Source organism: Alteraquisediminimonas sediminicola (assembly GCF_019740335.1).
Lineage (GTDB): Bacteria > Pseudomonadota > Alphaproteobacteria > Sphingomonadales > Sphingomonadaceae > Alteraquisediminimonas > Alteraquisediminimonas sediminicola.
This window is the reverse complement of record NZ_JAHXZS010000001.1, coordinates 114,609-229,951: the sequence shown is the minus strand read 5'-3', so window position 1 is coordinate 229,951 and position 115,343 is coordinate 114,609. Positions and strand designations below refer to the sequence as shown.

The window sequence follows — 115,343 nt, the reverse complement described above, 5'->3', positions numbered from 1 at the left end:
GGCATCGGCGTTGGCATTGCCATTTGCCGTGTCGCCGGTATCGGTGATGATCGTGCTACCGATCCGCAGCTTGCCATTTTGCGTGGTCCAGTCGGTGCGTACGCCTGCATTGACCGGGCCACCGCCTGCGAGATGATCAAGTTCAAAGTCGATCACGACGAATTGCGGATTCAGATCATGATCCCGGCTCAATACCGGCTCCTTGAAACTGATCGTGCCGGAAATCACGTCAATGTCATAATCGACGAACCGCGCCAGCGTGCGGCGCGAGACGATCACTTCAGAACGGAAACGGTCGCGCACTTCAAGTGTGACGGATTCGCTGCCGACAATAATTCCACGGCTCGACAAGCGATAAGGGCCCGAAATGCCCCCACCCTGAAATTCATCACGGCGATGGGTGGAAGACACTTGCGCGGCAAAACCGGCCATATGCCAACCGCCGCGCATAATCTCGCCACGCACCCCGGTGGCGGTGCGGAGATAGCGGCCAAGCTGGGTCTGGTCGAAACCGGCATCAAAATCGCCATATTGCGCGGTCAGGCCACGGCCTTCGACCCGCACATAGAATTTGTCGCGGCTGGCGGCATCGAACAGCCGCTCCGAACCATCGGCAAAGACGGAATAATATGCACGCGGATCAAGCGCGCCTTGCAGATTCTGTTCATTGCGTTGCTTGGCGCTATCATAGGCCGCAGTGACCAAAATATCGTCCGTCACCGGCCCCTTGGCATAAACGGCGATCCGCGCATTGCGCCCAAGGTCGCTGTCGAAATCCGTCGTCCGTTGCATCTGATCCGCGACATCGACCGCCCCGGCCCCTGCTTCGACCAGGCCCGTAACCGTCCATGCCTGCTTACCCGGCATGATCCAGCTATCCAGTTCCTGACGGCGGCGTTGTTGCCCATCGACAAATGTAAATTCCATGTGCAGCTTGCCGCTGGTCATTGTCGGGGCCAGTTCGACATAGGCGATGCCGTCATCGCCCTTCACCAGCCAGCGCGGCGCTTTGCTGCCTGTGCCGGAAAGTGCTTGCGATTGCCGTGCATCGACCGCCTCGGCACTTTCATAAGGCGATGACAGGGTAAAATCGCCGGTCAGGCCTGCATGGACCGGACGTCCTGCCCGATCCGTCACACGCAATGCCAGCACAGGCCGGGTGACGCCATCGGCAATCAGGCGGCTGCGGGTCGGCAACAGTTCGATCTGCGCGGGCGTGCTGACAAAATGCACATCGCGGGTAAGGGTGGACAGGAGCGCACCCTTTTCGCTCCGCACCAATGCAGACAAATGGGTCACTTCACCTTCAAGCGGAATCCCGCGCCACAGGCTGACGGCATAAGTGCCGCCCGGGGCGGTTGAGATGTTGTCGAACGCCACGGGATCGACCGGCTTGCCATCGATCAGCAGTTCTATTTTCTCGGTAACCTTATGCCGTATCGCTACGCGCACAGCCGGGGCGCGCGGATTGTGATCAGGCGCGGGGAACAGGAACGCGGTCGGGCCATTGCCCTTTTGCAGCCAAATCACCTCGGCTCCTGCTGCTGCGCGGCTGTCGGCCTCTTCGCTGGTAAGGGGGGCTGCAATAGGCACCTTGCTTGCCGGGCCGGCATTTTTCTCTGGAACGCTCTTGCTTTCCGGGACGACTGCGAAGAAATCCGCCGTCATCAGGCTACCGCCCTGCCCGATCACGAAACGCGAATTCGCACTGCCTGCGCTGCGGGTCGAACGGGCGCAATCGACGAACTTGCCGCCTTTGGGCAGCGTATTGGATTGCGCCTGCACGACATGGCTGCCGGGCAACAGGCCCGTGAAATGATAGCGCCCTTCGGCATCGGTAATGGCAAAGCTGCCATCTTCCAGCACCACCCGCACACCGGCTATGCCCTCATGCGGGGCGGCAATGTCGCATCCGCCCGCAACGATCCGCCCCAATATGGTGGTGCGTGAGGCGAGGTCTTCGCGCTCGATCCGCACGATCGCACCTGCATTGGCGGAAACGCCTTGGCGATCCGTGGCCGTCACCCGATTGATCGCCTGCCCTGCATTCGCATCTGGCCGCACTGTCATCGCATAAGTGATCGTCCGGCTTTTCCCCGGCGCAATATCGCCCAGCGCGATCGTCAGCTTCCTGCCATCCGCCGCGAAATCGGCTGTGTTCGCAGCAGCGGGCGCGCCGTCGACCCGCAGGCTATCACGACGATAGCGCAGCGCCGTTGCCGGGATGTCCACCAGTTGCACGCCACGGTTGGCACGCCGCTTATCGGCATTCTGCACGACAATCGTATAGACCAGCATATCCCCTGGCAGGGCATTGGCCCGCGAGACCGTCTTGGTCAGTTCCACCGCCGATGCCGGACGATCTAGCGGAATATCAACACGCACCGGCTCAGGCCCGGCCACGGCAAAGACCCCGCCGAACGAACCGTCACCCAGCGCCAGCGGCTGACCATCGGGGCGACGCAACACCGACAATTGCGTGATATTGGCCTTGGATGGCCCGCTATAGGGCGCAGGCGGTTCGGCCAGCAGCCGGTAATTGCCAAAAGCCGTCAACGGAAATTGATATTCGCCCGGCAACATCGGATGACGATTGCCCGCGCCATCGGTCACGATTTCACCCGTTATCATCGTCGATGGCCAAGGCGTGACCCCATCCGGGCCAAAAACGCGCGCAGGTGCACCAGTCGCGGCATCCACCAACGTCATTCGCACACCATTGATCGGGGAGCCATCCTCGCTATCGAACAACAATCCGAACGGATCGGCCAGAATCTCCACCTGCGTAGAAGCGATTACCGCCTGCACAGTGGCGATGCTGAATTCGATCTGGACCTGATCGCCCGGCGCCACGCTCAACCGGCAATCACCCTGCACGGGCGCGGGTGGATTGCCAACGGTCGGGATAGCGCCAATGAACACGCCACTATTGGCCGCAGTCTCGAACACGGTGATCGCCTCGCGCTCGCCCCCGTTGATCGTCAACGTGGCGGTAACATGATCAATCTGGTTTGCATCATTATTGACGCTGGTGGATTTGAGGCTGACATACATCACCTCGCCCAGATAGAGCTTGTTGGCGTTTTCAAGCGCGGCGATCTCGGCCTCGCCCACGGTGGCGGATGATGTATTGATTTTTTGTCCACCGCAGAACGATGGCATATAATTGATCGACTGCCCTGTGCTGACGCCGCCTGTCGCTGGCTTGAACACCTCCACGGTGCCGGCTGCCTGCTGCACCGCGATTGTCACTGTGTTGGAAGTGATCAACAAGGTCCGGCCTTGTTCCACCCATCGGGCGGCGGCGGTATTATGAATAGTCTGCGCCTTGGCGATGGATACACCCGTGCATAATGTCGCGTACAACAGTGCAAGGATGTATCCGATACGCTGCAAAATACTCATTACCTCTGACAATATATGAAGCGCTCGCTGCACTTTATAAGATGCTGCGCCGCCTGTTCAGTTGATCGTGTTTACGTTGCTGGAAACTTAGTTGATCGTGGCGCGATAAAGCACGGTTTTGGTTTCGTTCGCGGCCACGCCGCTTAACGTGACGGTGACGGAACCCGTCGCATAACTGCCGCCTGCGATGCCATCGCTGTTGCAGACGCCCGCTGAATATGTGCCGCTGAAAAAGATCCCATAGGTTGCATCATAGGCGATCTGGCTAGGCAGTGGGTCTGTGATATCCACGCTGTCCGCAGGGGCGCTGCCAGAGGCATTGGCCACCACGATGCAATATTCGACGGTCGCACCGGGAATCGCCTTGGGATTGGTGGTCCCGTTCAAGGGATCGCTGATGACCTTGCTGATCTTGGTGACGCTCAGCGTGGCCGTGAAGACGAGATAATCATTCTTGATCGAATAGGCCGCATCACGCGCGCTATCGGTGGCTCCGGCCCCATCGGCAAAGACCGTATCCATCGCACTGGTGTTTGCGCCGCTCGTTTCTGTCAGGGCAGCCCCCTTACTGCCCGAGCCACCGCCTTCAAAGCCGGTTGAGGTCAGCACAATCGTCGCATCATCGCCATTCAGGCGACCAAGCGGAATATCCGATACCACGAACACCGTCTTATTGGCATCGGCGGCCAGTTCATCCAGATATGTCACCTGCGTATCTGTGCCGGAATCATAGGTGCCATTGGCATTGCTATCGACATAGATTTTTACATTCGATGTATCGAAATTATCCGTGGCGCCATAGGCACCCGTACTGCCGCTCTGCTGGGCGACTGCCAGACCGAAATCGAGCGTGGCGTTTGAAAGATTGGTCACGGTGAACGTCGTGACCGCCGAGGTCTGCCCCGGAGATACCGAGGTCGCGCTTGAGCCGACCCGAGCAATGGTGACGTTGACCTTGCGATCGACGGTGATGGTGTTGGAGGCCGTGACCGTATTCTGCGACACGCCGCCCACCTGATAGGCGATGCTGGCTGTGTTGGTGATTGACGTCCCCGCTGCTGTGCCTGCGGCCAGCGCATTAGCTGAATGGAGCATGGCAAGCGCCATGACACTCACCATGGTCAGCATTTTGCTTCTGTTACTCATACGCTAATCCTTACTCTTGAACATGGCCGCGAAAGATCCGGCGTTGATCGAAACACTCAATTCATCTTGTCAGCGGACGATGGCATTATAGGTTAAAACGCCTGATGCCCCTGCCGCGAGCGTGGCCAGCGTCCAACGCACATGCGTAGCATCGCTCGCCTGCGCGGGTCGCCTGCCGCCCTGCCCGTCCGGCACGGTCAGCATCGTCAGCCGTCCCCAATTTTTACCATCGTCGACCGACACCTCCAGGGTTCCCTTTGCATCGGATGCGAGTGTAACGCCTTGCGGGATGGGGTTGGTGACGACGAAGTTCTTCACGACCATCGCACCTGTATTGTGATAGGCGGTGGAGAAGATCAGCCTGTCGCCCGGCACCACGACCTTCGGTTCGGTTTACTGGTGCTGCTCCTTGCCATTTTGAACCACGATCTTGTCGAGCTTCACATCGCCCTTCAACTCGACCGGCGACGCGGCTTGCGCCAGCGCGGCAGGGGCGTGAGAAATGGCAACAAATGCGCCCAGCAACAGAAACTTTTTACGCATCGCAAATTTCCTCAATTGATCTTGACGTCAAATTTGACGGTTTTGTCGCTGCCACCGGTGATGTTGCCAAGACTGACATTGATGCCGCTGGCCGATGCATCGCCCGCATCACCATCAGCGGCATCGCTCAACGACGCGCCATCGAGTTTCAACGTGCTATTTTGATATGTCGTGCCGGTCGGAATGACATCAGCGATGTCCAGCCCTTCGGCCTGTCCGGTGCCAGCAACAGAGGCGGTAATTATATAGGTCACGATCGCGCCCGGCACCGGTTGCGCCCCGCCGAACGGATCTACAATGCTGGCCGATTTTGTCAGGGTGACCGTGGCAAGGCTGGCGACAAGATCATTGCTGCCAAACGCCTGCGCGCCAGATGCGCCCACCACGGCATCCGAGCCGTTTGCACCTTGGCCCGTAAATGTCGTGCCGGGGCTGCCTGAGCCGGTGACGGCTTCGGCGGTAAGGCGTACGCTGCTGGTTTCAAGATCATGGGCCGTGGCAGGCAAGCCCACCACCACAAAGATTCGCAGCACGCCATCAGGGGCAATCGCAGGCGTGGCCGTATTATTGGTCAGCACCTGATCGACACCTGAATCATAGGCATTATTGCCGTTGGTATCGATGGCGATGGTCTGCACCACGGCATCGAACTGATTGCCCGCGACCGCCGGGTCTACATTGATATTGAAGGCCTCAAAGCCATTGCCCGTATTGGTCACGGCATAGGTCAGGATCACCGGATTTGACCCGATGGTGGTCGATGCGCCGGATAGGCCGGTAACCGCCACATCAAGCAACTCATCCACTTTTACCGTGACAGTGTTCGACTGCACCGATCCACTCATCGAACCTGCAGTGTACGTGGCGGTCGCAGTGCTTTGGATCTGCGTGCCAGCAGAGACACCGGCAGCGACAGCGCTGACCGAATGAACAGCCGTTAAGGCTGTGGCGACTAGTCCGCATAACCGGACATGCTTGATGAACGCATACTTACTCATGAGACCTATTTATCCGAAAATCCTAAATAAAATATAAATTGATCGAAATTGGATACATCGCCTCAACTTCGTACATTTTTATTGTCCGGATAACCGCATATCGCTTGCCATTTCACCGCCGCGCCATGAATGTAACGCACATATATGGATCAGAATATCTTCCTTCTCGGCACCATCTTGCTGGCTGCCTCCTTGGTGTTCGTTTTGCTGTTCCGGCGTTACGGGCTTGGCGCGGTGTTGGGCTATATCGTGGCAGGCATCGCTGTCGGGCCATCCGGGCTGCAACTTGTATCCGACGCACATGTCATCATGCGCTTTTCCGAAATCGGCATCGTCCTCCTGCTGTTTTTGGTTGGTCTCGATCTTGCCCCCCGGCGTTTGTGGCGATTGAAGCGGGAAATCCTCGGCCTCGGTCTGGCGCAGGTTGCCTTGGCGGGCCTTGCGCTGGCGGCTGGGCTGCTGCTGTTCACAAGCTTTACCCCGGCGGCGGCATTGGCATTGGGCCTGCCGCTCGCGTTGTCATCGACGGCGCAGGTATTGCCGATGCTGCAATCCGAGGGACGCCTGAACTCACCATTAGGCGAACGCGCCTTTTCCATTCTGTTGTTTCAAGACCTTTCAATCGTGCCGCTGCTGACGATTGTGGCTGCCCTGTCACGTGCGCCTAGTCTCGATGTGCCAGCGAACCCCTTTATCGTGGTCGGCCAATCATTGTTGGCGATTATTGTGCTGGTGGCAGCGGGCCGGTTCTTGTTAGTGCCAGCGCTCCGCCTCATCGGCCATTATGCCGAACGCGAATTGTTCATTGTCGCTGGCCTTTTGGCAGTCTGTGCGAGCGCAGGTCTAACCAGCGCCATCGGCCTGTCCCCGGCCCTAGGCGCGTTCATCGCGGGCGTTATGCTGGCGGATTCGCCTTTCCGGCATGAGCTGGAGGCCGATATCAATCCGTTCCGTTCTATCCTCCTGGGGCTATTCTTCCTGTCTGTCGGGATGCTGTTGGATATTCACGCCGTGCTGGAACGACCCTTTTTCGTCCTTGGCATGGCAGCGATGGTGATCTGCATCAAGGCGGCGGTGCTATTCGGCATTGCGCGGCTGTTCGGTGCGCCACAGCGCGGCGCGATCATCCTTGCGTTATTGTTAAGCCAAGGCGGCGAATTCGCGTTCGTCATTTTTGGTGCAGCGCAAATGGCGTTGTTGATCGCACCGGAAACCGTCAGCATATTCAATGCGGTCGTCACTGTATCAATGGTCGCGACACCATTTCTCATGCTGCTCGCCAAGAAAATGGGCGACATCGCGACAGTGGAGCCAACCCCCGCCATTGGTAAGTTCCCGACCAAATCGGCTGAGATTATCGTCGTCGGCCATGGGCGTTTTGGCCAGACTATAGCGCAGATTGCGGCAGCCGCCGGCTTCAAGATCATCTTGATCGACCTTGATCCCGCGCAGATCGAAATGAGCGGTTCCTTCGGCCATAAGGTCTTTTATGGCGATGGGACGCGGATAGACCTGTTGCGTAGCGCAGGTGCCGAACAGGCACGATTGCTGTTCTTCTGTCAAAATGGCGATGGGCTGGATCAAAGCCAAATCGCCCAAATCGCGACCAGCTTTCCGCATTTGTCGGTCTTTGCGCGGGTCTATGATCGGGTGCAATTGATGCAGCTGGCAGGCGCGCAATTGGCTGGTACCGAGCGTGAGGTCATGGAATCTGCTATCGCGCTGGCCCGCAAAGGCTTGTTCAATCTCGATATGACTGCATCGGAAGTGGATGAAATCGTCCAGGCCTTCCGCCGACATGATCGCAAACGCCTTTCTGCCCAAATCACGGCACAGGATGTCTATGCAGGCGATGGCGCAGATATTGAGGTCATCAAATAACGGATGGTTTACTGACCTCGCCCACTCCGCCATAGGGGCGTCATCTTTTTCAATATGAGTCCCACCCCTTCATGCGCTATTTTCTGGATACCGAGTTCAACGGCTTTGGCGGCGAACTGATCAGCCTCGCGCTGGTGCCGGAAGATGGCGATCAGGAGTTTTACACCTCGCTGCCGCTGCCGGAGAAAATCCATTCATGGGTGGAACAGCGCGTCATCCCTTACTTGCGCCATGTGCCGCCGGGGGTGGATTATGAAATGAGCCGGACCGAGGCCGCGATGCACATCGCGACCTATTTCGCGGGCGATCCAGACCCGGTGATCATCGCCGACTGGCCGGATGACCTTGCCTATTTCTGCGCCTTGCTGGTGACGGGCCCCGGTGAAAAGGCCCCGATCAATTGCTTGCGCTTCGAACTGATCAATGGCGCGGGGTTCAGCTCTGCCGCGACCAGCAAAGTGCCGCATAACGCCTTGCACGATGCGCGCGCGCTGAAAAAATTCTACCTCGGCGAATAGTCTTTACGTCGCCGCAACAGGATCAACCCCGGCACCAACGGCAACCACAAGGTCAGCGCGCGCAGCAGCATCGTTGATGCAAAGGCGGCCTCGATTGAAATGCCCAGCAGATGCAGCGTGGCGGTGCAGGCGACCTCGAAACTGCCAAGGCCGAATGGCAATGGCGCCAGCGTCACCGCGACCGAGGCCATGATCAGCCCGATCAACGCTGTCGCAAAACCCACATCCTGCCCCAGACCATGCAGGCATGCGTAGAGGGTCGCGGCATCAAGGCAGAAAATCAGCGCATTGCACAAGGTGACGCGGGCCAGCACATGGCGATCACGCAACAAATCTGCGGGCGCAAGGCCGACCGTGCGAAATAATGCTTCAATCGGACCTATCTGCGCCAGCCAATCCGGCAACGGCCTGCGACCGCGATGACGCAGCCATAGTGCCAATCCGGGAATAAGAATGGCAACTACCATGAAACAGGCGATGACACTTGCCATAAAGGGGGTGGCATTGCCCTGCCACCACAAAAGCCACAGCACCAATACAGCAAAAATGACATAGGCTGTGTAATAGCCGATCATCGACATCAGCAGCGCCGCCACCGCGATCCCACGCGAGACATTGATCTTGATGAGCTGATCGACCAGCAGGATATTGCCGCTCATCCCGGCGGTCGGCAGGGTCTGATCGATAAACAGTTTCACCAAGGCGATCCGAATTAATGACGGAAACCTTGCCTGCTCTCCTGCCCGCCGCAAAATGATCCGCCAGCTAAAGGCGAGGCTGGCATAAGTGCCAAGCTGCAACAATATGGCAAGGGCCAGCCATAAGGGTTGCGCTTGTTCGGCCAAAACCACGAAACGCGAAAAATCTGCCTCGCGCCGGATCAACACGATCAGGCCGATCATGACGGCGCCTATCAGCCAGAACCGCCATCTTCGCTTTGGTATCGCGGCGCTCACCCCCGACCCGATCCTGATATTGCGCGTGTTACGCGGCGGTAAAACCATCTCTTGGCCAATTCGGTGGCTATAATATAGCTGATAAGGATGCACCCCACCGTTACCATCTCGGATAAGGTGAGTGGAACAAAGCCGAAGGCGCGGCTCAAACTACCCAGAAATGGAATCGCCAATGTCGCGATCACGGCGGCCAGTGTTGACCATAAGAGCAATGCGCTTGGCCGACTGCGAAAAGCGCTGCCACGGGTCCGCAGAATCAGGACCACCGCCAATTCTGTCAGCAGAGAAATCAGGAACCAAGACGTCTGAAATACCGCCTCGCCCGCATGAAACACGCGCAACAGCATCGCAAAAGTCACGATGTCGAAGATCGAACTGATCAACCCAAACACGATCATAAAGCGCCGAATTTCCTTGATGTCCCAACGTTGCGGCGCTGAAATCCGGTCCGGATCAACATTGTCGCTCGAAATCGCCATGGAGGGCAGGTCGGACAGGAAATTGTTGAGCAAAATCTGTTTGGCGGCCAAGGGCAGAAACGGCAGCAACGGCGTCGCCAAGCCCATGCTGATCATATTGCCAAAATTCGCGCTGGTGGTGATCGAGATATATTTGAGCGTATTGGCAAAGGTCTGTCGCCCTTCCTCCACCCCCACCCGCAGCACATCGAGATCGCGGCTCAACAAGATAATATCGGCGCTATCGCGTGCCACATCGACAGCCTGTTCAACCGAAATGCCGACATCCGCCGCATGGAGCGCGGGCGCATCATTGATCCCATCCCCCAGATAACCGACGCTATGGCCCGTAGATTGCAAGGCGCGGACGATGCGTTCCTTTTGCTGCGGGTCGATTTCGACGAACAAATCAGTGCGCGGCGCAAGATGCCACAGCGCCTCGTCCTTCAGCTTGGAGAGCTGCTCGCCGGTCAGCATCGCATTGGCATCCAGCCCGACTGCCTGCGCCAGATGCGCCGTGACATAGCGATTATCCCCGCTGATGACCTTGATGCGAATCCCGAGCCGCGCCAAATGGCGGATCGCATCCGCCGCCTCGGCCTTGGGCGGATCGAAAAAGATGAGGAAACCGCGAAACACCATCTCGGCTTCGACTTCGCGGCCATGATGCGCCGCTGTCGGGACAATTCTCGTCGCGACGGCCAGCGCGCGAAAGCCCTCGCCGCCCTTTTGCTTCACCACCTCTTCCAACGCGGCCCGGCCTGCGGGATCGAGTGGGATATTCTTGCCGCCCTGTTCAACCAAATTGCAGATGTCGAGAATATTGGCAAAGGCCCCTTTGGTGATGATGACATGCTGCGTTGGATCAGCCTCCGCCGCCAGCATGACAGTCAGCCGCCGCCGCTGAAAATCATAAGGAATTTCGTCGATTTTCGTGAAACCGGCGGTGGTCAGCCCCGCGCTTTTCCCGGCTTGCATGATCGCCATATCGAGCGGGTTTTCGATCCCCGTCTCAAATGCCGCATTCAGGAATGCGAGTTGCTTCACCCCGTCAGAGGGCTGCTGCGCCGCATCCAGCACCTCTTGGAGGATGATCGTCCCTTCAGTCAGTGTCCCCGTCTTGTCGGTGCATAATATGTCCATGCTGCCGAAATTCTCGATGGCTTCGAGCCGCCGCACGATCACGCCGCGCTTGCCCATCGCCCGAGCCCCCGCCGACAAGGTCACGCTGACGATGGCGGGCAAGAGTTCCGGCGACAGGCCGACTGAGAGCGCGACCGCAAATAACAGGGATTCGATAACCGGGCGACCAATCAGCAAATTGGCGGTCAGGACAAAAATCACGATCAGAATCATCACGCGGATCAGCAGATAGCCGAAGTGCCGCACCCCCCGCGCAAAGTCAGTTTCCGGCTCTCGCGCGCGCAATCGCGCTGCAATCGCGCCGAATTCTGTATGTCGCCCGGTCGCGACCGCCAGCATTTTCGCGGTGCCGCTACGCACCGACGCGCCCAGAAACACCATATTACTGCGCGCATTGAGCCCCGCATCGACGGCGACCACGCCCGGACGCTTTTCCACCGGGTAGGATTCGCCGGTCATACTCGCTTCGCTGACGAGGAAATCCTTTGTCTCGATCACCAGCCCATCCGCCGGAATCAGGTTACCGGCGGATAAAAGAATGATGTCGCCCGGCACAATTTCGGTGACGGGGACGGTCTTTTCCAGCCCATCGCGGATCACACGGGTATTAAGCGCGAGCCGATTACGCAGCGCCGCTATCGCATTCGAGGCGCGAAACTCCTGAAAAAAGCCGAGTAAAGTGCTGCCCAACACAATCGCGAGGATGATCCCCGCATCGATCCATTCCTGCAACAATAGCGAAATGGCCGCCGCGAAGATCAGGATCAGCACCAAAGGGCTTTCAAACTGCCGCAGCAGCAGTCGCAAGACGCTTAGTCGGGAATCATCTTCGACGCTATTTGGGCCTAAAAGTGCGAGCTGCGCCGCCGCTTTTGGGGATGACAGCCCGGCCAAATCCCCACCCATGGACGCTGCCACATCTTCCAATGATGTCGCCCAATATGGCAGATCTGCAACGCTCGGCTTGGCCATGAACATCCTCTCTGATGGATTACGGCGACCTTATTGTGCGTCTGTGCGTTTTATAGCGCATCATGGACCAAGTTGCACAAGCAACAAGCCCTTATCAGCCAATGGTACGGGTAATCGTGCATCAGCAGGGATCAATGCTAAGCCCAAATGAAAACGGGCGCCATTCCCGTAGGAATAGCGCCCGTCTCTAGCTCGTCTCACTCAGAAGAGTGAGGCGCTCTGCAATCCGAAATTATTCGGCAGCAGCAGCGTTGCCGGCAGCCGGAGCTTCAGCAGCGTTGGCATCAGCAGCCGGAGCAGCTTCAGCAGCGTTTGCATCAACAGCTTCAGCAGCGTTTGCATCAACAGCGTTAGCGTCTTCAGCGACGACTTCAGCGGCGTTCGCATCAACAACGTTAGCTTCTTCAGCCTTGTTGCAAGCTGCGAGGGTCATCAGGCCAGCGGCGGCAACCGCGAAAGCAAATTTGTTCATAGGTCAGCTCCCAGGAATATGGAGAACCGGCCCAACGCCGTCTCCTAAAGTCCCCCATAATGATAGGGATTAAGCCTTGCAACGGGAAAATGACGCATTGCGGCATTAATTCGATGCATTTTTTAGCTTTCCCGGACGTTTGCGTGATTTTGAGATCGCGCCGATCGGTTCATCAGGCATTCATAAGCCTATGAATCACCACATCCGTAGTGGGGAAATAGAATCGATTGCTTAAATACTGGTTACAGATGCCGATTCATGAATCGGTACGCCATCATGGCTGGCCAGCAGTAAGGCCCCGCCATCATGCGTTATCGCCTTCCAGCATCAACCGCTAATCGGAGAAATGCCGCCAAATTCGCTCGGATAGCCAAGCGCCGTCAAACCGTCTGCCAGGTGCAGCATGCATTTGTTCAGTCGATCATGATCGGTCGAACGAATAACGAAATTCGCGCCGACCCGGCCCTCACGGAAAAATGGATAGCTGCCGATCTGACATCCCTCATGGGTTCGCTCGGTCTTTGCCAACAGGTCCGCCACTTCGCTTTCCGCGACCCAGCAACCCAAAGTGTCGGACAATAAGGGCATGCCGCCCTCCAATTTGCCGTTGAGGCCATCGAGCATCATCGCGGTAATACCGGGCACGCCTGCCATGATGAAGATATTGCCCGCGCGAATGCCGGGCGCGCCCGACACCTTGTTTTCGATCAGCTCTGCCCCTTGCGGCACGCGCGCCATGCGGAGCCGTGCCTCGGTCAGGCCACCACGCGTTTCATAATAATCATGCAGGATCTTCTCGGCATCCGGATGCACGACGACCGCGACACCCAAGGCCGCTGCAATCGCATCGACGGTAATATCGTCATGGGTTGGTCCGATGCCGCCGGTGGTGAAGAGATAGTCATGCTTCACCCGCAGACTGTTCACTGCCTCGACAATCGCGCTTTCGACGTCCGCGACCACCCGCACCTCTTTCAGGCGAATGCCCTGAATATTGAGCCAGACCGCGATTTGGCTGATATTCTTGTCCTGGGTACGACCCGACAAAATCTCGTCGCCAATGATGATCAGGGCGGCAGTCCAGATGCGTTCTTTTGTCATGGGAAAAATCCATAGCGGCAATGCGAGGCTTTCGCTATAGCCCAGCGCCATGGCACAATATGAATTTATCACCGATGAGGGCAAGCAAAGCCGGTCCGGCGCGATCAAGCTTTACAACGCCGCCGCCTTTGAAGGCATGCGCAAAGTTGGACGGATTTCTGCGGAAATCCTAGACGCGTTGGTCCCTGTCATCGCACCCGGCATCACCACCGAGGAGATCGACGACATCGTCCGGCGGTTGACGTTGGAGGCGGGCGCGATCCCGGCGACCCTGAATTATCGCGGCTTTACCCATAGCTGCTGCACCTCGATCAACCATGTCATTTGCCATGGCATTCCGGGGCCGAAGGTGTTGAAGGAAGGCGATATCGTCAATGTCGACGTGACGTCGATCCTTGATGGCTGGCATGGCGATTGCAATCGGACCTATCTCGTCGGCGATGTCGCGATCAAGGCGCGCCGATTGGTCGAAGTGACCTATGAATGCCTGATGCTCGGCATCGAACAGGCAAAGCCGGGCAATCATATGGGCGATATCGGCCATGCCATTCAGGTCCATGCCGAAAAGCATCGCTATGGCGTGGTCCGCGATTTCTGCGGCCATGGCATTGGCCGACTGTTCCATGATGCACCGGAAGTGCTGCATTTCGGACGCCCCGGCACCGGGCCTGAAATCAAGCCCGGTATGTTCTTCACCATCGAACCGATGATCAACATTGGCCGGCCCGAGGTAAAGGTGCTGGACGATGGCTGGACGGCTGTAGCCCGCGACCGCTCGCTTTCGGCGCAGTTCGAACACACGATCGGAATCACCGACACAGGCTGCGAAATCTTCACCAAAAGCCTGAAAGGTCTTGATAGACCGTTTTAATCCCTAGCCCCCCTCCTCCTCATCGCGCGCATTGCGTGTGTGGGCGGGAGGGCAGCGGGGCGTTTTCGACTTGGTACTGCGCTTTGCTGCTGTCTTGGCGAACTCGGTCAGGTTCAGCCCACCCGATTTGTCGCCATCGGCGGCGGTGAATTTGGCGCTCGTCTTGACCGCATATTCCACAAGGCTGAGCTTGCCATCCCGATCAGTATCGAGTTTGGCGAACGCTTTCTGGCGGCTCATCAGATATTCCGGACGCGTGACCAAGCCATTGCGGTCGCGATCATAACGTTTGAAGCGTTTTTCTTCCCGACTGATCGGGCTGGCCTCGGGTGTTTCCAGCGGTGCAGGCGCGTCCATTTTTGGCGGTGGCGGCGTCATTGCCAGCAGACTTACAGGCTGTGGCCGTGCATTTCCCTGCCAAAAGAAGAACCCCGCCGCCATCAGGCAGATTACCGCCCCGCCACCAGCAAGAAAACGCCACATCGCACGAACTCCAGTACGCGAACAATGGCTTAACTCTATGACAAAGCAGATTTATACGCAATCATCCTCAATATCCGCTCATCCGATGCCACGCCATGCGGCACACGCGGGCAAATGCGCTATCCCCGACATTCTGCACATCCCGGCGGGCAAGCCATGCGAGCGTCCCCACTGCGCGCTGCGACCTTGGCAAACGCCCCGGGCCTTGTGCTGGCAATAATCGCGCAGCCAGTGCCATCGCCCGGTCCTTGACGCTGCCCGCAGGCAATTGCCCGGCAAAATCAACCAGCGCCCATATTGGCCCATGATCGACCAACAAAGGCGCAGGCGACACATCGCCTGCCGCCATCAAGGCGAACATCGCCCGCCCGCGAAAATCGGCGAAGGCGGCGAGTTCCTCGTCATTTGGTTCGCCTTCTTGCACCAATTGCTGCCAGCCAATGGCGAGCGCGGATAATTCCTCAGGGTCAATTCCTTCACCTGACAACGCGATCGCCGCCAGCACAGGCTCCGCAGGCGGTGTCGTGCGATCGAGCTTTGCCAATTGATCGGCCCACCATTGCAGCTTGATCCGGCCCAGCATCGCCTCTCGCGTGGTCAGCGCCAATGCCTGCAACCGCGCATCAAGCTGCCAAATGGCGACAACCCCATCCCGGCGGGCAGGTGGTAAATAGGATAGGATCAACGCTCGCTCCACCCCAAAGTTTTCACTTATTTCAATGAATTGCATAATTTTTCCATTGCGGGGGCGAGGTAAGGAATATTAGGGTGCCGCTATAAAACCTGCATGGCACCATTCGCAAGATCGAACGGCGCAATGCATTATCCTATCATTAACCGACTGATTTTCAAAAATATTATACCTTATCCGTGATAGTCGGTCACATGCTTGTTATTGTATTTTGGCAGGAAATTGTAATTTGCGTATGCTGAAAAAGCTTTTCAACCGCAGCAAAACCAATGCTGGCACCAGTCTTCAATCCATTCAGCAAGGATGCCCGGGGCTGTGGCGACAGTTTGCGCGGGATAAGCGGGCTAATACCGCCATGATCGTAGCGGCAAGCCTGATCCCCATGCTCGCCCTGATGGGGGCAGGCATTGATATGGCCCGCAGCTATACCACCAGAATGCAACTGCAACAGGCCTGTGACGTCAGCGCGATTGCGGCACGACGCGCCATGACAGGCGGCACCTTGACATCGGCAAATGTGGCGGACGCACTCAAAATATTCAATTTCAACTTCCCGCAAAATACATTGGGGACATCTGCATTCACCCCAAGTTTTACCATCTCTCCCAATTCGACCAGCACGGTCGTCGTCACCGCCAAAACCACTGCGCCGACCACAATTATGAAAATGTTCAATATCAATAGCTTGCCGGTTTCCGTCAAGTGTGAAGCCACGTTGAGTACGCCGAACAATGATGTGATGTTCGTCCTCGATACCACAGGATCGATGGATTCGGCGATCAGCGATGGCGCGGGCGGCACCACCACCCGGATGGCGTCATTGAAACTGGCGACAAAAGCATTTTACGACGCCCTTGGTCCCGGCAATGACGCAGATGGCCGTATCCGTTACGGTTTTGTGCCTTATGTGCAGACGGTGAAGGTCGGTTATTTGCTGAAGCCTGAATGGTTGAAGTCCGATGATGGTTATTATTCAACCAGAAGGTGGTCGCCCAACACGTATTTATATTACGACAACTACCCATTATCGACAACGCAATACAGAACCGGTGCAACTATTGAAAACCCCGTATGGTGGTATGCCATTCCCAATGATAGTAATAATAATCCTGTACCAGCTACGACAACTTGGGCTGGATGCATTGAAGAGCGGGACACTGTCAATACAATTACAGCCAGCTCTTCGTTGACCATTCCCAGCAATGCCTATGATCTTAATATCGATCTCGTTCCCTATGATGCACATACCACATGGCAACCATATTGGCCTGAAGTGACATTCTGGATCGGCGGCTATGATGGCTGGAACATTGATTATACATGGGCAGTCTGCCCGCAAAAGGCGCGCAAATTAATGTCTTATAGTTCACGAAGCGCGACACCAGCAGGTGACACTAGCGGATTGGGCAGCTTTGACAACTATATTGACTCGCTATCGGCGCTTGGCGGTACTTATACCGATGTAGGATTGATGTGGGGTGCGCGCCTGATTTCAGGGACGGGCCTGTTCGCCTCGGAAAATTCAACCGCGCCAAATGGTTTCAATATCAATCGTAATATCGTGCTGATGACAGATGGCCAGCTCACCGCTTATAGTAAAATATACAGCGCCTATGGCATCAACTCACAACACTGGCGAGTTGCACCGAATTACACGAACGATGCCGATTTGACCGCAATCCATAATCGGCGGTTCGAAATGATCTGCAACGCCGTTAAGGCCAAAGGCATCACCATCTGGGTGGTGGCATTTGACACCGCGCTCTCCCCATCATTGGCCAATTGCGCGACCAGCTCGAATCATGCGTCGGTCGCGACCAATTCGCTTGCGCTGCGTGAACAGTTCAAGGCCATTGCCAAGAATATCGGCGGGCTGCGCGTTTCGAATTGATCTGCGGATGATGAATATAGGGGCCGGGAGATTGATATGTCCCGGCCCCTATTTTGGCGTGTTGGCCTACAACCTGATGCCCGCCTGCATGCTGCAAATCAATATGACCATATTAACCCTGCTTCTTGCCGATGGATTATCCTTTCATCGGGCATAAACTGATTTGACCTTAGTAATTGTAATGTAGCGGGAATCAGTCATTTGCAGTCGCACGAACATTATCGCGCCCATTGGCTCAGCACCTATGCATCATCGCGCCGGTTGCACGCATGCCACCGCCTGATTACCGCAAAAAAAGGCGCAACGCTCATCGAATTTGCTTTGATCGCGCCAACCATGATGGTGATGTTGATGGGCTTTTTCGATCTGGGTTATCGGACTTATCTGGAGGTTGCAGCGCGTGGCATATTGGAAACCGCAGCCCGCAACGCCTCTGTCGGCAAGTTGACAGGTACGCAAGTCGATACTTATGTCACCGATAAGTTAAAGGGCATCGCCTCCGCCCGTTCGACAGTCACTTTGGTGAAAAAAAGCTTTTATAGCATTAGCCATATCGGCAAGCCGGAAAAAATCACCACCGATTTTTCGCCATTGGGCAGCTATAATATTGGTGATTGCTATGAGGATGCCAATAATAACCAGATGTATGACAGTTCAACGGGTTCAAACGGCCTCGGTGGTCCCGATGATATTGTATATTATGAAGTCAATATAGCGATGCCCCGATTGTTTCCGCTCGGCAGCCTGATCGGCTGGGGCAACACACTCACGGCCAAGGCCAATACCATGATCCGCAACCAGCCTTGGGGCGCGCAGACAAAACCGAGTGTGCGATGCTCATGACCCGCTTCTTCCCATACCGCAGCTTGTTGCGCCGTCTGCTGGCGGATCGGTCTGGCCTGGCCTTTACCGAATTCGCCCTGTCCATACCTTTGCTGGTGGGGGTCGGTCTGTTCGGGTTGGAAACGATCAACCTTGCCACCACCCATTTGATCCTGTCGAACATGGCATCGCAAGTTGCCAATAGTGCCGGTCGCGTCCGTACGTCCATCGACGAGGCCGATGTCAAGGAGATCATGCTCGGCGCCGATATGCTGGGTAAGAAAATCAAATTTTCAGCCAACGGAATCGTAATCCTTTCCAGCGTTGAAATGAACCCGAAGAGCACTGGCCAATGGATCCGCTGGCAACGATGCTTTGGCGCGAAGAGCATATTCTCCAGCTATGGCTTTCAGGGCAGTGGAGCGGCAGATAACACGCTGCTGGAGGGTGTTGGTCCGAAAGGACGAAAAATCATTGCGCCCACAGGGTCGGCCGTCATGTTTGTCGAATTGGTCTATGATTATCAGCGCTTGATCCCCTTTGATATCTATGGGGCTCGGACAATAAGGTATCTCGCCGTTTCCGGTGTGCGCGAACGGACAGATCAGGCCATCAAAAATGCGTCCAACACCTCTATTTTGACCTGCCTGGCGCCGCGTTGAACAGTTTGCCTAGCGCCCCGTCACCAACATATCCGCGATCCGGTCCAGCCTATCGCGCGTCGGAAAGCCTTCGGCCACCCATTGGCGTTCGACCGCCTGCAACAGTCTTGCGACATCCGGGCCGGGGCGTACCCCACGCGCGATAATGTCCTTGCCGGTCAGCACAAACACCGGGCGCGACCATGAAGCGAGCAGCGCAATCGCCGCATCCGCCCCTACATCCCCGGACAGTAGATATCGGTCGATGGCGCTTTCCGCCCCATAGGTCCAGCCAAGCGCGCGCGGGTCTTGAGGGAATGCCTCTCCCCAGCCCGCCGCCAGCATCATCTGCTTGCGCTGCGCATTGGACAGTTTCAACCTTTGCGCGACCTGTTCCGCCAAGCCGGGATCGGGCGGCAAGAGTGCCGTCAACCGCCGCACCGCATCCGGCACAATGCCGCATGCCGCTTCCAATGCGATAACGTCCCGCAGTCGCGCAACACCATCCGCCAAAATTTCCGGCAATACCGGGCGAAAAATGCCGATATTTTCCATCAACTCGACCGTTGCCCCCGGATCGGGCAAGCGCAGCAGCGCCAGCAATTCCATCGCGATGCGTTCACGCGAGAGCGCCATCAGATCATTGGCGCGGGCAATACACGCCGCCAGTGCGTCCGCATCCGGCGCGCCATAGGCAAAGCGGGCGTAAAAGCGAAAGAAGCGCAATATCCGCAGATGATCCTCGGCAATTCGCGTCAACGGATCGCCAATGAACCGCACCCGATGCGCCGCCAAATCCTCCAGCCCGCCAAAGAAATCGGTTATCTCCAGCGTCAAGGGATCGGCATAAAGCGCGTTGATCGTGAAATCGCGGCGAGAGGCGTCTTCATGCCAATTATTGCTATAGGCAATCGTGGCGCGGCGACCGTCGGTGGACACATCGCGCCGAAGCGTCGTCACCTCCACCGGCCCCCATGGTAGCACCGCCGTCACCGTCCCATGTTCGATGCCGGTCGGCACGACCTTGACGCCTGCGCGTTGCAACCGCTCCATCACCGCATCCGGCATCAACAAGGTGGCGCAGTCGATGTCCGCGACCTGATGCCCCAGCATCCCATCGCGCACTGCCCCGCCGACAAAGCGGATCTGGCCCTCACTCGCGCCTAATAGCTCCAGCAACCCCGCCAGGCCTTCCCGGCCTTCAATCACATGCAAAGGTAATTTCATAACCGGCCTGCCATACGATGCCCCAGATTAACCAACATGGCCGCCGTCGCGCCCCAGATGCGTCGGTCATTCCAGATCAGCTCATAATATTCGCGTGCCCGGCCCTGCCAATGCACCTGTTGCAGCTTGAAACTGGCAGGGTCGAGAATGACATCCGTCGGCACCTCGAAAATATCCGCGACCTCGCCCGGATGTGCCTTCACGACCATATCGGGCGAGATGGCGGCGACCACCGGCGTCACGAGGAAGTTGGTCACGGTGCGATAGGGTTCGACAATATCGACGACCGTCACATGCTCACGCGACAGCCCGACCTCTTCTTCCGCCTCGCGCAGCGCTGCCGCGATCACATCCGCATCGCCCGCATCGACCCTGCCCCCCGGAAAGGCGACCTGCCCAGCGTGATTGGACAAATGCCCGGTGCGCTGGGTCAGTAACACCGTTGGCCGGTTGCGGTCGACCAGACCGACCAGCACCGCCGCCGGGGTGAGTGTAATTTGGGGTTCGCCGGGTATCAGATGTTGATCGCCGAGCTTCAACAGACGCGCGTCATAATCCTGATGGGCAAGCGCTGCCCTGATCCGAGCCTCCAGCGTCACGCATCCGGCTCCAGCGGGAAAAACGCGCCATCACTCCAAAGGCCGATCGGGTCATGACCATCATCAATCGCCATCTGCGCCAATTCATAATAGACCGGACGGGCGATCCGTGCTTCCAGCCCATTGCGCACCATCACATAGGGGCGTGGGCCATCTTCTGCTTCGACAAAGCGTAAGGGGTTGTTCGGCCCGGCGATCACGACATCATCGACATTGGTCCGAAACGCGAGGCGACGTTTGGCCCCTTCCCCCTCGCTGTTCACCTCAACCGCGATGAACGGCACATCGTCGACATCGATATCGAGTTTTTCCACCGGGGTGACGAGGACATATCCGCCATCCGGTTCGCGCCGCAAAATCGTTGAAAACAATTTGACCATCGCCGCCCGTCCGATGGGCGTACCTTCATGAAACCATGTCCCATCCGGCTTGATCTGCATCGTGCTGTGGCCGCAATGCGGCGGGTTCCATTGGTCGACCGGCGGCAGGCGCTTGTCCGCCACGGCTTGCGCGATTTGAGCAAGGGACATGGTCGCAATATCAATCGGTGCCGTGTTATTTGCCATGGTCACGCCCTCGCATGAGTTGCCGCAATTGCCAAGCCCGTATCAGCCTGCCTGCCAGACCCTGACAGCCTCCAATGGATAGACCAGCATCAGGATATTGAGCGTCAGATTGTCGCGAATGGCGACCAGCGCCACAAGTTCCAGCAATATGGCCAGCGCGACCGTATATGGCCAGCGCAGCCGCGCCGCGATCAGAAAGCCGAGGCTCATCCAGACTATATCGCACATGCTGTTGATGATGCTGTCCCCGCTATAGCCATAGCCAAGCGTGACCGAACGATAGCGGTCGATAATGAATGGTGAGTTTTCGAGGATTTCCCACCCGCCTTCCATCATCACCGCCAATACCAATCGCGCGCCAAGCGGGAGGCGCCGCGCCACCACATACAGCCCGCCAAAAAAGAGCATCCCATGTATGATATGGCTGAGCGTGTACCAATCTGCGATATGCTGGCTATTTCCAGGCCCATTGACCGATCCATACCATAAAAGGATTGTGCCATCCGTGCTGATCGGTGGGCGGTGCATCGCCAACAAGATACCAAGACACACGCCCGCCACAGCGAATGCCGCCAACCACCAACGCCAACCTATTGCTGTTTTGCTGATCCCCGCCAATGCGCTTCCTTCCGATCCCCAAAGACTTGACCCAGAGGCGAGTTCAATCCATCAGCTTTGGCCATGCAAGACACGTCTAATCCCATTCGTCGCCGCGGCCTGTTGTTCGTCCTGTCATCGCCGTCCGGGGCCGGAAAATCAACCATCTCCCGGATGTTGCTCGAAACGGATCAGGAAATCCGCATGTCGGTATCGGCCACGACGCGCGCGATGCGCCCCGGCGAGGAAGACGGCGTCCATTATCATTTTCTCACGCCCGAAAAATTCGAGGACATGGAAAAGGCCAATCAGTTTCTCGAATGGGCACATGTATTCGGCAATCGTTACGGCACGCCGCGCGCGGGCGTTGAGCAGATCATCTCCGATGGCCGCGATGTGCTGTTCGACATCGACTGGCAAGGCACCCAGCAATTGCACGCCACCGCAGGCGACGATCTCGTCCGCGTGTTCATTCTGCCGCCGAGCATGGCCGAACTCGAACGCCGCCTACGCGGACGCGGCACCGATAGCGATGACGTCATTCAGGGCCGGATGGATCGAGCGGCGGGCGAGATCAGCCATTGGGCCGAATATGATTATGTGCTGGTCAATGACGATGCCGCATCATGCCTTGAAAAGGTCCGGCACATTCTCGCGGCAGAACGCCTGAAACGCGCGCGCAATATCGGTCTGGTCGATTTCGTGCGCGGGATGATCGGCTGATATTACAGTCATTTAAATCTATTTTCACGTTTCAAATCTATGACTGGGGAGATCACGCCCCACCTTCCACTATTTTGATGGAGCATAGAATTGCAACCGAACAACCCTTGGGTTCACAAACGTAGCGCAGGCATCGCCGACGACATTGATTTTGAAGTCAAAGGCTATGAACTCCAGTTCGTCGAAATCGATCTGGACCCGGGCGAAAGCGCGGTTGCAGAAGCGGGCGCAATGATCTGGAAAGATGCCAGCATCGAAATGACCACCGTTTTCGGTGATGGCAGCCAAGCCAGCGATAATAATTTCATGGGCAAATTATTGGGCGCGGGCAAAAGGCTGTTGACCGGCGAAAGTCTGTTCACCACCGTCTTTACCCATCATGGCACCGGCAAGGCCTGTGTCGCCTTTGCCGCCCCGACCCCCGGCATGGTCCAGCCCTTGCGACTGAGCGACTATGGCGGGCGGATCATTTGTCAAAAGGACAGTTTTCTCGCCGCTGCCAAGGGCGTTTCGATCGGCATCGAATTTCAAAAGCGGATCATGACCGGCCTATTCGGCGGCGAAGGCTTCATCATGCAGCGACTGGATGGCGATGGCTGGGTCTTTCTGCAAATGGGCGGTTCGCTGGTTGAGCGCGAGCTGAAACCGGGGGAAGAACTCCATATCGATACCGGTTGCCTTGCCGCCTATACGCCCGATGTCAGCTTTGATCTGATCAGGGCTGGCAATGTCCGATCCATATTATTCGGTGGCGAAGGGCTGTTCCTCGCCCGATTACGCGGTCCGGGCCATGTCTGGATTCAGTCCTTGCCCTTCTCCCGGCTTGCGGGCCGCATATTGGCCGCCAGCGGCAGTAATGGCGGACAAAACCGGGGCGAAGGCAGCGCCTTGGGCGTCATTGGCGATATGATCGGCGGCGATTAAACGCGGATATAGCGGAAATACCAGACTTCATGGCCGATCCGCCGCGCCTTGCGCTCATAGCGCGTTTCCGGCCAATCGTCCGGGCGCACCTGAAAATCGCGGCAATCGTCGATCTGCCATTCGAAATCCGTGCGCTTGCCCATCTGCATCATCGCCCAACGGACATAGATCGGGTGATCGGTGCCGAAACGAAACTCCCCACCCGGCTTCAGCTTGGCCGCGATGCGATCAAGCGGGCCGGGATTCATCATCCGCCTTTTCGCATGGCGCGCCTTGGGCCAAGGATCGGGATGCAATAAATAGGCGCGATCCAGCGATGCATCCGGCAGGCGCGACAGCACATCCAGCGCATCGCCCATATGCAGGCGCACATTGGTCAGTTCATTTTCGTCGATATGCAGCAATGCGCCGACGACGCCGTTCAAAAACGGCTCACACCCGATAAAGCCATGATCGGGCCGCATCATCGCTTGGCCCGCAAGATGTTCGCCAGCCCCAAAGCCGATTTCGAGGTGCAGCGGGCGATCATCGCCGAATAATGTCTGGGAATCGAGCGGCCCATCAGGCACCGCGACCTGCGGCAACAATTCATCGATCAGCTGTTGCTGCCCCTTGCGGAGCTTGTGGCCAGCACGGCGGCCATAAAGGCGGTTCAGGGTCGTGGGATCGTTCATGGCCAGCCCCATGCCCCGGTCACGCATCCAGATCAAGCCGGGATCATCGCCTGACCTGAAAACACATCACCCCTGCCGATGAAGACAGGGGTGATAGTTTAGTCAGATTAAAGCGCAGCCTTCAGGGCATCAACCAGATCGGTGCGTTCCCAAGGGAAGAAATCACCCTCTGGCTTGCGGCCGAAATGACCATAGGCCGCCGACTTGCGATAGATCGGCTTGTTGAGGCCAAGATGGACGCGAATGCCACGCGGGGTCAGCCCGCCCAAAGCTTCGATCCCCTTGATCGCATTTTCCAACTGATCATCGCCGACGGTGCCGGTGCCATGGGTATCGACATAAAGCGACAAGGGCTTGGACACGCCAATCGCATAAGCGAGCTGGATCGTGCAGCGCTTGGCAAGGCCAGCAGCGACAATGTTCTTCGCCAGATAGCGCGTGATATAAGCCGCCGAACGATCAACCTTGGTCGGGTCTTTACCGCTGAACGCGCCGCCGCCATGCGGGGCCGCGCCACCATAAGTGTCGACAATGATCTTGCGGCCCGTCAGGCCCGCATCGCCATCCGGGCCGCCGATTTCAAAGCTGCCGGTCGGGTTGATGTGATATTCGGTCGCCGCCGACAACAGGTTCGCAGGCAGTATATCGGCCACGACCTTCTTCACATAAGCGTGAAGTTCGGCTTCATTCGCGCCCTCGTCATAGCCCTTGGCATGCTGGGTCGATACGACAATCGCGGTCGCAGCGACCGGCTTGCCATTTTCAAAGCGCAAGGTGACCTGGCTTTTCGCATCAGGTTCAAGAAACGGTGCCGCCTTGGAATGACGATCCGCTGCCATCCGCTCGAGAATCTTGTGGCTGTAATACAAGGTTGCCGGCATCAGATCCGGGGTTTCATCACAGGCAAAGCCAAACATGATGCCCTGATCGCCCGCGCCTTCATCCTTGTTGCCGCTGGCATCGACACCCTGCGCGATTTGCGCCGACTGGCCGTGCAGATTATTTTCAAAACGGAAGGTCTGCCAATGGAAGCCGGTCTGTTCATAACCGATTTCGCGCACGACGTTACGCACGGTCGCTTCGATTTCAGCCAATGCGCCCGGCGCCCATTCGCCATTTTCATAAACGCCCTTGCAGCGAATTTCGCCCGCCAGCACGACCAATTGAGTCGTAGTCAGGGTTTCGCATGCCACGCGCGCTTCCGGGTCCTTGGACAGGAACAGATCGACGATGGAATCGGAAATCTGGTCGGCAACCTTGTCTGGATGACCTTCGGAAACCGATTCAGAAGTGAAGAGATAATTGGCACGCATCGAGAAAAACCCTCGCGAGTTGGAGATATAAAGAAGTCCTTATGTCCGCTCCTTTAGCGGGTCCGCTTGCGCAACGCAATCGCAGCCAGCAGCAAAATCATTGCAAGGCCGAAAGAAAGCCTATTGCCGAATTGCGCAAATAGCGTGGGCGCGCCGGGTGCCGGCAAATGGGTCGTGATGGTGCCTGCCTTGCGGAACGGCAACGCAGCAATAATCCGCCCCTCCGCATCGACCACCGCCGAAATACCGGTGGGGGTGGAACGCAGGATCGGCATCGCCTCCTCGACCGCGCGCAATCGTGCCTGCGCCAGATGCTGCGGCGGTCCCCATGAACCAAACCACGCATCATTCGATGGATTGAACAGGAAATCAGGCCGATGCGCCCGATCCACCACATGGCCGGAGAAGATGATCTCGTAACAGACCTGCGCGCCCATCCGCCCGAAACCGGGTAGATCGATAGACTGCGCCCCCGGCCCCGGCCAGAAATCAAGATCGCCCGGCACCAATCGCGACAGGCCAATCGCCGACAGCCAAGGCCGCATCGGCAGATATTCGCCAAATGGCACCAGATGCGCCTTATCATAACGCCCGCGCAATCGCCCCTGCCCATCAACGGCAAACAGGCTGTTATGCGCGGCCTTCGCCTGATCGTCCTTGCCCCAGACAATCGACACGCCCCCTGTGAGCAACACATCGCGCGGCCCGATCAGGGACGCAATCCGCGCCCGCGCCCAAGGTTCATCCTCTAGATAATCCGGAATCGCAGCTTCGGGCCAGAAAATCAGCCGGGGTTCCGCCCCTGTCCTACCACTCAATCGCGCCAGTCGGGCAAAATTCTGCGCCGCATAATCATCGCGCCATTTGTCCTGCTGGCCGATATTCGGCTGGACGATATGGATGAGCGGGCGATGTGACGTCTCCACTGGGCGAGGCGGCACCCGCCCCTCCACGCCATAGCCAAGCGCCAATAAGGGCAGAAACGCCGCGATCACCGCACCCCGCCCATCGCGCCGCAACGCGAGCCACATCGCCCCGGCCGCCAATATCACAATGGCGCCAAGACCATAGGTGCCAATCAAGGCCGCGACGCTTGCGCGATCCACCGCGATCACGCCAATCGGATTCCACGCAAAGCCGGTAAACAGGCTCGCACGCATATATTCCGCGACCAGCCAAGATGCGGCAAAAAGGAAGAGAAAACTCAAAGACCGCCCCTTGGCAAAGCGCCAAGTGAGACCTGCCACCACTGCGGGAAAAAGCGCGAGATAGAGCGATAATCCGACCACCGCGCCCCAGCCGAACCAGACCGGCATCGCATCTTGAAACTGAAACGCCCCTGCGATCCAGTTCAACCCGATGGTGAAATGTCCAAGGCCGAACAGCCAACCCCGACCAAAGGCCTGCCGCTGATTGGCCGAGGCCTCCACCGCAGCCATCAACAAGGCCAAGGCCAATAATGTCAGCGGCCAATAGCCCAAAGGCGCAAAGCCGAGCGACGACATCGCACCCAGCAGCAGCATCCCCAGATACGCCCGCCCACCCTTGAAATCAGGCAATGACATGCTCCAGCGATTGGGCGAGATCGGCGGTCAAATCGCCAGCATCTTCCAGCCCGATATGCAGCCGCACCATCAACCCATGGCCTTCCCATGTGGTCGCGGTGCGGATCGAGGCCGGATCAATCGCCAGCGCAAGGCTTTCAAACCCACCCCAGCTAAAGCCAATGCCGAACAGCCGCAGCCGATCCACAAAGGCGCAACGCTGGGAATCGGTGACATCCGTATCGAATTCAAAGGCGAAAAGGCTGGCCGCGCCATTGAAATCGCGCTTCCAAAATGCATGGCCCGGACAATTCGGCAATGCCGGGTGATATACCGCGCGAATGCCGCGCTGTTGTTCCAGCCACAATGCGATTTGCAACGCGCTTTCGCCCTGTTGGCGCAAACGCACGCCCATGGTTCGAAGCCCCCGGCTGGCCAGCGCCGCATCATCGGGCGACACGATTTGCCCATAAAGCTGTGTCGTGCGCCGCAGACCGGCCCAATACGCCTCGGTCGTCGTGACCGATCCCATCATCACATCGGAATGGCCGACCACATATTTGGTGCAGGCGAGAATGGTGAAATCCACCCCCCGGCTGATCGCGGGAAACAGCAAGGGCGTCGCCCAAGTGTTATCGATCATCGTGACAATGTTCCGGGCCTTGGCGACCGCGCAAATGGCGGGGACGTCCTGCACCTCAAAGGTCAGGCTGCCGGGGCTTTCAAGGAAGATCACGCGGGTGTTCGGGCGACAGAGATCGGCAATGCCCGCGCCGATCATCGGATCGTAAAATTCGGTCTCGATCCCCATCGGGGCCAGCACATGATGGCAGAACACGCGGGTCGGATCATAGACACTATCGGCGACCAGCAGATGATCACCGGGCTTCACCACCGACAGCAACGCGCCACAAATAGCGGCCACGCCGGAGGGATAGAGCATCGTCCCCGCCGCACCCGGCTCCAATGCGGTCAGCGCCTCGGCCAGCGACCATTGGGTCGGCGTACCGCGACGGCCATAATAGAAATCGCCGTCCTGATTGCGCTTCACCGCCGCACGGAGATGCGCCACGCTGTCAAACAGGATGGTGGACGCGCGCCACACCGGCGCATTGACCACAACACCGGTCCATTCCGAACGACGACCACCCGTCACCAACTTGGTGAACGGCTGGTCATCATCACTGCCATTTGTGCTCACTTGGCGTTGCGCTCAAGCAGCGCCTACGGCCTTTGGCGTCTGCGGATCAGCACCCCATTCAGCCCAAGAGCCATCATAAAGGGCCACATCCTTCTTGCCGGTCAGATGGGCCGCGAACAACAATACCGCCGCCGTCAGGCCGGAACCGCAGGTGGTGATCATCGGCTTGGACAGATCGACGCCCGCACCCTCAAACGCTGCCTTGATCGCATCCACAGACTTGTACGTGCCGTCCGCGTTAAAGACCTGATCATAAGGCAGATTGCGCGAACCCGGAATATGGCCCGATGCCATGTTGGGGCGCGGCTCCGCCTCTTCGCCGGTGAAACGAGGAGTGCCACGGGCATCCACGACCACCGCCGATTTGGTGTTGAGATTATCGAGCACATCCTGCTTGCTACGCACCGGCTCCGCATCGGCCCAGACGGTGAAATGGCGGTGACGCAATTTGGTCACGCCGCTTTCGATTGCGCGCCCTTCCGCCTGCCATTTGGCCAGACCGCCATCAAGGATCGCGACATCATGCGCACCGAACATCCGCAACAGCCAATAGGCGCGGGCAGACGTCTTGTGAGGGGCGTTGTCGTACAGCACGATGCGGCTGCCATCGCCAAGGCCAAGCGCCTGCATCCGGCTGGCAAATTTTTCGGCGGAGGGGGCCATGTTGGCAATCAGGTTGGCGCTATCGACCAGTTCGGCAAGGTCCATGAAAATCGCGCCCGGAATATGGGCGGCATCGAATTCGGCGCGCGGATCGCGGCCCGTGTCTTCCATCACCTGCGTCGCATCGACCACGCGCAGGTCGAAGGCACCCAGCTCACCAGCAAGCCATTCGGTTGATACGAGTGCGTCCACGGCGAATCTCCATTCTTTAGATAAAATGCAATGCTCCCCTTTACTATCGCGCTCGAACGGGTGCGTCGAGGGTGCGAGCGCATTGAATTTGGTCTACCAATCCCGTATCGGTCAGATATGAACCCGAAGTTTCTTGGCCAGAACAGCCCGCTCCCCGCATCGCCCGATCAGGCGCAGCTCGATTATGTCCCAAACCCGCGCAAGGGGACGCTGTATCTCACACGTTTCAGCGCGCCTGAGTTCACCTCATTATGCCCGGTGACGGGCCAGCCGGATTTCGCGCACATCGTGATCGATTATGCGCCGGATGAGACGATCGTCGAATCCAAGTCGTTGAAGCTGTTTCTTGGGTCATTCCGCAATCACGCGGCATTTCACGAAGATTGCACCGTCGGCATTGGCCAGCGCCTGTTCAATGAAATGAAACCCCATTGGCTACGGATCGGCGGTTATTGGTATCCGCGTGGCGGCATTCCGATTGATGTGTTCTGGCAATCTGGCCCACCGCCTGCGGGGCTGTGGCTCCCGGATCAGGGCGTCCCCGGTTATCGCGGACGCTGAAGCGGCTTAATGTGTATCTTTCTGGTCGGCGGTGTGCGGCTTCCATGTCACCACCCGCCAGAGATAGAAAAACACCAATAACAGAATGACGATATTGCTGACCGGTCCTAAGATCGCGTCGACATCGCCATATTGCTTGCCCATCGACCAGCCGACAATCGCCAGCATCGCCGTCCACACCCCGGTGCCAAGCGTCGACCAGAGGGTGAAGCTTTTCAGGCTCATGTGGAGAAAACCCGCAGGCACGGACACCAACGACCGGATCGTCGGCACGATCCGGCCAAAGCCGACAAACGCATTGCCATGGATGCGGAACCATTTATCGGCGCGATTGACCTCGTGCCAATCGATCGTCAGCCAACGGCCCCAACGATTGATGAACGGGTGAAATCGCTCCAACCCAAGGGCGCGCGCGACAAAATACCAGAACAAATTGCCAAACATCGCGCCCGCCGTGCCGGACAGGATCACGAACGGCAGCCAGAGATCACCCTTCGCCGCCTGCAAGCCCGCGACTGACATGATGACTTCGGACGGGATCGGCGGAAACACCGTCTCCGCCAGCATCAAGAAGCCGATGCCGAGATAACCGGTCTGTTCAATCAGACGGATGACCCAATCAGCCACGGTTCAGAACCTTGGCCTCAATCGCATCCCAGATCAGCGCAGGCGTATCCGTGCCATTGAAACGGTCGATCGCAACGATCCCGGTTGGCGAGGTCACGTTGATTTCGGTCAGATAGCCCGCAATCACATCGATCCCGACAAACAACAGTCCGCGCTTGGCAAGTTCCGGACCAAGCACATCGCAAATCTCGCGTTCACGTGCGGTCAGTTCGGTGGCATTGGCGCTGCCGCCCGCCGCGAGGTTCGACCGGATTTCCCCGGCCTTGGGCAGGCGATTGATCGCGCCCGCGACCTTACCATCAACCAATACGATACGCTTGTCGCCCTTGGACACATCCGGCAGGAATGCCTGCACCATGAACGGTTCGCGCCAGACCTGACCGAATAATTCCGTGAGCGCCGCCAGATTGGCATCGTTGCGCCCGACATGGAACACGGCGGAACCGGCATTGCCATACAGCGGTTTGACAACCACTTCGCCATGTTCTTCGTGAAAAGCGCGGGCATCTTCCAACCGGCGGGTGATCATCGTCGGCGGCATGAATTGCGCATAATCGAGCACGAACAATTTTTCCGGCGCATTGCGGACCGATGCCGGATCGTTGACGACAAGGGTCTGGTGCTGGATGCGTTCCAGCAAATGGGTCGCGGTGATATAAGCGAGATCGAACGGCGGGTCCTGACGCATCAGCACGACGTCGATATCTTCGCCAAGGTCGATAGTCTGCCAATCGCCAAAGCTGAAATGATCGCCTGTAACGCGCTGCACCGTGACCGGACGGGCGGCGGCGGAGACCCGGCCATCGCGATAGCAAAGGTCGCCCGCCTGATAATGGAAGAACTGATGACCGCGCGGCTGTCCGGCGAGCATGATCGCAAAGGTCGAATCCCCAGCGACGTTGATCGTTTCCATCGGGTCCATCTGCACCGCTACACGCAATGTCATCGTCGCTACGCCTTTTTAGGTAATTGCTGGCGCCTCCTATCACCCGTGCCAGACATTGACCAGATGCACCGGCCAGTGGCGTGGTGAAAGAAGGATCACATCGATCCGTACATCATCATCGGGCCCGGCATGACGCGCTGACAGTATTTCTGCGGCGGCTGCGACCCGGCGCAAGCGCTGACGATCTATCGCGGAATCAAGGCTGGCGGACGAGGCCCGATATTTCACCTCGATACAGGCGAGCACGCGCCCGCGCCGTGCCAGTACATCCACTTCGCCAACATGGGTGCGGCAACGCTGCGCGATAATCCGCCAACCCTTCAGCCGCAGCCACCACGCCGCCCAAAATTCGGCGCGGCGTCCGACATGTTCGCGCTGCTGGCGCTGCTGGCCATTATCATGTTGGCCAGATCGCTTCATTCCGCCTGCCGGATCGCCTCAGCGCGCGCGGTCAGTTCATCCTTGTCCACGCCGCTTTGCTTGGCCACCAGTCTGATAGCCTTGGACATCGGATGATCGACCATCGCGGTCCGCAGCATCTCATCAAGGTCCGCGCCCTTTGGCCGCAGCGACTCCGCATCGGGCGGGCCGACCACGATCACGATTTCACCCCGCGCCGGATGGGCGGTGTAATGCGTGGCCAATGCGCTCAACAGCCCGGTCTGGCATTCCTCGAAGCGCTTGCTGATCTCTCGCGCCACCGCCGCCTCGCGATTGCCCAGCCCCAAAGCCAGCGCGTCAAGCGCCGCGACAAGCCGTGGCCCGCTTTCGTAAAACACCAATGTCGCCTTGATCGGGGCCAATTCCGCAATCGCATCGTCGCGTGCTTTTGCCTTGGACGGCAGAAATCCCTCGAATAAAAAGCGATTGGTCGGTAGCCCCGCCAAAGTCAGTGCTGCAATCGCCGCGCAGGGACCGGGGATCGTCGTCACCAACACGCCACGCTCGCGGGCTTCGCGTACCAATTTATAACCGGGGTCGGAGATAAGCGGCGTCCCCGCATCCGACACCAAGGCGATCACTTCATTGGCCATGCGTTCCAGCAATTGCGGGCGGACCGCATCGCCGACATGATCGTCATAACGGATCATCTGCACCTTGGCCCCGATGTGGCGAAGCAAGGTCGCAGTCACGCGGCTGTCTTCCACAGCAATGGCATTAGCATGCCGTAAAACATCAATCGCCCGCGCCGACAAATCAGAGAGATTGCCGATTGGGGTCGCCACGATATAAAGGCCGGGGGGCAAAGCGTCATTCACAGGAATCATCTCATGGCATCGAATACCGCTCCTCTGCAACGCCACCGCACTTTTGCCAAGGGCGTTGCGCTTGTGGTGATGGGTTTGCTGGCGGGTTGCCAGACCATGGTCCCGAAAGGACCACCTCCCGGCAAAGGCCCGGCTGAAACCGCGCCGATCAGCCAATTACCGACCGATACCGAGCGTCATCGCATCGCATTGCTGGTGCCGTTGACCGGCGAAAATGCCGGTGTCGGCCAGTCCATTGCCGATGCGGCGAATCTCGCATTGCTCGATAGCGGTACAACCAAATTGCGGGTGACGACCTATGATACCGCCTTGGGCGCGGCCAATGCGGTGAATCGGGCGCTTGCAGACGGCAACCGCCTGATTCTCGGTCCGTTGCTCAGTGATGACGTGCGCGCCGTCTCGTCCATTGCGGCCAAGGCGGATGTGCCGGTGTTGAGCTTCTCCAACGACATTTCGGTCGCAGGCAATGGCACTTACATTCTTGGCTTCACCCCCGGTCAGTCGATCAATCGGGTCGTGCGCTATGCCCGCACACAGGGGAAAAGTCGATTTGCCGGGCTTGTGCCAAATGGCGTTTATGGCAAGCGCGCCTCCGCCACGTTGATCAGCGCCGCCGAACAGGCCGGTGCCAGCGTCGTCGCGATGCAAAGCTATGATCGCAGCACCGCCTCTTTGTCCGTCGCCATCAAGAAATTGCAGGCGAATCAGGGCTATGACGCGGTATTGATCGCCGATAGCGGGCGCTTCGCCATTCAGGCCGTGCCGCTGATCCGTAAAAATGGCGGGGCCGATGCCCAGATTCTCGGTACCGAATTGTGGAATACCGAAAACAGCATCGCCGCCAATCCCGTGATGCAGGGCGCGATGTTCGCCAGCGTGTCGGACGGCATGTTCAATCAGCTCTCCGCCAAATATAAGGCCCGTTTCGGACGCTCGCCTTATCGTCTGGCGAGTCTTGGCTATGATGCGGTGTTGCTGACGATCCGGGTCGCCGGAAATTGGACGCCGGGCACGAACTTCCCTGCCAAGGCGCTGAACGATCCGGGTGGATTTGCAGGTGTCGACGGTGCATTCCGCTTCCGCAACGGCTTTATCGCCGAACGCGCATTGGAAGTGCAGCAGATCACATCAGGCAAATTCGCAACCATTTCACCGGCACCCCGGAAATTTGACGAGTGACAATAGCGCGGCAATTGTCTGAACGCCTTGCCAATATCTCCCGACGCAGGCTGCTGATTGGCGGCGGCGTCGGTGCGGGATTGCTGCTTGCATGGGGCGTGTGGCCGCGCAGCTATCGCCAGAATTTACTGGCCCGTCCCGGCGAAATGATCTTCAACGCCTTTTTGAAGATCGACGAGGCGGGTCTTGTCACCGTCATCGTGCCACAGGCCGAAATGGGGCAAGGCGTCTATACCAGCCTGCCGCAGATTCTCGCGGATGAACTGGGCGCGGACTGGCGCACGATCGCGGTCGAGCCTGCCCCGATCAACCCGCTTTATGCCAATGACTTTTTGTTGCGCGAACAGGCGGAAAAGAACCTGCCCGATATGTTGCAGGGCGTAGGCCAATGGACGGCACGCGAAATCGCGGTGCGATCCGAAATGATGATGACCGCAGGATCAAGCTCGATCCGCGGCTTTACGACACGTTTTCGCGAGGCAGGCGCAATGGCGCGGACGCTGCTCTGCATGGCGGCCGCCGAACGCTGGGACGCGGATTGGCAGGCATGTGACACGGCGGACGGTTTCGTCACCCTTGGCGCACCGGATAAGGCACAAGACCGGCTGCGCTTTGGCGAACTGGCAACGCTGGCAGCCAGCTTCGATCCCCCCAAAGATATTCCTCTGCGCGATCCCAAGTCCCGGCCCCTGTTCGGCACTTCGGTGCCAAGGATCGACCTCCCCGCCAAGGTCGATGGCACCGCGCAATTTGCCGCCGACATTCGCCTGCCCAATATGGGTTTTGCATCGGTGCGCCACCCCCCGCTTGGCGGAGGGCGCTTGCACAAGATCGATAGAAAGGCCGCGCAAAGCGTGCCGGATGTGCGGTTGTTGGTCGATCACCCGATGTTCATCGCCGCGATTGGCGAGACGTGGTGGGCGGCGGATCGCGCGTTGCAACTCGCCGATGTGCAATGGAAGGTCGATCAGCCCGGTCTGAATGACAATGCCATCACCCAAAGACTTAAGGCTGCGCTAGATGAGGCAGATGGTGCGCGCGTCCTGACACGCGGCAACGGCGATGATGTGACCGATAATCCGGGCGTTTACGCCGTCGAATATCGGGTTGCCCCCGCCCCCCATGCGGCGCTGGAGCCAATGACCGCGACCGCCCGCTACGAAAATGACCGGATGGAAATCTGGATGCCGACCCAATCCCCCGGCATCGCCCGCGCCGCCATCGCCCGAGCCTGCAATCTTGATGCAAACCGGGTCACGGTGCATCCGATGTTGGTCGGTGGTGGATTTGGGCGCAAGCTTGATCATGATGCGGGGGTGGAGGCGGCGATCCTCGCGATCAAGGCCAAGCGCCCGATCCAACTCACTTGGCCGCGCGCTCAAGATCTGGGACAAAATCGTTGCCGCCCACCCGCCATCGCGCGAATGCGGGCGCAGATCGAACCGAACAGCGGCATCCCGACTGCATGGCAGGCGCAGATAGCCTGCCCCGCCACCTCGCGCGAAGTGATGGAACGGCTTGGCCCCGGCATATCATGGCTGATCGATGGCGATGCGCCCAATGCATTCGATGTCGATGGCGCGATGCCACCTTATGCGGTGCCATCGGTCGCGATTGACCATCACCCGACCGACATCGGCATTCCGACCTCGATCTGGCGCGGCATGGCGCATAGCTACACCGCGTTTTTCACCGAATCCTTCATCGATGAACTGGCCCATAGTCGGCAAATGGACCCGATGTCCTATCGGATGCAGATACTCGGCGGCCAATCCCGTCTTGCCCAATGCCTCGCGCTCGTGGCCAGCTATGCGGGCTGGCAGGGCGGTGCGATGGGTTCGGGCCAAGGCATTGCCTGCCATTCCAGCTTTGGCAGCCATGTCGCAATGGTTGCGGATGTGCATGTGGCGGAGGATCAACGCATCATCGTCGATCGGATCACAGCAGTCGTCGATTGCGGCCAGATCGTGCATCCCGACATCGTGCGCCAGCAGATTGAGGGCGGGATAATCTGGGGGCTGGCAACCGCGCTCGGCAACGCCATGTCCTATGACAAGGGCAAGGCGATGACCGAAAATCTCGCCGCGCTCCATTTGCCGCAACTGGCCAACAGCCCGGAAATCATAACCCATTTGATCGCCAGCCCGCACCCAAGCGGCGGCGTCGGAGAAATCGCGGTGCCGCCGGTCGCACCCGCCATCGCCAATGCGCTTTATGCCGTGAACGGCCATCGCGCGCGCCATCTTCCGCTCACGGATTGAGATCACATGACTGAAAATACGCATCTGCCCAACGGCCACCCCAAGGTCGCATCGCCGAAAATCGGCGTGGTCGTCATCAATCTCGGCACACCGGACGCCCCTACCCCTTCGGCGGTGAAGCGCTATCTCAAGCAATTCCTGTCTGATCGCCGCGTGGTCGAAATCCCGCCGATCATCTGGCAGCCGATCCTGCGCGGGATCATCCTGAATGTCCGCCCGAAGAAATCGGCCCATGCCTATCAACAGGTCTGGACCGACAAAGGTTCCCCCCTCGCCGCCATCACCGCCGCACAGGCCGAGGCCTTGCAACAACACTTTGGCGATCACGCCGTCGTCGTCCATGCCATGCGCTATGGCAGGCCTGCGATTGGCGATGTGATCCGCAAGTTGAAAGCGCAAGGATGTGAGCGCATCCTGCTCGCGCCGCTCTACCCGCAATATTCAGGCGCCACGACCGCGACCGCGCAGGATGAGGCGTTTCGGACGTTGATGGAGATGCGCTGGCAACCCGCCATCCGCACTCTCCCGCCCTATCATGACGACCCTGCCTATATCGAGGCGCTGAAAATATCGGTGGAAAAACGGCTGGCCACGCTTGATTTCGTGCCTGATGCCATTCTCGCCAGCTTTCACGGCATGCCGACCCGCACACTCGAACTGGGCGACCCCTATCATTGCCATTGCATGAAGACGGTGCGGCTCTTGTCCGAAGCCCTTGGTCGCAAGCTGGAAGTGTCATTCCAATCCCGTTTTGGCCGCGCCAAATGGCTGGAGCCTTCAACCGAACAAACTTTAATAAATTTGCCACAAAATAATGTCAGGAAGCTCCTTGTCATCATGCCCGGCTTTGCGGCAGATTGTCTGGAGACAGTCGAGGAAATCGGACTGCGCGGTCAGGAGTCGTTTCTGGCGGCTGGAGGCACGCATTATGCTTTAGTCGAATGCCTCAATGACGCGCCGGAATCCATTGATTTTCTGTCAAAAATCGTCACCCGAGAGCTTGCAGGATGGATCACTGCCGACTAACCTTGGTCCATCTTGAATCAAGGGAGTTGGACAATGTCTCGTATCGCAATAGTGACCGGGGGAACGCGCGGGATCGGTGAGGCCATCAGCCTCGCCTTAAAAGACAAGGGCGTGACGGTGGTCGCAAATTATGCGGGCAATGTTTCGCGCGCCCAGGAATTCGAAGAACGCACTGGCATCCGCACCGCTCAATTCGACGTGGCGGACCATGATGCCGTCATCAAGGCCTGCAAGCAGATCGAAGAAGATGTCGGCCCGGTCGATATCGTCATCAACAATGCCGGCATCACCCGCGACGGCACGCTGATGAAAATGAGCTATGATGATTGGAAGAAGGTCATCGATACCAATCTTGGCGGCTGCTACAATATGGCAAAGGCCACTTTTTCCGGGATGCGGGACCGTAATTGGGGCCGGATCGTCAACATCGGTTCGGTCAATGGTCAGGCTGGCCAATATGGTCAGGTGAATTATGCCGCCGCCAAATCCGGCATCCACGGCTTCACCAAGGCGTTGGCGCAAGAAGGCGCCAAGGTCGGCGTGACCGTCAACGCCATCGCGCCGGGCTATATCGACACCGATATGGTCGCCGCCGTGCCACCGGAAGTCTTGGCCAAGATCGTTGCCAAGATCCCGGTCGGTCGCCTTGGCCATGCTGAGGAAATCGCGCGCGGCGTCGCGTTTCTTTGTTCCGAAGATGCAGGCTTTATCACCGGGTCGACCTTGTCGATCAACGGTGGCCAGCACATGTATTGATCGTGACGACCGGCGGTTTCGACTGGCTGGCAGGGCCTGCCAAGCATAGTGTGATGATCGCCGGTCATTCGACCTCCATTTCGCTTGAACCGTTATTCTGGGAGTCGCTTTGCCGTGCCGCCCAGTTGCGGGCATTGCCGGTCAATGCCCTGATCGCGCAAATTGATGTGTTGCGGATGGAACATCCCGACCCGCCCAATCTCGCCAGCGCTATCCGATTGTGGTTGTTGCGCGAAGAATCTGCCACAACAGGCTGAGACCATCAAATCTTGGTCAATGGCTTGACGGTCGCAGTTGTAAGCGGTGCTGCAAATGCCTATCTTGTGCAAATGAACGATACAGCCATCGCCGACATCATCCTCACCCCATCCGCTGCCAAGCGGGTTGCAGCCATCGCCGCAAAGCAGGGGAAACCTGCCATGCTGCGCCTCGCCGTCGATGGCGGCGGTTGTGCGGGCTTTCAATATCGCTTTGAAATGGCAGAGGCACCACAAGACGATGACGTGGTTGCGGAAACCGATGGGGTGAAATTGTTGGTCGATAGCGTCAGCCTCGATCTGGTGCGCGGCAGCGCTGTCGATTATGTCGAAAATCTCGGCGGCGCGGCGTTCCGCGTCACCAATCCCAATGCGGCATCCGGCTGTGGCTGCGGCTCCAGCTTTTCCGTCTGATCGATCATACAACCATGAAAATCGCGACGTTCAACATCAACGGGGTCAAAGCCCGTCTGCCCCGGCTGCTCGAATGGCTGGAGGAAACCCGCCCCGATGTCGCCTGTTTGCAGGAAATAAAATCGCAGGATGAAGGCTTTCCCGGCGATGAATTTCCCAAGATCGGTTATCAGGCGATCTGGCATGGCCAAAAAGGCTTTAACGGCGTGGCGATCTTGGTCCGTGACGGCCTATCGATGCAATTGCGGCGCAAGGGCCTGCCCGGCGACGATAGCGACGAACAATCGCGCTATATCGAAGTTGAGGTCGAAGGCCATATCATCGCCTCTATCTACCTCCCCAATGGCAATCCCCAGCCGGGGCCGAAATTCGATTATAAGCTCGCGTGGATGGAACGGCTGCGCCTGCATGCGGCGCAATTGCTGACGGAGGAGCGCCCCGTCATTCTAGCGGGCGATTATAATGTCATCCCGACCGATGACGACATCCAGAACCCGCAAGCCATGCGCGACGATGCGTTGATGCAGCCGGAAAGCCGCGCCGCCTTTCGCCGAATCATCCATCAAGGCTGGTGCGATGCGGTGCGCCAGATCCACCCGGAAGGCCATGTCTGGACATTCTGGGATTATCAGGCCGGGTGCTGGCCGCGCGATGCGGGTTTTCGCATCGACCATCTGCTCCTCAGCCCGCAGGCCGCCGACCGTCTGGCCAATGCCGGGGTCGATCGCGCAACACGCGGCAAGGAAAAGGCAAGCGACCACGCCCCGACATGGGTCCAGTTGAACAATTGATCGGCCAGCACGCCATCACAACACTGGACACATGCATTCTCCTCGCTAATCTCGCGCCTGAACTGACCTTTGGGGCAGGCATTTAAACAGCGCCGACTTGGGAGAATTTCATTATGGCTGGCATGAGCGACAATCTGGTCCTCGTCATCATCGGACTCGTCTTGTTGGTGATGGTTTTATTGCTGCGCCGCATGACTGCGGGCAAGCGTGGGCAGCGGATCACCCTTGATGTGGACACGAGTGTTCACTCCGGCCTCGCTACCAAACGCGCGCCCAAAACGCCGGAACCTGTGGCAACTGCCGAACCCGCGCCCGTGCAGGACATTGCCCCAACACCAGCCCCTGTTGCGGCCCCCGCGCCCGTTCCACCCGCCAAGTCCGCAAGTGCCGATACGCTCACCCGTATCAAGGGCATTGGCCCCAAGATCGCAGACCTGCTTCAGCGCGAAGGCGTTACCCAATTCAGCCAGATCGCAGGCTGGACCGAGGCCGACCTCGCCGCCATCGATGCCAAGCTGGGCAATTTTGCGGGTCGCCCGACGCGCGACCAATGGATTGAGCAGGCCAAATTGCTGGCCAGTGGTGATGACAAGGCGTTTGAGTCTAAGTTTGGCGCGCTGGGCGGGCGCTGATGCAAGGCCGGCGAAGTGGCAGATATTTTTCTGCCAATCACCGGGATAAGTAGGGTTTAAACCTTGCATTGAACTCGCTTTTTTCGGCATGGATAGGTGGCAGGCACAAAGGCCTGCGCAATCTAAAGAGGTTCAGCAATGAGCGATCAGGCGTTGTATCCGGTGCCCGCCGAATGGGCGAAGCGCGCCAAGATCAATGCCGCCAAATATGATCAGCTTTATGGACGTTCCATTGCCGATCCCGGCTCCTTCTGGCTGGAACAGGCCAAAAGGCTGACATGGATAAAACGCCCGGAAATCGCCGGGGATTGGTCATTCCAAAAGGATGATTTCCATATCAGCTGGTTTGCCGATGGTCGGTTGAACGTTTCGGTCAATTGCGTCGATCGCCACCTCGCCACGCGCAAAAATGATGTCGCGATTATCTGGGAACCGGATGTCCCGACCGAAGCCGCGCGTAGAATCACCTATACCGAATTGCACCGCGAGGTGTGTCGCTTTGCCAATGTGCTGAAAGAAGCGGGCGCGAAAAAGGGCGACCGCATCACCATCTATATGCCGATGATCCCGGAGGCGGCGTTCGCCCTGCTCGCTTGTGCCCGGATCGGCGCGGTGCATTCGGTGGTATTTGGCGGATTTTCGCCTGATGCGCTGGCCGGTCGGATCAATGATTGCGGCAGTGAGTTCGTCATCACCGCCGATGAAGGCCGCCGCGCGGGCAAGCATATCCCGCTCAAGGCCAATGTCGATGAGGCCGCCACCCAATGTCCCGGCCTGAAAAAAATAATCGTCGTCCATGCCACGGGGGCAGACATCGTGATGCAGCCGGGGCGCGACATTAGCTATCATGAGGCCGCAAAAACCGTCTCCACCGAATGCCTGCCAGAGATCATGGGCGCGGAAGACCCGTTGTTCATCCTCTATACCTCCGGTTCGACAGGCAAGCCCAAGGGCGTGCTCCATACATCCGGCGGCTATCTGTTATGGGCATCGCTGACCCATGATCTGTGCTTCGATTATCGCCCCGGCGATGTTTATTGGTGCGCGGCGGATATTGGCTGGGTCACGGGCCATAGCTATATCGTCTATGGCCCGCTCGCCAATGGCGCGACGACCTTGATGTATGAGGGCGTGCCGAACTGGCCGACCGCCAGCCGTATCTGGGAAGTGGTTGATCGCCACAAGGTCCACACCCTGTTCACCGCCCCGACAGTGCTGCGCTCCTTGATGCGCGAGGGCGACGAGCCGGTAAAAAAGACCTCCCGCGCCACGTTGCGCTTGCTCGGCACCGTGGGCGAACCGATCAATCCAGAGGCTTGGCGCTGGTATCATCAGGTGCCCGGCGAAGGGCGCTGCCCGATCATCGATACTTGGTGGCAGACGGAAACCGGCGGCGCGATGATTGCGCCCCTACCCGGGGCAACTGATTTGAAGCCCGGTTCCGCGACCAAGCCGATGCCGGGCGTCGATCCGCAGATCGTCGATGCAGAGGGCCATGTGCTGCATGGTCCGACCGAGGGCAATCTCGTCATTGCGCGGAGTTGGCCCGGCCAGATGCGGAGCGTCTGGGGCGATCATGATCGCTTCTTCCAGACCTATTTTTCGACCTATCCCGGCAAATATTTCACTGGCGATGGCGCGCGGCGCGATGAGGATGGCTATTATTGGATCACGGGCCGCGTCGATGATGTGATCAATGTCTCCGGCCATCGCATGGGGACTGCCGAGGTCGAATCCGCCTTGGTCCTGCACCCCAAGGTCGCAGAGGCCGCCGTCGTCGGCATGCCGCACGACATCAAGGGACAGGGCATTTATGCCTATGTCACGCTCAATGCAGGCGAGGTGGCCAGCGAGAGCCTGCGGGCCGATCTTGCCAAATGGGTGCGCCATGAAATCGGGCCGATTGCGACGCCGGACGTCATCCAGTTCGCGCCCGGTTTGCCGAAAACCCGTTCCGGCAAGATCATGCGGCGCATTTTGCGCAAAATCGCGGAAAATGATGTTAGCAATCTTGGCGACATTTCCACCCTTGCCGATCCTGCGGTGGTGGACAATCTTGTCGCCAATCGCGCCCAATAGAGATTTACCTTAGATGATTTCGCAAACGATCCAGCTCAGCCTGACCCCGGTGTTCGTATTGGTGGCGATTGGCAATTTCATGGGCACGCTGACCGGACGGCTCGCCCGAATTGTCGACCGTTCGCGCAAATTGCAAGAACGCCACGGCGTCACCTTGCCGGAAGAGCGCAACCTCATCATCGAAGAATTGCGCCATCTCAGCATCCGGATCGACCGGATCAATCTGGCGATCCTGTTGTTGGTGATGGCCGCGATTCTCGTCGGTACGATTGTGGCGTTACTGTTCATCGACAAGATGCTCGGGTTCAAGATGGATGATGTGATCGCATTGTGCTTCATCGGCACGATGGGTCTGTTCCTGCTGGCGCTGGTGCAGTTTCTGCTGGAAACCCGGCTGGCCACCGCTAGCCTGCGTATTCCCGCGCATTTTCTGGAAGATGAACGGGCAGCACCAACGGATCGCAAAACCGATCAAGTCGGCTGAATTTCACACAATAATGCGCGCTTTTTCCCGTCAGCCATGGCCGCGATGCGATTGCATCCGTTGGCGCATGGTGCTAAACGGAAGGAACGGCCCCGGCTGCCATTTTTCTGTCGCGGAAAATTGGTGCCGGGGCTTCCTGTTTTCCTGAACACCGGAGTGTTGCCATGTCCCGCCGTCGCCAAATCTACGAAGGCAAGGCCAAGATCCTCTATGAAGGTCCGGAACCCGGCACCCTCATCCAGTATTTCAAGGACGATGCGACCGCGTTTAATGCCCTGAAAAAAGGCACGATCAACGGCAAGGGCGTCATCAACAACCGCATTTCCGAGCATGTTTTCACCCTGCTCTCTCACATCAACGTGCCGACCCATTTCATTCGTCGCCTCAACATGCGCGAACAATTAGTGCGTCAGGTCGAAATCATCCCGATCGAAGTCGTTGTCCGCAACGTCGCCGCCGGTTCGATCTCGAAGCGCCTCGGCATCGAAGAAGGCACGCAACTGCCGCGCACGATCATCGAATATTATTACAAGGACGATGCTCTGGGCGATCCGCTGATTTCGGAAGAGCATATCGCCTGCTTCGGCTGGGCCAGCCCGGAAGAAATGCACGACATCGCCGACATGGCGATCCGCATCAACGATTTCATGTGCGGGATGTTCGCCGGGATCGGCATCCGTCTTGTCGATTTCAAGCTGGAATTTGGCCGCTTTTGGGAAAATGATTTCGCCCGCGTCATTCTGGCCGATGAAATCAGCCCGGATGGCTGTCGCTTGTGGGACCTCACCACCGGTGAAAAGCTCGACAAGGACCGTTTCCGTCAGGATCTCGGCGGCGAAGTCGAAGCCTATCAGGAAGTGGCTCGTCGCCTTGGCCTGTTGCCGGAAGGCAGCGAGGAAAGCGACGTGCTCGACCTCGACACGCATCGGAAGAAGCGCGGCAAATAAGGCCCATCTTCTCCATGTAAGCATATCAAGCGGCGTCCATCTGGGCGCCGCTTTTGCATTGGGGCCAGTTACAGCGAAAAGATTTTCGCCAATGACCGATCCAGCATCATCAACAGCCACAACAACCGGCCATGATCGGCGCGACCGGCGATGTGATCTTCGGTGAACTTGTGCAGCATATCCGGCATGAACATCCCGGCATGGGCGATGGCGGCATTACCGACAAACCGTCGCGCTTCATCGGCCAATGGTCCCCGAAACCATGAACCAATGGGCGTAACAAAGCCCATTTTGCGACGATACAAAATATGATCGGGCAAATGGCCGGACATCGCCTGTTTGAAGATATATTTCCCCTCGCCGCCGCGCAGCCGCATTTCGGCGGGGATTTCCGCCGCATATTGGACCAGTCGATGATCAAGCAACGGCTCGCGCGCCTCCAACCCGACGGCCATGCTCATCCGGTCCAGTTTCGTCAAAATATCGCCAGGCAGCCATAGCTTCAGATCGGCATATTGGACGGCGGATAATGGGTCGGTCGCGGGTGCGTTGCGGATCAGATCGATATAACACGCCTCGGCACGATGGCCTTGCAATGACCGTGCAAATTCGGGGGTGTAGAGCCGGTGACGCTGAGCATGACTGGTGACGCCGACGGCCATTGCATAACTTTCGGCGCTATCCTGCGTGAGCCCCTGAAACGTCGTTTTGGCCCGCAAATATTGCGGTGCCCAATCGGCCTTGGGATATATGCGTCCCAACGCGCCGAACAACGGGCGACGGATCATGCGCGGCAGCATTGCGCGGACCCGATCTTCATTGGCATGCAGCCGATAGCGCCGATACCCCGCCAGCGCCTCATCCACGCCATCGCCCGATAGCGCTACCTTTACTCGCTGCCGCGCCAATTGGCAGACGCGATAGGTTGGCAGGGCCGATGCATCGCCAAATGGCTCGTCAAAATGATCGGCCAGCACATCAATCAGGCCAAAATCGTGCGGATTTACCGTCAAGCTGCGATGATCGGTCTGGAATCTGCTCGCCACTTCGGCAGCGAAACCGGTCTCATCCAACCCCGCCACATTGAAGCCGATGGAACAGGTCTTGACCTTCTGGCCGCTGTGTTCCGCCATCAAGGCGACAATCGCGCTGCTATCCACGCCCCCGGAAAGAAACGCGCCCAAAGGCACATCCGCAACCATGCGCGATTTGACCGCAACGCGCAGATGATCGAGCAAGCCCTCGCGATACACCTCCTCCGATCCAGATGCCCGCCGATCAAAGCTGATGTCCCAATAGGGGCTGGGCTTGGGCAAGGGGCGGCCACGTTGCACCATCAGGGCATGGCCCGCAGGCAGTTTTTCCACTCCGGCCAAGATGCACAGATGATCCGGCACATAGCCAAAGGCGAGATAGGCATCGACGGCATGGGGATTGAGCGTGCGATGCAGGCCCGGATGGGCCAGTAACGCCTTCAACTCCGATCCGAAAATCAGCGCCCCCTCCTCCAGCACCGCGTAATAGAGCGGCTTCACCCCAAAGCGGTCACGGCACAGGAACAAGGACTGATCACGCCGATCATAAATTGCAAAGGAAAACATGCCATCAAACTGGCTGACGCAATCCGCCCCCCATTGCCGCCAACCATGCAGGATTACTTCTGTATCGCTGCTGGTGTTAAAACGATGGCCCAGCGCCTCCAACAGGCCGCGCACTGCCGCGAAATTATAGATCTCGCCATTGAAGACGAGGCTGAGCCGACCATCTGTGCTGGTCATCGGCTGCGCGCCGCCGCTGATGTCAATAATCGACAAGCGGCGATGGCCAAGACCGATCCCCGGTCCGGTCCAGATCCCCTCCCCATCCGGCCCGCGATGGGCAATGCTATCGCACATGACCTTGATGCGATGGGGGTCAACCGGCCCTGTGTCGTTCAGTTGATAAATACCTGCAATCCCGCACATCAGTGCGCATTACCTTGTTCGATTTTGTCCGCGAGCAGGTCTATCGGCCCCAAATCCCGGATGAACCGGTCCATTATTGGGCGGGATGAGCGTTCATACATATCCTCTGCCGTCACGATAACGGCCACCGCGCGTTGCTTGCCACCCAGCAAGCGCAAACGCAGGGTTTCGAGCTTTACCCGTGTCGCATCACCGGTCACCACATCATTCAGATCGTAAAATACCGCCACTTCGCGGGATACATGGCCCGGCCCGATCATCCGAAAACCAGCGCCATGAGGCGGCGCATCGCTGGATGAAGCCCATGCCCAGCGCGACTCCGGCCCGATAGCGCCTTGGCCAAATCCGACAATCTCGCGCCCGTCATATTGATTGCCATAATAAGCGATGGCGAGATCGACCGGCGCGCCCGATCCATCCACCGGCGCAAAGCGCGCCTGAAGATAATAATCCGCACCACTAAAATGCGCGGTCCAAGGCTCTTTGGGTGACGTATGTACGCGCCGCCAGCCCGGTATTTGGGGTAGAACGATACGCGTCGGCACTTGGGCCTGGCCGTTCATCGCCATCAACGCTGACCAGCCCACAGGTGCCGCCGCTACCGCCAATGCGGCCCCGGCCAATGTCAATATACCGACTTGTGGCTTGGGTGCTGGCATGGCCTGTAATCGGGCCAGATCAATCCATGCGCTCTCACGCGGGCGATTGAAGAATGGATAGCCTGCGGCCATCACAAGGATCATCACACCCGCAAAAAAGAACCAGCCGTAAAAGACATGATCGAAGCTCGCGGCAAAATCGATGCTCGTCAAATGCGAGATATAGATCGTCCCCCACGCCCTGAGACCATGGGCCAGCACCGACATCAGCAGCGCAAAGACGATGAACGTCACTTGACGCTGCCATGTTCGAAAACAGACATAAGCGGCGAGGGTCGCATAGGCCGCCATCGCCACCAGAAATTTGATGCCGGAACAGGCCTCCGCCACTTTAAAATAGCCGGTCGGCGTAGCGATAAAGATGCCATCTATCCGCGCCGGCAAGCCGATAAGGTCGAGGAAGAACATGCAGATTTTGGCGGTAATAGTTTGCAGCAACGGCACCAGTTCTTCACCCGCCGGGATCATGAACAGCAGATAAAATAACGGAAATGCCAATCCTCGACACACCACCGGGCCAAGCAAGGCCAGCACCGCACCTTGCAGCATCACCACCACACCGGCATGTCGCGCAAGGTTCACCCCGGCCGCATCGCCCAGCATCCAGCCAAAGGCGCCAATGCCAGTCCAGATAAGACCCGGCCACCAGTTCATGGGTTCAAGCTGCGCCAATTCCCTGCGGCTTTCCCATATCAGCCAACCGATGATCGGGGGCAGGAACAGGCAATGGGCGAACGTCGAACTATCCCACCAGATCGCGGCCATATCCGCGACATCGCGCGCAAATAGCAGCAATATCGCCGCCGCAATCAGCGCGAGTGCGCGCAACCGATGTCGCCAGCAGGCCAAATTGTCATCCATGTCCCACGTTCCCCTTAAGCCCCATCATCTTCTCAAGAGGTGCCAATTGCGCATCCCAGCTATAACGCGCCTCCATTTTCGCCCTTGCCGCCTGCCCCATCAAATAGCCCTTGGCCGGATTGAGGATCAGGTCGATGATCGCCGCAGCCTCGGCCACCGGACCATCGGCGACGATGATTTCCGTCCCTTCCTGTGCATCAATGCCTTCAAATGCGCTGGAGGAGGCGACGACCGGACAGGCCATCGCCATGGCCTCCAGCACCTTATTCTGCACGCCGCGCGCCAATCGCAATGGCGCGACCACCACCGCCGCCCCGGCCAGCCAGCTGCGCGTATCATCCACCTCCCCGGTGACGATGACGCCCGGCTTATCGGCCAAGGCCTTGACCGCATCACTGGGCTTGCGTCCGACAATGGCAAACCGGCAATTGGGAAATACAGCCATGATGCGCGGCCAAGTTTCATCGACGAAACAGGTTACCGCCTCCACATTCGGCCAATAATCCATCTGGCCAGTGAACACGATCAACGGCCCTGTGCCACGTTCCTGAAATGAGCGCGGCAGATGCTCGGCAGATGGTTTGAAATGATCGAGGTCGATGCCATTTTCGAGCGCCCCAACATCATGTATCTGCACGTTCGACCTATTGGACTTTGCCAATGTCACGCGAAACAGCCCGGCCTCTGCCGATGATACAAATAACGCGCGGTCGGCACGGGTCGCGACCTGTTGTTCATAGCACGCCAATAGCCGCGCCTCGCGCTGATACACATATCGCATCGGGCCGCTGGTGCGTTCGGCATATGCCCCGAACTTCGCCGAATCCATATCGACGAAATCCATGATGAAACGCCGCCCAACAAGGTCTGTCGGCACATATTGCGCCATCTGGCTTGAATACGCGAAGATCGTCCCAATCGGGCGTTCACGCAGCAAACGAGCCACCGCGCCGTGCAATTTGCGGCTGGCAAATAGCGGCAGTGACAAGGGTTTCCGGGTCATCAGGCTGATCAGTCCCGCCGCCCATTTTGACGTCGCGCGAATCTCGACATGACGGCTGGCGACCAACCCATCAAGCGCCGCCGCATGTGTCAAATCCGCCTCATCATCGGCAAAGGCAACAAGGTGCACCGGGGCCATCGCCGCGAGTTTGCGCAGGATATGATAGGATCGGATCTTGTCCCCGCGATCTGGCGGATAAGGGACGCGATGGACCAGATAGAGAATCTCTTCCATCACCCCAGCCCCCGCGCGATCATCGGCCCAAGCCGGTTCGCCACCGCCAGTGGCAGGCGTTTCCACATAGCAATTTGCGCCCGATATTTGGGGTTCAACGGGTTAATATCTCGCGGTACAGCACCATCGGTATGATGCACGGCATAACGCAACGGCACCGGCGTAAAGCCCCAATTCTTTTTATAGGCATAAGCCCCGGTCCCCAGCTTTGACCGCCCGAAATCAAACCGCATCGCATCGCGATTGCGGGCATGGGACATGAGAGAAAAATACATCAGCTCATTGGCCCGCAACTGCCGCGCCGCCCTTGTTCCGCCACCCCAATAGGGCATCACCGATTGGCCGTGATACAGGCTCAAGACCGAGGCCACCGGGCGATCCGCCTGCCAGATGGTCAAAATATCCGTATCATTGCCGAGCCGATCCAGCACCGCATCAAACAGGCTGCGCGGGAAAACCGGGGTGCCGAGGTTCCGCACAGATTCCGCATAAACCGCATAATGGGCTTGGCGATCCTGTTCGCCCCGCCCGATACGCACCCGCAAATCCAATGCCATTGCCTTGCGGATTTCGGCGCGCTGTTTGCGGGGGATGGCCAATAATGCCGCCTCATCATCGCGCGCGAGCCTATGGGCGAAACCCGCATATTGATCGTCACGCAGGGTCCAGCCCTCCAAGAGCATATGGCCACCGCGCAGTTCAACCGTCGGGCAGCTCATCCGTGCCGCCAGCGCCACCGCCTGTGCCGCCAGCAATGCGGCGGTTGCATTGTCCTCCGCCAATATGCCGCCGCCCACCGCAAAGCCGCACGACACCAACGCCCGACCAAATATTGGCGAATGCACGAGAGTAAGCGGCAACATGCCCGTCAGCACGCCGCCCCTCTCCGCCAATAACCAAAGGCCGCGTTGTCCACAGCCCTGTTCGACGGCTTGCAACCAGCATGGGCGGTGAAAAATGGTCGCATCCGGATGGGTCGAGACAAATGCCTCGATTCGCGCGATCTCAGCATCGCCGGGCGTCTCCACCAGCCGAATGACGGGGCGCATGATGTTTTGCATCAACATCAAGCCGCCACAAAGGCAGGCGGCGTCATCATGACATGATCCATCCGGCCCCATTGAAAATCAGCGAGCAAGCGCCGCAGCTTGCCCTCCATCCGATCAAGATTGAGATAATGGCGCAGCCGTGATTTAAACGGCGCACCCGATACACGCGGCTGGCCGGGATCGATTTCCCAAGGATGGAAATAGAAAATGGCGGGCTGGCGATCCACGCAGTTCACCTGCGTCACCAAGGATCGAAACAACGCATAGGGCATCAACCGGAAAAACCCGCCGCCGCCCGCCGCCACGCGTCGTCCCAACAGATGCGCCGTCGTTACCGGCACCTCGCGCAGTGCAGAGCCAGACACCGGCTGATAGGCAAAGCGAGGGGATTCCGGCCAGCCATAATGATCGTGACGGATCGGGGCGACGCTCGATGAATAGGCATAGCCCTGCGCCGCCAATGTCTGATGCGCCCATGCACAACGATGATCGATGGAAAAGCTCGGCGCGCGATAACCGGTGACGGACATGGCGGCGGCCTGTTCTATCGCCTGATGGCTGCGGGCGAGATCGGCCGCGAATTCATCCTGCGTCATCATAAAGACGCGACGATGGTCCCAGCCATGGCTGGCGATTTCATGGCCCGCATCGGCAATGCGCCGGATCAACCGGGGATAATGTTCCGCTACCCACCCAAGAGTGAAAAAGGTCGCCTTGACCCCGGCATCGTCGAATATCTGCAAGATGATGTCGCAATTACGCGCCACCCGGTGTTCCAGCCGGGACCAGCCGGTCCGCTTGATAACCCCTTCAAATGCGCCGACCTGAAACCAGTCCTCCACATCAACTGTCATGATATTACGCATAATCCACTGATACTCTTTACAACTATGGGAGGCTGGCTAACCCTTCGCCGTCATCTGCTGCCCTGCCCCCTGATGCCGCCCAATATCGCATCTGGGGAACCACTTTCCGACCAGTCGATCAACAGAGCCAGCAAGCGACGCAGCGCCTGATCCTGTTCTTCGGCCTGCGCCGTCAGCATGTCGATCTGCTGCTGCAACCCGGCAATCAGGCGCGAGGGTCCAGATAGTTCAGATGCCGATATTTCAGGCTGTGACTTAGGAGATGTGGTCACTGGTGCCGCAGGTTGAGATTGGGCAAAATGCTTTACCTCGTCCAAAATGCGCATCGACGATGTTTCCGGTACAATAACCGATGCGACCGGTGCAGGTGCAGGTGCAGGTGCAGGCGTAGGTGCGGGCGTAGGAACTGACGGCGGGATATCATTTAAATCCGGTGCGTAAGGCTGTGCCATATATGGCGCGACCAGATCATGCTCTTCCTCTGGCACTAATGATGCATCGGCAAGCAAGTCCGCAATTACCACCTCAATGTCATACGCCGAGATGGACGTCAGCCCATCCAACGCGCCATGGAGCAGCACCCGGCTCATCAACGTGTTGATCTTGCGTGGCAGGCCATTGGTCTGGCGATAGATCGCCCAATAGCCATCACCGGCAATCGCCGGATTGCCCGTCCACCCCCCGCGCATCATCCGGTGGCGGATATAGGGTTCCACCTCTTCGGGATTCATCGGGCCGAGGTGATGGCTCGCAATCACGCGCTGACGCAATTGTTCCAGTTCGGGCGCATAATTGAGACGCGCCCTGAATTCCGGTTGGCCGAGCAGGAAAATCTGCAACAGGCATTTTTCGCCCAATTGAAAATTGGAGAGCATCCGCAACTCTTCCAGCGCCGAGGAATTGAGGTTCTGCGCCTCATCGACAATCAACAGGCTCCGCCGACCGGACAGGGCAATGTCGACCAGATGACGCTCAATCCGGCTTAATATATCGCCCTTGGCCAGCCCCTCGGTCGGCACGCCGATCTGCTGGGCCGTCATCCGCAACACGTCCTCCGCCCCAAGCTGGGACGACACGATCTGCGCCACCTCGATATGCACCCGGTCGATCGAGGTCATCAAATGTCCGACCAATGTCGTCTTGCCCGCGCCAATATCGCCGGTGATGACGATAAAGCCCTCGCCTTGCCCAAGGCCATAAGACAGATAAGCCAGTGCCTTGCGATGGGTTTGGCTATCGAAGTAAAATTCGGGGTCCGGCGTCAATTGGAATGGACGGGCCGAAAATCCATAATGTTCTGTATACATAAGATGATCTCTTCCCGTCAGGTCGGAAGTCGTAGCGCATGCCGACCCGCGCGGACGCTGTCGAAAATGTATCGCCAGATTTCTGATGCGAAGTGGAATAGCCAAGCGAAGTGACGCCAGACAAACGATGGGTGATGGCCCGGTTATAAGACATATTTGCGCCGAAATTGGTCTGCTTGAATGCGCGCCCGATCAACGGATTGGACGTGCCGGCATAAATGCCGCTGGCGATCGTGCCACTGTCACCTATTTTCCGGGCGAGATTGGCCTGCACCCAATAATCATTCTGGCTACGACGATATATCCCGAACGGGTCCAGTGATGCAGGGACAAGATATTGGCGTCTGCTCAGGCCAATGCCCAGCTCCCCGTTCCAACGTCCAGACTCCCCGTTGAGCGACAGGCTCGCCCGACGACTATAGCTGTTATAGGGTGAAATTTGCGACAGCGCATTGCCGAGACAGCCGCTGGTACCGCCAAAGCTGCACCTGCCAAGGCTGTTGTTCAATCCCCGGCCAAAACTATCCAGACCACTGGACACGCTGGCGCGTAAGCCGATGCTGGCGCTGATTTTATAATCGAGCGCGCCATTAATGGCCGTCTTGCCGTCATTTTTGCCAAAGCTCATGTCCAGCGCAAGGCGCGGATTGGGTTTCCATGAAAAACCCGCGTCATAGCTCAGGCCGCGATAATCATAACTCAATACGCGCGGCGATGTCGGATCGACAATATACCGCCCCTTGGCATCGACCAGCGGTACGCCAGACGCATCGAATGAAGCGCGTCGTTCCCCGACCTCGACATCCTCATAACCCACCGATCCTTTCAGCGCGAAGGTCGAATTAAGGGGCATCAGCACCTGTGCCCGGACTTCGTTGTTCACCGATTTTTGGTCCAGCCAATCGGTATCTTCGCGATCATAATTACCCGACACGGTCCAGCCGAATGGCAAGTCTCCCGGCTTCATCCCCACCGATGCCTGCACCTTATGACGCAGCGATTGATCATATCGGTCTGTGGGCAAGATGCTGCCGGTCTCCGTCACTTCATCGGGATCGTCCACATTGACATAGCCCAGATGGTAAGACGCATTAAGATCAAGCATGGCCGCCCGTGTCTGAAGCGTCGGGCCGATATTGACGCTATACACCTGATTACTGCCGTTCCGACTGTCGATGCCGTTGCGCAGGTCATTACGCGCCCGTGTCGCCAATGCACTGGCATCCAGTTTCAGATTTTCACTCAGCTTATAAGCACCACGGGCAAGGCCGTTATGATTGTCGCCGCCATTGGTCTTGCCATTGGACGGGATGCGGCGTTCGTAACGATAGCTTGCCTGCCCCTGTAACCGATGCCCGTCGAATGTCGCATCGCCGCCCGCAGAAGCCGCGCTATAGGTCAGCACCTCGGTCATGCCCGCGCGCTCCGCATCCAGCACCTGGCTGACTTCGAGATACGCCTTCAGATCGCGCCGCGCCCAGGCTGGGCCATGGGACAAGCCCGTGATGAGGAGCATCGCCCCCAAGGACAGCAGCAACGGTTTACGCACACGCATACAGATCACCTCGGTTGCTCCCCATAGCCATAATCTTTGCCGACGCGGCGACCAAAGGGGGAGAACGTCACGCCATTCAGCAGCAAATGAATGTTGGAACATGTTTTCAGCATTTCCAACGCTTCCTGAATTTCCGTTTCGACAGTCTTGTCAGCGCGCACCACCAGCAACACCTGTCCGGCATGCATCGCCATCACCGATGCAGTGGAGACATATAAGGCAGGCGCGCTGTCGCAGATCACGATGCGATTGGGCTTGCCCGCGATCAGCCGGGCAAAAAGCTCTTCCGCCCGACGCGATGTCAGCAATTCCGTCGCGCCATGGCTCAGCCTTCCCGCAGGCAGCACCTGCAAATTCGGGATATCGGTCTGAATGATGCAATCCTCTAATGGAACAGAGGGATCGGCAAGCGCATCAATCAGTCCCGCACCGCCCGACAGGCCGAGAGTTGATAACACCTCAGGCTTGGCGCAATCGGCATCGACGAGCAAGACATCGAGATCCTGCTCGCCCGCCATCGACAAGGCGAGATTGACGGCACAAAAGGTCTTGCCTTCGTCCGGTTGGGCCGAACAGACGAGAATGATCCGCGCACGCGGATCGTCACCACCCGCCGCGCCCAATAATTGCCGCTTCACCCGCCGGAATTCTTCGGCAAGCCCTGTCACCGGCGCATCGTAACGCAAATAGCCTTTTAATTGTAAATCCCCATGGTTCACCCGACCGCTGCGCGACGGCGTGCCGATCGGTATTGCTGCTTTGGGCGGCTCATGCCCCCTTGCATCGGCCTGCGCATTGGCGGCGATTGCCGCAGCAACCTTCGCCTCATGTGCGGCCTGAATCGGATCATATGGCTTTAACGGTCCAGAGAGACCGTCAAAACGCGGCGATAGATTGAGACGCGCCGATGCCCGCTCCAACAACGACCATCTCCGTCTGGGCGCTTGCGGTCTGTCACCTGACAGTCGATCATTCTGGCGACGGTTATTCTGTTGAAAGTCCATCTTTTGCTCTCCCATCACGCCACCGTGCCGCGCTGGATCAATTCAACTGCCATCAACGCGATGAAGCAGGCAAAAAGACCCAACAACACGCCCCTGAACAATTTGGCATGACGACGCTGTCGAGCCGTATCGCTCAATGTCGCGACATGGCTGATCGCCCCCAGCACATTCATCCCGCTCGACCGTTGCAGCACGGGAATGCTGGCATAGGTGCGGTGGATCTGCCCAGCCACTACAGCCGTGCCAACGCCTGCACCCAAGGCGATCACCAGCACCGCAAACAACAATAAAGGACGATTGGGCGCATCCGGTTTCCGTGGGTCGCTTGGCGGATCGATCACGCGAAATTTGACGGAGTCCGTCTGACTCTCGACATCGCTCCGCAGGCGAATTTCCTCACGATCCTTCAACAACTTGTCATATTGCGCTTTCATCACATCATAATCGCGGTTCATCTGCGCTTGTTGGGCGGTGATGTTCGGCGCGGCGGCGCTGCGATTGGTGAAGGCATTAACCTCCGCCTGCAACGCCGCCCTGCGCACGCGCAGACCGGCCAAAATCGCCTGACGCTCCGCATATATGGCGCGTAACGATGCATGGGCCGGGTTGCTGACCGCCACGCCACCGCCAGCACTTTTCAAAGCAGCGCGCGCGGCGGCCAATTGCTTGCGCATGGCCTTCATATCGGGATGGCTCTCGGTCCAGCCTTTTGATTGCGCTTCCACAATCTGGGCCTCCAACTGCCCCACCCGTCCATCGCCACCAAGAACATTCGCCGCCGGGGTTGAGGCGAATTGGGTTTGCACGGCAACCAGCGCGCTCTGTGCGGAAATCAGGTTTTGCTCGACGCTGGCCAGTTCCGCGCGAGCCTGATCCATCCGACCTGCGCCCGTAGCTGAATCGGGCAACAAACCAGCATAACGCAATTCGAAATCAGCCTTCGCCTGTTCCGCCGTTTGCAGTTCTTTTTCCCGGCGCGCCAGTTGCTCGTCGAAAAACTGCAATGTCTGATTGGTCTCATCGCGATTGCCCGCGAGATTATCGGCCACGAAAATGTCGAGCAGCTTTTGGTTGATTTCCTGAGCCAATCGCGCATTTTCACGTTCGGACAGGCCGCGCCGCGCAGAGCGGGCCGTAATCTTGAACAGATTTTGTACGGACTTGACAGAAAGATCATCGCGCAATTGATCGACCATCAACGCCATGTCGCGGGGCGTGCGGACTTCAGAGGCGAGGCGCGTGCCGCGCACCACTTTTTCAAGGCTGATGCTCGAAATCAGGGTCTGTTTGACCCGCTCAATCTCCTGTGCGCGCTCGGCTGGCACCACCCCGATCTTGCCGGGAAGCAACGACTGCATCTCCACCGAAATCTGCGATTCCGATGCATAGCCATTGGGAATCAACGAAATAATCAGCCAGCCAATGATCGCCACGATCCACGCAACAGCCAACGCAAGCCACCGCTTGCGCCACGCCACATGGGTGATCAGTCGCAATTCTTCATAAATGCCAGTCATCTGGTCAGTCGCTCTGTCATTTGGTGCAAGGGGCTAAACATGTTGATCAGAACATGCTTTCAGGGATGATGATGACGTCACCCGGTGCCAATTTGACATTGGCACGGCTGTCCCCGCGTTTCAGCAGATCGGCAATGCGGACCTTATATTCCTTTTGCTGGCCGCTCTTTCGATCAAACCGGACCAGTCGCGCCCGGTTGCCCGCCGCATATTCCGAAATACCGCCCACCGCGATCATCGCGTCAAGTAACGTCATATTCACGCGATAGGGTAAGGACGCCGGTTTTTCGGTCGCGCCCACGATGCGAATTTGCTGTGAAAAAGTGCCGGAAAATTGCTCCACGATCACCGAAACCAGCGGGTCTTTGATATATTGCGCCAGCATGATCTTCATATCATCTGCCAGCATGGCTGATGTCTTGCCCACCGCCGGCATGTCCGCAATCAACGGGGTCGTGATGCGGCCATCAGGCCGCACCTGCACCTTTGCGCCCAATTCGGGATTGCGCCAGATGAAGATCGTCAATTGATCGAGCGGGCCAATGACATATTCATCGCCCGGCCCTTCATCGCGCTGCACAAAGGCCGCCGAAGGGAGCGTGGCTGACGAACGACCGCCGAGGGTCATGCCGCAACCAGTAAGGGCGATAGCCGCCACACCAAGGCTGCACGCCAGTTTTGACCGATAGGTCCAACGCATAAACACAACTCCGCAACACAACACACGCACAAACACATAGATCCAACCCGCAAACACAAGCGGATATGGATATGATTACAGACTTTTTACCTCGAATAGGTGAAGATTCTATTAGGCTATAAAATACGAATGCTAAAGCCTCTCACACGCCGACCAGCATTTCCTCGGCAGGTCCATGGCCCAGAAAGTCCATCGGGCTGGCGGATGCGCCATAGGCCCCGGCAAGGAAGATCGCGACCACATCCCCCGGTTCGGCATGGGGTAGCCCGACCTTGTCGCCCAAGCGATCCAGCGGTGTGCATAAGCACCCGACGACCGACACTTCCTCATCCCCCGGCGCATCCATCGCGCTGGCAATCGCCAAGGGGTAATTGCGCCGCACCACCGTGCCGAAATTGCCGCTCGCGGCCAATTGATGCTGCAACCCGCCATCCACCACGAGGAATACCTCCTGATGGCTGATCTTGCGATCCAAAATCCGCGTCAGATAAACGCCGCATTCCCCGACCAGCCAACGGCCAAGCTCGATATGGAAATGGGTGTCGCGCAAGATCTCTGGCCGTGGCGCTAAAGTGGCGTTGAGCGCTGCGCCAATGCGCTCAACATCGACGGGCGTATCGCCGGGGAAATAGGGAATACCGAACCCACCGCCGAGATTGACACTGGGCGGCGCAACGCCTGCTTGTGTCGCCAAATCCGCCGCTAGCTTTACTGTCGCCTGTTGGGTCGCGATCAACGCCTCCGTATCCAGCGCCTGCGAGCCTGCGAAAATATGGAAACCCCGCCAATCCGCGCCTGCATCTACCAACTGGCGCACCAAATCAGGCACGCGCTCGGCGTCGACGCCGAACGGCTTGGCCCCGCCGCCCATGCGCATGCCCGACCCCTTGATGTCGAAATCCGGATTGACCCTGACTGCCAGCCGGGGCCGCACCCCAAGCCGCGCCGCGATGGAGAGCGCCCGCGCCGCCTCACTTTCCGATTCCAGATTGATGGTAACGCCCGCACGAATGGCGGCCTCCAACGCCGCATCCCGCTTGCCCGGCCCGGCAAAGCTGATCTGTTCCGCTGCCGCACCCGCCGCCAAAACACGCTCCAATTCGCCACCGGAGGCGACGTCAAAGGCGTCGACCTCTGTTACCATCGCCCGGATCAATGCGGGCAAGGGATTGGCCTTCACCGCATAATGGAGCGAAACTTCAGACGGCATAGCCGCACGAAAGGCCGCGACCTTTTGCCGCACCACACCCATGTCATAAATAAAGGCGGGCGTCGTCTCGACCTGTGCCAGCCAATGCGAAAAGGGCTGGCCCGCAAGGACAAGCTGGCCTGCCCGCACCTCGAAATAAGGGGGAATAGGCCCCATCGGCTTCATGCTAATACCTCATTACGAATCTGAACCCGGTCCAGCTTGCCATTGGGATTACGTGGAAATGCATCGCGCCAGATGATCCGCTGCGGCACCATATGGCTCGGCATCTCACGCCGGAACCAGCCGATCAAGCCCGGCTCATCCTGCACCGCACCAACAGGCCGCGCCACCAGCCAAATCGCCTGACCAAGCCGATCATCCGCCACCCCAAAGGCCACCGCTTCGGCCACATGTTTTGAAGCGATGGCGGCCTCTTCAATCTCGGTCGGGCTGATGCGATTGCCGGAGACCTTGATCATCTCATCATCTCGCCCGACAAAGCGCAACAGGCCCGCCACATCACGCACCAGCGTATCGCCCGACCACACCACCATGCCCTGGTAGGCCATGCAGCTTGGCGCGGGCCGAAAACGCTCGGCGGTCCGCGCCGCATCCTGCCAATAGCCCTGCGCCACCAATGGCCCGCCATGGACCAATTCACCCGGCTCGCCTACCTCCGCCTCACGCCCATCGGGACGCACAATCCGCACTTCGGTAAAGGGAATGGCCATACCCACCGCATCCGGGAACTGATCCACCAGCGCGGGATCAAGATAGGTCGAACGAAATGCCTCGGTCAGGCCATACATCAAATACAGGTCCGCTAAAGGGAACCGCGCCCGCATCTTGTTTACAAGTGGCACCGGCAGCCGCCCACCGCTGTTCGTCAGGCGACGCAACGGCGCAATCGCCTCGGTAGGCCAAGGTACTTCATCCAATTGCACCCATAAGGGCGGCACGCCCGCAAGCGTGGTGATCTCATAACGCGCGACTGCCTTCACGACATCGCGCGGCAACAGATAATCAAACGGCACAACCGCGCCCCCTGCGGCCCAGGTCGATAGCAACTGGTTCTGCCCATAATCGAATGCCAAGGGCAGGACACACAAGGTCCGATCATCCGCCCCCAGCTTCAAATAAGTCGCCACGCTCACCGCGCCGAGCATCATATTTTGATGGCTGAGCATCACCCCCTTGGGCCGCCCGGTCGAACCGGAGGTATAAAGTATCGCCGCAAGCATATCCGGACCATGGCTGGATGGCGCAAGCGTATCGCGTCCCGCCAGCATGTCCGGCCACACATCCGCCTCATCCAGCACCTTGGCCGGAAAACTGACGTCATGATCGCACAAATTTTGCAGCCGAGCTGCCCCCGCGATCAGCAAGCGCGCCCCGCTGTCATTCAGGATATGCGCGACTTGCAGAGCCTTGAGCGCGGGATTGATCGGCACATGCACCAACCCTGCCCGCGCGCAAGCGAGCGGCATCAGGCAGGTCAACCGGGACTTCGGCCCCCAAGATGCGACCCGATCCCCCTTGGTCAGATCCTGAGACAGCAGCCATGCCGCCATCTTCCCAACAATTTGATCCAATTCGACAAAAGAGATCAATCCGGCCTTGTCGATCAAGGCAGGCGCATGTATCTCTCCAGCAAGCGCCAGATGATCAAGCGGCTTGCTTGCCAATTGTTGTAGCTGGAGTTCCACGCTTTCACCGATCCTTAGTATCCGGGTCCTATAAAGCTTTTGTTATGGCGTTGTTGGTAAATTATTTGCGTTCTGTCGAGGCCTTGCGCGTTGAGGCGGGACATCATTTGTCCCGGGACGCGCAAATATCACTGTTTGACCGCGCCGATTGGTTCCAGATGCTGGACCGCCATTTCCCTGCCGGAGAGGCGCTGCGTATTGCCCATGTATCAGATGGCAAGGGGGCGCATTGCTGGTTGCCGCTGATGATCGACAAGGGCAAGGGGGCCGCATGGGCCTGTTGGTATAGTCTCAAATTTCAACCGATCTGGGCCGGGACCGAAGACACCGGCCACCGCGTCACCTTGCTCGCCGCCATTGCCCGCGACTTGAAGCGGCACTGCGGCACATTATCGCTTTATCCGGTGCCAACCGAACGCGGGATCGCAGATCTGATCGGCACGGCCTTTCGCCTGTCGGGCTGGATCATTGATCGGGCGGACAGCGCGGCCAATTGGGTGGCGGATACCAAGGGCTTGGGCTTTGACGCCTATTGGTCCGCTCGTCCTTCCCGCCTGCGCAATACCGTCCAGCGCCGCGCCAAACAGGCCATGTTGGATATACATATTCACCATAAATTTCAGCATGATATTTGGCATTATTATGAAATGATCTATGCCAAAAGCTGGAAACCAACCGAAGGCGCTCCCGGCTTTGTCCGCGATATGGCGCGCGCCGCAGGGCGCGACGGCAGTTTAAGGCTCGGCATCGCTTATCATCAGCAAGAGGCTGTCGCCTGTCAGCTTTGGACGGTCGATCACCAAATCGCGATCATTCATAAGCTGAGCTATGCCCATCATGCCCGCGCCTATTCCCCCGGCACGTTATTGAGCCAAGCGATGTTTCGCCATGTGCTCGATCAAGACCAGCCCCATCGGATCGATTTCGGCACCGGTGACGATGCGTATAAAGCCGATTGGATGGACCGAAAATTGCCATTGGCGCGGATGACAATGGCGCACCCCCTTCGTATAAGCGGCGTCCTCGCGCTTGCTGAAACGGCACTTCGCCGGGTCGCAAGGCGCGTCCGATGATCGATCGAAGGAAAAATAATGTCCGATATCAGCGCCCTCGACCTGCAACTACGCGCGCTCATGTCTTCGGCGCTGGGAATCAGCGAAGATCGCGTTCATGCGTTCACGGCGGAGACGTTGCTATTCGGTGCCTTGCCGGAACTCGATTCCATGGCCGTCGCCAGCTTGTTGACGGAATTGGAAGATCATTTCGGCATCATGGTCGATGATGAAGATCTCGATGGCACCCTGTTCGAAAATTATGGAAACCTCCTCTCATATCTCATTGTTAAAAAACAGAATAAATAATTATGAACGGACGGTCGTACAGCGCTTCATCCCCGCTGCGACCGGCCCGATCTGGCTTACCGGCTGGCTTGGCGGCGGGCTTGATGGCGGTCTGGGCGACAATGACCGCCCGCTTTTATTCGTGCCGCCCTTATTTGGCGAGATGAACCGTTGCCGCCGCTTGATGGCGGACTGCGCCATGTTACTGGTGCAACAGGGTTTTTCCTGCTGGATGATCGATCTCCCCGGCACGGGGGAAAGCGAGACCGATCCGGCGCTGCTGACCCTTGATGATTGGCATGATGCCGTCGATAGGGCCGCATCCGACATCAAGGCCGAAGCGATCATCGCACTGCGTGGCGGCGCGATATTGGGGCGGCAAAGCCAACACCTTCCGCATTGGTCGCTGGCCGCGATTGATGGGCCGACAATCATCCGGGAATTACTGCGGCTACGCATGGCAAATGATCGTGGATTGGGCCTATCCTCCACCTCCGCGCAACTGATGGCTTTGGGCAGCGCCAAAGGACTGAACATCGGGGGCTATTGGTTATCGCCCGCCTTGTTTGAAGGGTTATCAAACATAATATTTCCCTATAATAACAATGTAATATCCTATCAACTTGAGACAAATTCAAAGAAAACAGATAGCCCAACACTGCAAGGCGAACCGATGTGGCGGCATGCCGAGCCGGGCCGCTCCCTGCCCATGGCGGCGGCAATGGCCAATGCGATCACGACATGGCTCGATTGATGCGCGCCCTCCTCCATTTCACCTGCGAAGACGCCTCTTTGGCGGCCACGCTGGATCAAGCAGATAACGCCGACACCGCGTTATTGATCGTCAGCGGCGGCACCGAAATCCGCAGCGGCGCACATCAGGGCATGGCGCAATTGGCCAGCCATTTACGCCGCCACCAGATCAACGTCCTGCGCTTTGATCGACGCGGGGTGGGCGATAGCGGGGGCGTTGACCCCGGCTTCGAAAATGTCGCCCCAGATATTGCCGCCGCCATCGCCGCGCTACGCCACGCCTGTCCGCAGGTGCGGCATATCTATGCCTATGGCAATTGCGATGCGGCGGCGGCGCTTGTCCTGCATCACCACAATCTGGGGTTATCCGGGCTGCTGCTCAGCAATCCATGGACGATTGATGAGGCGGCTGGCCAGCCCCTACCCCCCTCATCCGCGATCCGCGCGCGTTATATCAACCAATTGACCCACCTGACGGGTTGGAAAAAACTTATAACCGGATCAGTTGATTATCGAAAATTACTGATAGGGATTCGCAAGATATTCACCTCCTCGCCCCCGCTGGTCCCCGACGCACTGGGCGCTCGGTTGGGGCAGTGCTTGGCGCAAAGCGATCTGCCGGTGCATATCCTGCTCGCCCGATATGATAATACCGCCATCGCCTTTGCGGACGCATGGACGGGACCACATTTTACCGCAGCGCGTCGCCGCGCCAATATCCATATCGACCAATACAACACGGCCTCGCACAGCTTTGCTGGCGAGGCCGATGCAGCCGCATTGCGGGATTTTTGTCTGCGGGTGTTACGCGGAGATTAGCCCGCGTGGCCGAGGAAGCGTTCGGCATCGAGCGCGGCCATGCAGCCGGTGCCTGCCGCCGTCACGGCCTGACGATAAATGCGGTCGGCGACATCGCCACAAGCGAACACGCCCGGCACATTCGTCATCGTCCGGCCCGGTTCGACCAACATATAGCCTTCATTATCAAGCGCGAGATGGCCCTTGAAAATATCGGTCGCGGGCTGATGGCCAATGGCGACAAAACCTCCATCAACATCAATGACTTGTAACGCGCCGCTGTTCAAGTCACGCAACTCCATCGCGACCAGACCCTCCGGCTGGCCACCACCGATGAAGCGGCTGACTTCATGGTTCCAGATCACCTTGATATGCGGATGGGCGAACAGCCGGTCCTGCAAGATCTTCTCCGCGCGTAAGCTGTCGCGACGGTGGATCAAGGTGACGTCCTGGCTGTGGTTGGTGAGGTATAACGCCTCTTCCACCGCCGTATTGCCGCCACCGATCACCGCGACCTTCTTGCCGCGATAGAAGAAGCCATCGCAGGTCGCGCAGGCTGACACGCCCTTGCCGCGCAGCAGGGTTTCGCTTTCGATCCCAAGCCATTTGGCCTGCGCCCCGGTCGCGATAACCAATGTATCGCCTTCATAAATCGTGCCGCCATCGCCGATCAGCTTGAACGGGCGGCTCGACAGATCGACACTGGCGATATGATCATACATCATCCGCGCGCCGACATGTTCGGCCTGCGCCTGCATTTCCTGCATCAGCCACGGGCCTTGAATCACCTCGCGAAAGCCGGGGTAATTTTCCACTTCGGTGGTGGTGGTGAGCTGGCCGCCCGGCTGAATGCCCTGCACGACAATGGGATTCATCCCCGCGCGCGCGCCATAAATGGCGGCAGACAGGCCCGCAGGACCGGAACCGAGGATCAGCATTTTGGTATGATGGACGTCAGCCACGGCGGGAATCTTTCTATGCTTGGCGATATGATCTGCCAGATAAGCCGCGCTCTATCCCCTTGCAAGTCGCAATGCAGCCGCGCTGGCGCTTCTCCGCTGGCTCTAAAAACGGATGGCCGCCCCCAATCGCACATCGCGGCCCGCCATCGGGGCATCATCCTTCAATAGGCTGGCATGACGCCGCGCCGTCACATCGAACAGATTGTTGACCGACAGCCGCAGGCTCAGCGGCGCATCCGTCCCCCAAGGCCGCCATGTCGATGACAGGTTCACAAGGGTGAAATCCGACGTCGAGGTCTCTACCGGGGCAAGGCGGTTGGCGGCGGTGACATGCTCCACCTCTGCCCGCAGATCGAAATTATTCGCACGCGCGTCCACGCCCGCCAACACGCGCAACGGCGGAATTTGGGGCGCAGGGCCGTAATTCTTCACCGTCGCCCGCACATAATCCACCATGACGTCAGCCGACAGCGCAACACCGCGATAGACCCCAAGCTGCTGTTTCAACTCGGCTTCAAAGCCCTTATGCACCGCACGGCCCTGCATCATCTGATAGGCGGGCAGATCATCGACAATTTCACCGGTCGGGGCCTGATACACAAAGTTGCGATAGCGATTGTAATAAGCCGATACATCAATCGTCAGCCAGGCCAAACGCCCGCGCAGGGTCAATTCCGCGCCGTTGCTTTGCTCCTTCGCAAGATCGGGATTGCCGCGTTCAAATGCCAATGTCCCGGCATGGGGACCGTTGGAAAAAAGCTCCTCCGCATTGGGGGCGCGTTCCGCATGGGTCAGGCTGACGCCAAAGCGCCAATCGTCGATCAATTCGTAAGAGGCACCGGCTGATCCGCTATAAGCGGTAAAGCGCCGTGATAACGCCGATGTCGCAAGGTCAACATCCGCACGCGCCCGCGCAACATTGCGTTCCAGCCGTGCGCCCGCCTCTGCCTTGAACCGCCCGAAATCGAATTGTTGAAGGGTGAACAGGCTCATTTGATCGGTCTGGCTGGGCGGCAGGAATTTCTCTGCGCCGACCGCTTCAAATTCGCGGTTGAAAAATTGCGCGCCGCTCGATCCGCTCCAGCCGCCACGGCCCGCCTGCACGGCATCGAACCGGACTTCCATGCCCTTGTTGAAAAACTGCGTGCCGATCCCGCCGTCCGGCTCCAATTCCGCATGGCGATAATCGGCATAGCCCGCCCGCAATTTCAACCGATCGATCCAAGATCCACCCGCAACGATTTCAGCCCGAAAATCGGCCCTATACTGGCGCATATCAATCCGCACATCGCCCTCTGGAGCCGTGCCGAGGCTGGTTTGCAGCCGGTTCGGAATACCATAAAGGCTATCATGCCGCGCCAGCGACACGCCGATATTGCTGCCATTCGCATCGATATAGGCAAGGCCCGCGCCGACATCCCATGTCTTGACCGCGCTATTGCCAAGCCTGCCGCGCAATTGTGCATTGGCCTGCACAGCTGGATCATTCACCGCTGCTGCCTCGGCCCGAAGAGGTGCGCTCAAAATATAGCCGCCCGTTTTCAGGTCATTGGCCTTCAACCAAATGCCATCGATATGGGCCACCCAGCCGCCGCCCAAACCGCCGGTCAACGAACCACCCGCCGTGCGTTCATCCGCCGCGCTGCCATAGCCAATATCGCCCTCGGCATGCACCGCTTCGTTCGGCACGCGGCGCGGGATGCGATTATCGATGACATTGACCACACCGCCAATGGCGGAGGAACCGTATAACAGCGCCGTCGGCCCGCGCACGACCTCGATCCGTTCGGCGGTCATCGGGTTGATCGACACCGCATGATCCGCGCTACTTGCCGAGGCATCGAACGACCCGACGCCATCCGTCAAAATTCGCAGCCGATCCCCGCCTAGCCCGCGCAATATCGGTCGCGCCGCCGCAGGGCCAAAGCCGCTGCTCGATACGCCGGGAAGGCTAGCGAGCGTGTCGCCAAGGCTCGGACGGCGGGCATCGCTGAGTTTGGTTCCCGACATGGTGGCCACCCCCGCGAGCAAATCCGCCTTACCGCGCGACATGGCGGTGACGATGATGTCGGGTGCGGGTTGTTCCACATGCTTGGCGGGCGCTGTCGCCAGAACCTCAGCCTGTACCGCCGGTGCGACACTCGCCATTATGATCAACAGGCTTGATGGCAGAAGGGCGGAAAGGGAGCGTTTGCGGTCTATCGTCATGCCGCGACATTTAATGTTATAATATATCATGTCAAGCGGCGCGCGCCGTCGGCAGCGATTGACGCCCCCCGCGATCAAGCGCTAACCAGCCCCATGATCACGCTGCTTTTGCTCTCGCTGTCGAATATTTTCATGACCACCGCATGGTATTGGCATTTGAAGGGCGGCAATCTCAACCGCCCGATACTCGCGGTGATCCTGATCAGCTGGTCCATTGCGCTGATCGAATATAGCCTTGCGGTCCCGGCGAACCGGATCGGCTTTCAATCCGGCTGGTCGGCAGGACAACTCAAAATCACGCAAGAGGCCATCGCGCTGATTGTCTTTGGCGTGTTCATGGTGGCATTTTTGGGCGAGCCGCTGCACTGGCGACACATGGCCGCTTTTGCGTGCATCATGGCCGCTATCGCCTTCATGTTCGTCGGCAAATAATCAGGCCGAGGTGGCGGAACCCGTGCTGTTCACGCGCAAGGCCTTCAACACTGCATCGATAATGCCATTAGCGTTCAACCCGGCATCTTCATATTGCTTGTGCGGCGATTCATGGTCCTGAAACACATCCGGCAGGCGCAATGTCCTGAGCTTTAACCCCGCGTCGATCAGCCCCTCATCCGATGCCATGGTCAGCACATGCGCGCCAAGGCCGCCAATCGAACCCTCTTCGACCGTCACCGCCACTTCATGGCTGGTGAGCAAGCGGCGAATGAGATCGACATCAAGCGGCTTGGCAAAGCGCAAATCAGCGACCGTCGTCGACAATCCGCGCGCTTCCAGCGCATCCGCCGCCTTCAACGCCTCTTCCAGCCTGGTGCCAAGCGACAGGATCGCAACCTTCTTGCCCTGACGAATGATCCGGCCCTTGCCGATTTCAAGCTGCAACGGCGCATCCGGCAACGCCACGCCAGTACCATTGCCACGCGGATACCGCACCGCAATCGGCCCGGCATCATAAAGGGCGCAGGTGTGGACCATATGGACCAGTTCCGCCTCATCCGAAGCGGCCATCACGACCATATTCGGCAATGACGCCAGATAGGTGATGTCGAACGACCCGGCATGGGTGCTGCCATCCGCGCCGACCAGCCCTGCCCGGTCGATGCCAAAGCGCACCGGCAAATTCTGGATCGCGACATCATGCACGACCTGATCATAGGCACGCTGGAGGAAGGTCGAATAAATCGCGCAGAACGGGCGATAGCCCTGCGCCGCCATCCCTGCCGCAAAGGTCACCGCATGTTGTTCGGCAATGCCGACATCGAAACACCGATCGGGATAGGCCGCAGCAAATTTATCAAGACCGGTGCCGGATGGCATGGCGGCGGTGATCGCCACGATCTTGTCGTCACGTGCGGCTTCGGCCATCAGGGCCTTGGCAAAAACATTGGTATAGCTTGGCGGGCCGGAGGGCGATTTCGCCTGTTCGCCGGTCACCACATCGAATTTCTGGACGCCGTGATATTTGTCCTCGGCGGCTTCCGCCGGGGCATAGCCCTTGCCCTTTTGCGTCACGACATGGATCAGGCACGGCCCTTCCGATGCATCGCGGACATTTTCGAGCACCGGAATGAGCTGATCGAGATTATGGCCATCGACCGGCCCGACATAATAAAAGCCAAGCTCTTCAAACAATGTCCCGCCCATCGCCATGCCACGGGCAAATTCATCGGTCTTGCGTGCCGCATCATGCAGTGGCTTGGGCAAATGCCGTACCAGCCGCCGCGCCATTTCGCGTACGCTCAAAAATGGGCGCGACGACACCAACCGTGCGAGATAGGCCGAAAAGCCGCCAACCGGCGGGGCAATCGACATGTCATTGTCATTGAGAATAACGATCAGGCGATTGCCAGCTTCGCCAGCATTGTTCATTGCCTCATAGGCCATGCCCGCCGACATCGCGCCATCGCCGATCACCGCAATGCCGCGTCCCGGCTTGCCCGCCAGCTTATTGGCAATCGCAAAGCCAAGGGCGGCGGAAATCGAGGTCGAGCTATGAGCCGCGCCGAACGGATCATATTCGCTTTCAGACCTTTTGGTGAAGCCGGACAGCCCGCCCGCCTGACGCAGCGTCCTGATCCGGTCGCGCCGTCCTGTCAGGATCTTATGCGGATAGCATTGATGGCCGACATCCCAGATCAAGCGATCTTCCGGCGTATTGAAGACATAATGGATCGCCGTCGTCAGTTCGACCACGCCCAGCCCCGCGCCCAGATGGCCACCCGTGACAGACACCGCCGCAATCGTCTCCGCCCGCAATTCATCGGCCAATTGGCGCAATTGATCGGGGCGCAACTGACGCAAATCAGACGGCAGATTGACGGTATCAAGTAAGGGGGTCTGGGACAATTGGGTCATTGGGGCGTCGTTTAGCCATTTAGGATCGGACTGTCTAACCGGATCGCATCTGCCTATGCCAAAAACAACACCGACCTAAGTCCATATTGGGACATCACCGGGTAAGTTCAGCGTGCCGCGCAATCCCCGCATTTGCCCTTGACCTCGATCACCGGGCGCACCGACGAAAAACCGGCATCATTAGCGGCAGTCCGCAGGCGGCGCGACAGATTGTCATCGTCGATATGGATCGCCTTGCCGCAATCATCACACACAAGGAAGATGCAATCATGGGCGCAGCCCGGATGGCTGTTGACGACATAGGCGTTGGCGCTCTCGATCCGACGGACGATGTTGTTCGCCACGAACAGATCGAGAATGCGATAAATGCTGTTCGCCGCGACCCGTCGACCTTCGCTCTTCGACAGGGATTCGGCGATGTCATAGGCCGAAACAGGCCGATCAAAGCCGCTGATCGCCTCAAACACCCGCGCGCGCATCGGGGTCCACTGCTCACTCGCCTGCTCCAGCGTATGCCGGGCGAGGTCGGGAAGCGGCATTTCCTCGTGCCGATGATGATGGGCAATTGTCTCTGTCATTACTGAAATGTAGTGGACCGGGCGACACGGCGCAACCGTGAGACTTGTCAGGCCGATTTAAGAGTAAGCAGAATCAGGCCGAAGCGCGGCGATTAAGCCAATGGCCATAAGCGAGGATCGTCACGCCGATCATCGTCATCATGGTTTCTTGCGGCCCATGCGGCACCAATAAGGCGCAGGTCATCGCGACCAAGCCCGCCCCGCCAACCCAGCTTGGCAAGGCAACGCCATGTTCGGCAAGGCCACGCGCAAATGCGATCACGGCAAAAACGATCGCGAGCGCAAGGCCGAATTCATGGAACAGCGGCGACATGAACATACCGCCAAATGTCGCGAGCAGGCCAAAAAACACCGAAGTCAGCATGCAATGGAGCAGGCAAACGCCGGATACAGCCATAGCGAGCGAGTCCCATCCACGGAACGGCTCCCAAGCAGCAATGGCTCCAATGATCCGACTCAACATCATGCCTTTCAATGCGTGATGCTGTCTTTAAGCACATTGCGGCCAAGGATACAATATTACATGACATTGGGTGCGCAATTTTCACACCCCCCTTCAATATGCATCCCGTCTTGCCTCTTGTCCGCGAATCTACTAGTGCCAGCGCGGGAGTCGGGCGGACGGGACTGTCGCCAACTCGGTCAGATCCGGAAGGAAGCAGCCGCAACGAATTTGGCCCGGGTCGTCCGGCTCCTATTTTGCACTACTTTTCGGCAGATGCACCCGCCACAGGCGATAGGGCGTCGGCGTCGGCAGGGCAACAGCCTCCAGCCAATTCGGGCTCTTGCCCGCCAACAGCTTCATATAAAAACCATCCGGGCTACGCGCCTTGTAAATCGTCGATTCTGGCATACCCGGACACACCAGCACATAATCAACGTGCCACCGGCCCGCGATGCGCTTGGCCTGTGTGCTGCTCCCCCGGAAAAAGCGCATGACATCGATAATCGCCTTGCCATTGCGATGATAAGGCCCGGCAATGGCTTGATGATGGGTCATCGCGATCAGGCGCGGGCCGAAATCGACATGGGTGAGGACAATGCCTGAAGGCAGCGACGTCAATTGCCGAAGATATTTGGCAGACTGACACTCCCGATCGGCCTGCGCCACGGTCCGGTTAAATTTGCCAGTGGATTTGCTGACTGGTTTGCTCGGCCATTGCTTCATCACATATTGGCCGCCCACGCCTGACAGTAACGCCAAGACCGCAACAATCAACGGCAGTCGCAGCCAGATCGACAAGCTGCGCAAGCTGGAAATCAGCGTTGCCGCCAGCATCCCCGCCCCCAATATACCGATTAATTGGGCAGATGCAGCGGCGCGCGTCTGCCAGAACAGCATCGTCACCGCGACCGCCGACAAAATCGCCAAGGCCCGCCACCGCGCCGCCAAACGGTCATCCTTCTCTCGATACCAACCAAAGCCCGCACCGATCAGCCCGACCACCGGCACGGTCATGATCGCCATGATCGACTTCCAATCGCGGGTCATTACCGATTTAACCTCGCGGATATTTTCAAACCACAAGCTCCGCAATGCCGGCGTCAGCCCCTCTGGCGAACCAAGGCAATGCGGAAACAGCAGCGCAAACAAGAGCGCAATCGGCACCGCGCACCCCGTCGCCAGCATCAGCCGCAACCATGGACGCTGATCTGCAACCATCGACAGCATGACCATCACCCCGCCGCCGCCTATCATCACCAGCAACCACACCGGCGACAGCGCATCGCACACCGCAAGGCGATTGTCATAAGAGGCAAACACCAGCCACATGATAAGCGCGCCCACGCCCAAAGACAGGCCATGCATCCGCAACCGCACCGCCGATACCGCGCTTAAGCCCCAATCGAACACCGCCAAGGCCGCCGCCAACAACAGGAAATGCACGAACTCTAGCCCGATCGCCAAAGACAAGGCGCTCGCAATGCCGACAGTCAACCCGCCGCGCCGCGCCAAGGGATCGGTCATGCCCGCCATCACCCATGCTAACAGGGCCAATTGCCACCCATGATGGTCGATCCGCAACGGCATCCACATGTACAACAGGTTCATCGAACCAAAGAGCATCACCAGCCCCGCCGGCCACCAGCATCGCCCAATCAATCGCCGCATCATCACGGTCAACGCCGCCATCGCGACCAGCATCGGGATCATCGGGGCCAAGGTAACGGCCAATTGCCACGCCCTGAAACTGCCCATGAACAACGACGCCAGCAGATACAGCCCGGCAATCGGCAGATCGATCAGCCGCGACCAATGGAGATTAGCGCCCTCTGGCGGTGCCAGCCGGTGCTGGCGCAGATCGAACCAGCCCTGTCCGTTCAGCCAGTCCCGCACTTGCAAATAACGCAGATTATCGTCGGTATCGCCAAGGCCGAATTGCAGTATCGCGCCCCATTTGAAATGGATCATCCACGCCGCCAGCCCCAGCCAGCAAAGCGCAAGGCCTACATACCAATGACGGCCACCGATCAAGCCATTCCAACCACCCGATTTTGGCCGCATCACATCACCACATTATTATATTGATGCCACGCCAACAGCGCGACCGCGCCGCGATGCGGCCGCCAATTCTCGGCCATGGCCCGTGTCTCGGCCTCGCTTGGGCGCGCATCCATCCGTGCCCAGCGGCCAGACTGGATCTGCACCGCGAGATCGCCCGCAGGCCAGATGTCCGCCCGTCCTTCGGCAAATAACAGATAAATTTCCGCCGACCAGCGCCCAATCCCCTTGATCCGCACCAATTCGGCAATCGCCGCTTCATCCTCGTGCGGCAGGGCGTGAAGATCGACCTCCCCCGATTCGACCAGCATCGCCAAAGACCGGACATAGCCGATCTTCTGCCGGCTCAAGCCACATGCGCGCAGATCCTCATCACTTTGTACGAGCAATTGCGCAGGCCCCGCGCCCGCCCCCACTAGCGATTCCAGCCGTTTCCAGACCGCCGCGGCCGCATGGACACTCACTTGCTGACCAAGGATCGTCCGCAACAGGGTTTCATATCCCATGGGCCGCACCCGCGCCGGGGGATAACCGATTTCTGCTATGATCGCCGCGAAGGCCGGGTCAAGATCGGCCACTGCATCCAGCGATGTTTTGATGTCGTCTTGCGACAGGCTCATGGCGCTTCCTGCTTGATTTGTAGACCTGTCGAGGCCATAGCCCAGCCATTAAGAGGAATGCCTCAGAAGGGAGCAATCATCAATGACAAAAGTAACCATCGTAAAGCGTGACGGTAGCGAACAGCAGGTCGACGCAGATAATGGCGTCAGCATCATGGAAGCCATTCGCGACAATGGCGTGGACGAACTGCTGGCCCTGTGCGGCGGCTGCTGCTCATGCGCCACCTGCCATGTCTATGTCGACCCGGCGTTTGCCGATGCCATTCCGGCGATGACCGAAGATGAAAACGACCTGCTCGACAGCTCGGACCATCGCAACGAACTTTCGCGCTTGTCCTGCCAGTTGAAGGTGACGGACGCGCTTGAAGGCCTGCGCGTCACCATCGCACCGGAAGATTGATTGCCCTTTCTGCCCTTATGTTGGCAGGCCGATAATCAAGACATTCAATAACAATACCAGCGCGGCAGCCAACATCAGGATGCCGCGCTGTTTGTTTTGGCGGCGCATCACATTAATGCCACCCCAGATCAGCACCGCAATGGCGATCATGGCGATGGATAATGCGGCGGGCAGCAATTCCTGAGCGAGCATAAAAAAACTGTCTCCAATCGAAAAAATTTAGTCCTCAAGCCACTGACAACGATTCGCATTCTTTACAAGCGGGTCACGTAAATCTATAGGGTGCGTCGCTGCCCCAAGGGGACTTCCAATAACCGTAAGGCAGCCTTTGTTGAACTACACCCCTTGGAGGTCCCTTGAATTGCACAAGCATCATAACGCGCTGGGGCTAGCTGCCGCCCTGCAACCGGTTCTGCCGGTTACGCTTATTCGACCGCATGCTGCACAGCGTGCTGCCCGCTTCTTTGTCGAGAAGTTTCAGGGTAGCTCTTTCTATGCGATCAAAGCGAATCCATCGCCCGATCTGCTGAAGCTCCTCTGGGCGGAAGGCGTGACGAATTACGACGTCGCCTCTATCGGCGAAGTTCGTCTCGTCGCGACGCATCTCCCCGAGGCGAAGCTCGCCTTCATGAATCCGGTCAAGGCCGAAGAAGCGATCCGCGAAGCCTATTTTGTCCACAATGTCCGCATTTTCTCGCTCGACAGCATGGAAGAGCTGGAAAAAATTTCCCGCGCCACCGACAATGCGACCGATTTATCGCTCTGCGTCCGGCTGCGCGTGTCGTCGGAATATAGCGAACTCAGCCTGGCCTCGAAATTCGGGATCGAGGCGGATCGCGCCGCCGATCTGTTGATGGCCACCCGTCAGGTCGCCGATGCGCTCGGCATCTGCTTCCATGTCGGCAGTCAGGCCATGACCCCCAAGGCCTATGTCAAGGCGATGGAACAGGTCCGCTCGGCGATTGTGTCGGCTGGCGTCACCGTGGACATCATCGATGTCGGCGGTGGTTTCCCGTCCTGCTATCCTGGGCGCGAAGCTTATGATCTCCAGCCCTATTTCGACGCCATTCACGCTGGCTTTGAAGAGCTGCCCGTCAGCTATTCCGCCGAATTGTGGTGCGAGCCGGGCCGCGCCCTGTCCGCCGAATATAGCTCGCTGGTCGTGCGGGTAGAACGTCGTCGCGGCGATGAACTGTACATCAACGATGGCGCTTATGGCGCGTTGTTCGATGCCGCCCATGTCGATTGGCGCTTCCCGGTGCAGTTGCTGCGCCAGCAGGAATCGCGCACGCAGGATATGGCCTTCAGCTTCTATGGCCCAACCTGTGACGACAGCGATTACATGGCCGGGCCGTTCATGCTGCCCGCCGATGTGAAAGTCGGCGACTATATCGAAATCGGCATGCTCGGCGCGTATGGCTGCGCGATGCGGACTGCGTTCAACGGTTTCGGTAATGGGGCGACCCATATCGTGACGGATGAACCGATGGCCACGCTCTATGGCGATATCGAAATTGCGGCCAAGCGCCCGTCGTCGAACGTCGTCAAGCTGTAACCAACCCTTATTATCAATGATCCTGCCCCCCTCTCGCTTGCGGGAGGGGGATGTTTTTTTGGAGGCCCAATAATGACCACCCCCCAGATCGACGCCCAGCGCAAGGCGGAACTGCTGTCTACTTTGGTCGAACATATCGACATCAAGAGCTTCGATGCCCGTCCGATCATCGACGGCATGGCGAAGATGAGTTTCACCTCGCGTGATCTCGCCCGCGCCACCAACATCTATAACCAGATGTTGCAAGATCCGGATTGCTCGATCTTCCTCGTGATCGCCGGTTCAACCTCGGCGGGCGGCTGCATGGACCTTTATGCGGAATTGCTCCGCAACAACATGATCGACGGCATCGTCGCCACCGGCGCGACCATCGTTGATATGGATTTCTTCGAAGGCCTTGGCCACAAGCATTATCAGGCGCTGGAAGTGCCGGACGATGATACGCTGCGCTCGCTGCTGATCGACCGTATCTATGATACCTATATCGATGAAGAACAGCTTCAGGATTGCGACTTCACGATCAACAAGATCGCGAACGAGCTGGAACCGAAAGCCTATTCGAGCCGCGCCTTCATCCGTGAAATGGGCCGCTATCTCTCGGAACATAGCAAGAAGGACAACAGCCTCGTCAAGCTCGCTTATGAGCATGATGTGCCGATCTTCTGCCCGGCATTTGTCGATTCTTCGGCGGGTTTCGGCCTCGTCAAGCATCAGGTCGACTGCGCGAAAGAGGGCAAGCCCTATATGATGATCGATGCAGTTGCGGATTTCCGCGAACTGACCGACATCAAAATCAAGGCAGGCACCACCGGCCTGTTGATGGTCGGCGGCGGCGTGCCGAAGAACTTCATTCAGGATACCGTCGTCTGCGCCGAAATCCTCGGCCATGATGATGTGCAGGTCCATAAATATGCGGTGCAAATCACCGTCGCCGATGTGCGCGATGGCGCTTGCTCATCCTCGACGCTGCAAGAAGCCGCAAGCTGGGGCAAGGTCAACACCGGCATCGAACAGATGGTCTTCGCCGAAGCCGGTTCAGTCATGCCGCTTCTGGCCTCCGATGCCTATCATCGCGGCTATTGGAAGAACCGCGCCAAGCGTAGCTGGGGCGCGATCTTCGACTGATCGCCAGTATTTTGTGCATTAAAAAAGCCGGGCCTTAACGGGTCCGGCTTTTTTATTGGGCAAAGTTCAGGACTTCAGGCGAAATCTATCGCCCCTGCATATTGCGCACGACCGCCGGAATACGGACGGTCAGGCGATCCCATGATCCATCGACCATGATCTGACAGGCAAGGCGGCTTGTGCGGGTCACGCCAGCGGCAAAGTCCAACATATCTTCTTCCGACTCGGTCGCTGGGGGCAGCTTGGCAAAATCTTCATCCGATATAATGACATGGCAGGTCGAACAGGCCATCTGGCCTTCGCATGTCCCTTCCAGCGGCTGCCCGCTGTTTTGCGCCAGCGTCAGGAGATTATCCCCATCCACCGCATTTACCACGGTTTTATCGGTGCCATTAATGGCGATGAAGCTGATTTCGGTCATGCGCCCCACAAATTTTGTTGCTGCACCGCATCATTGATCAATTTTGCGGCACATTCAACCTGTTCCATTAACGTATATCGACCAAAGCCCAACCGGATCGACGACCGCGCCGCCGCCGCATCAAGGCCAATCGCTTGCAACACATGGCTGGGCCTCCCCGATCCGCTGGCGCAAGCAGACCCTGCCGAAAACATCACGCCGCGCACATCTGACATCAACCGGGCAACATCCAGCCCCGCACGCCGCAGATTGAGATTACCCGGCCAACGTTCAAGCGCACTGCCGTTCAGCACCCATCCCTCGCCCAACATCTCCTGCAACCGCACCGCCAACGCCCGGACATGCGCCGCATCCGCCGCAATATTTTCGCCCGCCAACATCGCCGCCACACCAAAGCCGACGCACAAGGCCGGGGCCAAAGTGCCGGAACGCAAACCCTGTTGCTGCCCGCCGCCATGCATCAACGGCACAGGCAGCACCCCATCGCGCAGCCACAGCGCGCCAATGCCCTTCGGCCCATGGATCTTATGCGCGGACAGGGCGATCATGTCTGCGCCCTCTGGCAATGCCAATCGGCCATAGCCCTGTACCGCATCACACAGCATCAACCCGCCGCGCTGATGCGCGAGCGCCGCCAATGCGGCCACCGGCTGGATCGTACCAATCTCGTTATTCACCTGCATCACGCACAATAGATCAACCTGCGCGGGCAATAAATCCGCCGCCTGCGCCAGATCGACAACGCCATCCGGCCCAACCGGCAGGCGGATGATCTTCACGCCCTGTCCGGCGAGAAATTCTGCCGTATCCAGCACCGCCGCATGTTCGATATCCGACACGGCCAATGTCATGCCGGGCCGCAACATGCCCTTGATCGCCCAGTTGATCGCCTCGGTCGCGCCCGAGGTGAAGATCGTCGCGCCGCCGTGCGGCAGCAACGCCGCCACGCGATCACGCGCCAGTTCCACCGCCGCCGCCGCCGCGCGGCCCATCGCATGCATGCTATGCGGATTGCCGAATTGCGCCTCGAGATAAGGCATCATCGCCGCCCGAGCCTCTGGCGCCAGCGGGGTCGTCGCCTGATAATCGAGATAGATCGGCGCCGGTTTCGTCATGCACCCGTCATCTGTTTTTGCCGCTGCCGCCCATCCTGCGCGATCCGCTGCCATGCCTCAGTGAAGCGATAGACATCGGCGCGGCTGGTTTCAGGCCCAAAGGACACCCGCACCACTTCGCGCGCCGCCACCTCGTCCCATCCCATAGCCGCAAGCACATGGCTCGTTTTCAAACTGCCGGAAGAACATGCGCTGCCCGCCGATACCGAAATGCCCGCCATGTCGAACTGGATCAGCTGGGCATTGGCCGGGACGCCCGGCATGCGATAGGACGCGATGGTCGCAAGGCGCGGGCTGCGCTTGGCCACGATTTCGCCGCCCATCGATTCAATCGAGCTATCCAAATGCGCGCGCAAATCCGCCGCGCGTTGCACCCAATTGCGTCCCTGTTCCAGCGCGACCGCCAGACCGACAGCCCCCGGTACATTCTCCGTGCCGGGGCGATAGCCCTGCTCCTGCCCACCCACAGCCGATAACGTGGCCGGATCGCGCAATAACAACGCACCCACGCCCGGTGGCCCGCCCAATTTATGCCCGGACACAACGACAAAATCCGCCTCAGGCAGCGCCAATTTGCCCGCCGATTGCGCGCAATCCGCCAGCAACAAGCCGCCTGCGGCCTGAATGATCGGATATAATGCGTCCAAGGGCTGGATCACCCCGGTTTCATTATTGACCGACTGGATCGCCAATAAGGGCCGCTTTGCCGCCAATGCGCCCAATCTCCCGGCCAGCGCATCCTCTGCAACAAGGCCGTCTTCGCGCACCGGCAGGACATAGCTGCCCTCGCCCATCCGCTGCAACGCATCATGTTCGACCGCCGAGACAAAACGCGCATCCACAGGGGCACGATTGAAGGCCATATGCAGGCTTTCGGTTGCGCCCGAGGTCAGGATGATCATGCCATCAAAGTTCAACGCCCGAGCAATCCGCGCTCGTGCGTCCTCCAGCATCGCCCGCGATGCGCGGCCATCCGCATGGGGTGAAGAGGGATTAGCCCAATGCGCCATGGCCTCCGCAACCGCCGCGCGCACCGCCGCCAGCACCGGCGTGGTCGCCGCATGGTCGAGATATAGCCTGTCGTCCTTCATTTCGACCCCCAAGCCGATCCAAGAAAATGGATCATCGCCGCGCACATGCCCAATATTATTGCACAGCGGCATAGCCTTTCTATATAGGCTCCGACAACTGCTTGTGCATTCATGTGCAACTCAATTCCATCTGCCAGAAAGGCGCTTATGCCTGAAGTTATTTTCCCCGGCCCCGAAGGGCGTCTCGAAGGCCGCTTCAACCCCGGTTCGCGTCCGCGCGCGCCGCTCGCAATGATCCTCCATCCGCACCCGAATGCGGGCGGCACGATGAACAATCGGATCGTGCAGCAACTGTACCAAACCTTCGCACGTCGCGGTTTTGCGACCTTGCGTTTCAATTTCCGTGGTGTCGGCAAATCGCAAGGCACGTTCGACAATGGCATTGGCGAATTGTCGGATGCGGCCGCTGCGCTCGATTGGGTGCAGAGCATCCACCCGGAAGCACAGCAAACCTGGATCGCCGGCTACAGCTTTGGCGCATGGATCGGCATGCAATTGCTGATGCGCCGTCCGGAGATCAAGGGATTCATCTCGATCGCGCCGCCCGCGAATATGTATGATTTCACCTTCCTCGCCCCTTGCCCTTCATCGGGCATCATCATTCAGGGAACGGCGGATGAGGTGGTCACGCCCACCGCCGTGCAGAAATTGGTCGATAAGCTGCGTACGCAAAAGCACATCACCATCCATCATGATGAAATCAACGGCGCGAACCATTTCTTCGCCGCCGAACAGGTCGAACTGATGGCGTCGGTCGATAAATATCTCGATTATCGGTTGAACCAGTAATCCTTATTGGCGGTCGGGCCTATTCAGCGCCCGACCGCCAATGAAGCCTCATCCCCCGCAAAGGGCAGCGACAGGCTCTCCGCCACGGCGCGGGCGTAGATCTTGCCCTCATAGACATTCAGCCCGTCGCGCAGGCCCGGCACATCACCCAAGGCCGCCAATCCCCGATCCGCGAGCGCCAGCCCATAAGGCAGGGTAGCATGATTGAGCGCATAAGCAGATGTACGCGGCACGGCCCCCGGCATATTTGCCACGCAATAATGCACCACGCCATCGATGATGAACACCGGATCGCTATGCGTCGTGGCATGCGAGGTTTCAAAACAACCGCCCTGATCAATCGCGACATCGACCACCACCGAACCGGGCCGCATCAATGCGATCATCTGCCGCGTCACCAATTTGGGCGCGGAGGCGCCGGGGATCAGCACCGCCCCCACCACGACATCTGCTGAGATCACCGCCTGTTCCAGCGTCTCACCGGTCGAATAGAGCGTGCGCACCCGGCCATCGAACAGTTCTTCCAATTCCCGCAGGCGGCGCAAAGACCGGTCGATGATCGTCACCTCCGCACCAAGGCCAATGGCCATTTTCGCGGCTTCGGTTCCGACAACCCCGCCGCCGATCACAACCACCCGTCCGGGCGCCACCCCCGCGACGCCGCCAAGCAGCAAGCCACTGCCGCCCATCACTTTTTCCAGACAGCGCGCCGCCGCCTGTATCGATAGCCGCCCAGCAACTTCGCTCATCGGGGTCAAAAGCGGCAGGCCGCCACGCGGATCGGTCACGGTTTCATAGGCAATGGCCGTGGCCCCACTCGCCAACAGCCCTTCGGTCTGGGGTCGATCGGACGCGAGATGCAAATAGGTGAACAGGATTTGCGCAGGCCGCAACTGCGCCCATTCCTGCGGCTGCGGCTCCTTGACCTTGACGATCATCTCCGCGCTCGCAAAAATCTCGGCGGCGGTCGCAACAATGGTCGCCCCCGCCTGCCGATAATGCGCGTCCGTTTCGCCTATGCCATTGCCCAGCCCGGTCTCGACCAAGACCTGATGGCCATGCCCGACATATTCCCTCACCGCCGCCGGGGTCAGCCCGACCCGATATTCGTCTTTCTTGATTTCTTTCGGGACGCCGACACGCATGGTCAATCTCCTGAGTCGCAGTGCAACTCAGAGAGTTGGAACCAAAAAGCCCGTCCATGCAATCTGTTATTGCGTGGACGGGCTTTCAATCTTGGCCATCAAGGCGCGAAATTATGCACCTTCGAGCAATTTTTCCTTGCGGATTTTTTCGCGCCAGACGAGCGGCGCAAATTGGTGCACGCTTTCGCCCTTGGCATCGACCGCGACCGTCACCGGCATATCCTGCACGGTGAACTCATAGATCGCTTCCATCCCCAGATCGGCAAAACCGACGACCTTCGATGCCTTGATCGCGCGCGCGACGAGATAGGCCGCGCCACCGACAGCCATCAAATAGGCCGATTGATGCGCCTTGATGCTTTCAATCGCGGTCGGCCCGCGCTCGGCCTTGCCGACCATCGCCAGCAGACCCTGTTCGAGCATCATATCGGTGAACTTATCCATGCGGGTCGCGGTGGTCGGGCCAGCCGGTCCCACCACTTCATCGCCCACCGGATCGACCGGACCGACATAATAAATCACGCGGCCCTTGAATTCGACCGGCAATTCCTCGCCACGAGCCAGCATGTCCTGAATCCGCTTATGCGCCGCATCGCGACCGGTCAGCATCTTGCCGTTCAACAACAGGCGATCGCCCGGCTTCCAGCTCTGCACCACTTCCGGGGTCAGGCTATCGAGATCGACGCGGATCGAATTGCTATCCGGCGCCCAATGCACATCCGGCCATTCGGACAGGTCGGGCTGCTTGAGATAGACCGGGCCGGAACCATCCATCACGAAATGTGCATGGCGGGTCGCCGCGCAATTTGGGATCATCGCAATCGGCTTGGATGCGGCATGGGTCGGATAATCCATGATCTTGACGTCGAGGATCGTGCTCAAGCCACCAAGGCCCTGCGCGCCGATACCAAGCGCATTGACCTTGTCGAAAATCTCGACCCGCAGCTTTTCAATATCGGTCTCAGGCCCACGCGCCTTCAGCGTTGCCATGTCGATATCGCCCATCAGCGATTCCTTGGCCATGATCATCGCCTTTTCGGCGGTGCCGCCAATGCCGATGCCGAGCATCCCCGGCGGGCACCAGCCAGCGCCCATCTTCGGGATCATATCGAGCACCCAATCGACAATGCTGTCCGACGGGTTGAGCATGGCGAACTTGGTCTTGTTTTCCGAACCGCCGCCCTTGGCCGCAACCTGAATGTCGATCTTGTTGCCCGGCACCATTTCGACATGCACGACCGAAGGCGTATTGTCCTTGGTGTTCTTGCGGCCAAAGGCCGGATCGGCGACAATCGACGCACGCAGGCGGTTTTCCGGCAGATTATAGGCGCGACGCACGCCTTCATCGACCACATCCTGCAACGAACTCTCGGAATCCAGCACGCATTGCTGGCCCCATTTGATGATGACGGTGACGATCCCGGTATCCTGACAGATCGGGCGATGGCCCTCGGCGCACATCCGGCTGTTGGTCAGGATTTGTGCAATCGCGTCCTTGGCCGCCGGACCTTGCTCATGCTTATATGCCTCACCCAAGGCTTTGATGTAATCCATCGGGTGATAATAAGAAATATATTGGAGCGCGTCGGCCACGCTCTCGATGAGGTCGGCTTCCTTGATGATCGTCGTCATTTTTGCTTCCCGAGATACTGGCAATATTGCGGATCAGATCCCCAAGAGATCAGGCAACCCCGCGTTCAATGCCCTTTTCGTCGAGCAGGGCATCGAGTTCGCCCGCTTCGAACATTTCCATCATAATGTCTGAACCGCCGACAAATTCACCCTTCACATAAAGCTGGGGGATCGTCGGCCAATCCGAATACTCCTTGATGCCATTGCGGATTTCTGCGTCCTGCAACACATCGACCGTCGCATATTCGACGCCGAGATGATCAAGGATCGAAATCGCGCGGCTGGAAAAGCCGCATTGCGGAAACAAGGGCGTCCCCTTCATGAACAGCAAGACATCCGCAGCCTGTACGGCCTGACCAATCCGGTCAATAATGGAATCGCTCATGGTCAGTTCCTCAATCAGGCCAAAGGCCTCAATCCGGGGTAGAAGTCGTCAATTGCAAGGCATGCAACACGCCGCCCATGCGCCCACCCAAGGCCGCATAGACCGCCTGATGCTGCTTCACCCGGCTCATGCCCGCAAAAGCAGCGGAAACGACGCGGGCAGCATAATGATCGCCATCCCCGGCGAGATCGGTAATCTCGATCTCAGCATCGGGGAAAGCGGCCTTGATCATGGCCTCGATGTCATCGGCGGCCATTGCCATCGGCTTACTTGGCCTCCAGCATCTGGCGACGGGCTTCGATCGCCAGTTCTGCCAGTGCCTGACGCACTTCTGCGTCATTGGTGTCGACGCCAGCGCCGGTCAGGTCACCCAGCACCTTGCGCACCACATCTTCGTCGCCAGCCTCTTCGAAATCAGCCTGCACCACCGACTTATAATAGGAATCGGTTTCCGCCGCCGTCAGCCCCATGCGCTCCGCCGCCCATTGGCCCAACAGCTTGTTACGTCGGGCAGTGATGCGAAACAGCATTTCCTCATCATGTGCAAACTTGGCTTCAAACGCCTTTTCGCGATCGTCAAAGGTTGTCATCGTCACTTCTCACAATAAAGGAGTTATCTTCTCATGGCTGACATAGGGCGCAACGCCGAAAAGGCAACGCTCTAATGATGTCAGAATACCATATTTTCCCTATAATGGCGCGGGAAGTTGCACCGCCCGCGCACATCATCACGTACTGATCAAGCAGCCACAGGCACCAGCCAAGGCTGGGATTGCGCCAATGTCCGCTCATGCGCCGAAATACGGTCGGCATTGGCAAGCGTCAGCCCAATTTCATCCAGCCCGTTCATCAGGCAATTGCGACGAAAATCGTCGATCTCGAACGCAAAACGATCCTGATAAGGTGTGGTCACGACCTTATTTTCCAGATCGATGTGGATCGGATCGGTCTTGGCCACTTCCAACAAACGGTCGACCGCTTCTTGCGGCAAAACAACCGTCACAATGCCGTTCTTGAACGCATTGCCCGAGAAAATATCGGAAAAGCTCGGCGCGATCACGGCTTCGACACCCATGTCATTGAGCGCCCAAGCGGCATGTTCCCGGCTCGATCCGCAACCGAAATTATCGCCCGCGATGATGATCGGCGCGCCCGCATATTCGGGATCGTCGAACACATTGCCCGGTTGCGCCCGAATCGTCTCAAACGCGCCCTTGCCAAGACCAATGCGCGAAATGGTCTTGAGATAATGGGCCGGGATGATGACATCGGTATCGACATTTTTCAGGCCCAAAGGAAACGCCCGGCCATCGACCTTGTTCACTGCCTTCATGCCATCAACTCCCGCACATCCGTCAATCGTCCCGTCACCGCCGCTGCCGCTGCCATCGCAGGCGACACCAAATGCGTGCGCGACCCCGGTCCCTGCCGCCCGACAAAATTACGGTTGGAGGTGGACGCGCAACGCTCGCCCGGCGGCACCTTGTCCGGGTTCATCGCAAGGCACATCGAACAGCCCGGTTCACGCCATTCAAAGCCGGCCTCAATAAAGATCTTGTCCAGACCTTCACTTTCCGCCTGCGCCTTGACGAGGCCAGACCCCGGCACGACCAATGCCTGTTTGATATTGGCCGCGACCTTGCGCCCCTTGGCGACAGCGGCGGCTGCGCGCAAATCCTCGATCCGGCTGTTGGTGCAGCTACCGATGAAAATGTGCTGGACCTCAATGTCCTGCATCCGTTGCCCCGGCACCAAACCCATATAATCGAGCGATTTCTGCGCCGCCGCCTGTTTGGACGGGTCGGCAAAGCTCATCGGGTCCGGCACCACGCCGGTGATCGGCACGACATCTTCAGGGCTGGTGCCCCAGGTGAGGCTCGGCGCGATATCGGCAGCGTCGAGGGTAACGACCTTGTCATAGGTCGCGCCCGGATCAGTCGCCAATGACCGCCAATAGGCAACCGCCTGATCCCATTGCTCGCCCTTGGGCGCCATCGGACGGCCCTTCAAATAGGCGAAGGTCTTGTCGTCCGGCGCGACAAGCCCTGCCCGCGCGCCGCCCTCGATCGACATGTTGGACACGGTCAAGCGACCTTCCACCGACATATCGCGGAACACCGAGCCGGTATATTCGATGACATAGCCGGTGCCGCCCGCAGCGCCGATCTTGCCGATAATCGCTAGGATCACATCCTTCGGGCTAACCCCAAAGCCAAGAGTGCCTTCGACGCGGATTTCCATTGTCTTGGATTGCTTGAGCTGCAACGTCTGGGTCGCCAGCACATGTTCAACCTCGGATGTGCCGATGCCGAATGCCAATGCGCCGATCCCGCCGTGACAGGCCGTATGGCTGTCGCCGCAGACAATCGTCGTGCCGGGGAGCGAGAAGCCCTGTTCCGGGCCGACGACATGGACGATGCCCTGTTCGCGGTCGGTAGCACCAATATATTTGATGCCGAATGACGGGGCGTTGGATTCCAGCGCCGCCAATTGCTGCGCGCTTTCGACATCGGCGATGGGCAGGCGGCTGCCCGCTGCATCGACACGAGCCGTGGTCGGCAGATTATGATCCGGCACCGCAAGCGTGAGGTCCGGACGACGAACCTTGCGGCCCGCGACCCGAAGGCCTTCAAACGCCTGTGGGCTGGTCACTTCATGGACCAGATGGCGATCAATATAGATCAGGCAGGTGCCATCGTCGCGCTGGTCGACAACATGAGCATCCCAGATTTTATCATAAAGTGTGCGAGGTTTTGTAGCCATGCAAGAGCCACTATCAAGCATCGCGCCGAATCGCAAATGCGAGAAGACCGCCCGGAAATGTTGCGACCATGCTGGTCAGATAAATAGCTGAACGGCATAAAAAAAGGGCGCCCCGATTTATCCCGGCGCGCCCTTATTTAATGCAGACCGCTCAGATCAGGCGATATAATGCGCCGTTGTCTTGGCAGCGATCTCTTCCTTGGTCACGCCCGGCGCGGTTTCCACCAGATGGAACGGCAGGTCATGATTGGGCCGTTGAAACACGGCCAGATCCGTCACGATCATATCGACGACATTCTTGCCGGTGAGCGGCAAGGTGCAATCCGGGATGAACTTCGGCGAACCATCCTTGGCGCAATGTTCCATCACCACGATGATCTTTTTCACGCCCGCGACGAGATCCATCGCGCCGCCCATGCCCTTGATCATCTTGCCCGGCACCATCCAATTCGCGATGTCGCCATTTTCGGCGACTTCCATCGCGCCCAGCACGGTCAGATCGATATGACCGCCACGGATCATCGCAAAGCTCTGATCCGACCCGAAATAGGCAGATTGCGGCAATTCGCTGATCGTCTGCTTGCCGGCATTGATCAAATCCGGGTCTTCTTCGCCTTCAAACGGGAACGGCCCGATGCCGAGCATCCCATTTTCCGACTGCAACGTCACATCCATCCCGGCAGGGATATGGTTCGCGACGAGCGTCGGGATACCGATGCCGAGGTTCACATAAAAACCGTCTTGCAGTTCACGCGCCGCACGAGCGGCCATTTCATCACGGGTCCAGGCCATTATGCGGTCTCCCCCTGCTGGGCCGAACGAGGCCGGGTGGTGCGGAATTCGATCTGCTTGTCATAAGGCGCGCCACAGATGATGCGCTGCACATAGACGCCCGGAATATGGATATTGTCCGGATCAAAGCTACCGACGGGGACGATTTCCTCGACCTCGACAATCGTGATCTTACCGCAGGTCGCGGCAGGGGCATTGAAGTTACGCGCAGTCTTGCGGAACATCAGATTGCCGGTGGCATCGGCCTTCCACGCCTTGACGATGGCGAGATCGGCGACGATGCCGCGTTCCAGCACATAATCCTGACCGTCGAAATGCTTGATTTCCTTGCCCTCGGCTACCTGCGTGCCGACGCCCGTCTTGGTGTAGAAGCCGGGAATACCAGCGCCGCCAGCGCGCATGCGTTCGGCCAGCGTACCTTGCGGGCAGAATTCGACCTCAAGTTCGCCCGCCAGATACTGACGCTCGAATTCCTTGTTCTCACCGACATAGGACGAGATCATCTTCTTGACCTGCTTGGTCCGCAACAGCTTGCCGAGACCCACGCCATCAATGCCCGCATTGTTCGAGGCAAAGGTGAGGCCGGTCACGCCCGAATCGACAATCGCGTCGATCAGGCGTTCCGGAATACCGCACAGGCCGAAACCGCCCGAGGCGATCAGCATGTCGTTACGCAACAACCCGTCCAATGCAGACTTGGCGTCCGCAAATATCTTGTTCATCCAAAGCCCCCCACAACACAAAGATCGACAGCAAACCGTGCGCAAGCGATCTATCGAGCCAAGGAGGCGGATGACCGCAACACGGGCGGCCCTATTTCCGGGCCTGATTTTAGGCCTTATTTGGGCGCAAGCACCATCAGCATCTGACGGCCTTCCATACGCGGATGCTGCTCAACCTTCGCAACTTCCACGACATCGGCCTGCACGCGCTGCAACAATTTCATGCCCAATTGACCATGAGCCAATTCACGACCACGAAAACGCAGCGTAATCTTGACCTTGTCACCTTCTTCGATGAACTTGTTCACGGCGCGCATCTTCACATCATAATCATGATCGTCGATGTTCGGACGCATCTTGATCTCTTTGATCTCCTGCGTCTTCTGGTTCTTGCGGGCTGCGTTGGCCTTTTTCTGCGCCTCATATTTATATTTCCCGATGTCGAGAAATTTGCAGACGGGCGGATCGGCGGTCGGTGATACTTCGACCAGGTCAAGGCCAACTTCGGCCGCCTGTTCTATCGCCTCACGTGTGAACATAACCCCCAGATTTTCGCCCTCACCATCGATAACCCGCACCTTGGGCACCGTGATGAATTCATTATATCGGGGGCCGTTGAGCGGCATGGGCGTCGGCGCCATTGGGCGCCGGGAAAGCGGCGGACGTATAACCCAGTCTCCTTGCAATTGATAAATATCTGCCGTTCCCATAATCGCAATCGCAGGGGAAAGGAAGGGCCAAGACAGGCAAATCAACGTGTTTCAGAACGGATTTTTGCGGGCTGTTATATTCCGGCCACAATCCGCGCCAGATGCCGGATGAATGCGCGATAATTCATCACGTTATTATCGGGAGCTTGGCCCGATGGTTGCGCACCAACAGACACCGGCCTAGTGATAGCCCCATGTCTTTCCCGCCTCTTGCCCTCATCGCATCGGCATTGGTGATGTCGATCATCATCTTTGTGCGCTATGTGCTGACAAGTGGCCTGTTCGATTGGCTGACGCGCCGCCAGATGGCCGGATTATATCGCGGCAAATGGCCGCAGATCCGGCGAGAAGGCTTTTGGTCGCTGCTCAATTGCATCATCTATGGCGTGCCTGCCGGAATTGTCGCCTGGGGCTGGCAGGCGCATCATTGGACCCGCATTTACGATGATGCGCACGCCTATCCGCTGTGGTGGCTGCCTTTATCGGTCTTTGCCTATCTGGCATTGCATGATGCGTATTTTTACTGGACCCATCGCTGGATGCATCGTCCACGCGTGTTCGGTATAGCCCATGCAGTCCATCATGAAAGCCGCCCGCCGACCGCATGGGCCGCGATGAGCTTTCACCCTTATGAAGGGCTGACCGGGGCCATCGTCATTCCAGCGCTCGTTTTCTTCATTCCCATTCATGTCGGCGCATTGGCGCTGGTCTTGACGATCATGACGGTAATGGGCGTCACCAACCATATGGGCTGGGAGATGTTTCCCCGCTGGCTGGTCCGATCAAGATTGGGCGCATATCTGATTACCGCCAGCCATCATCAGCGCCACCACGACCAATATCTCTGCAATTTCGGTCTGTATTTCCGCTGGTGGGATCGCTGGTGCGGCACCGACAAAGGGCTGTCGAACTGGTAAGCCCGGCCAGTCAGGAGCGCGGCAATGTCAGCATGAAACGCGCGCCCTGCCCTGCGGCGCTATCGACGCTGATGTCGCCGCCCATCGCCCGCGCCAGACGGCGCGAGATATAGAGGCCAAGGCCCGACCCGCCGCCTTCTGTCGCGTTCAATCGCTCGAACCTTTCAAAAATGCGCTCATGATCCGCCGGATCGATGCCGCGTCCTTGGTCGGCGACGATCACGGTCGCGCTATCGCTTTCGACCTCGGTGCGAATCCATACCATGCTGCCTTCCGGTGAATAGCGAACGGCATTGCCGATCAGATTGACCAATATTTGTAACACGCGCCGATAATCGCCCAGCGCCGCGAGATGTTCATCTTCACCCGGCCGGTCGATACGGATCGATTTTTCCTGCGCCCGGACAGCAACCAAGCCCCCCGCCTTGCGCGCAATATCCGCGAGATCGAGCACCTCGCGTGCAGGTTGAAAATCCGCCGATTCGACCGTTTGCAACTCGACCAGATCCTCGACCAGCCCCAGCATATGCCGGCCCGCATTGGCGATATCGGCGGCATAATGGACATAATCGCGCCGGATCGGCCCATCTTGCTGGGCATTGATACTATCGGCATTGGCGATGATGCGATTAAGCGGGAGGCGCAACACCTGCTCCAGCCGATGGCCGAACAGCGCCTTGGTATCGTCTTCGGTCTGGTCCGATACTGGAACCGCCGCGACAGGCGCATCGGCCACATGATCAAGGATCAGTGACATCGTGCCTTGCAAGGCCGTCACCACCCCGCCGGTATCGACCAAGGCCATGGCGTCGATCATCACCTGCGCATTGTCAAAAGGTCGTAAGCGCCCGACCTGTCCGACAAAGCCACGCGCCTTGGCCAGCCCGGTCAGGATCGGCATGTCGCCATCCTCATCGGTCAACAACTCGACAATCGCTGCGAGCTTGCGCCCGACAAAGGGGGATAGATCAGGCCCGGGCATCGTCGCATCCAGCGCCGCGATCCGGGTGATGCACAGATCCGCATCCAGTTCGAACGACCAATCGGCGGTCGCCCGAATAAAATCATCATTGCGAGAAACGATATGATTTTCGAATGGTGGTCGCGCCGTCACCCGTTCCCAACCCGACAAGGTCATGTCGACTTCACCGGCATGCGGGCGAGCATGCACCCACATTTCAAGGTCATCCGCCCCGTCCGCCACCGTCACCGATCGCGAAATCACGACATTCAGCCGTGCTGCCAATCGCCCGATCGAGGCAAGCGCTGGAATGGCGATAATTTCACCCAGAGCGCCGCCCGCCCGATTCTGGAGATCAAGCAACGCCCGATCCGCCGAATCGAGACGGCCATCATGGCTGATGCGCCCATGGACGATTCCCGGATCTGTTGCGAAAGCGCCGTTCATGCACGGTTTTCCGGCGCGCAAACCATCTTCATGGTCGCACTTTCCCCTTGCGCAACAGGCAAGGCCCCAATGATGGGTGGCCGATAAACGGGACATGTCATGCCCCCAACATAATGCGATATAGTTAACGTTCCGCTAATCAGTGCAGCGCATCAGTGTCTTTGAGCAATACGCCGCATGCGATCGACAAAAACAGCGCTCAGCCAGATCGCCAGCACGCCCAGCACCCATTGCCATAATGCCATGATACCGCACAGCAACAACAACCAGGCCATAACATCGCCACCCGGCTGCCAATATACACGCCAACCGCTTTCCGATGCGGTCCAGCGGGCAAAGTACGTCAGATACAGGCCGTGCTGCACCACCACGAAAGCCAGCGCCAACTGCCCCCAGCCCGCACCCTCGCGATATAATCCCCATGCCAGCGCCAATATAATTGCGATATCCAATATTTGCCGGATCGTCACATGATGCTGATACGCAAAATTGCGTTCACCCCTGATCGTGCCCAGCATCGCACCAAGCGCATAAATCGGCCCTGCCAGCATCAAAGAGATCACGCCTAATGTGCGGCTGCCATCGAAGAACAGACTGATCGACAGGCAATGCAACAGCATCGCCCCCACCGCAAACCATGTGCCCGCAATCCCATAACGCAGCAAGTTCGGACCTAAAAGACGACCAATTGGCGCATAGACTTGGCGCTCAATCCAGTCGCCCTTGCCCGGCACAGCCTGTTGGCGGTTCAACAGCCGTTGATCGATCTCGGCCAACCCGGCCTCGCCTTCCACCTGATACAATACCGCACCGCCCTTGGTGGTAATCAGATCGTCGACCCCCAATTGCGATGTGCCGATTTGGACGGCGCTGCGCAGCAAGGTTGACTGCACGTCCCAATCTTCCGGCATCGACCGGATCGCCGCGACCCGACTGCCATCGACAAGGGCAATTCCGGCCCAACGCGCATTCGCATCGAGCCGTTCAAACCCTGCATGGGCAGGCAAATCGCCGAGGGTGCCGATGACTTCGCCCGGATAATCAACCAGACGGGAAATGATATCGCCACTCACGACCATGCCATCGGCAATCACCAGCAGACGGTCGGTCGGGTGAATATGATCGATCATTTCCATCACGGATTGGGCGAGCTTCACCCGAAATCCGGCCTGTTGCAGCCGCTCTATCGCCTGGCGCAGCTCGGTCGAGACCCGTTCGGCATAGACAACAAAGCCCTCGGCCCCGCCATCCCGCGCCAGATATGCCTGATATTCCAGCAAGCTACGCCCACCAACCGGCATGGAGGCGCACAGACGCGGCACTTCATCATCGGTCTCACGACAAGCAGCAAGCAGCGCAATCAGCCCCAAGTTCGACCCCGTCCTTTTACCTTCAACAACAATAAGTCAGGGCATAGTCCGCCCCGACCGCAAATGCAAAAAAGCGACAACAAAATCTCGGCGGCAATTTTACGTGAGGATCAGCTTACCCCCCGCCACGATCAAAACCAGACCCAACGCGCGCACCAACTGGCGCGGCGGCAGGATGCTGATCCCCATGCGTGTGCCGAACAATGCGCCGGTCATCACCGCCAGCATCAGCCACGGCAGTTGCGGCGGCAAATGCCCGACGCTGGCGAGATTGCCCGCCAGCCCGGCCATCGAATTACACAGGATAAAAACGGCGGCAAGGCCGCTAGCCATGCGCGGCCCCGTCCAGCCGAGAAAGAGCAAAATCGGGCTGAGGAAAATCCCGCCGCCCGTCCCCGTCAGGCCGGACAACCAACCGATCCCCGCGCCCACGCCAACCCCGGCAATTGTCGGTACCGGGCGAAATTCGCTGGGCGGGATCATCGTCATTGGCTTTGGCCATAATAACCGGATCGCGCCGATCAACAACACGGCCCCGACCAACGGGCGATACAATGATGCCGACGGACTAAGGCTACCGCCCAGAAATGCGAGCGGCACCGACCCTAGCAAAAACGGCCATGCCAATCGCCACTGGAACAACCCCGCCCGATAAAAGCGCCAAGATGTCAGGCTCGCAACGAGTATGTTCAGCACCAAAGCCGTTGGTTTCATCACCTCTGGCATCACGCCAAACAGCGCCATGATCGCCAGATAGGCCGAAGCCCCGGCATGGCCGACCGATGTGTACAACGCCGCCGCCAACATCATCAGCGCAGCGATGTAATAGATGCTATCCCCCGTCATGCCGCGACCTTACATGATGATAAGTAAAACTCTACCGTCGCCCGAACAATTTCTCGATGTCATGATGGGCAAGCTTGATCCATGTCGGGCGGCCATGGTTGCACTGGCCGCTATGGGGCGTCGCCTCCATATCGCGTAACAAGGCGTTCATCTCCGCCAGCGACAATTGCCGACCTGCCCTGACCGATCCATGGCAGGCCATGGTGCCGATCACGGCCTCCAGCCGCTCAGTCAATGACAAAGCCTGATCAAAGGCCGCCAACTCATCGCCCAGATCAACCACCAGACCGCGCACATCGCCCTGACCAAGCGGCCCCGGCACGGCGCGCACAAGCATCGCCTTCGGGCCAAAACGCTCCAGTTCCAGACCGAGACGCGCCAGTTCTTCGATCCGCGTTTCCAATCGGTCACACGTCGGTTCGTCCAGCTCGACAACCTCTGGCAACAACAGGCTCTGCGATGCCACACCGCCGCCCTGTCCGGCCATCGCGGCCTTCATCCGCTCCATCACCAAGCGCTCGTGCGCTGCATGCTGATCGACGATGATCAGCCCGTCATCGGCTTCCGACACGATATAAGTATTGGCGACCTGCCCCCGCGCCACGCCGAGCGGATAGCTTGCGCCACCGGCAAAGGAAGCGGGGGGCGGCGCATGATTGGGTCGCCCCATCGGCAGCGCGATAAAGCCGGGCATATGATCCTGCACCCGAAGATCGTCCGTTGTCGGTCGCGGCGACATAGCGGGCCAGCTTCCACCACCGCCCATAGGCGACAGCCCCGGCAATGCGCCCTCACCCTCGCGCTGCCATGCGCCCAAGGCCGCGACCGAGGGCCGCTGCGCGCTGCGATGCCCGGCCTCGTCCAATGCGCGGCGAAGCCCGCCGACAATCATCCCGCGCACGCCCGCCGCATCGCGGAACCGCACTTCGGTCTTGGCCGGATGGACGTTGACATCAACATCCTCACGCGGGACCTCAACAAACAGCGCCACCACCGGATGACGATCCCGCGCCAGCAAATCCTGATAGGCCGCGCGAACAGCGCCGGTCACCAGCCGATCCCTTACCGGACGGCCATTGACGAACAGAAATTGATGATCAGCCACGCCACGCGAAAAGGTCGGCAGGCCCGCGACCCCGGTTAACCGCGCGCCTTCTCGTCCATAATCGAGCAAAATATGATTATCGGCCAGCGCCCGGTCGGTCAGCGCCGCCACCCGCGCCAAGGCCGCCTCGCCCGATTGCACCGACAGCGACAGCCGCCCATTATGATGGAGCGCAAAGCCCACATCCGGACGCGCCATCGCGAGGCGTTTGACGACATCCAGACAGGCCGCATATTCCGAACGTTCGGACCGCAAAAACTTACGCCGTGCCGGCACGCGCGCGAACAGGCCCGTCACCATGATCCTTGTCCCGGGCGGCAACGCAGCGGGCGCTGAATCGATCAACTGCCCATTATCGACCACCACGCGCCAACCATCCGCGCCCCGAACCCGGCTTTCAATTGCGATTTCGGCCACGCTCGCGATGCTGGGTAAAGCCTCGCCACGAAAGCCCATGGTGCTGACGAGTTCAATCGCATCATCCGGTAATTTGGAGGTCGCATGGCGTTCTAGCGCGAGCAGCATTTCATCGGGCGACATGCCGCAGCCATTGTCGACGACCTCGATCCGGTCCAGCCCGCCATTATCGAGCCTGACGACGATCTGGGTCGCACCGGCATCCAGCGCGTTTTCGACCAATTCCTTGAGCGCGCTCGCAGGCCGTTCGACGACCTCGCCCGCAGCGATTCGGTTGATGAGATGATCGGGCAAGCGACGAATTTTCATGGTCAGGCTTCTATCGCTGCGAATCTTCATTCTGGCAAAGATTTTCCGTGCAACTGTCTATGCGTAAGTTTAAGGACAACGCCCGTAGAGGTGGAATCGGCCCTGCCCCCGGCCCTCCGCCAAGTGACCCAGTACCCGGAACGGAACAAAGATGATCTTCTCCCGCTTTTTCAAGTTCATGTCCCATGATATGGCGATCGATCTCGGTACCGCCAACACGCTCGTCTATTTGCGCGGTCGCGGCATTGTATTGAACGAGCCATCGGTGGTGGCCATCGAAACCATTAATGGTATCCGCCGGGTCAAGGCCGTGGGCGATGATGCCAAGTTGATGATGGGCAAGACTCCCGGCTCGATCGAGGCCATTCGCCCGTTGCGCGATGGCGTGATCGCCGACATCGATGTCGCGGAACAGATGATCAAGCATTTCATCCAGAAGGTGCATGGCCAACGTCGTTTCCCGCGCTGGCCGGAAATCGTGATCTGCGTGCCGTCGGGCTCCACCTCGGTCGAACGCCGCGCGATCCGCGATGCGGCGTCGAACGCCGGTGCAAGCCAGGTCTGGCTGATCGAAGAACCGATGGCCGCCGCCATTGGTGCCGATATGCCGGTGACGGAACCGATCGGTTCGATGGTCGTCGACATCGGCGGCGGCACGACCGAAGTCGCGGTTTTATCCCTGCGCGGCCTTGCCTACACCAATTCGGTGCGCGTCGGCGGCGATAAGATGGACGAAGCCATCGCCTCTTATGTCCGCCGCAATCACAATCTGCTGATCGGCGAAGCGACGGCTGAACGGATCAAGCAGGAAGTCGGCGTTGCCTTGATGCCGACCGATGGCAAGGGCAAGACGATCCACATCAAGGGGCGCGACCTCGTCAATGGCGTGCCGAAAGAAATCACGATCAATCAGGGCCAGATCGCCGAAGCATTGGCGGAAACCGTAGGTTCAATCGTCGAAGGCGTCCGCATTGCGCTTGAGAATACCGCGCCGGAACTGGCCGCAGACATTGTCGATCAGGGCATTGTCCTGACCGGCGGCGGTGCGTTGCTGGAAGGCATTGATGAAGTGCTGCGCCGCGAAACCGGCCTGCCCGTCACCATCGCCGATGATCCGCTGACCTGCGTGGCCATGGGTACCGGGCGCGCGTTGGAAGATCCGATCTTCCGCGGTGTGTTGCAGACGGCCTGATACGGGGTAGCTGAGCCATGGCGCCGCCAAACCATCGGCGCCCCGGATTCTCCCGCCGCGCGCAATATGCCCTGTTTTCAGGCTATGTCGTCGCTGTAGTTGGCGTCATCGCGGCGTTGCTATTAATTATTGCCGCGCATTTCGATCCGCGTGGCTTTCGGGCAGTCCAGGGTGTTGCAAGCGATGCAGGTTCGCCGTTCATGTCGGTGGGCCGTTCGATTGCGCGTTTGTTCGGGGCGACGGACGACGTCATCGCTTATTATCTCACCGCCGTCAGCACCAATGACGAACTAAAGGCCGAACTGGCACGTGCGCGGACCCGATTGGTGCAGGCGCGGGTGATTGAGGCGCAGAATCGCGAATTGCGTTCACTCCTGAAATTGCAGGACCAGCGCACCGATGTCGTTGCCAATAGCCGCCTGATCGGATCAACCTTGGCCGATGCGCGCCGGATCGCCGTGATTGCCGCCGGGACAAATGCCGGGGTGCGCAGTGGATTTCCTGTCCGTGCCGCCAATGGCCTGATTGGTCGCGTGCTCAACACCGGGGCATTTTCCGCCCGGGTGCTGCTTCTCACCGATGCGAGCAGCGTCGTGCCGATCCGCATCTTGCGCGATGGCAGCCCCGGCTTCGTTACCGGCAATGGCGATGGAACGCTCGAAGTCCGTGGTCTGAGCGCGGGCGCACGCACATTCCGCCGCGGCGACATATTGGTGACATCCGGCGCGGGTGGGCTTTATCCACCTCACATTCCGGTGGCATTAGTCATCAGTTCGCGTGGAGACGAAGGAACGGCGGTGCCCATCGCCGATCCCGCCGCCGTCGATTATGTGACGGTACTTGGCCTGTATCGCCCGGAAAAGCCTGCGGATGAAGTGCCCACAGCCCCGGCACAAAAGGTCGCGGCACAAAAAGCCACCACAACGCCATGAGCCGCGGCATCTATTCAGACAATGAACGCGTTGCGCTCCTCTGGGGCGCGCGAATTACCCCGGCACTCTCTACCATGTTCGGGTCGATGCTGGCATGGGCGCCGTTCATCTCGGCCATGCCCGTCATGCCGCCTTTCGGCCTGATGGTGTTTTTGTGCTGGCGATTTCTCCATCCCATGATGTGGCCGATCTGGGCGGGGCTGCCCTTGGGACTGATGGACGATCTGATCAGCGGCCATGTGATCGGCTCCGGCATGTTGAGCTGGACTTTGATGCTGATGCTGTTCGACTGGCTCGAAGGCCGGATCGTCTGGCGCGACTGGCTGTTTGGCCTGACCATGGGGACGTTGACGGTCACCGTCTATTTGGTCGGGTCGTGGATGCTGACCGAACAGCACGCCTATTTCCTCGCCGGTATGCCCCAGCTCCTGTTTGCGATATTATTATATCCGCTGGTGATGCAGATGTGCGCAGGTCTTGATAACATGCGTTTCCGACTCTGAGACGGCGATGAGGTTCAGGCAGTCTAATCTTACCGAAGCAGGCCAGCGCTTCAGCTTCACGCGGCGCAGCCTGTTGGTAAGCGCGGCGCAATTAGGGCTAGGCGGCGTATTGATCGCACGGGCGGCTTGGCTCGCGATTGCCCAGAACGACAAATATACATTGCTGTCGGAAAGCAACCGGGTGCAGTTGACGTTGATCCCGCCCCGTCGCGGCTGGATTGTCGACAGACATGGACAGCCGCTTGCCAAGAACCGCTCCGATTTTCGCGTCGATCTGATCCCCGACCGGGTGCCGTCACTTGATGCCGTGCTGCCGCCCTTGATCGAAACGCTTGGCCTGACCACTGAAGATGTCCAGCGCATCCGTACCGACTTTGAAAAGGCCGCAGGCTTTCAGCCGGTACAGGTCGCGGAAAAGCTGGAATGGGAACAATTCGCCGCGATCAACCTGCGCCTGCCGGAATTGCCGGGGGTGGTCCCGGCGCGCGGCCTGTCGCGCGATTATCCCGAAGGGGCGGCAGTTGCCCATCTCGTCGGCTATGTCGGCTCGGCATCGGCGGATCAATATAAGGAATCGCACGATCCATTGTTGATTACGCCCGGTTTTAAGGTCGGCAAGGATGGGCTGGAAAAAACGATGGACCTGCACATGCGCGGCAAGGCCGGGGCGCAGCGCAGCGAAGTCACCGCGCGGGGCAAGCTTGTCCGCGAACTCGTCAAGCGCCCCGATATCAGCGGCAGCACCCTGAAACTGACTGTCGAGGGTGGGCTACAGGCCTATGCCTCGCGCCGTCTGGGGATGGAGAGCGGATCGGTCGTGGTGTTTGATTGCCAGAATGGCGACATTCTCACCATGGCGTCGATGCCCGCTTATGATCCGAACAGCTTCTCCGATGGCATCAGCCATGACGAATGGGACATGCTGTCGAAAAATGACCATTTGCCGTTGATGAACAAGAGCCTGCAGGCGCTTTACCCCCCCGGCTCGACGGTGAAGCCGCTCGCCGCCCTCGCGCTGCAACGCCATGGCATCGACCCGCACGAAACCATTTATTGCAATGGCGGCTATCGTCTCGGCAACCGCTTCTTCCGCTGCCTCGGACGCCATGGGTCGGTCGATATGCCGACGGCCTTGATGAAGAGCTGCAACACCTATTTTTATGCGATGGGTCATCGCATCGGCTATGACAAAATTGCGGTGGTGGCCCGTGAATTTGGCCTTGGGCAGGAATTCACCCTTCCCTTCCCGTCCCAGCGGTACGGCACCGTGCCGGACAGCGCGTGGAAGATGCGGAAATACAAACAGGCATGGTCGCAATCCGACACGTTGAATGCGACGATCGGACAGGGATATTTGCTGGCCAGCCCATTTCAATTGGCGATGATGGCGGCGCGGATCGCATCGGGCAAGGCGATCGTCCCGCGCGTCATCAACGGGCCGCTGGTCACCCCGCCTCCGCTCAATATCCCGCCTGAACATCTGGCGGTGGTGCATGATGGCATGAACCGGGTCGTCAACATGGGCGGGACCGCCGCGCGCAGCCGCTTGCCGCTCGACAATGTTACGATGGCGGGAAAGACCGGCACCGCGCAGGTACGCCGGATCGCAGGCAGCCAGCGCGGCGGCGATGCCATGCCGTGGAAATATCGTGATCACGGCCTGTTCGTCTGTTTCGCGCCGGTCGACAACCCGCGCTTTGCGGCGGCAGTGGTGATCGATCATGGCATGGGCGGCTCGCGCGCGGCGGCCCCGGTCGCCAAGGATGTGCTGACCTATTTATATGATCCGGCCAAGGCGATGGACAGCTTGCTGGCATTGGAAAAAAATTGGGGCGGGACGATCAAGGAACGCATGGAACGCGAAGCCGCGCTCTATCGTGCCAACAAGGCATTTGAACGTGGCGAAGTGCCACTACCCGTGACCGTACCTGTACCCGCTTCGGGGAGCAGCGCGGATGGCAACAGTGCTACATCCGCCGCGCCTGCAGCACCGGCCAGCCCAACAGCCAGCTCAACGCCGCCCGCCAATGCGCCAAGCGCCTCCACAGAAGCGGTGCAACCATGAGGCCGGGCATCATCCCTGCACCGATCATGAACCTGCCTTGGCGGTTATTGTTGCCGGTGATGTTCATCGCGGGCTTTGGCTGTGTGGTTTTGTATTCGGCGGCGGGCGGCCATGTGCAGCCCTGGGCCTTTTCGCAGGGCTTGCGCTTTTTCGTATTTCTCGGCCTCGCGATCTTCCTTGGCCGGATCAAACAGAATAGTTGGAAAGCGGTCGCCTTCCCGGCCTATATCATTATCTGCGTCCTGCTGTTTATCGTCGAATTGTTCGGGGCGGTAAAGGGAGGGAGCCAGCGCTGGATCGACCTTGGTTTTATCCGCCTGCAACCATCGGAATTGATGAAAATCGCTATCGTCCTCGCGATTGCGCGTTTTTACGACATCATGCCTGCGGGCGAAATCCGACGCTGGAACGCCATATGGATTCCGCTGGTGATGATCGGGCTGCCTGCTGGGCTAGTCCTGTTGCAACCCGATCTCGGCACAGCGACGATGGTGATCGCGGGCGGCATTACTGTCATGTTTCTCGCGGGCCTGCCATTGCGCCTGTTCATCGGCGGCGGTCTGGCGGCGCTTGCGGCCCTGCCGATATTGTGGTTCTCGATGCATGATTATCAACGCAACCGCGTGTTGATCTTCCTCGATCCGGAAAGTGATCCGCTCGGCACCGGCTATCACATCAGCCAATCTAAAATCGCCATCGGGTCCGGTGGTATTTTCGGCAAGGGCTTTTTGAACGGTTCGCAAAGCCATCTCGATTATCTGCCGGAAGGCCATACCGACTTCGTCTTTGCGACCATGTTCGAAGAATGGGGCCTTGTCGGCGCGACATTGTTGATTGCCGCCTATTTCATGATCGTGCGCTATGCGATGCAGGTCGCCAACCGGTCGCAGGACAAGTTCGGCAGGCTGTTGGCCTCGGGCCTTGGTTGCACAATCTTTTATTACTTCTCGGTCAACATCATGATGGTGATGGGACTGGCTCCGGTAGTCGGAATCCCGTTGCCGATGTTCTCCTTCGGCGGATCGGCATTAATGACCTTGATGATCTGTTTCGGCATGTTGATGTCGATCGATCGCGCCAACCGCCGTTCAGGGCAATTTATCTGAAATTTCCAGTTTTGATCCAGCGCAAGGATTAGGCGCATCCCCTCGCCTAGCTTGCAGGTGTGAGTTGAAAATCAGAGGAGATTTCATGAGCCATACCCCGCACGATCTGCACGCCGAATTTCCCGCCGATGCTGAAATTCTCCATCGGTTGAAGCTGGAAGATCGCCATTTTCAGACCATCGCCGACCGTTATCATGAATTGAACCGGGACATTCACCGGGCGGAAAGCGATATCGAACCGACATCCGATGATCGTCTCGAAGAGCTCAAGAAACAGCGCCTCGCATTGCTTGATGAAGTGGCCGACATCATCAGCAAGACCAAGGCTGACGCCTAAGTCCTACGCACGTCATTTCTGACCTGAATCCGGCCCGTCCCGAACTCTTCGGGCGGGCCGGAGATGTTCCGGCTCCCCTCTCCCGCGCGTGCCATTGGGCATAGTCATTGGGCACAGCCTATGGCATTGCTGTCCTGCGACCCCAATCGCGGCAACAGGAGTGTGAAATAGTGACGACCCGCTGGGAATTTAACGAGGACGAAATCAGCCGCATCCTGCCGCTGGATGGAGCCTATAATTTCCGCGATGTGCGGGACTATCCGACCCGCGATAGCCGCAAGATCGGTGCGCATCGCTTGTATCGCTCGGCAGGATTGCACAAGCTAACCGATGCGGATCATGACTATCTGAAATCGCTGAACATCCGTCACATTGTCGATTTGCGTTCGACTTCCGAACGTGAAAAATGGCCCAGCCGCTGGATTCCCGGCAGCGAAGCGATCTTCTGGTCCCGCAGTGACAATCAAGCCGAGGGTGATCTGACACGATTATTGGCGACCGGCGAATCCAACCCTGAAGCCTATCGCCAGGCGATGTTCACCGTCTACCGCCGCCTGCCGGTCGAAATGGCCAATGCCTTTTCCTATATGTTGCGCCAATTGGCAGAGGGCGGCCTGCCGATCCTGATCCACTGCGCAGTAGGCAAGGATCGCACCGGGGTCGCACTTGCGCTGGTGCTGCTCTTGCTGGGCGTCGATGAAAAGACGGTGATGGACGATTATCTGCTGACCAATGCAAGCTATGATCGCGCGATGGTCCGTTTTAGCAAAAATTACTCGGCCATGGATCTGAACGAGCGCGCACCGGGGGTGATGCCTGCGTTGATGGGTGCACATCCCGAATATCTCCGCGCCGCTCTTGCACAGATGATTGAGGACCATGGCAGTATTGAAAATTACGCCATCGAACGGCTGGGTATGACGCCGGAAGAACTGAATGCCATGCGCGACAATCTGCTGGAACCTGCCTGAAGCCTGATATCGACAGCCTAGCTGGCAATGCATTACGCTGGCGGCGCACAAAACAAAGAAAGGCGTGAGGATGCACAAGAAAATAGGGGTCGGGATCATTGGCGTCACGCCCGGTCGCAGTTGGGCCGCCAATGCCCATATCCCGGCGCTTCGGTCCCTTGACGATGATTTCGACATTGTCGCGCTCAGTAACACGCGACAGGACAGCGCAGTCGCCGCAGCGCAATTTTACGGCGTGCCGGATGCCTTTTCATCCGTAGAGGCACTGGTCGCCTGCCCCGGCGTCGATCTGGTCGCGGTGACGGTCAAGGTGCCGCATCACCTCGCGCTCGTCCGCACGGCGCTTGCGGCCGGCAAGCATGTCTATTGCGAATGGCCGCTGGGTAACGGTCTGGCGGAAGCCCGCGAGATGGCCGCGCTGGCCGATGCTGCCGGCACGGTTGCCGTATGCGGCATGCAGGCGCGTTTCAGCCCCGCCTTGATCCATGTCGGCAACCTCATCCGGCAGGGCTATGTCGGCGATATATTGTCGGTCAGCGTAATCGGCTCCGGCATGGTATGGGGTCCGGTGATGGACACCCCCAATGCCTATTGCTGCGACATCAATAATGGCGCGACCATGTTATCGATCCCGCTTGGGCACACGATGGATGGTCTGGCCCATATATTGGGCGAAATCACCGATATTGGCGCGCAATTGAGCCGCCGTCGTTCGGTGTCGATCAATAACCAGACGGGCGAACCCATCCCGATGACGGCGCATGATCAGGTGCTGTTCCATGCCCGGATCGGCGGGGCGCCCTTATCTGTCCATTATCGTGGCGGCATGCCGCGCGGGACGGGCCTGCTGATCGAGATTAACGGTACCAAGGGGGATCTCCAGATCATCGGTTCCAATGGCCATGCCCAATTGGCCGACCTCGACATCCGGGGCGCCACCGGCGAAGGCACTGACATGGCGCCGATTGTGGTCCCGGCGGATTGTTCGGCTGGTCTGTCACCCTCCGGCACGCCCGGCAATATCGCCCGATTCTATCAGCACATCGCCCGGCAGATCCGCACCGGTACTTCCGATTGCCCGGACTTCAAAGCGGCGGTGAAGCGTCATCAAATGCTGGCTGCGATTGAACAATCAGCCCGCACCCGTAAGGTCGTTCAGCCGATCGATTGCTGATACATAGAAAAAGGCCGGGCGATTATCCGGCCTTTTTTACAATGTAGGCGATACAGACAGCATAGCCAGCAATTGCGGCAGTAATGTTCAAGCAAATGAAAACTATTCACCGCGCAAAACAACCGAACATGCTGGCCGAAGCCAGTCTTATTCACAGATTGTTTTTGGAAATTGGTGCGCCCGGAACGATTCGAACGTCCGACCCTCAGATTCGTAGTCTGATGCTCTATCCAGCTGAGCTACGGGCGCACTCGCGGTGTGACGTCCCTTTAGCGGACTAGACGGGAGACGCAAGTGATTCTGTGCACTTTTCTTACGAAACTGTCATGCTATAGCCATGGACCACGCTGAAACCCGCTTTTTTCCGGACATTATCGCCATGACGCCACGCCCAACAAATGCCTCCGCCCATCACCGCCTGATGGCTTACGGCGTTTTTTCGCTCCTCATATTGCCGCTTGCGGGCTGCACCGGGCCGTCTGGCTCCTTCCCACCACTCGATTTGCGCCCGGTTGAAACGGCAAAGCCGGTCGAGGTCGCACCGAAACCCGTGACTTTTGTTCTGACGGAGGCGGCATTGGCGACATTTGAGGCGCGGATCACCGCCGCTGAAACTGCCGCCAAAAGCAGCGATACAGCCTTCAGCAAAGCGTTGCCCGCCATCCGCCGTTCCGTCACCGCCGGTCAGGGCGCGGCGATGGGCAGCGATGCATGGCTGGAGGCGCAACAGGCCCTGTCCCGACTGGAACAATCACGCGCGGGCGCAGAAGCGGCCAGAGCAGATCTTGATATCATCGTGCGGGAATTATCGGTTGTCAGTGAACCCCGACTTCAAACCCGTACGGATTCGGCCCGCGAGACAATTCACGCCATCGCCGACGCGCAACAAGCGCAGTTCACTGGTCTTGCGGTGTTGCTCAACTAAGCGGAGCGCATATCAGCCCTGTTGGCGACCGCGTACAGGGCCGATATGCGCCTCACCACGCTTGGCGGCCAAGGCGACCTGACGATGACGCTCGGCCAGACGGGCGCGGCGCGCCTCATCCAACTCATCATGACAAGCGGGGCAGCAAATCCCCTCTTCATATAAGGGCGATGCGCGGTCGGCTTCGCTGACTGGGCGACGGCATGAACGGCAGAGGCCGTGCTGGCCAAGGCGCAGGCCATGACCAACGGCCACACGCTCGTCAAAGACGAAGCATTCGCCGTCCCACAGGCTTTCTTCTTCCGGCATATCCTCCAGATAGCGCAAGATGCCGCCCTTAAGGTGATAGACCTCGTCAATTCCGCGTGCGCGGACAAAGGCTGTCGATTTCTCGCAACGAATGCCCCCGGTGCAGAACATCGCAATTTTCGGCGTCCGGCCCTCGGCCTCAAACTCGGCGCGATGCGAGTCGAACCATTCGGGAAATTCGCGAAAGCTCTTGGTCTTCGGGTCTATCGCATTGCGAAATGTGCCAATCGCAACTTCATAATCATTGCGCGTATCGATCAGGATCACATCAGGGTCGCTGATCAACTCATTCCAGCCAGCAGGGTCAAGATATTGGCCCACCTGCCCGACCGGATCGACGCCCTCGACACCCAAGGTGACGATCTCGCGTTTCAGCCGGACCTTCATGCGGTAAAAAGGCATCTCCACCGCGCCCGAATATTTGACATCGAGATCGGCACAGCCCGGCAAGGCGCGGATATACGCGACCACCGCCGATATCCCCTCTGCCGAACCGGCAATCGTGCCGTTCACGCCTTCATGCGCCAGCAATAATGTGCCGAAGATGTCATTAGCTTGGCACGTCTCCAGCAATGGCCCTTGCAACGCCGCTGGATCGGTAAAATCCGCGAATTTATAGAGGGCAGCCACCGTGACCGGCAAATTATGGGCGACAGGCATGGACATGTTTCAACACCGCATATGACATCGGGCAGCGCCGCCCGGCATGATGCCCGCGCCTTCACTCCCTTGGGCAATGAAAGTCAAGCCTATCAGCTAGCCGTTGTTGCCAAGGTCTTGTCGCTGCTTTAGGACAAGCATCGCTATCCAGAAAGAGCACGCCATAAAAGCGCGCCATGATATGGGCGGGGCCATATTGATAATATCCCTATTTCCTTTCAAGGCCTTATCTGTATCATGACAATTTCCGCATCAGGCAGTTCGGATAGAAACACATGACCATGGCACAGCGCGCCCATGTCATCAGCCCGCACGTACAGGCGGAACGTCCGATTAAGGTCGCACTGTTTTCGGGTAATTATAATTGCGTGGCCGATGGCGCCAATCAGGCGCTCAATCGGCTGGTCGGGCATCTCGTGCAATCCGGCTTTGACGTACGCGTGTTCTCGCCCACCATCGCCAAACCTGCCTTTGTGCCACAAGGCACGCTCATCTCGGTGCCATCCATCCCGATTCCGACTCGTTCAGAATATCGTGTCGCGTTGGGTATCCCCCACGCCATCCGCCGCGAACTTGATGCGTTCGCGCCTGACATTATCCATGTATCCGCACCGGATCTTCTGGGTCGCGCCGCGCAGAATTATGCTGAAAAGCATCATATACCGCTGGTCGCCAGCCTCCACACCCGTTTTGAAACCTATTTCCAATTTTACGGCCTTGGCTTCATCCGCAATGCGATTGAAGGCTATCTCCGTCGCTTTTACCAACGATGCAATCTGGTACTGGCCCCGAACCCGCCGATGGAAGACCTGCTGCGTGCCGATGGCGTTGACGCCGACAAGATTGCCATCTGGAGTCGCGGTGTCGATCATCATCTGTTTGACCCTGAACGGCGCAGCGAGGATTGGCGTCATGCCCATGGCTATAAAGCGACCGATCCCGTCATTTTATTTTTCGGGCGCCTCGTTCGCGAAAAGGGGATTGTCGAATTCATCACGACGATCAAGCGCCTACGCGAGACATACCCCAATATCCGCCCCTTAATCGTCGGCGACGGCCCTGCCCGCAGTGAATTGGCGGAAGGATTGAGCAACATCGTCATGACTGGCCATCTGCGCGGGCCAGCGCTGGCCCGGGTGATTACCAGCGCCGATATCCTGCTCAACCCCAGCACGACAGAGGCCTTTGGCAATGTTAATCTGGAGGCGATGTCCGCAGGCCTCGCCGTGGTCAGCGCCAATGCCCCCAGCAGCAGGCTGTTGATCGAAGACGGCCAGACCGGCATCTTGTGCCAACCGGACCAGCCCGAAAATTATGTCGCCGCTGTGGCAGACCTTATCCAAAACCCAGAAAAACGGATCGCACTTGGCCGCAATGCCCGCAAGGCAAGCGAAGCCTATCAATGGAGCCACGCACTCCAATCCGTGGCGGATAATTATAAAAAGCTGATCGGCTGAATACTATCGAGCCTAACGCCCCCTAAAACCGCATCGCCAAGGACAGACCCCCGCCCTTGCTGTCCATATATGGCACGATCGCGACATTTCGGTTGGGCTTATGGGTGATCAACAGGCCGGACGAAATCCCAATCGCCGCGCCAGCAACGCAATCATACCAATGATGTTTGTCCGCCTTCACCCTTGCCACGCCGACAAGGCTTGCAATGGTGAACGCCGCTACGCCCGCTTGAGGCCCCTGACGTTCATATAGGCTGGCGGCAGCCGCAAAGGCGACGCTTGTATGACCAGAGGGAAAGCTCCTGCGATTGCTGCCATCCGGGCGGGTTTCATGGATTGTCGCCTTCAGGCCTTGGGCCACCAGTTCTGCCGCACCGCCGGATGCCACCGCCTGCAACGCCCCTGCGCGATCGTGCTCCAACAAGGGCCAGCCAATGGCAATCGCCGTCAGGCCATAGGCACCAATTGAACTGGCCGTATCCCAATCCTGATGGCTCACCGCCCATGCAGGCGCCGCTATCAGGCATAAAGCAGCCAAGGCCATCGGCACAGATTTAGGCAGGATATGCATGGACATCACCTCAATCGTCTCTTTGACATATATGCTTAAGGCTAAAACGCGCGTCAGCATATGATCATAATACGCTTAAAACACCTTGATTGTTGAGGAAATATTGGAGCTACCATAAGACTTCTACGATGAAAAATCGTCGCCGCTGTGAAAATTATCGAAATCATGTATAGAAAAATCGGGTCTTTAGAGGCTTAAACTACGCTTAATCAAAACATGTCGCAAAATGGGGCCTGATGTGACGGGGTTTGATCGGACGGGGGTCGACGTGGCTGGTGACAAAGTAACGGGGCACGGCAAGAAAATAGCATTATTGCTGATGATGCCATGCCTGCTCGGCGCGACATCGCATGCCCCGCCCGACCCGGAACGTGGCAAGGCCGAGGGCGCATGCCGGAAGAATGAACATGGACCGGCGCTGTTAGTTACCGCGTTGGGCCTGAAAGATCGCCAAGGCTATCTCAAGCTGGAGGTATATCCCTCCAATGATCATGATTTTCTCGAGAATGACGACATATTGATCGCCGCAAAAAAGACCTTTCGCCGAGCCGAGATCGAGCCGCCACCATACGGCCATGCTGAGTTGTGCGTCCGCCTGCCATCTGCGGGCGTTTACGCGATCAGCCTGTTGCATGATCGCGACAAGAATCGGAAATTCGGCCTATCCGTCGACGGCGTTGGCTTTGCCGGCAATCCCAAACTCGGCTGGTCAAAGCCCAAGGCGAAATCCGTTTCGGTTAACGCCGGGCCGGGGCTTACCCATATCAAGATCACGATGAATTATCGGCGCGGCTTGTTCAGTTTCGAGCCGATTGATCGCTGAACGGCGGAATACCGCCAGTCACGGGTGCAGTTTTCGTTGATCCCAGATATTTATCTGGACTTTCTGCGTCAATGATCCATGAGAATGCATGAACTCAATCGAAATTCTCATGGAAGCGATCACGCTCCGCAAATGTGTCCGTGCCACATATAATAAAGACAAATTACTATTGGCACCGCATGTATTATACACACAGCATGACGAATATTTCGTCGACGCGCTTGCTGTCGAACGCAATGGTGCAGCACCCAAGCAGTTCAAGATCGGCATCTTCAAGGTGACCGGCCTGAAATCGCTGATTATAGATGACAAGTCCTTCCAGCCGATGCGGAAGTTCGAATCTGCACGGGAAAAATTCACCGGGACCGTCATCGCAACTGTGTGACATCGATCATGCGGGCCGATGAGGCCCGCAGATCACTTGGCGTGCCTGCAATTCATATACACATAACGAGCAATCCGCCCGCCCGTGCCTGCCACCAAATATTTGAAAAATGGTAGCGGAGGAGGGACTCGAACCCCCGACACGCGGATTATGATTCCGCTGCTCTAACCAGCTGAGCTACTCCGCCCCAATGGGCTTTCCGAACCGCATTGCGATTGGGATGACGGGCCTATAATCATGCCAATCATCCGGGTCAACTGGTGTCACAAGAGATTTTGATATAGGCGAAACTGGGATATGCGGCACGCGATGCCGAACACCATTGTTGCGACCAGATAGAGGATGTAATCAGTGCAACATTATGACGTAATAATCGTGGGCGCAGGCCATGGCGGCGCGCATGCAGCGTTGATGCTGCGACAGTTGAAGTTTGAAGGCAGCGTGGCCGTGATCGGCGATGAACCGGAACTTCCGTATGAACGCCCGCCCCTTTCCAAGGAATATTTCTCCGGCGAGAAAACTTTCGAACGGATCATGATCCGCCCCGCCAATTTCTGGTCGGATCGCGCTGTCGACATGATTCTGAACGAACGCGTCAACAAGGTCGATGCCGCTGCGCACAGCCTCAACACCGAATCAGGCAAGGCGTTCACTTATGGCAAGTTGATCTGGGCCACCGGCGGCAGCCCGCGTCGTCTGCCCTTGCCCGGCGCGGAATTGCAAGGCGTCCATGTCGTGCGCACCCGTGCCGATGCCGATGCGATGATGGCGCAAGTCGACAATATCACCGATGCGGTCGTGATCGGCGGCGGCTATATCGGGCTGGAGGCAGCCGCTGTCCTGTCCAAATTCAACAAGAAGGTCACCGTGCTTGAAGCGCTCGACCGCGTGCTGGCCCGTGTGGCGGGTGAGCAACTGTCCCGCTTTTATGAAGCCGAACACCGCGCCCATAATGTCGATGTCCGGCTCGGTGTGGGCGTGGCGGCGATTGAGGGCGACACGGATGTCACCGGCGTGCGCCTGAATGACGGTAGCGTCGTCCCGGCGCAGATGGTCATTGTCGGCATCGGCATCATCCCGGCGGTCCAACCGTTGATCGAGGCAGGCGCTATTGGCGCGAACGGTGTCGATGTGAACGAATTTTGCCAGACATCTCTGCCCGATGTGTTCGCCATTGGCGATTGCGCCGCGCATGACAATCATTACGCAGATGGCCTGCACATGCGCCTCGAATCGGTGCAGAACGCGAATGATCAGGCGAGCACCGCTGCACGCTTCATCACCGGCGCGCCAACAGCCTATGATGCGGTGCCGTGGTTCTGGTCGAATCAATATGATCTGAAGCTCCAGACCGTGGGCCTGTCCACCGGCTTTGATGATGTCGTCGTGCGCGGCGACATCGCTACCCGCAGCTTTTCAGTCATCTATCTGAAGCAAGGCCGCGTCATCGCCCTCGATTGCGTCAATGCGATGAAGGATTATGTGCAGGGCAAGGCGCTGGTCGTCGGCAGGCTCTCACCGTCCAAGGCACAGTTGGCCGATACTGAAACCCCATTGAAAGAAATCACGGCCGCGTTACAGGCTGCCTGAAGGTGAAGGAAAGCGCCATGACCCAGATCGTCCTCATCCCCGGCTTGATGAATGACGGCTGGGTCTGGCGTCACCAGATTGCCGCATTGTCCCGATTGGGACCATTGCACATTGCCTGTAATGACGGCTGCGATCACTTAGCCGACATGGCCGCCCGTATCCTTGAGGCGACCAACGGTCCGTTGGCGCTGGTCGGCCACAGCATGGGCGGACGGGTGGCATTGGAGGTGGCGGCACTCGCCCCCGAACGCGTCACCCGGCTTGCGATGGTTGCAAGTGGTGCGCAAGGACTTGGCCTCAATGAAGCGGATGGCCGGATGAGGCTCGTTCAGATCGCGCAAAACAGCGGCATGGCGGCGGTGGCGGATGCGTGGATGCCCGACATGGTGGGTACCGCCGGGCGCGACAATCCTGGTCTGATGGCCGGATTAAAGGCGATGCTATGCCGGGTAGCTGTCGATGATTTCGCGGCGCAACAACATGCATTGATCCATCGTTCGGATCGCATGGACCTGCTGGCACAAATGCACATCCCTACGCTGTTTATATCTGGCAGCGAGGATCATAGCTCATCGACCTCGTTCAACCAGCAAATGGCCCAAATGAGCGCCAATGGGTTAAGCGTTGAGTTGCCGCACGCGGGCCATATGCTGCCCATAGAGGCACCAACGGCGCTAACGGACCTGTTGCGCGGATTTCTCGCCTGATGTGCAGGCTATGCATCAAGGCTTTGTCAAACTTGTCCGGTTAAAACCCTGATACCATGTGGCCGTTGCCACATATTGTACCTGTTGCGTATTTGCGGAGCTTATGTGTTGAAAAAGTGTATCATGTCAGTCGTCGGGACGCGTCCCGAAGGCATTAAAATGGCTCCCGTCATCCTTGCGCTCGCTGATGCACCTTGGGTTGAACAGATTGTCATTTCCTCTGGTCAGCATCAGCAGATGCTCGAACCGATTCTCGATTTCTTCGGTGTCAATTGCAATCAGAATCTCGCTGTGATGCGCCCGGACCAATCGCTTGCCAGCCTGTCCGCCCGATCCATTGAGGCAATGGATGCGGCGATCGCGGCGCATCGGCCCGATTGCGTAATCGTGCAGGGCGATACCACCACTGCCGCCATGGCCGCCATGGCCGCCTTTTACCGCCGCATTCCCGTTGCCCATGTCGAAGCGGGCTTGCGGACCTATGATCTGCACAACCCGTTCCCGGAAGAATTGAACCGGATCCTCATCAGCCGGATCGCCTCGCTCCATTTTGCGCCGACACAAGGTGCGGCGAACGCGCTGCATGCCGAGGGCGTGGCCGAAGCGGCTATCCTCATTACCGGCAACACCGTGATCGATGCGCTGCATCTGGCGGTGGATAAATCCCCTGATCTGCCCTTTGATGTGCCTGAAGATCGCCGGATCATCCTCGTTACCCTGCATCGTCGCGAAAATTTCGGGGATGCAATCACATCAGTCTGCGCGGCGATTGAGGATATTCTCATGGCTGTACCGGATGCCCATATTGTTTGGCCGGTCCATCTCAACCCTCGGGTCAAAGGGCCGGTCGAAACCCGCTTCGGGAACCATCCCCGCGTGCGGCTCTGCAGCCCCCTGCCTTATCCCGCCTTTGTCGCGATGATGCACAAGGCGCATCTAATCCTGACCGATAGCGGCGGCGTGCAGGAAGAGGCCCCCGCCCTCGGCAAGCCGGTGCTGGTCCTGCGCGACACCACCGAACGACCGGAAGCGGTAACCGAAGGCGTGGTCGAACTGCTCGGCACCGACCGCGCGCGGATCGCTGCGCGGGCCATTGCCTTGATGACCGATCCATCCGCCTATCGCGACATGGCACGCGGCATCTCTCCTTATGGCGATGGCAAAGCAGCAGCGCGGATCTTTAAAAGATTGAAAAGATATTTGTTTTAAGGCCATATTATCATGTGAAGGCCGTAGCAAACTCAGTCGCGGCAATAGTTGAAAGTATGCGTCATGGGTGCGTCGATGAAGATTATGCCAAAACCGGCTTGTCCGGAGACGCTTTGTCCCGAAACGATCTGGCCGATAACAATCTGGCCTGAAACCATCTGCGTCGTCGGTCTTGGCTATATCGGCCTGCCGACCTCTGCCTTGCTCGCGCGCAATGGCTATCGCGTGATGGGCGCGGACCTAACGCGGGATGTGGTCGATAGCATCAACTTAGGCCGCCTCCATTTCGAAGAACCGGGGCTGGATGTGATCCTGCGCGATGCCGTTGATAGCGGCAATCTCGATGCAGCGACCACACCGCGTCCCGTCGACATCTTCATCATTGCCGTGCCGACCCCGATCAGCAAGGACCGTCAGCCAGACCTGCGCGCGGTATACAAGGCCGCAGAGGCCATCTTCGCCATTGCCGCCCCTGATGCGCTGATCATTCTGGAATCGACCAGCCCGGTCGGCACCACCGAACAATTGGCGCAGCATCTGGGCAACATCCGCCCCGACCTGATACAGGACGGTCAACCGCTTATCGATTTTGCTTACGCCCCCGAACGCGTCATCCCCGGCAAGATTGTCATGGAAATCACGACCAATGACCGGGTTGTCGGCGGCATCACGCCACAGGCCACGGCGCGCGCTGCGAAATTCTATCGCAGTTGGACCAACGGCAATGTCTATGAAAGTGATGCACGCACCGCCGAAATGGTGAAGCTGACCGAAAACAGTTCCCGCGATGTCGGCATCGCCTTTGCCAATGAATTGTCGATCATCTGCGACAAGATCGGCGTGGATGTATGGGAATTGATCCGGCTCGCCAATCACCACCCGCGCGTCAACATCCTCAATCCCGGCCCCGGCGTCGGCGGTCATTGCATCGCGGTAGATCCGTGGTTCATCGTCGCCGCCGCACCCGATGAGGCAAATCTGATCCGGCAGGCGCGGCTCGTCAATGACGCGAAACCCGCCCATGTCATCCGCGAAACATTGATCGCCGCCGCCGCGATCCAACACGCCCGCGTGGCCTGTCTCGGCCTTGCGTTCAAAGCCAATGTCGATGATCTGCGCGAAAGCCCCGCCATCGACATTGCCCTTGCCTTGCACAGCGCCCAACAGGTCGGTCAATTAATCCTGTGCGATCCGCTCGTCCGTCACATGCCCGCCGATTTTGCCGATGCAGTAGGCGTGATCTGGGAAGCCGATCCGGTCCGCGCAGTCGAACAGGCGGATGTGGTGATATTATTGGTCGATCACGACCGATTTCGCGTCATCCAGCAAGATGCACTGCAAGGCAAAATCATCATCGACACACGCGGATTCTGGCGCAAGCAATGCGCCCCCGCGCCTATTCTCCGCTGAAATTGGGCGTGCGGCGTTCGATAAAGGCCTCAATCGCCTCTTGATTATCGCGGGTCGCATGGGCCAGCGCCTGCATCGCCGCCGCCATTTCAAGATTGGTCGAAAGCGTCGCTGCCTGCCCTTCGCGCAACAATCTTTTGGTCATCCGCACGCCATAAGGCGGGTTTGCCGCGATCCGCCCCGCCATCGCCAAGGCCGTATCCAGCAACTGATCCGATGGCACGACCTGCGTCACCAGCCCATAAGCAAGCGCCGTCGCCGCATCGATGGTATCGCCGGTCAGCGCCATTTCGGTCGCGCGAGGAAAGCCGATGACGCGCGGCAACAACCACGCGCCGCCATCGCCCGGCGTGATCCCCAGCTTGACGAAACTCTCGGCGAAAACGGCACTGTCCGCCGCAATGCGAATGTCGCACATACAGGCAAGATCGCAGCCCGCCCCAATCGCCGCGCCGTTGATCGCCGCAATCACCGGCACCTCAAGCGCCTGAAACATCAATGGCAAGCGCTGAATGCCATTAAGATAGTTCAACCGCGTCTGCACCGGGCGGTCGCTTTTCAGGCCCGTGCCCGCATGCATCGATTTTAAATCGCCGCCCGCGCTAAAAGTCTTACCCGCCCCAGTCAGGATCACTGCCCGCGTAGCGATATCGCCATCGGCTGCAGCAAATGCCTCGATTAACGCTGCAATCATATCCGGTTCCGAAATCGGATTGCGCTTGTCCGGTTGATTGAGCGTAACAATCATGATCGGTCCACGCTGTTCGGTCAGGACAATGGGGGACATCAGCATTTCTCCAGCGAGTATATGATCATCATCTTGTGGCGAAATCTGTGCCGCGTCCAGCGTGTTCGATTAGGCCGTTCATCCGTTCAAGACATAAAAAAAGCCCGGACAGCTTGTGCTATCCGGGCCATTTTTTGTCAGTGGTGACAGATCAGGCTTCTTCACCTTCATCGCCAACCAGCACCGGACCGGAGTCCTGGCCCTTGGCCGACACGTCACGATCGACGAATTCGATGATCGCCATCGGGGCAGCGTCCGAAGCACGGATGCCAGCCTTGATGACGCGGGTGTAACCACCCTTGCGATCTGCATAACGCTCAGCCAGCACTTCGAACAGCTTCTTCAGCTGGGTTTCGTCGAGCAGACGGCTGTGTGCCAGACGACGATTGGCGAGACCACCGCGCTTGGCGAGGGTCAGCAGCTTTTCGACATAAGGACGCAGTTCCTTGGCCTTGGCCACGGTGGTTTCGATCTGCTCATGCTTGATGAGCGCCGCCGACATGTTGCGGAACAATGCCGTACGGTGAGAGGAGGTGCGCTGCAGCTTACGGCCGCCTACACGATGACGCATGATGATCTTCCTTTACGTTTGTCCACGCGCCGTATGAGGTACGCTTGGCCAGGCGGTGTGGAAAAGAGGCCACCGCCAAAAACCTCATAGAGCCAAAGGCCCCTTTATAGGCGTACTTCCCGATGGACCGCCGCCCCACCCCAAAGGGGGAACGGCGATCCATCAAAAAGATCAGCCCATGATTTCCTGTTCAAGCTTCTTGGCAATTTCTTCGATATTCTCAGGCGGCCAGCCCGGAATATCCATGCCAAGGCGCAGACCCATGGAGGACAGCACTTCCTTGATTTCGTTCAGCGACTTGCGACCGAAATTCGGGGTGCGGAGCATTTCGGCTTCGGTTTTCTGCACGAGATCGCCAATATAAATGATATTGTCGTTCTTGAGGCAGTTGGCCGAGCGGACCGACAATTCCAGTTCGTCCACCTTCTTGAGAAGGTAACGGTTGATCTGGTTGTTGTCGCCCTGACCATCGGAGGACGCCGGTGCAGCAGCGGCACCAGAAGCCTGCGACGGCGCAGCAAGCGCTTCGTCGAAATGCACGAACAACTGGAGCTGGTCCTGCAGGATGCGTGCTGAATAAGCCAGCGCATCATCCGGCGTGACCGTGCCATCGGTTTCGATGGTCAGCGTCAGCTTGTCATAGTCCAGTTCCTGGCCAACGCGGGTGTTTTCAACCTTGTACGCGACCTGACGCACCGGCGAGAACAGCGAATCGACCGGAATAAGGCCGATCGGCGCATCCACCGGACGGTTTGCAGCAGCAGGGACATAGCCCTTGCCGGTGCTGGCCGTCAGTTCCATGTTGAAGGTTGCACCCTCGTCCAGATGGCAAATCACCAGGTCCGGGTTCATCACTTCGATGTCGCCCGACGTGCTGATCTGGCCTGCGGTGACTTCAGCCGGGCCAGTGGCCGAAAGCTGAAGACGCTTGGAGCCTTCACCCTGCATTTTCAGGGCGATCTGCTTCACGTTCAGAACGATATCCGTGATGTCCTCGCGAACGCCCGCCAAAGACGAGAATTCGTGGAGCACGTTTTCGATCTTGATCGATGTCACTGCCGCGCCCTGAAGCGAGGAAAGCAACACGCGCCGCAAAGCATTGCCCAACGTCAGACCGAAACCGCGTTCCAGCGGTTCCGCGACGAATACGGCCTTGCGCAAGCTGTCTGCACCAGCCTTCTTTTCAAGGCTGTTGGGCTTTTTAAGTTCCTGCCAGTTTTTCGAATTGACCGACACGGGATTCCCCTTGTGCTTGGGCGGAAGGAACTGGTGTACATCCAGTCACCTTCGGCGTGATAAGAACCGTTCTTTCTGGCGCGAACGCCAGAAAGATTATTTCGTCGAAATCAGACGCGACGACGCTTGGACGGACGCACGCCGTTATGCGGGATCGACGTCACGTCACGGATGGACGTGATGTTGAAACCAACAGCCTGCAATGCGCGCAGCGCAGATTCGCGGCCCGAACCCGGACCCTTTACTTCGACTTCCAAGGTGCGGACGCCGTGTTCAGCAGCCTTGCGGCCTGCATCTTCCGCAGCCATCTGAGCGGCATACGGGGTAGATTTGCGGCTGCCCTTGAAACCCATCGTGCCGGACGACGACCAGCTGATCGTGTTGCCCTGAGCATCGGTGATGGTGATGAGGGTATTGTTAAAAGTCGAATTCACATGGGCAACGCCCGAAGTGATATTCTTGCGCTCGCGCCGACGAATGCGCTGAGGTTCGCGTGCCATAATTTTTCCTGCCTATATCTGGAATGGCGAAAGGACGGGGTAAACCGCCGCTTACTTCTTCTTGCCGGCGATCGGCTTGGCCTTACCCTTGCGGGTACGGGCGTTGGTGTGCGTGCGCTGACCACGAACCGGGAGGCCCTTACGGTGACGCAGGCCGCGATAGCAGGCAAGGTCCATCAACCGCTTGATGTTCATCGCTACCTGACGGCGAAGATCGCCCTCAACGGTGTAGCTGGCATCGATAGCTTCGCGGATCTGCAGGACTTCCTGATCGGACAGGTCCTGAACGCGACGTTCCGACGCGATGTTCAGCTTGGCGGTGATTTCCTTAGCCTTGGTCGAACCAATGCCGTGGATATAGGTAAGCGCGATTACAACGCGCTTGTTGGTCGGGATGTTTACACCCGCAATACGTGCCATGTGTTTCTTTCTCCTGCTCCACGGCTGTCCTGGCCAGACTGCCATCTCAAAGCGTCAAAACTCGACGAGAAACGAAAAACGCGACGGACGCAAAAAATGCACCGCCGCCCACTCCGGATTCGCGAGATGGCATGTCCTATGCCCGCACCTTCGGCCTGTCAAGCGCATCCCTGCGCAAAATAGGACCGCTACGGGTGCATTTTTGCCATCTCCGGCCCAAAAGCCATCAATCGGCCCGAAACTGCCGCATTTGATCCATCATGAATATGACAATGCGGCTTGCCAGCGCCACCTGTTTCGCCATATCGCGAAGATAAATGAGCACATCAAACTAGAGAGCATAAGCCCATGCGCTTTGAAGGCACCAGCAATTATGTCGCCACCGACGATCTGAAAGTCGCGGTCAACGCCGCCGCCATGTTGCGGCGCCCACTGTTGGTCAAGGGCGAGCCCGGCACCGGCAAGACCGTATTGGCCGAGGAAATCGCCAAGGCGCTGAATGCCCCACTCATCACATGGCACATCAAATCATCGACCAAGGCACAGCAAGGCCTGTATGAATATGATGCCGTGGCGCGGCTGCGCGATGGCCAGCTCGGCGAAGAGCGCGTCCACGATATTCGCAATTACATCAAAAAGGGCAAATTATGGGAGGCGTTCACCGCCCCCGAACTGCCGGTGCTGCTGATCGACGAAATCGATAAGGCCGATATCGAATTCCCGAACGATCTGTTGCAGGAACTCGATCGCATGGCGTTCGACGTCTATGAAACCGGCGAGCGCATCGCTGCCGTCGATCGCCCGATCGTCGTCATCACGTCGAACAATGAAAAGGAATTGCCGGACGCGTTCTTGCGCCGTTGCTTCTTCCATTACATCAAATTCCCGGAACGCGACACGATGCAGGCGATCATCGACGTCCATTTCCCCGGCATCCAGAAAATCCTCATCAGCCGCGCGCTCGACATCTTCTATCAGGTCCGCGATGTGCCGGGCCTGAAGAAAAAGCCTTCGACCAGCGAATTGCTTGATTGGTTGAAGCTGTTGCTCGCCGAAGACATGCCGCTGGACGTGCTCCAGAACGCAGATTCCAAAAATGCCATTCCGCCTCTGCATGGCGCATTGCTCAAAAATGAGCAGGACATCATGCTGTTTGAACGGCTGGCCTTCATGGCGCGTCGCCCCGGCGCGAACTAATTTCCGGAGGAGCCCGTAAAATGGCCCATCAAGGCGGTTGCCTGTGCCGAAAGATCCGCTTCAACATTGAGGCGGAACCGACGTCAGCGCGCCTGTGCTGGTGCCGCGACTGCCA

116 protein-coding genes, 2 tRNA genes and 1 other RNA gene (2 of these 119 cut by a window edge) are annotated in these 115,343 nt (G+C 58.5%); 49 read left to right on the top strand and 70 right to left on the bottom strand.

What is annotated here, in order from left to right; translation table 11 throughout:
- The 5 genes from K6117_RS01175 to K6117_RS01155 all read right to left on the bottom strand — a co-directional run.
- Positions 1-3,405 carry the 5' portion of an isopeptide-forming domain-containing fimbrial protein gene (locus K6117_RS01175; protein ID WP_221791947.1) on the bottom strand. 1,683 nt of this gene lie to the left of the window's left edge, so the window shows 3,405 of its 5,088 coding nt (coding positions 1-3,405); its start codon is at positions 3,403-3,405; its stop codon lies beyond the left edge, outside the window.
- 87 nt (positions 3,406-3,492) lie between these two features.
- Positions 3,493-4,551, bottom strand: coding sequence for a hypothetical protein (locus K6117_RS01170; RefSeq protein WP_221791946.1), 1,059 nt, complete (start codon positions 4,549-4,551; stop codon positions 3,493-3,495).
- Positions 4,552-4,620: 69 nt separating this feature from the next.
- Positions 4,621-4,929, bottom strand: a complete 309-nt coding sequence (locus K6117_RS01165) for a hypothetical protein (protein WP_221791945.1) — start codon at positions 4,927-4,929, stop codon at positions 4,621-4,623.
- A 15-nt stretch (positions 4,930-4,944) separates the two neighbouring features.
- Complete coding sequence (locus tag K6117_RS01160) at positions 4,945-5,094, bottom strand: hypothetical protein (RefSeq protein WP_221791944.1); 150 nt, start codon at positions 5,092-5,094, stop codon at positions 4,945-4,947.
- Between the two features lie 11 nt (positions 5,095-5,105).
- A complete protein-coding gene (locus K6117_RS01155; RefSeq protein ID WP_221791943.1) occupies positions 5,106-6,092 on the bottom strand; it encodes a DUF11 domain-containing protein in 987 nt (328 codons plus the stop codon).
- 144 nt (positions 6,093-6,236) lie between these two features.
- Here K6117_RS01155 and K6117_RS01150 point away from each other — a divergent pair, with 144 nt between their 5' ends.
- Together K6117_RS01150 and K6117_RS01145 are read left to right on the top strand one after the other, a co-directional pair.
- On the top strand, positions 6,237-7,973 hold the full coding sequence (locus tag K6117_RS01150; protein ID WP_221791942.1) for a cation:proton antiporter domain-containing protein: 1,737 nt from the start codon (positions 6,237-6,239) through the stop codon (positions 7,971-7,973).
- A gap of 71 nt (positions 7,974-8,044) precedes the next feature.
- Positions 8,045-8,491, top strand: a complete 447-nt coding sequence (locus K6117_RS01145; protein ID WP_221791941.1) for a 3'-5' exoribonuclease — start codon at positions 8,045-8,047, stop codon at positions 8,489-8,491.
- On the opposite strand, the gene K6117_RS01140 is transcribed toward K6117_RS01145, so the two are convergent.
- From K6117_RS01140 to K6117_RS01125, 4 genes are all read right to left on the bottom strand, one after another.
- Complete coding sequence (locus tag K6117_RS01140; protein ID WP_221791940.1) at positions 8,476-9,393, bottom strand: lysylphosphatidylglycerol synthase transmembrane domain-containing protein; 918 nt, start codon at positions 9,391-9,393, stop codon at positions 8,476-8,478. The genes K6117_RS01145 and K6117_RS01140 overlap by 16 nt on opposite strands.
- Before the next feature lie 50 nt (positions 9,394-9,443).
- Positions 9,444-12,020 carry a magnesium-translocating P-type ATPase gene (gene mgtA, locus K6117_RS01135; protein ID WP_221791939.1) on the bottom strand — a complete coding sequence of 859 codons (2,577 nt, stop codon included), beginning with the start codon at positions 12,018-12,020 and terminating at the stop codon, positions 9,444-9,446.
- 232 nt (positions 12,021-12,252) lie between these two features.
- Positions 12,253-12,492, bottom strand: a complete 240-nt coding sequence (locus K6117_RS01130) for a hypothetical protein (protein WP_221791938.1) — start codon at positions 12,490-12,492, stop codon at positions 12,253-12,255.
- 327 nt (positions 12,493-12,819) lie between these two features.
- Positions 12,820-13,593 (bottom strand): competence/damage-inducible protein A, encoded by a 774-nt coding sequence (locus tag K6117_RS01125; protein WP_221791937.1) that lies wholly within the window; start codon positions 13,591-13,593, stop codon positions 12,820-12,822.
- 49 nt (positions 13,594-13,642) lie between these two features.
- On the opposite strand from K6117_RS01125, the gene map reads away from it, so the two are divergent.
- The gene (gene map, locus K6117_RS01120) at positions 13,643-14,464 is read left to right on the top strand and encodes a type I methionyl aminopeptidase (protein WP_221791936.1); all 822 of its coding nucleotides are present in this window, start codon (positions 13,643-13,645) and stop codon (positions 14,462-14,464) included.
- A 3-nt stretch (positions 14,465-14,467) separates the two neighbouring features.
- Here map and K6117_RS01115 read toward each other — a convergent pair whose 3' ends face one another.
- Entirely contained in the window at positions 14,468-14,947 is a 480-nt protein-coding gene (locus tag K6117_RS01115) for a penta-EF hand family protein (protein WP_221791935.1), read from the bottom strand.
- 67 nt (positions 14,948-15,014) lie between these two features.
- On the bottom strand, positions 15,015-15,677 hold the full coding sequence (locus K6117_RS01110; protein ID WP_221791934.1) for a squalene/phytoene synthase family protein: 663 nt from the start codon (positions 15,675-15,677) through the stop codon (positions 15,015-15,017).
- Between the two features lie 196 nt (positions 15,678-15,873).
- Between K6117_RS01110 and K6117_RS01105 the strand changes: the two genes are divergently transcribed.
- From K6117_RS01105 to K6117_RS01095, 3 genes are all read left to right on the top strand, one after another.
- Positions 15,874-17,529 carry a TadE/TadG family type IV pilus assembly protein gene (locus K6117_RS01105; protein ID WP_221791933.1) on the top strand — a complete coding sequence of 552 codons (1,656 nt, stop codon included), beginning with the start codon at positions 15,874-15,876 and terminating at the stop codon, positions 17,527-17,529.
- 201 nt (positions 17,530-17,730) lie between these two features.
- The gene (locus K6117_RS01100) at positions 17,731-18,372 is read left to right on the top strand and encodes a TadE/TadG family type IV pilus assembly protein (RefSeq protein ID WP_425514673.1); all 642 of its coding nucleotides are present in this window, start codon (positions 17,731-17,733) and stop codon (positions 18,370-18,372) included.
- Positions 18,369-19,013 (top strand): TadE/TadG family type IV pilus assembly protein, encoded by a 645-nt coding sequence (locus tag K6117_RS01095; protein ID WP_246604748.1) that lies wholly within the window; start codon positions 18,369-18,371, stop codon positions 19,011-19,013. Before K6117_RS01100 ends, K6117_RS01095 begins: the two co-directional genes overlap by 4 nt.
- Before the next feature lie 9 nt (positions 19,014-19,022).
- Here the strand turns inward: K6117_RS01095 and K6117_RS01090 are convergent, their stop codons facing one another.
- From K6117_RS01090 to K6117_RS01075, 4 genes are read right to left on the bottom strand one after another with little or no spacing between them, the layout of a single operon-like run.
- On the bottom strand, positions 19,023-20,219 hold the full coding sequence (locus tag K6117_RS01090) for a CCA tRNA nucleotidyltransferase (protein WP_221791931.1): 1,197 nt from the start codon (positions 20,217-20,219) through the stop codon (positions 19,023-19,025).
- Complete coding sequence (locus tag K6117_RS01085; RefSeq protein ID WP_221791930.1) at positions 20,216-20,818, bottom strand: CoA pyrophosphatase; 603 nt, start codon at positions 20,816-20,818, stop codon at positions 20,216-20,218. The genes K6117_RS01090 and K6117_RS01085 overlap by 4 nt, the downstream gene beginning before the upstream one ends.
- Positions 20,815-21,384 carry a DUF1285 domain-containing protein gene (locus K6117_RS01080; protein WP_221791929.1) on the bottom strand — a complete coding sequence of 190 codons (570 nt, stop codon included), beginning with the start codon at positions 21,382-21,384 and terminating at the stop codon, positions 20,815-20,817. Before K6117_RS01080 ends, K6117_RS01085 begins: the two co-directional genes overlap by 4 nt.
- A 42-nt stretch (positions 21,385-21,426) precedes the next feature.
- Positions 21,427-22,002, bottom strand: coding sequence for a DUF2585 family protein (locus tag K6117_RS01075; protein WP_281422083.1), 576 nt, complete (start codon positions 22,000-22,002; stop codon positions 21,427-21,429).
- Between the two features lie 63 nt (positions 22,003-22,065).
- On the opposite strand from K6117_RS01075, the gene gmk reads away from it, so the two are divergent.
- Both gmk and K6117_RS01065 read left to right on the top strand, forming a co-directional pair.
- Positions 22,066-22,704, top strand: coding sequence for a guanylate kinase (gene gmk / locus K6117_RS01070; protein ID WP_221791928.1), 639 nt, complete (start codon positions 22,066-22,068; stop codon positions 22,702-22,704).
- A gap of 90 nt (positions 22,705-22,794) precedes the next feature.
- Positions 22,795-23,628: an AIM24 family protein gene (locus K6117_RS01065; RefSeq protein WP_221791927.1), complete on the top strand. Its 834-nt coding sequence runs from the start codon at positions 22,795-22,797 to the stop codon at positions 23,626-23,628.
- Here K6117_RS01065 and trmB read toward each other — a convergent pair.
- The 5 genes from trmB to K6117_RS01040 form a co-directional block, all read right to left on the bottom strand.
- Positions 23,625-24,302: a tRNA (guanosine(46)-N7)-methyltransferase TrmB gene (gene trmB / locus K6117_RS01060; RefSeq protein WP_221791926.1), complete on the bottom strand. Its 678-nt coding sequence runs from the start codon at positions 24,300-24,302 to the stop codon at positions 23,625-23,627. The genes K6117_RS01065 and trmB overlap by 4 nt on opposite strands.
- Positions 24,303-24,409: 107 nt before the next feature.
- Positions 24,410-25,615, bottom strand: a complete 1,206-nt coding sequence (metK, locus tag K6117_RS01055) for a methionine adenosyltransferase (protein ID WP_221791925.1) — start codon at positions 25,613-25,615, stop codon at positions 24,410-24,412.
- Between the two features lie 53 nt (positions 25,616-25,668).
- Complete coding sequence (gene lnt, locus K6117_RS01050; RefSeq protein WP_221791924.1) at positions 25,669-27,180, bottom strand: apolipoprotein N-acyltransferase; 1,512 nt, start codon at positions 27,178-27,180, stop codon at positions 25,669-25,671.
- A complete protein-coding gene (gene metC, locus K6117_RS01045; protein ID WP_221791923.1) occupies positions 27,167-28,360 on the bottom strand; it encodes a cystathionine beta-lyase in 1,194 nt (397 codons plus the stop codon). Before metC ends, lnt begins: the two co-directional genes overlap by 14 nt.
- A 12-nt stretch (positions 28,361-28,372) precedes the next feature.
- A complete protein-coding gene (locus tag K6117_RS01040; protein WP_221791922.1) occupies positions 28,373-29,215 on the bottom strand; it encodes a sulfurtransferase in 843 nt (280 codons plus the stop codon).
- A 117-nt stretch (positions 29,216-29,332) separates the two neighbouring features.
- On the opposite strand from K6117_RS01040, the gene queF reads away from it, so the two are divergent.
- Positions 29,333-29,776, top strand: a complete 444-nt coding sequence (queF, locus tag K6117_RS01035) for a preQ(1) synthase (RefSeq protein WP_221791921.1) — start codon at positions 29,333-29,335, stop codon at positions 29,774-29,776.
- A gap of 6 nt (positions 29,777-29,782) precedes the next feature.
- Here the strand turns inward: queF and K6117_RS01030 are convergent, their stop codons facing one another.
- From K6117_RS01030 to rsmI, 4 genes are read right to left on the bottom strand one after another with little or no spacing between them, the layout of a single operon-like run.
- Positions 29,783-30,403: a DedA family protein gene (locus tag K6117_RS01030; protein WP_221791920.1), complete on the bottom strand. Its 621-nt coding sequence runs from the start codon at positions 30,401-30,403 to the stop codon at positions 29,783-29,785.
- Positions 30,396-31,349, bottom strand: coding sequence for a glutathione synthase (gshB, locus tag K6117_RS01025; RefSeq protein ID WP_221791919.1), 954 nt, complete (start codon positions 31,347-31,349; stop codon positions 30,396-30,398). The genes K6117_RS01030 and gshB overlap by 8 nt, the downstream gene beginning before the upstream one ends.
- Positions 31,350-31,388: 39 nt before the next feature.
- A complete protein-coding gene (locus tag K6117_RS01020) occupies positions 31,389-31,769 on the bottom strand; it encodes a YraN family protein (RefSeq protein WP_221791918.1) in 381 nt (126 codons plus the stop codon).
- Entirely contained in the window at positions 31,766-32,617 is an 852-nt protein-coding gene (rsmI, locus tag K6117_RS01015; RefSeq protein WP_221791917.1) for a 16S rRNA (cytidine(1402)-2'-O)-methyltransferase, read from the bottom strand. The genes K6117_RS01020 and rsmI overlap by 4 nt, the downstream gene beginning before the upstream one ends.
- Positions 32,618-32,620: 3 nt before the next feature.
- Between rsmI and K6117_RS01010 the strand changes: the two genes are divergently transcribed.
- From K6117_RS01010 to purC, 11 genes are all read left to right on the top strand, one after another.
- Positions 32,621-33,796, top strand: a complete 1,176-nt coding sequence (locus tag K6117_RS01010; protein WP_221791916.1) for a penicillin-binding protein activator — start codon at positions 32,621-32,623, stop codon at positions 33,794-33,796.
- Positions 33,797-33,810: 14 nt separating this feature from the next.
- A complete protein-coding gene (locus tag K6117_RS01005; protein WP_246604746.1) occupies positions 33,811-36,057 on the top strand; it encodes a xanthine dehydrogenase family protein molybdopterin-binding subunit in 2,247 nt (748 codons plus the stop codon).
- A gap of 6 nt (positions 36,058-36,063) precedes the next feature.
- Complete coding sequence (hemH, locus tag K6117_RS01000; RefSeq protein ID WP_221791915.1) at positions 36,064-37,083, top strand: ferrochelatase; 1,020 nt, start codon at positions 36,064-36,066, stop codon at positions 37,081-37,083.
- A gap of 33 nt (positions 37,084-37,116) precedes the next feature.
- Positions 37,117-37,839, top strand: a complete 723-nt coding sequence (phbB, locus tag K6117_RS00995) for an acetoacetyl-CoA reductase (RefSeq protein WP_221791914.1) — start codon at positions 37,117-37,119, stop codon at positions 37,837-37,839.
- Positions 37,836-38,096 (top strand): ribbon-helix-helix domain-containing protein, encoded by a 261-nt coding sequence (locus tag K6117_RS00990; protein WP_281422082.1) that lies wholly within the window; start codon positions 37,836-37,838, stop codon positions 38,094-38,096. Before phbB ends, K6117_RS00990 begins: the two co-directional genes overlap by 4 nt.
- A gap of 72 nt (positions 38,097-38,168) precedes the next feature.
- Positions 38,169-38,510, top strand: coding sequence for an iron-sulfur cluster insertion protein ErpA (gene erpA / locus K6117_RS00985; RefSeq protein WP_221791913.1), 342 nt, complete (start codon positions 38,169-38,171; stop codon positions 38,508-38,510).
- 14 nt (positions 38,511-38,524) lie between these two features.
- Positions 38,525-39,301 carry an exodeoxyribonuclease III gene (gene xth / locus K6117_RS00980; RefSeq protein ID WP_221791912.1) on the top strand — a complete coding sequence of 259 codons (777 nt, stop codon included), beginning with the start codon at positions 38,525-38,527 and terminating at the stop codon, positions 39,299-39,301.
- A gap of 122 nt (positions 39,302-39,423) precedes the next feature.
- On the top strand, positions 39,424-39,933 hold the full coding sequence (locus K6117_RS00975; RefSeq protein ID WP_221791911.1) for a hypothetical protein: 510 nt from the start codon (positions 39,424-39,426) through the stop codon (positions 39,931-39,933).
- Between the two features lie 138 nt (positions 39,934-40,071).
- A complete protein-coding gene (gene acs, locus K6117_RS00970; RefSeq protein ID WP_221791910.1) occupies positions 40,072-42,012 on the top strand; it encodes an acetate--CoA ligase in 1,941 nt (646 codons plus the stop codon).
- Positions 42,013-42,025: 13 nt separating this feature from the next.
- Positions 42,026-42,496, top strand: a complete 471-nt coding sequence (locus K6117_RS00965; protein WP_221791909.1) for a DUF2721 domain-containing protein — start codon at positions 42,026-42,028, stop codon at positions 42,494-42,496.
- Positions 42,497-42,660: 164 nt separating this feature from the next.
- Positions 42,661-43,443 carry a phosphoribosylaminoimidazolesuccinocarboxamide synthase gene (purC, locus tag K6117_RS00960; protein ID WP_221791908.1) on the top strand — a complete coding sequence of 261 codons (783 nt, stop codon included), beginning with the start codon at positions 42,661-42,663 and terminating at the stop codon, positions 43,441-43,443.
- A 68-nt stretch (positions 43,444-43,511) separates the two neighbouring features.
- On the opposite strand, the gene K6117_RS00955 is transcribed toward purC, so the two are convergent.
- The 12 genes from K6117_RS00955 to K6117_RS00900 all read right to left on the bottom strand — a co-directional run bounded on the left by K6117_RS00955 (position 43,512) and on the right by K6117_RS00900 (position 59,060).
- Positions 43,512-45,407: an XrtA/PEP-CTERM system amidotransferase gene (locus K6117_RS00955; RefSeq protein ID WP_221791907.1), complete on the bottom strand. Its 1,896-nt coding sequence runs from the start codon at positions 45,405-45,407 to the stop codon at positions 43,512-43,514.
- Positions 45,407-46,927, bottom strand: a complete 1,521-nt coding sequence (gene xrtA, locus K6117_RS00950) for an exosortase A (RefSeq protein WP_221791906.1) — start codon at positions 46,925-46,927, stop codon at positions 45,407-45,409. The genes K6117_RS00955 and xrtA overlap by 1 nt, the downstream gene beginning before the upstream one ends.
- Complete coding sequence (locus K6117_RS00945) at positions 46,920-48,164, bottom strand: TIGR03087 family PEP-CTERM/XrtA system glycosyltransferase (RefSeq protein WP_221792797.1); 1,245 nt, start codon at positions 48,162-48,164, stop codon at positions 46,920-46,922. Before K6117_RS00945 ends, xrtA begins: the two co-directional genes overlap by 8 nt.
- Entirely contained in the window at positions 48,164-49,213 is a 1,050-nt protein-coding gene (locus tag K6117_RS00940; protein ID WP_246604745.1) for a FemAB family XrtA/PEP-CTERM system-associated protein, read from the bottom strand. The genes K6117_RS00945 and K6117_RS00940 overlap by 1 nt, the downstream gene beginning before the upstream one ends.
- Before the next feature lie 17 nt (positions 49,214-49,230).
- Positions 49,231-50,079, bottom strand: a complete 849-nt coding sequence (locus tag K6117_RS00935) for an XrtA system polysaccharide deacetylase (RefSeq protein ID WP_221791904.1) — start codon at positions 50,077-50,079, stop codon at positions 49,231-49,233.
- Between the two features lie 50 nt (positions 50,080-50,129).
- Entirely contained in the window at positions 50,130-51,386 is a 1,257-nt protein-coding gene (locus K6117_RS00930) for an XrtA/PEP-CTERM system-associated ATPase (RefSeq protein WP_221791903.1), read from the bottom strand.
- Positions 51,313-52,941: a porin family protein gene (locus K6117_RS00925; protein WP_221791902.1), complete on the bottom strand. Its 1,629-nt coding sequence runs from the start codon at positions 52,939-52,941 to the stop codon at positions 51,313-51,315. The genes K6117_RS00930 and K6117_RS00925 overlap by 74 nt, the downstream gene beginning before the upstream one ends.
- Positions 52,942-52,946: 5 nt before the next feature.
- On the bottom strand, positions 52,947-53,864 hold the full coding sequence (locus K6117_RS00920; RefSeq protein ID WP_246604744.1) for an AAA family ATPase: 918 nt from the start codon (positions 53,862-53,864) through the stop codon (positions 52,947-52,949).
- 95 nt (positions 53,865-53,959) lie between these two features.
- Entirely contained in the window at positions 53,960-55,462 is a 1,503-nt protein-coding gene (locus K6117_RS00915; protein ID WP_221791900.1) for an XrtA system polysaccharide chain length determinant, read from the bottom strand.
- 46 nt (positions 55,463-55,508) lie between these two features.
- Positions 55,509-56,162 carry an XrtA/PEP-CTERM system exopolysaccharide export protein gene (locus K6117_RS00910; protein ID WP_221791899.1) on the bottom strand — a complete coding sequence of 218 codons (654 nt, stop codon included), beginning with the start codon at positions 56,160-56,162 and terminating at the stop codon, positions 55,509-55,511.
- Between the two features lie 142 nt (positions 56,163-56,304).
- A complete protein-coding gene (locus K6117_RS00905; protein WP_221791898.1) occupies positions 56,305-57,537 on the bottom strand; it encodes a pyridoxal-dependent decarboxylase, exosortase A system-associated in 1,233 nt (410 codons plus the stop codon).
- Positions 57,534-59,060: an acyl-CoA ligase (AMP-forming), exosortase A system-associated gene (locus tag K6117_RS00900; RefSeq protein ID WP_343211709.1), complete on the bottom strand. Its 1,527-nt coding sequence runs from the start codon at positions 59,058-59,060 to the stop codon at positions 57,534-57,536. Before K6117_RS00900 ends, K6117_RS00905 begins: the two co-directional genes overlap by 4 nt.
- A gap of 44 nt (positions 59,061-59,104) precedes the next feature.
- Here K6117_RS00900 and K6117_RS00895 point away from each other — a divergent pair, with 44 nt between their 5' ends.
- From K6117_RS00895 to K6117_RS00880, 4 genes are read left to right on the top strand one after another with little or no spacing between them, the layout of a single operon-like run.
- Positions 59,105-60,133: a GNAT family N-acetyltransferase gene (locus tag K6117_RS00895; RefSeq protein WP_221791897.1), complete on the top strand. Its 1,029-nt coding sequence runs from the start codon at positions 59,105-59,107 to the stop codon at positions 60,131-60,133.
- Positions 60,134-60,151: 18 nt separating this feature from the next.
- On the top strand, positions 60,152-60,421 hold the full coding sequence (locus K6117_RS00890) for an acyl carrier protein (RefSeq protein WP_221791896.1): 270 nt from the start codon (positions 60,152-60,154) through the stop codon (positions 60,419-60,421).
- The gene (locus K6117_RS00885; protein ID WP_221791895.1) at positions 60,399-61,154 is read left to right on the top strand and encodes an alpha/beta hydrolase family protein; all 756 of its coding nucleotides are present in this window, start codon (positions 60,399-60,401) and stop codon (positions 61,152-61,154) included. Before K6117_RS00890 ends, K6117_RS00885 begins: the two co-directional genes overlap by 23 nt.
- Complete coding sequence (locus K6117_RS00880; protein WP_221791894.1) at positions 61,154-61,972, top strand: hydrolase 1, exosortase A system-associated; 819 nt, start codon at positions 61,154-61,156, stop codon at positions 61,970-61,972. The genes K6117_RS00885 and K6117_RS00880 overlap by 1 nt, the downstream gene beginning before the upstream one ends.
- On the opposite strand, the gene trxB is transcribed toward K6117_RS00880, so the two are convergent.
- Both trxB and K6117_RS00870 read right to left on the bottom strand, forming a co-directional pair.
- Positions 61,969-62,889: a thioredoxin-disulfide reductase gene (gene trxB, locus K6117_RS00875; RefSeq protein WP_221792795.1), complete on the bottom strand. Its 921-nt coding sequence runs from the start codon at positions 62,887-62,889 to the stop codon at positions 61,969-61,971. The two genes, K6117_RS00880 and trxB, sit on opposite strands and share 4 nt — an antisense overlap.
- Before the next feature lie 126 nt (positions 62,890-63,015).
- Positions 63,016-65,121 (bottom strand): TonB-dependent receptor, encoded by a 2,106-nt coding sequence (locus K6117_RS00870; RefSeq protein ID WP_221791893.1) that lies wholly within the window; start codon positions 65,119-65,121, stop codon positions 63,016-63,018.
- A gap of 93 nt (positions 65,122-65,214) precedes the next feature.
- Between K6117_RS00870 and K6117_RS00865 the strand changes: the two genes are divergently transcribed.
- A complete protein-coding gene (locus tag K6117_RS00865) occupies positions 65,215-65,553 on the top strand; it encodes a DMT family protein (RefSeq protein WP_221791892.1) in 339 nt (112 codons plus the stop codon).
- On the opposite strand, the gene dxs is transcribed toward K6117_RS00865, so the two are convergent.
- From dxs to K6117_RS00850, 3 genes are all read right to left on the bottom strand, one after another.
- Positions 65,554-67,473, bottom strand: coding sequence for a 1-deoxy-D-xylulose-5-phosphate synthase (gene dxs / locus K6117_RS00860; protein ID WP_221791891.1), 1,920 nt, complete (start codon positions 67,471-67,473; stop codon positions 65,554-65,556).
- Between the two features lie 107 nt (positions 67,474-67,580).
- Positions 67,581-68,051, bottom strand: a complete 471-nt coding sequence (locus K6117_RS00855) for a Fur family transcriptional regulator (protein WP_221791890.1) — start codon at positions 68,049-68,051, stop codon at positions 67,581-67,583.
- Between the two features lie 73 nt (positions 68,052-68,124).
- Positions 68,125-68,448, bottom strand: a complete 324-nt coding sequence (locus K6117_RS00850) for a MerC domain-containing protein (RefSeq protein WP_246604743.1) — start codon at positions 68,446-68,448, stop codon at positions 68,125-68,127.
- A 209-nt stretch (positions 68,449-68,657) separates the two neighbouring features.
- On the opposite strand from K6117_RS00850, the gene ffs reads away from it, so the two are divergent.
- Positions 68,658-68,752: signal recognition particle sRNA small type (gene ffs, locus K6117_RS00845), an RNA gene on the top strand.
- Here ffs and K6117_RS00840 read toward each other — a convergent pair.
- Both K6117_RS00840 and K6117_RS00835 read right to left on the bottom strand, forming a co-directional pair.
- Positions 68,746-70,557 (bottom strand): AcrB/AcrD/AcrF family protein, encoded by a 1,812-nt coding sequence (locus K6117_RS00840; protein WP_221791889.1) that lies wholly within the window; start codon positions 70,555-70,557, stop codon positions 68,746-68,748. The two genes, ffs and K6117_RS00840, sit on opposite strands and share 7 nt — an antisense overlap.
- Entirely contained in the window at positions 70,557-71,174 is a 618-nt protein-coding gene (locus K6117_RS00835; protein ID WP_221791888.1) for a DNA-3-methyladenine glycosylase family protein, read from the bottom strand. The genes K6117_RS00840 and K6117_RS00835 overlap by 1 nt, the downstream gene beginning before the upstream one ends.
- Before the next feature lie 82 nt (positions 71,175-71,256).
- On the opposite strand from K6117_RS00835, the gene K6117_RS00830 reads away from it, so the two are divergent.
- The gene (locus K6117_RS00830) at positions 71,257-71,574 is read left to right on the top strand and encodes a 2Fe-2S iron-sulfur cluster-binding protein (RefSeq protein WP_221791887.1); all 318 of its coding nucleotides are present in this window, start codon (positions 71,257-71,259) and stop codon (positions 71,572-71,574) included.
- A 15-nt stretch (positions 71,575-71,589) separates the two neighbouring features.
- Here the strand turns inward: K6117_RS00830 and K6117_RS00825 are convergent, their stop codons facing one another.
- A complete protein-coding gene (locus tag K6117_RS00825; RefSeq protein ID WP_221791886.1) occupies positions 71,590-71,766 on the bottom strand; it encodes a hypothetical protein in 177 nt (58 codons plus the stop codon).
- A gap of 169 nt (positions 71,767-71,935) precedes the next feature.
- Here K6117_RS00825 and K6117_RS00820 point away from each other — a divergent pair, with 169 nt between their 5' ends.
- The gene (locus K6117_RS00820) at positions 71,936-73,129 is read left to right on the top strand and encodes a type III PLP-dependent enzyme (protein WP_221791885.1); all 1,194 of its coding nucleotides are present in this window, start codon (positions 71,936-71,938) and stop codon (positions 73,127-73,129) included.
- Between the two features lie 72 nt (positions 73,130-73,201).
- Positions 73,202-74,254: a 1,9-bis(guanidino)-5-aza-nonane synthase gene (locus K6117_RS00815; protein WP_221791884.1), complete on the top strand. Its 1,053-nt coding sequence runs from the start codon at positions 73,202-73,204 to the stop codon at positions 74,252-74,254.
- An 85-nt stretch (positions 74,255-74,339) separates the two neighbouring features.
- On the opposite strand, the gene K6117_RS00810 is transcribed toward K6117_RS00815, so the two are convergent.
- Genes K6117_RS00810 through K6117_RS00800 form a run of 3 tightly spaced genes read right to left on the bottom strand, consistent with a single transcriptional unit; the run spans position 74,340 to position 76,881 of the window.
- Positions 74,340-74,675 carry a 2Fe-2S iron-sulfur cluster-binding protein gene (locus K6117_RS00810; protein ID WP_221791883.1) on the bottom strand — a complete coding sequence of 112 codons (336 nt, stop codon included), beginning with the start codon at positions 74,673-74,675 and terminating at the stop codon, positions 74,340-74,342.
- The gene (locus K6117_RS00805) at positions 74,672-75,790 is read right to left on the bottom strand and encodes a cysteine desulfurase family protein (protein WP_246604742.1); all 1,119 of its coding nucleotides are present in this window, start codon (positions 75,788-75,790) and stop codon (positions 74,672-74,674) included. Before K6117_RS00805 ends, K6117_RS00810 begins: the two co-directional genes overlap by 4 nt.
- The gene (locus tag K6117_RS00800) at positions 75,787-76,881 is read right to left on the bottom strand and encodes a cysteine desulfurase family protein (RefSeq protein WP_221792793.1); all 1,095 of its coding nucleotides are present in this window, start codon (positions 76,879-76,881) and stop codon (positions 75,787-75,789) included. The genes K6117_RS00805 and K6117_RS00800 overlap by 4 nt, the downstream gene beginning before the upstream one ends.
- 147 nt (positions 76,882-77,028) lie before the next feature.
- Here K6117_RS00800 and K6117_RS00795 point away from each other — a divergent pair, with 147 nt between their 5' ends.
- On the top strand, positions 77,029-77,670 hold the full coding sequence (locus K6117_RS00795) for an alpha/beta hydrolase (RefSeq protein WP_221791881.1): 642 nt from the start codon (positions 77,029-77,031) through the stop codon (positions 77,668-77,670).
- 23 nt (positions 77,671-77,693) lie between these two features.
- On the opposite strand, the gene ald is transcribed toward K6117_RS00795, so the two are convergent.
- The 10 genes from ald to infC all read right to left on the bottom strand — a co-directional run bounded on the left by ald (position 77,694) and on the right by infC (position 85,735).
- On the bottom strand, positions 77,694-78,815 hold the full coding sequence (ald, locus tag K6117_RS00790) for an alanine dehydrogenase (protein WP_221791880.1): 1,122 nt from the start codon (positions 78,813-78,815) through the stop codon (positions 77,694-77,696).
- Positions 78,816-78,926: 111 nt separating this feature from the next.
- Positions 78,927-80,447: a fumarate hydratase gene (locus K6117_RS00785; protein ID WP_221791879.1), complete on the bottom strand. Its 1,521-nt coding sequence runs from the start codon at positions 80,445-80,447 to the stop codon at positions 78,927-78,929.
- Positions 80,448-80,496: 49 nt separating this feature from the next.
- The gene (gene grxD / locus K6117_RS00780) at positions 80,497-80,832 is read right to left on the bottom strand and encodes a Grx4 family monothiol glutaredoxin (protein ID WP_221791878.1); all 336 of its coding nucleotides are present in this window, start codon (positions 80,830-80,832) and stop codon (positions 80,497-80,499) included.
- Between the two features lie 28 nt (positions 80,833-80,860).
- The gene (locus K6117_RS00775; RefSeq protein ID WP_221791877.1) at positions 80,861-81,094 is read right to left on the bottom strand and encodes a BolA family protein; all 234 of its coding nucleotides are present in this window, start codon (positions 81,092-81,094) and stop codon (positions 80,861-80,863) included.
- 4 nt (positions 81,095-81,098) lie between these two features.
- Positions 81,099-81,422: a DUF1476 domain-containing protein gene (locus tag K6117_RS00770; RefSeq protein WP_221791876.1), complete on the bottom strand. Its 324-nt coding sequence runs from the start codon at positions 81,420-81,422 to the stop codon at positions 81,099-81,101.
- A 149-nt stretch (positions 81,423-81,571) separates the two neighbouring features.
- Complete coding sequence (leuD, locus tag K6117_RS00765; protein WP_221791875.1) at positions 81,572-82,165, bottom strand: 3-isopropylmalate dehydratase small subunit; 594 nt, start codon at positions 82,163-82,165, stop codon at positions 81,572-81,574.
- Positions 82,162-83,595 carry a 3-isopropylmalate dehydratase large subunit gene (leuC, locus tag K6117_RS00760; protein WP_221791874.1) on the bottom strand — a complete coding sequence of 478 codons (1,434 nt, stop codon included), beginning with the start codon at positions 83,593-83,595 and terminating at the stop codon, positions 82,162-82,164. Before leuC ends, leuD begins: the two co-directional genes overlap by 4 nt.
- Positions 83,596-83,751: 156 nt before the next feature.
- The gene (locus K6117_RS00755; protein WP_221791873.1) at positions 83,752-84,387 is read right to left on the bottom strand and encodes a CoA transferase subunit B; all 636 of its coding nucleotides are present in this window, start codon (positions 84,385-84,387) and stop codon (positions 83,752-83,754) included.
- On the bottom strand, positions 84,387-85,109 hold the full coding sequence (locus K6117_RS00750) for a CoA transferase subunit A (protein ID WP_221791872.1): 723 nt from the start codon (positions 85,107-85,109) through the stop codon (positions 84,387-84,389). Before K6117_RS00750 ends, K6117_RS00755 begins: the two co-directional genes overlap by 1 nt.
- Positions 85,110-85,225: 116 nt before the next feature.
- Positions 85,226-85,735: a translation initiation factor IF-3 gene (gene infC, locus K6117_RS00745; protein ID WP_221792792.1), complete on the bottom strand. Its 510-nt coding sequence runs from the start codon at positions 85,733-85,735 to the stop codon at positions 85,226-85,228.
- Between the two features lie 278 nt (positions 85,736-86,013).
- Here infC and K6117_RS00740 point away from each other — a divergent pair, with 278 nt between their 5' ends.
- Positions 86,014-86,736, top strand: a complete 723-nt coding sequence (locus tag K6117_RS00740) for a sterol desaturase family protein (RefSeq protein ID WP_246604741.1) — start codon at positions 86,014-86,016, stop codon at positions 86,734-86,736.
- Between the two features lie 10 nt (positions 86,737-86,746).
- Here the strand turns inward: K6117_RS00740 and K6117_RS00735 are convergent, their stop codons facing one another.
- The 4 genes from K6117_RS00735 to mutL form a co-directional block, all read right to left on the bottom strand.
- Positions 86,747-88,144: a sensor histidine kinase gene (locus K6117_RS00735; protein WP_221791871.1), complete on the bottom strand. Its 1,398-nt coding sequence runs from the start codon at positions 88,142-88,144 to the stop codon at positions 86,747-86,749.
- Positions 88,145-88,296: 152 nt separating this feature from the next.
- Entirely contained in the window at positions 88,297-89,514 is a 1,218-nt protein-coding gene (locus K6117_RS00730) for a hypothetical protein (RefSeq protein ID WP_221791870.1), read from the bottom strand.
- Between the two features lie 99 nt (positions 89,515-89,613).
- Positions 89,614-90,360, bottom strand: coding sequence for a sulfite exporter TauE/SafE family protein (locus tag K6117_RS00725; protein WP_221791869.1), 747 nt, complete (start codon positions 90,358-90,360; stop codon positions 89,614-89,616).
- A gap of 31 nt (positions 90,361-90,391) precedes the next feature.
- Complete coding sequence (mutL, locus tag K6117_RS00720) at positions 90,392-92,191, bottom strand: DNA mismatch repair endonuclease MutL (RefSeq protein ID WP_221791868.1); 1,800 nt, start codon at positions 92,189-92,191, stop codon at positions 90,392-90,394.
- A 151-nt stretch (positions 92,192-92,342) separates the two neighbouring features.
- Here mutL and K6117_RS00715 point away from each other — a divergent pair, with 151 nt between their 5' ends.
- The 8 genes from K6117_RS00715 to K6117_RS00680 all read left to right on the top strand — a co-directional run bounded on the left by K6117_RS00715 (position 92,343) and on the right by K6117_RS00680 (position 100,471).
- Positions 92,343-93,383: a rod shape-determining protein gene (locus K6117_RS00715; protein WP_221791867.1), complete on the top strand. Its 1,041-nt coding sequence runs from the start codon at positions 92,343-92,345 to the stop codon at positions 93,381-93,383.
- Positions 93,384-93,400: 17 nt separating this feature from the next.
- Positions 93,401-94,315, top strand: a complete 915-nt coding sequence (locus K6117_RS00710) for a rod shape-determining protein MreC (protein ID WP_221791866.1) — start codon at positions 93,401-93,403, stop codon at positions 94,313-94,315.
- Complete coding sequence (locus K6117_RS00705) at positions 94,312-94,818, top strand: rod shape-determining protein MreD (RefSeq protein ID WP_221791865.1); 507 nt, start codon at positions 94,312-94,314, stop codon at positions 94,816-94,818. The genes K6117_RS00710 and K6117_RS00705 overlap by 4 nt, the downstream gene beginning before the upstream one ends.
- 7 nt (positions 94,819-94,825) lie before the next feature.
- Entirely contained in the window at positions 94,826-96,883 is a 2,058-nt protein-coding gene (gene mrdA, locus K6117_RS00700; protein WP_221791864.1) for a penicillin-binding protein 2, read from the top strand.
- A complete protein-coding gene (gene rodA / locus K6117_RS00695) occupies positions 96,880-97,989 on the top strand; it encodes a rod shape-determining protein RodA (protein WP_221791863.1) in 1,110 nt (369 codons plus the stop codon). The genes mrdA and rodA overlap by 4 nt, the downstream gene beginning before the upstream one ends.
- Positions 97,990-98,074: 85 nt before the next feature.
- Complete coding sequence (locus K6117_RS00690) at positions 98,075-98,326, top strand: HP1242/YdcH family protein (RefSeq protein ID WP_221791862.1); 252 nt, start codon at positions 98,075-98,077, stop codon at positions 98,324-98,326.
- A gap of 170 nt (positions 98,327-98,496) precedes the next feature.
- Positions 98,497-99,297: a tyrosine-protein phosphatase gene (locus K6117_RS00685; protein ID WP_221791861.1), complete on the top strand. Its 801-nt coding sequence runs from the start codon at positions 98,497-98,499 to the stop codon at positions 99,295-99,297.
- Positions 99,298-99,367: 70 nt separating this feature from the next.
- Complete coding sequence (locus K6117_RS00680; protein WP_221791860.1) at positions 99,368-100,471, top strand: Gfo/Idh/MocA family oxidoreductase; 1,104 nt, start codon at positions 99,368-99,370, stop codon at positions 100,469-100,471.
- A 172-nt stretch (positions 100,472-100,643) separates the two neighbouring features.
- Here K6117_RS00680 and K6117_RS00675 read toward each other — a convergent pair.
- Positions 100,644-100,720: transfer RNA gene (locus K6117_RS00675), tRNA-Arg, on the bottom strand.
- An 88-nt stretch (positions 100,721-100,808) separates the two neighbouring features.
- Here K6117_RS00675 and K6117_RS00670 point away from each other — a divergent pair.
- A complete protein-coding gene (locus K6117_RS00670; protein ID WP_221791859.1) occupies positions 100,809-101,396 on the top strand; it encodes a hypothetical protein in 588 nt (195 codons plus the stop codon).
- Positions 101,397-101,408: 12 nt separating this feature from the next.
- Here the strand turns inward: K6117_RS00670 and trhO are convergent, their stop codons facing one another.
- Positions 101,409-102,371, bottom strand: coding sequence for an oxygen-dependent tRNA uridine(34) hydroxylase TrhO (trhO, locus tag K6117_RS00665; protein ID WP_425514672.1), 963 nt, complete (start codon positions 102,369-102,371; stop codon positions 101,409-101,411).
- Positions 102,372-102,640: 269 nt separating this feature from the next.
- Between trhO and K6117_RS00660 the strand changes: the two genes are divergently transcribed.
- Positions 102,641-103,822: a glycosyltransferase family 4 protein gene (locus tag K6117_RS00660; RefSeq protein ID WP_221791858.1), complete on the top strand. Its 1,182-nt coding sequence runs from the start codon at positions 102,641-102,643 to the stop codon at positions 103,820-103,822.
- Positions 103,823-103,844: 22 nt separating this feature from the next.
- Here K6117_RS00660 and K6117_RS00655 read toward each other — a convergent pair whose 3' ends face one another.
- On the bottom strand, positions 103,845-104,393 hold the full coding sequence (locus K6117_RS00655; protein ID WP_221791857.1) for a phosphatase PAP2 family protein: 549 nt from the start codon (positions 104,391-104,393) through the stop codon (positions 103,845-103,847).
- A gap of 268 nt (positions 104,394-104,661) precedes the next feature.
- Here K6117_RS00655 and K6117_RS00650 point away from each other — a divergent pair, with 268 nt between their 5' ends.
- A complete protein-coding gene (locus K6117_RS00650; protein ID WP_425514671.1) occupies positions 104,662-105,216 on the top strand; it encodes a DUF2141 domain-containing protein in 555 nt (184 codons plus the stop codon).
- A gap of 88 nt (positions 105,217-105,304) precedes the next feature.
- On the top strand, positions 105,305-105,601 hold the full coding sequence (locus tag K6117_RS00645) for a hypothetical protein (RefSeq protein ID WP_221791856.1): 297 nt from the start codon (positions 105,305-105,307) through the stop codon (positions 105,599-105,601).
- A 110-nt stretch (positions 105,602-105,711) separates the two neighbouring features.
- Here K6117_RS00645 and K6117_RS00640 read toward each other — a convergent pair.
- Positions 105,712-105,788, bottom strand: a tRNA-Met gene (locus K6117_RS00640).
- Between the two features lie 164 nt (positions 105,789-105,952).
- Here K6117_RS00640 and K6117_RS00635 point away from each other — a divergent pair.
- The 4 genes from K6117_RS00635 (at position 105,953) to wecC (ending at position 110,517) form a co-directional block, all read left to right on the top strand.
- On the top strand, positions 105,953-107,191 hold the full coding sequence (locus tag K6117_RS00635; RefSeq protein WP_221791855.1) for an NAD(P)/FAD-dependent oxidoreductase: 1,239 nt from the start codon (positions 105,953-105,955) through the stop codon (positions 107,189-107,191).
- Positions 107,192-107,208: 17 nt separating this feature from the next.
- Positions 107,209-107,898, top strand: a complete 690-nt coding sequence (locus tag K6117_RS00630) for an alpha/beta fold hydrolase (protein WP_221791854.1) — start codon at positions 107,209-107,211, stop codon at positions 107,896-107,898.
- A 123-nt stretch (positions 107,899-108,021) separates the two neighbouring features.
- Entirely contained in the window at positions 108,022-109,107 is a 1,086-nt protein-coding gene (gene wecB / locus K6117_RS00625) for a non-hydrolyzing UDP-N-acetylglucosamine 2-epimerase (protein ID WP_221791853.1), read from the top strand.
- 75 nt (positions 109,108-109,182) lie between these two features.
- A complete protein-coding gene (gene wecC / locus K6117_RS00620) occupies positions 109,183-110,517 on the top strand; it encodes a UDP-N-acetyl-D-mannosamine dehydrogenase (RefSeq protein WP_246604738.1) in 1,335 nt (444 codons plus the stop codon).
- Here the strand turns inward: wecC and K6117_RS00615 are convergent.
- The 5 genes from K6117_RS00615 to rpsM all read right to left on the bottom strand — a co-directional run bounded on the left by K6117_RS00615 (position 110,504) and on the right by rpsM (position 114,031).
- On the bottom strand, positions 110,504-111,304 hold the full coding sequence (locus K6117_RS00615; protein ID WP_425514670.1) for a crotonase/enoyl-CoA hydratase family protein: 801 nt from the start codon (positions 111,302-111,304) through the stop codon (positions 110,504-110,506). The two genes, wecC and K6117_RS00615, sit on opposite strands and share 14 nt — an antisense overlap.
- Before the next feature lie 151 nt (positions 111,305-111,455).
- On the bottom strand, positions 111,456-111,875 hold the full coding sequence (gene rplQ / locus K6117_RS00610; RefSeq protein ID WP_221791851.1) for a 50S ribosomal protein L17: 420 nt from the start codon (positions 111,873-111,875) through the stop codon (positions 111,456-111,458).
- A 171-nt stretch (positions 111,876-112,046) separates the two neighbouring features.
- Positions 112,047-113,111, bottom strand: a complete 1,065-nt coding sequence (locus K6117_RS00605) for a DNA-directed RNA polymerase subunit alpha (RefSeq protein WP_221791850.1) — start codon at positions 113,109-113,111, stop codon at positions 112,047-112,049.
- A 110-nt stretch (positions 113,112-113,221) separates the two neighbouring features.
- Complete coding sequence (rpsK, locus tag K6117_RS00600) at positions 113,222-113,611, bottom strand: 30S ribosomal protein S11 (protein WP_221791849.1); 390 nt, start codon at positions 113,609-113,611, stop codon at positions 113,222-113,224.
- A 51-nt stretch (positions 113,612-113,662) separates the two neighbouring features.
- Positions 113,663-114,031, bottom strand: a complete 369-nt coding sequence (rpsM, locus tag K6117_RS00595; RefSeq protein WP_221791848.1) for a 30S ribosomal protein S13 — start codon at positions 114,029-114,031, stop codon at positions 113,663-113,665.
- Between the two features lie 348 nt (positions 114,032-114,379).
- Between rpsM and K6117_RS00590 the strand changes: the two genes are divergently transcribed.
- Together K6117_RS00590 and K6117_RS00585 are read left to right on the top strand one after the other, a co-directional pair.
- Entirely contained in the window at positions 114,380-115,228 is an 849-nt protein-coding gene (locus tag K6117_RS00590; RefSeq protein ID WP_221791847.1) for an AAA family ATPase, read from the top strand.
- A gap of 20 nt (positions 115,229-115,248) precedes the next feature.
- Positions 115,249-115,343: the beginning of a GFA family protein gene (locus K6117_RS00585; protein WP_221791846.1), read on the top strand. It continues 349 nt past the right edge of the window; 95 of the gene's 444 nt are visible here — the first part of the coding sequence; the start codon lies at positions 115,249-115,251; its stop codon lies beyond the right edge, outside the window.

Excerpts from the sequence above, each read along its gene's own strand:
- K6117_RS01170 (WP_221791946.1), bottom strand. The coding sequence starts at position 4,551 with ATGAGTAACAGAAGCAAAATGCTGACCATGGTGAGTGTCATGGCGCTT.
- K6117_RS01160 (WP_221791944.1), bottom strand. The coding sequence starts at position 5,094 with ATGCGTAAAAAGTTTCTGTTGCTGGGCGCATTTGTTGCCATTTCTCAC.
- K6117_RS01155 (WP_221791943.1), bottom strand. The coding sequence starts at position 6,092 with ATGAGTAAGTATGCGTTCATCAAGCATGTCCGGTTATGCGGACTAGTC.
- K6117_RS01150 (WP_221791942.1), top strand. The coding sequence starts at position 6,237 with ATGGATCAGAATATCTTCCTTCTCGGCACCATCTTGCTGGCTGCCTCC.
- K6117_RS01145 (WP_221791941.1), top strand. The coding sequence starts at position 8,045 with ATGCGCTATTTTCTGGATACCGAGTTCAACGGCTTTGGCGGCGAACTG.
- K6117_RS01140 (WP_221791940.1), bottom strand. The coding sequence starts at position 9,393 with ATGATCGGCCTGATCGTGTTGATCCGGCGCGAGGCAGATTTTTCGCGT.
- mgtA (WP_221791939.1), bottom strand. The coding sequence starts at position 12,020 with ATGGCCAAGCCGAGCGTTGCAGATCTGCCATATTGGGCGACATCATTG.
- K6117_RS01130 (WP_221791938.1), bottom strand. The coding sequence starts at position 12,492 with ATGAACAAATTTGCTTTCGCGGTTGCCGCCGCTGGCCTGATGACCCTC.
- K6117_RS01125 (WP_221791937.1), bottom strand. The coding sequence starts at position 13,593 with ATGACAAAAGAACGCATCTGGACTGCCGCCCTGATCATCATTGGCGAC.
- map (WP_221791936.1), top strand. The coding sequence starts at position 13,643 with ATGGCACAATATGAATTTATCACCGATGAGGGCAAGCAAAGCCGGTCC.
- K6117_RS01115 (WP_221791935.1), bottom strand. The coding sequence starts at position 14,947 with ATGTGGCGTTTTCTTGCTGGTGGCGGGGCGGTAATCTGCCTGATGGCG.
- K6117_RS01110 (WP_221791934.1), bottom strand. The coding sequence starts at position 15,677 with ATGCAATTCATTGAAATAAGTGAAAACTTTGGGGTGGAGCGAGCGTTG.
- K6117_RS01105 (WP_221791933.1), top strand. The coding sequence starts at position 15,874 with ATGCTGAAAAAGCTTTTCAACCGCAGCAAAACCAATGCTGGCACCAGT.
- K6117_RS01095 (WP_246604748.1), top strand. The coding sequence starts at position 18,369 with ATGACCCGCTTCTTCCCATACCGCAGCTTGTTGCGCCGTCTGCTGGCG.
- K6117_RS01090 (WP_221791931.1), bottom strand. The coding sequence starts at position 20,219 with ATGAAATTACCTTTGCATGTGATTGAAGGCCGGGAAGGCCTGGCGGGG.
- K6117_RS01080 (WP_221791929.1), bottom strand. The coding sequence starts at position 21,384 with ATGGCAAATAACACGGCACCGATTGATATTGCGACCATGTCCCTTGCT.
- gmk (WP_221791928.1), top strand. The coding sequence starts at position 22,066 with ATGCAAGACACGTCTAATCCCATTCGTCGCCGCGGCCTGTTGTTCGTC.
- trmB (WP_221791926.1), bottom strand. The coding sequence starts at position 24,302 with ATGAACGATCCCACGACCCTGAACCGCCTTTATGGCCGCCGTGCTGGC.
- metK (WP_221791925.1), bottom strand. The coding sequence starts at position 25,615 with ATGCGTGCCAATTATCTCTTCACTTCTGAATCGGTTTCCGAAGGTCAT.
- lnt (WP_221791924.1), bottom strand. The coding sequence starts at position 27,180 with ATGTCATTGCCTGATTTCAAGGGTGGGCGGGCGTATCTGGGGATGCTG.
- queF (WP_221791921.1), top strand. The coding sequence starts at position 29,333 with ATGAACCCGAAGTTTCTTGGCCAGAACAGCCCGCTCCCCGCATCGCCC.
- gshB (WP_221791919.1), bottom strand. The coding sequence starts at position 31,349 with ATGACATTGCGTGTAGCGGTGCAGATGGACCCGATGGAAACGATCAAC.
- K6117_RS01020 (WP_221791918.1), bottom strand. The coding sequence starts at position 31,769 with ATGAAGCGATCTGGCCAACATGATAATGGCCAGCAGCGCCAGCAGCGC.
- rsmI (WP_221791917.1), bottom strand. The coding sequence starts at position 32,617 with ATGATTCCTGTGAATGACGCTTTGCCCCCCGGCCTTTATATCGTGGCG.
- K6117_RS01010 (WP_221791916.1), top strand. The coding sequence starts at position 32,621 with ATGGCATCGAATACCGCTCCTCTGCAACGCCACCGCACTTTTGCCAAG.
- hemH (WP_221791915.1), top strand. The coding sequence starts at position 36,064 with ATGACTGAAAATACGCATCTGCCCAACGGCCACCCCAAGGTCGCATCG.
- phbB (WP_221791914.1), top strand. The coding sequence starts at position 37,117 with ATGTCTCGTATCGCAATAGTGACCGGGGGAACGCGCGGGATCGGTGAG.
- erpA (WP_221791913.1), top strand. The coding sequence starts at position 38,169 with ATGAACGATACAGCCATCGCCGACATCATCCTCACCCCATCCGCTGCC.
- xth (WP_221791912.1), top strand. The coding sequence starts at position 38,525 with ATGAAAATCGCGACGTTCAACATCAACGGGGTCAAAGCCCGTCTGCCC.
- K6117_RS00975 (WP_221791911.1), top strand. The coding sequence starts at position 39,424 with ATGAGCGACAATCTGGTCCTCGTCATCATCGGACTCGTCTTGTTGGTG.
- acs (WP_221791910.1), top strand. The coding sequence starts at position 40,072 with ATGAGCGATCAGGCGTTGTATCCGGTGCCCGCCGAATGGGCGAAGCGC.
- K6117_RS00965 (WP_221791909.1), top strand. The coding sequence starts at position 42,026 with ATGATTTCGCAAACGATCCAGCTCAGCCTGACCCCGGTGTTCGTATTG.
- purC (WP_221791908.1), top strand. The coding sequence starts at position 42,661 with ATGTCCCGCCGTCGCCAAATCTACGAAGGCAAGGCCAAGATCCTCTAT.
- K6117_RS00955 (WP_221791907.1), bottom strand. The coding sequence starts at position 45,407 with ATGTGCGGGATTGCAGGTATTTATCAACTGAACGACACAGGGCCGGTT.
- xrtA (WP_221791906.1), bottom strand. The coding sequence starts at position 46,927 with ATGGATGACAATTTGGCCTGCTGGCGACATCGGTTGCGCGCACTCGCG.
- K6117_RS00945 (WP_221792797.1), bottom strand. The coding sequence starts at position 48,164 with ATGGAAGAGATTCTCTATCTGGTCCATCGCGTCCCTTATCCGCCAGAT.
- K6117_RS00940 (WP_246604745.1), bottom strand. The coding sequence starts at position 49,213 with ATGCGCCCCGTCATTCGGCTGGTGGAGACGCCCGGCGATGCTGAGATC.
- K6117_RS00935 (WP_221791904.1), bottom strand. The coding sequence starts at position 50,079 with ATGCGTAATATCATGACAGTTGATGTGGAGGACTGGTTTCAGGTCGGC.
- K6117_RS00930 (WP_221791903.1), bottom strand. The coding sequence starts at position 51,386 with ATGTATACAGAACATTATGGATTTTCGGCCCGTCCATTCCAATTGACG.
- K6117_RS00925 (WP_221791902.1), bottom strand. The coding sequence starts at position 52,941 with ATGCGTGTGCGTAAACCGTTGCTGCTGTCCTTGGGGGCGATGCTCCTC.
- K6117_RS00915 (WP_221791900.1), bottom strand. The coding sequence starts at position 55,462 with ATGACTGGCATTTATGAAGAATTGCGACTGATCACCCATGTGGCGTGG.
- K6117_RS00910 (WP_221791899.1), bottom strand. The coding sequence starts at position 56,162 with ATGCGTTGGACCTATCGGTCAAAACTGGCGTGCAGCCTTGGTGTGGCG.
- K6117_RS00905 (WP_221791898.1), bottom strand. The coding sequence starts at position 57,537 with ATGAAGCCGATGGGGCCTATTCCCCCTTATTTCGAGGTGCGGGCAGGC.
- K6117_RS00895 (WP_221791897.1), top strand. The coding sequence starts at position 59,105 with ATGGCGTTGTTGGTAAATTATTTGCGTTCTGTCGAGGCCTTGCGCGTT.
- K6117_RS00890 (WP_221791896.1), top strand. The coding sequence starts at position 60,152 with ATGTCCGATATCAGCGCCCTCGACCTGCAACTACGCGCGCTCATGTCT.
- K6117_RS00880 (WP_221791894.1), top strand. The coding sequence starts at position 61,154 with ATGCGCGCCCTCCTCCATTTCACCTGCGAAGACGCCTCTTTGGCGGCC.
- trxB (WP_221792795.1), bottom strand. The coding sequence starts at position 62,889 with ATGCTGATCCTCGGTTCCGGTCCTGCGGGCCTGTCTGCCGCCATTTAT.
- K6117_RS00870 (WP_221791893.1), bottom strand. The coding sequence starts at position 65,121 with ATGACGATAGACCGCAAACGCTCCCTTTCCGCCCTTCTGCCATCAAGC.
- K6117_RS00865 (WP_221791892.1), top strand. The coding sequence starts at position 65,215 with ATGATCACGCTGCTTTTGCTCTCGCTGTCGAATATTTTCATGACCACC.
- dxs (WP_221791891.1), bottom strand. The coding sequence starts at position 67,473 with ATGACCCAATTGTCCCAGACCCCCTTACTTGATACCGTCAATCTGCCG.
- K6117_RS00855 (WP_221791890.1), bottom strand. The coding sequence starts at position 68,051 with ATGACAGAGACAATTGCCCATCATCATCGGCACGAGGAAATGCCGCTT.
- K6117_RS00850 (WP_246604743.1), bottom strand. The coding sequence starts at position 68,448 with ATGGCTGTATCCGGCGTTTGCCTGCTCCATTGCATGCTGACTTCGGTG.
- K6117_RS00840 (WP_221791889.1), bottom strand. The coding sequence starts at position 70,557 with ATGCGGCCAAAATCGGGTGGTTGGAATGGCTTGATCGGTGGCCGTCAT.
- K6117_RS00835 (WP_221791888.1), bottom strand. The coding sequence starts at position 71,174 with ATGAGCCTGTCGCAAGACGACATCAAAACATCGCTGGATGCAGTGGCC.
- K6117_RS00830 (WP_221791887.1), top strand. The coding sequence starts at position 71,257 with ATGACAAAAGTAACCATCGTAAAGCGTGACGGTAGCGAACAGCAGGTC.
- K6117_RS00825 (WP_221791886.1), bottom strand. The coding sequence starts at position 71,766 with ATGCTCGCTCAGGAATTGCTGCCCGCCGCATTATCCATCGCCATGATC.
- K6117_RS00815 (WP_221791884.1), top strand. The coding sequence starts at position 73,202 with ATGACCACCCCCCAGATCGACGCCCAGCGCAAGGCGGAACTGCTGTCT.
- K6117_RS00810 (WP_221791883.1), bottom strand. The coding sequence starts at position 74,675 with ATGACCGAAATCAGCTTCATCGCCATTAATGGCACCGATAAAACCGTG.
- K6117_RS00805 (WP_246604742.1), bottom strand. The coding sequence starts at position 75,790 with ATGACGAAACCGGCGCCGATCTATCTCGATTATCAGGCGACGACCCCG.
- K6117_RS00800 (WP_221792793.1), bottom strand. The coding sequence starts at position 76,881 with ATGAAGGACGACAGGCTATATCTCGACCATGCGGCGACCACGCCGGTG.
- K6117_RS00795 (WP_221791881.1), top strand. The coding sequence starts at position 77,029 with ATGCCTGAAGTTATTTTCCCCGGCCCCGAAGGGCGTCTCGAAGGCCGC.
- ald (WP_221791880.1), bottom strand. The coding sequence starts at position 78,815 with ATGCGTGTCGGCGTCCCGAAAGAAATCAAGAAAGACGAATATCGGGTC.
- K6117_RS00785 (WP_221791879.1), bottom strand. The coding sequence starts at position 80,447 with ATGACGACGATCATCAAGGAAGCCGACCTCATCGAGAGCGTGGCCGAC.
- grxD (WP_221791878.1), bottom strand. The coding sequence starts at position 80,832 with ATGAGCGATTCCATTATTGACCGGATTGGTCAGGCCGTACAGGCTGCG.
- K6117_RS00775 (WP_221791877.1), bottom strand. The coding sequence starts at position 81,094 with ATGGCAATGGCCGCCGATGACATCGAGGCCATGATCAAGGCCGCTTTC.
- K6117_RS00770 (WP_221791876.1), bottom strand. The coding sequence starts at position 81,422 with ATGACAACCTTTGACGATCGCGAAAAGGCGTTTGAAGCCAAGTTTGCA.
- leuD (WP_221791875.1), bottom strand. The coding sequence starts at position 82,165 with ATGAAGGCAGTGAACAAGGTCGATGGCCGGGCGTTTCCTTTGGGCCTG.
- leuC (WP_221791874.1), bottom strand. The coding sequence starts at position 83,595 with ATGGCTACAAAACCTCGCACACTTTATGATAAAATCTGGGATGCTCAT.
- K6117_RS00755 (WP_221791873.1), bottom strand. The coding sequence starts at position 84,387 with ATGGCCTGGACCCGTGATGAAATGGCCGCTCGTGCGGCGCGTGAACTG.
- K6117_RS00750 (WP_221791872.1), bottom strand. The coding sequence starts at position 85,109 with ATGAACAAGATATTTGCGGACGCCAAGTCTGCATTGGACGGGTTGTTG.
- infC (WP_221792792.1), bottom strand. The coding sequence starts at position 85,735 with ATGCCGCTCAACGGCCCCCGATATAATGAATTCATCACGGTGCCCAAG.
- K6117_RS00740 (WP_246604741.1), top strand. The coding sequence starts at position 86,014 with ATGTCTTTCCCGCCTCTTGCCCTCATCGCATCGGCATTGGTGATGTCG.
- K6117_RS00735 (WP_221791871.1), bottom strand. The coding sequence starts at position 88,144 with ATGAACGGCGCTTTCGCAACAGATCCGGGAATCGTCCATGGGCGCATC.
- K6117_RS00725 (WP_221791869.1), bottom strand. The coding sequence starts at position 90,360 with ATGACGGGGGATAGCATCTATTACATCGCTGCGCTGATGATGTTGGCG.
- mutL (WP_221791868.1), bottom strand. The coding sequence starts at position 92,191 with ATGAAAATTCGTCGCTTGCCCGATCATCTCATCAACCGAATCGCTGCG.
- K6117_RS00715 (WP_221791867.1), top strand. The coding sequence starts at position 92,343 with ATGATCTTCTCCCGCTTTTTCAAGTTCATGTCCCATGATATGGCGATC.
- K6117_RS00710 (WP_221791866.1), top strand. The coding sequence starts at position 93,401 with ATGGCGCCGCCAAACCATCGGCGCCCCGGATTCTCCCGCCGCGCGCAA.
- K6117_RS00705 (WP_221791865.1), top strand. The coding sequence starts at position 94,312 with ATGAGCCGCGGCATCTATTCAGACAATGAACGCGTTGCGCTCCTCTGG.
- mrdA (WP_221791864.1), top strand. The coding sequence starts at position 94,826 with ATGAGGTTCAGGCAGTCTAATCTTACCGAAGCAGGCCAGCGCTTCAGC.
- rodA (WP_221791863.1), top strand. The coding sequence starts at position 96,880 with ATGAGGCCGGGCATCATCCCTGCACCGATCATGAACCTGCCTTGGCGG.
- K6117_RS00690 (WP_221791862.1), top strand. The coding sequence starts at position 98,075 with ATGAGCCATACCCCGCACGATCTGCACGCCGAATTTCCCGCCGATGCT.
- K6117_RS00680 (WP_221791860.1), top strand. The coding sequence starts at position 99,368 with ATGCACAAGAAAATAGGGGTCGGGATCATTGGCGTCACGCCCGGTCGC.
- K6117_RS00670 (WP_221791859.1), top strand. The coding sequence starts at position 100,809 with ATGGACCACGCTGAAACCCGCTTTTTTCCGGACATTATCGCCATGACG.
- trhO (WP_425514672.1), bottom strand. The coding sequence starts at position 102,371 with ATGTCCATGCCTGTCGCCCATAATTTGCCGGTCACGGTGGCTGCCCTC.
- K6117_RS00660 (WP_221791858.1), top strand. The coding sequence starts at position 102,641 with ATGACCATGGCACAGCGCGCCCATGTCATCAGCCCGCACGTACAGGCG.
- K6117_RS00655 (WP_221791857.1), bottom strand. The coding sequence starts at position 104,393 with ATGCATATCCTGCCTAAATCTGTGCCGATGGCCTTGGCTGCTTTATGC.
- K6117_RS00645 (WP_221791856.1), top strand. The coding sequence starts at position 105,305 with ATGAACTCAATCGAAATTCTCATGGAAGCGATCACGCTCCGCAAATGT.
- K6117_RS00630 (WP_221791854.1), top strand. The coding sequence starts at position 107,209 with ATGACCCAGATCGTCCTCATCCCCGGCTTGATGAATGACGGCTGGGTC.
- wecB (WP_221791853.1), top strand. The coding sequence starts at position 108,022 with ATGTCAGTCGTCGGGACGCGTCCCGAAGGCATTAAAATGGCTCCCGTC.
- wecC (WP_246604738.1), top strand. The coding sequence starts at position 109,183 with ATGAAGATTATGCCAAAACCGGCTTGTCCGGAGACGCTTTGTCCCGAA.
- K6117_RS00615 (WP_425514670.1), bottom strand. The coding sequence starts at position 111,304 with ATGTCCCCCATTGTCCTGACCGAACAGCGTGGACCGATCATGATTGTT.
- rplQ (WP_221791851.1), bottom strand. The coding sequence starts at position 111,875 with ATGCGTCATCGTGTAGGCGGCCGTAAGCTGCAGCGCACCTCCTCTCAC.
- rpsK (WP_221791849.1), bottom strand. The coding sequence starts at position 113,611 with ATGGCACGCGAACCTCAGCGCATTCGTCGGCGCGAGCGCAAGAATATC.
- rpsM (WP_221791848.1), bottom strand. The coding sequence starts at position 114,031 with ATGGCACGTATTGCGGGTGTAAACATCCCGACCAACAAGCGCGTTGTA.
- K6117_RS00590 (WP_221791847.1), top strand. The coding sequence starts at position 114,380 with ATGCGCTTTGAAGGCACCAGCAATTATGTCGCCACCGACGATCTGAAA.